Source organism: Streptomyces avicenniae (assembly GCF_000719135.1).
GTDB classification, from domain to species: Bacteria; Actinomycetota; Actinomycetes; order Streptomycetales; family Streptomycetaceae; genus Streptomyces; species Streptomyces avicenniae.
Map to the genome: position 1 here is coordinate 115,344 of NZ_JOEK01000004.1, position 115,343 is coordinate 230,686.

The 115,343-nt window shown below is 73.8% G+C and carries 96 protein-coding genes and 1 CRISPR repeat array (1 of these 97 only partly in view); of the genes, 59 read left to right on the forward strand and 37 right to left on the reverse strand.

Annotated features, from left to right (window positions below):
• Window positions 1-118: 118 nt before the first annotated feature.
• Window positions 119-271 (forward strand): hypothetical protein, encoded by a 153-nt coding sequence (locus IF27_RS09260; protein WP_190232879.1) that lies wholly within the window; start codon window positions 119-121, stop codon window positions 269-271.
• Window positions 272-402: 131 nt separating this feature from the next.
• On the opposite strand, the gene IF27_RS09265 is transcribed toward IF27_RS09260, so the two are convergent.
• Window positions 403-1,935 carry an MDR family MFS transporter gene (locus IF27_RS09265; protein ID WP_476713125.1) on the reverse strand — a complete coding sequence of 511 codons (1,533 nt, stop codon included), beginning with the start codon at window positions 1,933-1,935 and terminating at the stop codon, window positions 403-405.
• A 152-nt stretch (window positions 1,936-2,087) separates the two neighbouring features.
• Window positions 2,088-2,687 carry an acyl-CoA-like ligand-binding transcription factor gene (locus IF27_RS09270; protein ID WP_052848947.1) on the reverse strand — a complete coding sequence of 200 codons (600 nt, stop codon included), beginning with the start codon at window positions 2,685-2,687 and terminating at the stop codon, window positions 2,088-2,090.
• A 335-nt stretch (window positions 2,688-3,022) separates the two neighbouring features.
• On the opposite strand from IF27_RS09270, the gene IF27_RS09275 reads away from it, so the two are divergent.
• The 11 genes from IF27_RS09275 to IF27_RS09315 all read left to right on the forward strand — a co-directional run bounded on the left by IF27_RS09275 (window position 3,023) and on the right by IF27_RS09315 (window position 13,181).
• A complete protein-coding gene (locus IF27_RS09275; protein WP_052848948.1) occupies window positions 3,023-3,247 on the forward strand; it encodes a hypothetical protein in 225 nt (74 codons plus the stop codon).
• Window positions 3,244-3,402: a hypothetical protein gene (locus IF27_RS30930; protein WP_190232880.1), complete on the forward strand. Its 159-nt coding sequence runs from the start codon at window positions 3,244-3,246 to the stop codon at window positions 3,400-3,402. The genes IF27_RS09275 and IF27_RS30930 overlap by 4 nt, the downstream gene beginning before the upstream one ends.
• 9 nt (window positions 3,403-3,411) lie before the next feature.
• Entirely contained in the window at window positions 3,412-3,999 is a 588-nt protein-coding gene (locus IF27_RS09280; protein ID WP_190232881.1) for an SMI1/KNR4 family protein, read from the forward strand.
• A gap of 100 nt (window positions 4,000-4,099) precedes the next feature.
• Window positions 4,100-4,705, forward strand: a complete 606-nt coding sequence (locus tag IF27_RS30075; RefSeq protein ID WP_110945712.1) for an SMI1/KNR4 family protein — start codon at window positions 4,100-4,102, stop codon at window positions 4,703-4,705.
• A 24-nt stretch (window positions 4,706-4,729) separates the two neighbouring features.
• Window positions 4,730-5,374, forward strand: coding sequence for an SMI1/KNR4 family protein (locus tag IF27_RS30080; RefSeq protein WP_110945713.1), 645 nt, complete (start codon window positions 4,730-4,732; stop codon window positions 5,372-5,374).
• Between the two features lie 739 nt (window positions 5,375-6,113).
• Window positions 6,114-6,923: an SMI1/KNR4 family protein gene (locus tag IF27_RS30085; protein WP_190232882.1), complete on the forward strand. Its 810-nt coding sequence runs from the start codon at window positions 6,114-6,116 to the stop codon at window positions 6,921-6,923.
• A gap of 392 nt (window positions 6,924-7,315) precedes the next feature.
• A complete protein-coding gene (locus IF27_RS09295; RefSeq protein ID WP_052848952.1) occupies window positions 7,316-8,518 on the forward strand; it encodes a glycoside hydrolase family 64 protein in 1,203 nt (400 codons plus the stop codon).
• A 628-nt stretch (window positions 8,519-9,146) separates the two neighbouring features.
• Window positions 9,147-10,217, forward strand: coding sequence for an ABC transporter substrate-binding protein (locus IF27_RS09300; RefSeq protein WP_052848953.1), 1,071 nt, complete (start codon window positions 9,147-9,149; stop codon window positions 10,215-10,217).
• Entirely contained in the window at window positions 10,214-11,059 is an 846-nt protein-coding gene (locus tag IF27_RS09305) for an ABC transporter permease (protein ID WP_052848954.1), read from the forward strand. Before IF27_RS09300 ends, IF27_RS09305 begins: the two co-directional genes overlap by 4 nt.
• Entirely contained in the window at window positions 11,035-11,820 is a 786-nt protein-coding gene (locus IF27_RS09310; protein ID WP_052848955.1) for an ABC transporter ATP-binding protein, read from the forward strand. The genes IF27_RS09305 and IF27_RS09310 overlap by 25 nt, the downstream gene beginning before the upstream one ends.
• Entirely contained in the window at window positions 11,817-13,181 is a 1,365-nt protein-coding gene (locus IF27_RS09315) for an LLM class flavin-dependent oxidoreductase (RefSeq protein WP_052848956.1), read from the forward strand. The genes IF27_RS09310 and IF27_RS09315 overlap by 4 nt, the downstream gene beginning before the upstream one ends.
• A gap of 68 nt (window positions 13,182-13,249) precedes the next feature.
• On the opposite strand, the gene ssuE is transcribed toward IF27_RS09315, so the two are convergent.
• Both ssuE and IF27_RS09325 read right to left on the reverse strand, forming a co-directional pair.
• A complete protein-coding gene (gene ssuE / locus IF27_RS09320) occupies window positions 13,250-13,804 on the reverse strand; it encodes an NADPH-dependent FMN reductase (protein ID WP_052848957.1) in 555 nt (184 codons plus the stop codon).
• Window positions 13,805-13,984: 180 nt separating this feature from the next.
• The gene (locus IF27_RS09325) at window positions 13,985-15,214 is read right to left on the reverse strand and encodes an MFS transporter (protein ID WP_052848958.1); all 1,230 of its coding nucleotides are present in this window, start codon (window positions 15,212-15,214) and stop codon (window positions 13,985-13,987) included.
• Window positions 15,215-15,326: 112 nt separating this feature from the next.
• On the opposite strand from IF27_RS09325, the gene IF27_RS09330 reads away from it, so the two are divergent.
• The 3 genes from IF27_RS09330 to IF27_RS09340 all read left to right on the forward strand — a co-directional run bounded on the left by IF27_RS09330 (window position 15,327) and on the right by IF27_RS09340 (window position 18,147).
• Window positions 15,327-15,701, forward strand: coding sequence for a hypothetical protein (locus tag IF27_RS09330; RefSeq protein WP_052848959.1), 375 nt, complete (start codon window positions 15,327-15,329; stop codon window positions 15,699-15,701).
• A gap of 104 nt (window positions 15,702-15,805) precedes the next feature.
• Window positions 15,806-16,792, forward strand: coding sequence for a phosphotransferase family protein (locus tag IF27_RS09335; RefSeq protein ID WP_052848960.1), 987 nt, complete (start codon window positions 15,806-15,808; stop codon window positions 16,790-16,792).
• Window positions 16,789-18,147: an MATE family efflux transporter gene (locus IF27_RS09340; RefSeq protein ID WP_052848961.1), complete on the forward strand. Its 1,359-nt coding sequence runs from the start codon at window positions 16,789-16,791 to the stop codon at window positions 18,145-18,147. The genes IF27_RS09335 and IF27_RS09340 overlap by 4 nt, the downstream gene beginning before the upstream one ends.
• Window positions 18,148-18,203: 56 nt before the next feature.
• Here IF27_RS09340 and IF27_RS09345 read toward each other — a convergent pair whose 3' ends face one another.
• Window positions 18,204-19,994 carry a beta-xylosidase gene (locus tag IF27_RS09345; RefSeq protein WP_223290976.1) on the reverse strand — a complete coding sequence of 597 codons (1,791 nt, stop codon included), beginning with the start codon at window positions 19,992-19,994 and terminating at the stop codon, window positions 18,204-18,206.
• A gap of 359 nt (window positions 19,995-20,353) precedes the next feature.
• On the opposite strand from IF27_RS09345, the gene IF27_RS09350 reads away from it, so the two are divergent.
• From IF27_RS09350 to IF27_RS09390, 9 genes are all read left to right on the forward strand, one after another.
• Window positions 20,354-21,364, forward strand: a complete 1,011-nt coding sequence (locus IF27_RS09350) for a LacI family DNA-binding transcriptional regulator (RefSeq protein ID WP_052848962.1) — start codon at window positions 20,354-20,356, stop codon at window positions 21,362-21,364.
• Window positions 21,365-21,458: 94 nt separating this feature from the next.
• The gene (locus tag IF27_RS09355; protein WP_052848963.1) at window positions 21,459-22,715 is read left to right on the forward strand and encodes a sugar ABC transporter substrate-binding protein; all 1,257 of its coding nucleotides are present in this window, start codon (window positions 21,459-21,461) and stop codon (window positions 22,713-22,715) included.
• A 38-nt stretch (window positions 22,716-22,753) separates the two neighbouring features.
• The gene (locus IF27_RS09360; protein WP_052848964.1) at window positions 22,754-23,704 is read left to right on the forward strand and encodes a carbohydrate ABC transporter permease; all 951 of its coding nucleotides are present in this window, start codon (window positions 22,754-22,756) and stop codon (window positions 23,702-23,704) included.
• Window positions 23,698-24,534, forward strand: a complete 837-nt coding sequence (locus IF27_RS09365) for a carbohydrate ABC transporter permease (protein ID WP_052848965.1) — start codon at window positions 23,698-23,700, stop codon at window positions 24,532-24,534. The genes IF27_RS09360 and IF27_RS09365 overlap by 7 nt, the downstream gene beginning before the upstream one ends.
• 82 nt (window positions 24,535-24,616) lie before the next feature.
• Window positions 24,617-26,635 carry a glycoside hydrolase family 31 protein gene (locus IF27_RS09370; RefSeq protein WP_052848966.1) on the forward strand — a complete coding sequence of 673 codons (2,019 nt, stop codon included), beginning with the start codon at window positions 24,617-24,619 and terminating at the stop codon, window positions 26,633-26,635.
• Window positions 26,636-26,770: 135 nt separating this feature from the next.
• Window positions 26,771-27,226: a PPC domain-containing DNA-binding protein gene (locus IF27_RS09375; RefSeq protein ID WP_052848967.1), complete on the forward strand. Its 456-nt coding sequence runs from the start codon at window positions 26,771-26,773 to the stop codon at window positions 27,224-27,226.
• A gap of 446 nt (window positions 27,227-27,672) precedes the next feature.
• On the forward strand, window positions 27,673-28,161 hold the full coding sequence (locus IF27_RS09380; protein ID WP_052848968.1) for a MarR family winged helix-turn-helix transcriptional regulator: 489 nt from the start codon (window positions 27,673-27,675) through the stop codon (window positions 28,159-28,161).
• A 103-nt stretch (window positions 28,162-28,264) separates the two neighbouring features.
• On the forward strand, window positions 28,265-29,017 hold the full coding sequence (locus IF27_RS09385) for a class I SAM-dependent DNA methyltransferase (RefSeq protein ID WP_052848969.1): 753 nt from the start codon (window positions 28,265-28,267) through the stop codon (window positions 29,015-29,017).
• A gap of 118 nt (window positions 29,018-29,135) precedes the next feature.
• Window positions 29,136-30,317, forward strand: coding sequence for a PP2C family protein-serine/threonine phosphatase (locus IF27_RS09390; RefSeq protein WP_052848970.1), 1,182 nt, complete (start codon window positions 29,136-29,138; stop codon window positions 30,315-30,317).
• Between the two features lie 15 nt (window positions 30,318-30,332).
• Here IF27_RS09390 and IF27_RS09395 read toward each other — a convergent pair whose 3' ends face one another.
• Window positions 30,333-31,517 carry an MFS transporter gene (locus IF27_RS09395; protein WP_110945715.1) on the reverse strand — a complete coding sequence of 395 codons (1,185 nt, stop codon included), beginning with the start codon at window positions 31,515-31,517 and terminating at the stop codon, window positions 30,333-30,335.
• Between the two features lie 287 nt (window positions 31,518-31,804).
• Window positions 31,805-32,920 carry a ferric reductase-like transmembrane domain-containing protein gene (locus tag IF27_RS09400; protein WP_110945716.1) on the reverse strand — a complete coding sequence of 372 codons (1,116 nt, stop codon included), beginning with the start codon at window positions 32,918-32,920 and terminating at the stop codon, window positions 31,805-31,807.
• Between the two features lie 639 nt (window positions 32,921-33,559).
• Between IF27_RS09400 and IF27_RS31795 the strand changes: the two genes are divergently transcribed.
• Window positions 33,560-37,498 carry a fibronectin type III domain-containing protein gene (locus IF27_RS31795; protein ID WP_052848971.1) on the forward strand — a complete coding sequence of 1,313 codons (3,939 nt, stop codon included), beginning with the start codon at window positions 33,560-33,562 and terminating at the stop codon, window positions 37,496-37,498.
• 45 nt (window positions 37,499-37,543) lie between these two features.
• On the forward strand, window positions 37,544-38,647 hold the full coding sequence (locus IF27_RS09410; protein WP_052848972.1) for a prenyltransferase/squalene oxidase repeat-containing protein: 1,104 nt from the start codon (window positions 37,544-37,546) through the stop codon (window positions 38,645-38,647).
• Window positions 38,648-38,719: 72 nt separating this feature from the next.
• On the opposite strand, the gene IF27_RS09415 is transcribed toward IF27_RS09410, so the two are convergent.
• Window positions 38,720-40,813 (reverse strand): GMC oxidoreductase, encoded by a 2,094-nt coding sequence (locus IF27_RS09415; RefSeq protein WP_223290977.1) that lies wholly within the window; start codon window positions 40,811-40,813, stop codon window positions 38,720-38,722.
• A 136-nt stretch (window positions 40,814-40,949) separates the two neighbouring features.
• On the reverse strand, window positions 40,950-41,627 hold the full coding sequence (locus IF27_RS09420) for a winged helix-turn-helix domain-containing protein (RefSeq protein WP_052848974.1): 678 nt from the start codon (window positions 41,625-41,627) through the stop codon (window positions 40,950-40,952).
• Between the two features lie 65 nt (window positions 41,628-41,692).
• Here IF27_RS09420 and IF27_RS09425 point away from each other — a divergent pair, with 65 nt between their 5' ends.
• The 4 genes from IF27_RS09425 (at window position 41,693) to IF27_RS09440 (ending at window position 50,013) form a co-directional block, all read left to right on the forward strand.
• Window positions 41,693-43,258 (forward strand): isocitrate lyase/phosphoenolpyruvate mutase family protein, encoded by a 1,566-nt coding sequence (locus IF27_RS09425; RefSeq protein WP_052848975.1) that lies wholly within the window; start codon window positions 41,693-41,695, stop codon window positions 43,256-43,258.
• 81 nt (window positions 43,259-43,339) lie between these two features.
• Window positions 43,340-45,144: a CRISPR direct-repeat array (repeat unit 37 nt; unit sequence GTTGCGATCCTCGGTCGTCCCGGGGGACGACCGCCAC).
• 942 nt (window positions 45,145-46,086) lie between these two features.
• Entirely contained in the window at window positions 46,087-48,015 is a 1,929-nt protein-coding gene (locus IF27_RS09430; RefSeq protein WP_052848976.1) for a right-handed parallel beta-helix repeat-containing protein, read from the forward strand.
• Between the two features lie 324 nt (window positions 48,016-48,339).
• Window positions 48,340-48,855, forward strand: a complete 516-nt coding sequence (locus IF27_RS09435) for a flavin reductase family protein (protein WP_052848977.1) — start codon at window positions 48,340-48,342, stop codon at window positions 48,853-48,855.
• A 39-nt stretch (window positions 48,856-48,894) separates the two neighbouring features.
• Complete coding sequence (locus tag IF27_RS09440) at window positions 48,895-50,013, forward strand: FAD-dependent oxidoreductase (RefSeq protein ID WP_052848978.1); 1,119 nt, start codon at window positions 48,895-48,897, stop codon at window positions 50,011-50,013.
• A gap of 33 nt (window positions 50,014-50,046) precedes the next feature.
• On the opposite strand, the gene IF27_RS09445 is transcribed toward IF27_RS09440, so the two are convergent.
• The 3 genes from IF27_RS09445 to IF27_RS09455 are packed head-to-tail and all read right to left on the reverse strand — an operon-like array spanning window position 50,047 to window position 54,918.
• The gene (locus IF27_RS09445; RefSeq protein ID WP_052848979.1) at window positions 50,047-50,925 is read right to left on the reverse strand and encodes an alpha/beta fold hydrolase; all 879 of its coding nucleotides are present in this window, start codon (window positions 50,923-50,925) and stop codon (window positions 50,047-50,049) included.
• A 3-nt stretch (window positions 50,926-50,928) separates the two neighbouring features.
• Window positions 50,929-53,616, reverse strand: coding sequence for a helix-turn-helix transcriptional regulator (locus tag IF27_RS09450; RefSeq protein ID WP_052848980.1), 2,688 nt, complete (start codon window positions 53,614-53,616; stop codon window positions 50,929-50,931).
• Between the two features lie 51 nt (window positions 53,617-53,667).
• Window positions 53,668-54,918 (reverse strand): MFS transporter, encoded by a 1,251-nt coding sequence (locus IF27_RS09455; RefSeq protein ID WP_110945718.1) that lies wholly within the window; start codon window positions 54,916-54,918, stop codon window positions 53,668-53,670.
• Between the two features lie 153 nt (window positions 54,919-55,071).
• Between IF27_RS09455 and IF27_RS09460 the strand changes: the two genes are divergently transcribed.
• The gene (locus IF27_RS09460) at window positions 55,072-55,437 is read left to right on the forward strand and encodes an ArsR/SmtB family transcription factor (RefSeq protein ID WP_052848981.1); all 366 of its coding nucleotides are present in this window, start codon (window positions 55,072-55,074) and stop codon (window positions 55,435-55,437) included.
• A gap of 21 nt (window positions 55,438-55,458) precedes the next feature.
• Here IF27_RS09460 and IF27_RS09465 read toward each other — a convergent pair whose 3' ends face one another.
• From IF27_RS09465 to IF27_RS09470, 3 genes are all read right to left on the reverse strand, one after another.
• Window positions 55,459-55,866: a hypothetical protein gene (locus tag IF27_RS09465; RefSeq protein WP_052848982.1), complete on the reverse strand. Its 408-nt coding sequence runs from the start codon at window positions 55,864-55,866 to the stop codon at window positions 55,459-55,461.
• A gap of 132 nt (window positions 55,867-55,998) precedes the next feature.
• On the reverse strand, window positions 55,999-56,169 hold the full coding sequence (locus IF27_RS30935; RefSeq protein ID WP_190232883.1) for a hypothetical protein: 171 nt from the start codon (window positions 56,167-56,169) through the stop codon (window positions 55,999-56,001).
• A 67-nt stretch (window positions 56,170-56,236) separates the two neighbouring features.
• A complete protein-coding gene (locus IF27_RS09470; RefSeq protein ID WP_052848983.1) occupies window positions 56,237-58,573 on the reverse strand; it encodes a hypothetical protein in 2,337 nt (778 codons plus the stop codon).
• A gap of 358 nt (window positions 58,574-58,931) precedes the next feature.
• Between IF27_RS09470 and IF27_RS09475 the strand changes: the two genes are divergently transcribed.
• The gene (locus IF27_RS09475) at window positions 58,932-60,125 is read left to right on the forward strand and encodes a cytochrome P450 (RefSeq protein WP_052848984.1); all 1,194 of its coding nucleotides are present in this window, start codon (window positions 58,932-58,934) and stop codon (window positions 60,123-60,125) included.
• A 73-nt stretch (window positions 60,126-60,198) separates the two neighbouring features.
• On the opposite strand, the gene IF27_RS09480 is transcribed toward IF27_RS09475, so the two are convergent.
• From IF27_RS09480 to IF27_RS09505, 6 genes are all read right to left on the reverse strand, one after another.
• Window positions 60,199-61,257, reverse strand: a complete 1,059-nt coding sequence (locus tag IF27_RS09480) for an MDR family NADP-dependent oxidoreductase (RefSeq protein ID WP_052848985.1) — start codon at window positions 61,255-61,257, stop codon at window positions 60,199-60,201.
• Between the two features lies 1 nt (window position 61,258).
• The gene (locus IF27_RS09485; protein WP_052848986.1) at window positions 61,259-63,019 is read right to left on the reverse strand and encodes a phytoene desaturase family protein; all 1,761 of its coding nucleotides are present in this window, start codon (window positions 63,017-63,019) and stop codon (window positions 61,259-61,261) included.
• Window positions 63,009-72,284, reverse strand: a complete 9,276-nt coding sequence (locus tag IF27_RS09490) for a non-ribosomal peptide synthetase/type I polyketide synthase (RefSeq protein ID WP_052848987.1) — start codon at window positions 72,282-72,284, stop codon at window positions 63,009-63,011. The genes IF27_RS09485 and IF27_RS09490 overlap by 11 nt, the downstream gene beginning before the upstream one ends.
• Before the next feature lie 593 nt (window positions 72,285-72,877).
• On the reverse strand, window positions 72,878-73,300 hold the full coding sequence (locus tag IF27_RS09495) for an arsenate reductase ArsC (RefSeq protein ID WP_052848988.1): 423 nt from the start codon (window positions 73,298-73,300) through the stop codon (window positions 72,878-72,880).
• Window positions 73,297-74,052 carry an aquaporin gene (locus tag IF27_RS09500; protein WP_052848989.1) on the reverse strand — a complete coding sequence of 252 codons (756 nt, stop codon included), beginning with the start codon at window positions 74,050-74,052 and terminating at the stop codon, window positions 73,297-73,299. The genes IF27_RS09495 and IF27_RS09500 overlap by 4 nt, the downstream gene beginning before the upstream one ends.
• On the reverse strand, window positions 74,049-74,423 hold the full coding sequence (locus IF27_RS09505) for an ArsR/SmtB family transcription factor (RefSeq protein ID WP_052848990.1): 375 nt from the start codon (window positions 74,421-74,423) through the stop codon (window positions 74,049-74,051). Before IF27_RS09505 ends, IF27_RS09500 begins: the two co-directional genes overlap by 4 nt.
• A gap of 89 nt (window positions 74,424-74,512) precedes the next feature.
• Here IF27_RS09505 and IF27_RS09510 point away from each other — a divergent pair, with 89 nt between their 5' ends.
• A complete protein-coding gene (locus IF27_RS09510) occupies window positions 74,513-74,929 on the forward strand; it encodes an ArsI/CadI family heavy metal resistance metalloenzyme (protein WP_052848991.1) in 417 nt (138 codons plus the stop codon).
• Between the two features lie 57 nt (window positions 74,930-74,986).
• On the opposite strand, the gene IF27_RS09515 is transcribed toward IF27_RS09510, so the two are convergent.
• From IF27_RS09515 to IF27_RS09530, 4 genes are all read right to left on the reverse strand, one after another.
• Complete coding sequence (locus tag IF27_RS09515) at window positions 74,987-75,865, reverse strand: sirohydrochlorin chelatase (RefSeq protein WP_190232884.1); 879 nt, start codon at window positions 75,863-75,865, stop codon at window positions 74,987-74,989.
• Between the two features lie 124 nt (window positions 75,866-75,989).
• Complete coding sequence (locus tag IF27_RS09520; protein WP_052848992.1) at window positions 75,990-77,009, reverse strand: N-acetylglucosamine kinase; 1,020 nt, start codon at window positions 77,007-77,009, stop codon at window positions 75,990-75,992.
• Window positions 77,006-77,683 carry a uracil-DNA glycosylase gene (locus IF27_RS09525; protein ID WP_052848993.1) on the reverse strand — a complete coding sequence of 226 codons (678 nt, stop codon included), beginning with the start codon at window positions 77,681-77,683 and terminating at the stop codon, window positions 77,006-77,008. Before IF27_RS09525 ends, IF27_RS09520 begins: the two co-directional genes overlap by 4 nt.
• Window positions 77,684-77,745: 62 nt before the next feature.
• Window positions 77,746-78,828 (reverse strand): NADH:flavin oxidoreductase/NADH oxidase, encoded by a 1,083-nt coding sequence (locus IF27_RS09530; RefSeq protein WP_052848994.1) that lies wholly within the window; start codon window positions 78,826-78,828, stop codon window positions 77,746-77,748.
• Between the two features lie 102 nt (window positions 78,829-78,930).
• Between IF27_RS09530 and IF27_RS09535 the strand changes: the two genes are divergently transcribed.
• Entirely contained in the window at window positions 78,931-79,311 is a 381-nt protein-coding gene (locus tag IF27_RS09535) for an ArsR/SmtB family transcription factor (RefSeq protein WP_052848995.1), read from the forward strand.
• A gap of 29 nt (window positions 79,312-79,340) precedes the next feature.
• Here IF27_RS09535 and IF27_RS09540 read toward each other — a convergent pair whose 3' ends face one another.
• Entirely contained in the window at window positions 79,341-80,045 is a 705-nt protein-coding gene (locus IF27_RS09540; protein WP_223290978.1) for a DUF305 domain-containing protein, read from the reverse strand.
• 170 nt (window positions 80,046-80,215) lie between these two features.
• On the opposite strand from IF27_RS09540, the gene IF27_RS09545 reads away from it, so the two are divergent.
• Window positions 80,216-81,667, forward strand: coding sequence for an LVIVD repeat-containing protein (locus tag IF27_RS09545; RefSeq protein WP_052848996.1), 1,452 nt, complete (start codon window positions 80,216-80,218; stop codon window positions 81,665-81,667).
• On the opposite strand, the gene IF27_RS09550 is transcribed toward IF27_RS09545, so the two are convergent.
• The 4 genes from IF27_RS09550 to IF27_RS09565 form a co-directional block, all read right to left on the reverse strand.
• Window positions 81,658-82,308 (reverse strand): TetR/AcrR family transcriptional regulator, encoded by a 651-nt coding sequence (locus tag IF27_RS09550; RefSeq protein WP_052848997.1) that lies wholly within the window; start codon window positions 82,306-82,308, stop codon window positions 81,658-81,660. The two genes, IF27_RS09545 and IF27_RS09550, sit on opposite strands and share 10 nt — an antisense overlap.
• A 139-nt stretch (window positions 82,309-82,447) precedes the next feature.
• The gene (locus IF27_RS09555) at window positions 82,448-83,173 is read right to left on the reverse strand and encodes an HAD family hydrolase (protein ID WP_223290979.1); all 726 of its coding nucleotides are present in this window, start codon (window positions 83,171-83,173) and stop codon (window positions 82,448-82,450) included.
• A complete protein-coding gene (locus IF27_RS09560; protein WP_052848998.1) occupies window positions 83,166-84,107 on the reverse strand; it encodes a M56 family metallopeptidase in 942 nt (313 codons plus the stop codon). The genes IF27_RS09555 and IF27_RS09560 overlap by 8 nt, the downstream gene beginning before the upstream one ends.
• 49 nt (window positions 84,108-84,156) lie before the next feature.
• Window positions 84,157-84,726, reverse strand: coding sequence for a DUF5134 domain-containing protein (locus IF27_RS09565; RefSeq protein WP_052848999.1), 570 nt, complete (start codon window positions 84,724-84,726; stop codon window positions 84,157-84,159).
• Window positions 84,727-84,841: 115 nt separating this feature from the next.
• Here IF27_RS09565 and IF27_RS09570 point away from each other — a divergent pair, with 115 nt between their 5' ends.
• Entirely contained in the window at window positions 84,842-85,387 is a 546-nt protein-coding gene (locus tag IF27_RS09570) for a GNAT family N-acetyltransferase (protein ID WP_052849000.1), read from the forward strand.
• On the opposite strand, the gene IF27_RS09575 is transcribed toward IF27_RS09570, so the two are convergent.
• Window positions 85,371-86,054, reverse strand: coding sequence for a glycerophosphodiester phosphodiesterase (locus IF27_RS09575; protein WP_052849001.1), 684 nt, complete (start codon window positions 86,052-86,054; stop codon window positions 85,371-85,373). The two genes, IF27_RS09570 and IF27_RS09575, sit on opposite strands and share 17 nt — an antisense overlap.
• Before the next feature lie 100 nt (window positions 86,055-86,154).
• Between IF27_RS09575 and IF27_RS09580 the strand changes: the two genes are divergently transcribed.
• The 3 genes from IF27_RS09580 to IF27_RS09590 are packed head-to-tail and all read left to right on the forward strand — an operon-like array spanning window position 86,155 to window position 89,434.
• Window positions 86,155-87,552 (forward strand): DUF6421 family protein, encoded by a 1,398-nt coding sequence (locus IF27_RS09580; protein ID WP_052849002.1) that lies wholly within the window; start codon window positions 86,155-86,157, stop codon window positions 87,550-87,552.
• A gap of 50 nt (window positions 87,553-87,602) precedes the next feature.
• Window positions 87,603-88,376, forward strand: coding sequence for an SDR family NAD(P)-dependent oxidoreductase (locus tag IF27_RS09585; RefSeq protein ID WP_052849082.1), 774 nt, complete (start codon window positions 87,603-87,605; stop codon window positions 88,374-88,376).
• The gene (locus IF27_RS09590) at window positions 88,355-89,434 is read left to right on the forward strand and encodes a threonine aldolase family protein (protein WP_052849003.1); all 1,080 of its coding nucleotides are present in this window, start codon (window positions 88,355-88,357) and stop codon (window positions 89,432-89,434) included. Before IF27_RS09585 ends, IF27_RS09590 begins: the two co-directional genes overlap by 22 nt.
• A 16-nt stretch (window positions 89,435-89,450) precedes the next feature.
• On the opposite strand, the gene IF27_RS09595 is transcribed toward IF27_RS09590, so the two are convergent.
• Window positions 89,451-90,164: a lysophospholipid acyltransferase family protein gene (locus IF27_RS09595; RefSeq protein ID WP_052849004.1), complete on the reverse strand. Its 714-nt coding sequence runs from the start codon at window positions 90,162-90,164 to the stop codon at window positions 89,451-89,453.
• A 218-nt stretch (window positions 90,165-90,382) separates the two neighbouring features.
• On the opposite strand from IF27_RS09595, the gene IF27_RS09600 reads away from it, so the two are divergent.
• From IF27_RS09600 to IF27_RS30940, 8 genes are all read left to right on the forward strand, one after another.
• Entirely contained in the window at window positions 90,383-90,706 is a 324-nt protein-coding gene (locus IF27_RS09600) for a TlpA family protein disulfide reductase (protein ID WP_052849005.1), read from the forward strand.
• A gap of 174 nt (window positions 90,707-90,880) precedes the next feature.
• The gene (locus IF27_RS09605) at window positions 90,881-91,666 is read left to right on the forward strand and encodes an electron transfer flavoprotein subunit beta/FixA family protein (protein WP_052849006.1); all 786 of its coding nucleotides are present in this window, start codon (window positions 90,881-90,883) and stop codon (window positions 91,664-91,666) included.
• Between the two features lie 46 nt (window positions 91,667-91,712).
• Window positions 91,713-92,675, forward strand: coding sequence for an electron transfer flavoprotein subunit alpha/FixB family protein (locus IF27_RS09610; RefSeq protein WP_052849007.1), 963 nt, complete (start codon window positions 91,713-91,715; stop codon window positions 92,673-92,675).
• 70 nt (window positions 92,676-92,745) lie between these two features.
• A complete protein-coding gene (locus tag IF27_RS09615) occupies window positions 92,746-94,035 on the forward strand; it encodes a DUF6986 family protein (protein ID WP_052849008.1) in 1,290 nt (429 codons plus the stop codon).
• Between the two features lie 44 nt (window positions 94,036-94,079).
• Window positions 94,080-95,039 (forward strand): ROK family protein, encoded by a 960-nt coding sequence (locus tag IF27_RS09620; RefSeq protein WP_052849009.1) that lies wholly within the window; start codon window positions 94,080-94,082, stop codon window positions 95,037-95,039.
• Between the two features lie 27 nt (window positions 95,040-95,066).
• Window positions 95,067-96,089 carry an NUDIX hydrolase gene (locus IF27_RS09625; RefSeq protein WP_052849010.1) on the forward strand — a complete coding sequence of 341 codons (1,023 nt, stop codon included), beginning with the start codon at window positions 95,067-95,069 and terminating at the stop codon, window positions 96,087-96,089.
• A 94-nt stretch (window positions 96,090-96,183) separates the two neighbouring features.
• On the forward strand, window positions 96,184-96,855 hold the full coding sequence (locus tag IF27_RS09630) for a class F sortase (RefSeq protein ID WP_110945731.1): 672 nt from the start codon (window positions 96,184-96,186) through the stop codon (window positions 96,853-96,855).
• 113 nt (window positions 96,856-96,968) lie between these two features.
• The gene (locus tag IF27_RS30940) at window positions 96,969-97,559 is read left to right on the forward strand and encodes a hypothetical protein (RefSeq protein WP_052849011.1); all 591 of its coding nucleotides are present in this window, start codon (window positions 96,969-96,971) and stop codon (window positions 97,557-97,559) included.
• A gap of 18 nt (window positions 97,560-97,577) precedes the next feature.
• On the opposite strand, the gene IF27_RS09640 is transcribed toward IF27_RS30940, so the two are convergent.
• On the reverse strand, window positions 97,578-98,954 hold the full coding sequence (locus IF27_RS09640) for a dipeptidase (RefSeq protein WP_052849012.1): 1,377 nt from the start codon (window positions 98,952-98,954) through the stop codon (window positions 97,578-97,580).
• Between the two features lie 119 nt (window positions 98,955-99,073).
• Between IF27_RS09640 and IF27_RS09645 the strand changes: the two genes are divergently transcribed.
• The 3 genes from IF27_RS09645 (at window position 99,074) to IF27_RS09655 (ending at window position 102,427) form a co-directional block, all read left to right on the forward strand.
• Window positions 99,074-100,381: a geranylgeranyl reductase family protein gene (locus tag IF27_RS09645; RefSeq protein ID WP_052849013.1), complete on the forward strand. Its 1,308-nt coding sequence runs from the start codon at window positions 99,074-99,076 to the stop codon at window positions 100,379-100,381.
• A 133-nt stretch (window positions 100,382-100,514) separates the two neighbouring features.
• Window positions 100,515-101,762 (forward strand): sensor histidine kinase, encoded by a 1,248-nt coding sequence (locus IF27_RS09650; protein ID WP_052849014.1) that lies wholly within the window; start codon window positions 100,515-100,517, stop codon window positions 101,760-101,762.
• Window positions 101,759-102,427: a response regulator gene (locus IF27_RS09655; RefSeq protein ID WP_052849015.1), complete on the forward strand. Its 669-nt coding sequence runs from the start codon at window positions 101,759-101,761 to the stop codon at window positions 102,425-102,427. Before IF27_RS09650 ends, IF27_RS09655 begins: the two co-directional genes overlap by 4 nt.
• Window positions 102,428-102,627: 200 nt before the next feature.
• Here the strand turns inward: IF27_RS09655 and IF27_RS09660 are convergent, their stop codons facing one another.
• The gene (locus IF27_RS09660) at window positions 102,628-103,116 is read right to left on the reverse strand and encodes a GNAT family N-acetyltransferase (protein ID WP_052849016.1); all 489 of its coding nucleotides are present in this window, start codon (window positions 103,114-103,116) and stop codon (window positions 102,628-102,630) included.
• A gap of 138 nt (window positions 103,117-103,254) precedes the next feature.
• Window positions 103,255-104,523, reverse strand: coding sequence for an MFS transporter (locus IF27_RS09665; protein ID WP_110945719.1), 1,269 nt, complete (start codon window positions 104,521-104,523; stop codon window positions 103,255-103,257).
• 26 nt (window positions 104,524-104,549) lie between these two features.
• On the opposite strand from IF27_RS09665, the gene IF27_RS09670 reads away from it, so the two are divergent.
• Window positions 104,550-105,758: an ROK family protein gene (locus IF27_RS09670; protein WP_052849017.1), complete on the forward strand. Its 1,209-nt coding sequence runs from the start codon at window positions 104,550-104,552 to the stop codon at window positions 105,756-105,758.
• 21 nt (window positions 105,759-105,779) lie between these two features.
• Here the strand turns inward: IF27_RS09670 and IF27_RS09675 are convergent, their stop codons facing one another.
• Complete coding sequence (locus IF27_RS09675) at window positions 105,780-107,207, reverse strand: hypothetical protein (RefSeq protein ID WP_190232885.1); 1,428 nt, start codon at window positions 107,205-107,207, stop codon at window positions 105,780-105,782.
• A 2-nt stretch (window positions 107,208-107,209) separates the two neighbouring features.
• Complete coding sequence (locus IF27_RS09680) at window positions 107,210-107,404, reverse strand: hypothetical protein (RefSeq protein WP_052849019.1); 195 nt, start codon at window positions 107,402-107,404, stop codon at window positions 107,210-107,212.
• 225 nt (window positions 107,405-107,629) lie between these two features.
• Between IF27_RS09680 and IF27_RS09685 the strand changes: the two genes are divergently transcribed.
• The 8 genes from IF27_RS09685 to manD all read left to right on the forward strand — a co-directional run.
• Complete coding sequence (locus IF27_RS09685) at window positions 107,630-108,868, forward strand: Mur ligase family protein (protein ID WP_052849020.1); 1,239 nt, start codon at window positions 107,630-107,632, stop codon at window positions 108,866-108,868.
• Window positions 108,869-108,929: 61 nt separating this feature from the next.
• The gene (locus IF27_RS09690; RefSeq protein ID WP_052849021.1) at window positions 108,930-109,661 is read left to right on the forward strand and encodes a type 1 glutamine amidotransferase; all 732 of its coding nucleotides are present in this window, start codon (window positions 108,930-108,932) and stop codon (window positions 109,659-109,661) included.
• A gap of 213 nt (window positions 109,662-109,874) precedes the next feature.
• Window positions 109,875-110,801 (forward strand): cytochrome c oxidase assembly protein, encoded by a 927-nt coding sequence (locus tag IF27_RS09695; protein ID WP_052849022.1) that lies wholly within the window; start codon window positions 109,875-109,877, stop codon window positions 110,799-110,801.
• A 40-nt stretch (window positions 110,802-110,841) separates the two neighbouring features.
• Window positions 110,842-111,627, forward strand: a complete 786-nt coding sequence (locus tag IF27_RS09700; RefSeq protein WP_052849023.1) for a FadR/GntR family transcriptional regulator — start codon at window positions 110,842-110,844, stop codon at window positions 111,625-111,627.
• A gap of 147 nt (window positions 111,628-111,774) precedes the next feature.
• The gene (locus IF27_RS09705) at window positions 111,775-113,097 is read left to right on the forward strand and encodes an ABC transporter substrate-binding protein (protein WP_052849024.1); all 1,323 of its coding nucleotides are present in this window, start codon (window positions 111,775-111,777) and stop codon (window positions 113,095-113,097) included.
• A complete protein-coding gene (locus IF27_RS09710) occupies window positions 113,097-114,050 on the forward strand; it encodes a carbohydrate ABC transporter permease (RefSeq protein ID WP_052849025.1) in 954 nt (317 codons plus the stop codon). Before IF27_RS09705 ends, IF27_RS09710 begins: the two co-directional genes overlap by 1 nt.
• Window positions 114,047-114,928, forward strand: a complete 882-nt coding sequence (locus IF27_RS09715; RefSeq protein WP_052849026.1) for a carbohydrate ABC transporter permease — start codon at window positions 114,047-114,049, stop codon at window positions 114,926-114,928. The genes IF27_RS09710 and IF27_RS09715 overlap by 4 nt, the downstream gene beginning before the upstream one ends.
• A gap of 58 nt (window positions 114,929-114,986) precedes the next feature.
• A protein-coding gene (manD, locus tag IF27_RS09720) for a D-mannonate dehydratase ManD (RefSeq protein ID WP_052849027.1) crosses the window boundary here: on the forward strand, window positions 114,987-115,343 show its beginning. Its footprint extends 861 nt past the window's final position; only the first 357 of its 1,218 coding nucleotides appear in the window; it begins with the start codon at window positions 114,987-114,989; its stop codon lies off the right edge, out of view.

Below are 115,343 nucleotides of genomic sequence, written 5' to 3' on the forward strand. Positions count from 1 at the left end.
GAGGCCGACGTCGTGCGGGGGGAGTGGCCTGTGCCGATGAGCCCGGCAGATCCCGGTGGGATCCCGGAAGCGACGGCGCGAACCGGACGCTCCGGACCTGGTCACCACCACGGCGGCGATGACCGTCCAGCAGGTCAACGATGCTGTCCACCAAGACCTGACCGACCACGGCAACGCACCCCAGCAGCACCTGGTCGATGCCGGACACGTCAACGCCCGCAAGAACGTCGCCGCGATCAACCTCACCCGCCTCGACGTCTGGATCACCTGAACACACCCCGCCCCGCCAGAACCTGCCCCCTGGCAGCGCTTCGGCCCGCCGGGCAGAAGACCCGACGGGCCGAAGTGACCGACGGCCCGCCCCCGAGGGGAGCGGGCCGCCGTGCGCGTCCGGTGCCGCTGTCAGTGCGGCGCGCCGACCGGCGGCTTCGCCTCGTCCGCCAGCCGTTCGAGGCCGCTCTGCGTCTTCAGCGGCTTCTCCTTGATGAACAGGACCGCGACCAGCGCGAGGAACGCGACGGGCGCGCCGACCAGGAACGTCTCCGCCGTCGCCACGCCGTACGCGTGCTCGACGACCTGGCGCACGGCGTCGGGCAGCGTGCTCAGGTCGGGGATGGCGTGGCTCGACCCGCCGCCCTCGGCCGAGGTGCCGAGGCCCTTCTCCGTCTCGCTGGCCACCCGGTTGGCGAGCACGGCGCCCAGCGCGCTGGTGCCGATCGCGCCGCCCAGGCTGCGGAAGAAGGACACCACCGAGGTGGCGGCGCCGAGGTCGGCGGCGGCCACGTCGTTCTGCGCCGCGAGCACCAGGTTCTGCATCAGCATGCCGACGCCCGCGCCCATGATCGCCATGAAGACGGCCAGCTGCCAGAACGGCGTCTCGGAGCCGATCGTCGCCAGCAGCGCGAGGCCCACCGTCATCAGCACGCCGCCGAGGACCAGGTAGCGCTTCCACTGGCCGCGCGCGCTGATGATCTGGCCGACGACGGTCGAGGAGACCATCAGGCCCAGGATCATCGGCAGGCTCATCAGGCCCGCGACGGTCGGGCTGTTGCCCAGCGAGATCTGGAAGTACTGGGAGAGGAAGACGGTGCCGCCGAACATCGCGACGCCGACCAGGGCGCTGGCGACCACGCTGAGGGTCACCGTGCGGTTGCGGAAGAGCGAGAGCGGGATGACCGGCTCGTCCACCCGGGACTCGACCAGGACGGCGGCGGCCAGCAGGACCGCACCGGCCGAGACGAGCGCGGCGGTCTGCCACGAGCCCCAGTCGAACTGGTTGCCCGCGAAGGAGATCCACAGGAGCAGGGCGCTGACGCCCGCGACTATGAGGAGGGCGCCCGCGTAGTCCACCTTGACCTCGCGCCGCTGCACGGGGAGCTTCAGGGTGCGCTGGAGCAGGAAGATGGCCAGCAGGGCGAACGGCACGCCGATGAAGAAGCACCAGCGCCAGCCGAGCCACGAGGTGTCCACGAGCACGCCGCCGATCAGCGGCCCCGCCACCGTGCCGACGGCGAAGACGGCGCCGAAGATGCCGGAGTAGCGGCCCAGTTCGCGCGGCGGGATGATCGCGGCCATCACGACCTGCGCCAGCGCCGTCAGCCCGCCCGCGCCGATGCCCTGGAGGACGCGGCTGATGATGAGCACCGCGATGCCGTTGGAGAAGCCCGCGACGAGCGAGCCGACGACGAACATGGACAGCGACAGCTGGATGAGCAGCTTCTTGTCGTACAGGTCGGAGAGCTTGCCCCACAGGGGCACGGTGACGGTCATCGCCAGCAGCTCGGACGTCACCACCCAGGTGTAGGAGGAGGGCGAGCCGTTGAGGTCGGAGACGATGCGGGGGAGCGCGTTGGCGACCACGGTCGAGGCGAGGATGGCCACGAACATCCCGGCCATCAGCCCGGACATGGCCTCAAGCACCTGCCGGTGCGTCATCGTCGGAGCCGCCTGCTGGGCAGGTGGCGCGGTGGCGGTCATGGTGGATCCTCAGTTCTCGTGTGCGCGGTGTTTCTGGATTGCCGGGGAAAGGCGGAGAACCGCCGTGCGGGGCCGTGGAGTTCAGGCGGGCACGGGGCCGGGGGGCCGTCTCACCGGGACAGCCCGGTGGCGATGAGGTCGAACGCCTGGCGGAAGAGGTCCTGGAAGGACGCGGTACGGTCGGCGGCCCACGTCTCGACGGCGGCCCGGACCGCCGCGACGGCCACGTGCGTCACCAGGCGAGGGTAGAGCGCCGTGGGCGGGCAGCCCTCGCGGGCGGCCACCGTCTCGATGAGGACCTTCTCGTCGGCGCCGCGGGCGGCGAGGAAGCGGGGGAGGAGCGAGGGGTTGCGCTCCAGGACGGACACCTGGAGCTGCCAGCGGTCGTGGTCCTCCTCGATGTGCGCCAGCTGGCGCGCGATCGCCTCCCGCATCACCTCAAGGGTGCTGAGCCCGGCGGGCGCCTCGCGGACGGCCTTCAGCGTCCGCAGGTGGGTCTCCGGATCGGGCCGGATGAAGGCGTCCTCCAGCGTCGGGAAGTAGTTGAAGAACGTGCGGACCGAGACGCCCACCCGGGCCGTGACCGCCTCCACGGTGACCTGCTCCATGCCGTGGTCGGCGGCCATCCGCAGAGCGGCGTCGGCGAGGGCTTCGCGGGTGGCGAGCTTCTTGCGTTCGCGCAGTCCGAGGGGCGTCTGTCCAGGGCACATGGCGTTGGATGCTATGCAAGTTTGCCTGTGAGTGCAAAATAATTATGTGTGTACGCCAGGGGGCGCGGGTAGGGCTCTCCGGTTCACCTCCCCGCGCGCCGGGCGCCGCCGCTCCCGGAACGCCCTCACGGACATGTGCGCCGCCCGCCGGCCGGAGCGGCATCCCGGGGCGTCAGCCGTTATCGATCGATCGGTGACCATTCGCCATCGAATGCACATCACCGGTATCGCGAAGCGAACTCCAAGTGCCCGAAATGTGATCTTGTGGTGAACCCGTGACCACTTCGAGAATGTGCCGTCGCGTTCGCTTGAGATGTGGGGGAAACGTGTATCGCGTGCGGTCGTTGCTGCTGTCGGTGACCCTGTTGGTGGCGGGCATGACGGCCATGGAGCCCGTGGCGACCGCCGACGATGGGTCACCCGACGGGACGTCGGCGGGCGGACCGGCGCCTGATCAGGTGTGGGGAACCGCCGACGAGACCCCGGCCGACGCGGACCACGCCGTCGGCTACTCGCTCGACGGCGCGGCCCCCGACCGGGTGTGGTCGAGGGCCCGGTGATCACCTACCGGGACGTGAGCCCGGGCGCGGACATCCAACGCATCGGCGGCAACGACTCCGTCGAGGAGACGCTGGTGCTGTACTCCCCCGACGTGGCGACGCAGTGGCGGTTCCCGGTCCCCACGATATCTGTCAGATCAGCCGGTGATCGCTGACTAACTGAAGTGAACGAGGAAGAGCCCGATGTTGGACTGTTCGGAGGGTGGATAGTGCTTTACTCTCGGCTCCTTGGTGAGGGGAGGGTGGACGGTTCCTCGTCCGACGATATGTGGGCGCCCGTCGAGGAATGGGTGGGTGGACCGCTTCCCGAGGAGTACAAGACCTTGGTGGAGCGTTACGGGGACGGAGTGATCGCTGGGCATCTGTTCGTTCCGCACCCGGGTGGGTATCGAGGGCTGCTGCAATTCATGCAGGAAGAGCGGGAAGCTCTGTGGGAGTCCTATGAACCCGTGAAGCAGCAGCTTGATCCTCGTGTGGTGGAAGCCTGGGAAACGGTTGTTCCCTGGGCTTACCACGACTGGGACGGCGACACATGCTTTCTTCTCCCTCCGGCGTCGGGTGACATGACGGAGGTCTGGAACGTGGGCATCGACTTCCGGCAGTGTCCGGAGTTTGTGATCTTCGACGGCGGTGTCGGGGAGTTCTTGAGAGGAATGCTCGCGGCCGACGAGTATCCGCGGGGGTGGCCCAGGAATCGACGACCTGCGTGGATGCCTGTCGATGATCCTCGCCTCACGCGACCACCGGAATGACCCCGGCTCGGCTGGCGGGGTCGGGCGCGGCGGCGCGGAACAGTGAGGTGTGGGAGATGTTCCTTATGCGTCAGGCATTTGTGAGGAGTTGAGGAGTGCCATGGCGCTTGATCGACGCATACTTGAGATGATGCCACCTTCGCCCAATGCTGGAGAGTCGATCGACTGGAGTCAAATCGCCGGTTCTTGGGGTACTGAATTTCCTAATGATTACCGTGGCTTCGTCGATACTTACGGCCTCGGGACCATCGAGGAATTCCTCGTCGTGTTTGTTCCGGAGCCTGGAAGGCTCCCCGAGGGCTTCGACATGCGTTCGGAATCGAAAAACGTACGCCAGGTTTGGTCGGAAGACATCCGGCGGCGTGGTGCGGAAGGTGTGCAAGGAGATCATCTGATTGCATGGGGGGCGGATGCGGGAGCAGACATCCTTTGCTGGGACGCCTCGGTGCCGGATCCGAATACGTGGCCCGTGGTGGTTTTCCGCCGTCAAGGGATCCAGCATTGGCGGCGGTACGAGTGCGGGATGATTCAATTCTTGACCTCCACCTTCCTGGGGAGACTGGGCGAGAACCCGCTCAGTGGGACCCACCTATGGTGTAATTCGAACCCCAGATTCCTCCACCAGAGGGACGAAGAACTCTCCTTGGCGCGGGGGATTGATCCATGGACCGGAGAGCCGGACCCTTATGCGGGCATGTTTGGATGAGGGGGCACCGGCGAGAGGGTGGGCGTGAACTGCGGCCTGTCGATTGGAGTGCAGGTGATGGGCGATCGGCGGATTCGTGAGGTGCTGTCACCCTCGGAGAATGCGGGCGATGTGGTCGATTGGGCGGCTGCGGCCGACGCATGGGGGCATGGTTTCCCGGATGACTATCGGGAGTTCGTCCGCTGTTATGGCGAGGGCGATATCGAGCAATTCATGGCTGTTCTCGTTCCCGGTGTTCGTCTTCCTCTCGACGGCAATGGCATGTACGAGGAGTCGGCGAACGCTCGCCTGACTTGGGAGGAGGACGCCCAGCAAGATCCCTCGGCGCTTATTCGTGGTGTGGAAGGGGGGAATCTCGTCGCCTGGGGGGTCGATACCGGTGCCGATATCCTCTGTTGGGACACTTCGGCTGAGGATCCGAACGCCTGGCCCGTCGTGATTTACTGTCGCCAGAATTATCCGAGCTGGTCGCGTTTTGAGATGGGAATGACGCGATTCCTGCTGGCCATTTTTTCAGGTGAGCTTGAGGAGATGCCTCTCAGTGGTAGTGATCTATGGGAAATGCAGTCTCTTAGGTTTATGCACAAACGTGATATGAAGATCCTCCGCTCTCGTGGGATCAATCCATGGGCTGGCGGGTCGAATTCATCCTCCAGCACGTCTGGCTGATTCCCGTGCGGCCGTGGTCGATAGGATATCGCTTGACGTTGTCAAAAGGCTCCGCGATGTGATCGCTTTCGCGGCATGGTGAATTCTTCGTCACGCGAGATGTGTTGCAGATAATGGTGGTCCGGTCCTTGTTGGCTGTGCCTCTTCCCGCGATTCGGAGGGTAGGTAGTGCTTTATTCTCGGCTCCTCGGTGAGGGGAGGGTGGACGGTGCCTCGTCCGACGGTATGTGGGCGCCCGTCGAGGAATGGGTGGGTGGACCGCTTCCCGAGGAGTACAAGACCTTGGTGGAGCGTTACGGGGACGGAGTGATCTCGGGGCATCTGTTTGTTCCTCACCCGGGTGGGAACATGGGGTTGCTCCAGTTCATGCAGGAGGAGCGGGAAGGGTTGTGGGAGTCCTACGAGTCCTTGAAGTGGCGGCTTGATCCTCGTGTCCTGGAAGCCTGGGAAACGGTTGTTCCTTGGGCTTACCACGACTGGGACGGTGACACATGCTTTCTTCTCCCTCCGGTGTCCGGTGACCTGACGGAGGTCTGGAACGTGGGGATTGCTTTCCGGCAGTGTCCGCAGTTTGTGATCTTCGACGGTGGTGTCGGGGAGTTCTTGAGAGGTATGCTCGCGGCGGGCGAATACCCGCGGGGGTGGCCCAGCAATCGACGACCCTCGTGGATGCCTGTCGATGACCCTCGCCGTTCGCGACCGCCGGAATGACCCCTGGCGCGTCGAGCGAGGTAGATTCATGGTCGAGGTGCATGAGGATGGACGATCAGGTGACACGACAAAGGTGTCGGTTCCCGAAGCTCTTCACAGCGCGGCTCATGGGTGGATAAATATCGGACGTCGCGAAATGGATACTTCGGTGATTGATCAACGTATTGTTGATGTGATGCCGCCTTCCGGGCAGGCCGGGGATGTGGTTGATTGGGCGGTGATTGCGGCAGCATGGGGGCATGGATTCCCTGATGATTACCGTGAGTTCGTGCGCTGTTACGGTGAGGGGGCCGTTGAGGATTTTCTTGGTGTGCTCATCCCAGGAGCCGACCTCGTTCTTGACGGTGAGGGCATGTATCAAGAGTCCGAGAACGCTCGCCTGACCTGGCAGGAGGATGCCCGACCTCATCGTTCAGAGGTTATCGATGGTGTAGACGGAGAGAAGCTCGTCGCCTGGGGAGTTGACGCTGGGGCAGACATTCTCTGCTGGGACACTTCGAGCGGTGACCCGAATGCATGGCCGGTAGTGGTCTTTCGACGCCAAGGGTATCCGCACTGGCTTCGTTACGAGATGGGAATGGTCGCATTCTTGTTGAGCATGTTTTCCGGACGCCTAGAGGAGAATCCGCTGAGCGGTGATCACCTATGGAACAGGCGCTCCGTCAAGTTTCTTCATCGACTGGACGAGACGGCCCTGCATGCGCGGGGGGGGGCGATCCTTGGACAGGGGAGCCTAATCCCTATTTCGGCGTGTCATGGTGATGTGGCATGGTCATGTGAACAGGGGTGTGGAATGTGTAGCCGCGTCATGCGGCGGAGTGATTCTCGGCACTTCTGAAGTGATCGTCGATCGGAGAAGCCGCTGTTCTGGTAAGCGATCGTTTCGAAGGAGGGTGGTGCTGCGCCGGACTGAATCGAAGTGCTCTTCGAAGAGCGCGAGGGGGCGAAGGGGTATGGGGAAGGCGCTGATTCCTGGTGGCCGATGCCCCCGGTTGTGTTCCCCCACCTCCGCCGACCCGTGGACGGGTGGGCCGGACCTTTTCGCCGGGATCTGCCGCTGACGCTCGCCGGGGCGGGTGGTGCCGGGGTGGTGGGGATGTGAGGGCGGCGGGGACGGCGTGGGGAGGTCGGTGCCGGGCGGATTGACATGTACTGGCTGGCCGGAGAGGTTGAGAGCGCTCTCAGGCCCGTGCGCCGCTCCACGTGCCTGGCCGACGGGACCGGCTGTACATGAGGAGGACAACGGTGTTCCGCATACCGAAACGACTGGCCGCCCTGGCCGCGGCGCTCGCCGCCGCGACCGGGCTGACCGTCCTGGGGCCCGCGCCCGCCGCGCAGGCCGTACCCGACACCATCCCGCTCACCATCACGAACGACTCCGGGCGCAGTGAGCCCGTGTACATCTACAACCTCGGCACCCAGCTCAGCAGCGGCGTGCAGGGCTGGGCCGACGCGTCCGGGACGTTCCACGCCTGGCCGCCCGGCGGCAACCCGCCGATCCCCGCGCCCGACGCCTCGATCCCCGGCCCGGCGGCGGGGGAGACGCTGACGATCCAGCTGCCCAAGTTCTCCGGCCGCGTCTACTTCTCGGTCGGCCAGAAGCTGGAGTTCTTCCTGGCGGACGGCGGCCTCGTGCAGCCCGCCGTGCAGAACCCGGCCGACCCCAACAGCGACATCCTCTTCAACTGGTCCGAGTACACGCTGAACGACTCGGGCCTGTGGATCAACAGCACGCAGGTGGACATGTTCTCGTCCCCCTACTCCGTGGGCGTGCGAGGCGCCGACGGCGCGGTGCGGACGACGGGCACGCTCAAGCCCGGCGGCTACGGCGCGGTGTTCGACGGCCTGGAGGCGGCCGGCTGGGGCGGCCTGATCATCGACGGCCCGGACGGCACGCCGCTGCGCGCGCTCTCCCCCGGGCACGGCATCGGTGTCGGCGGCGTTCCCACCGACGCGCTGGACGACTACATCGACCGCGTGTGGGAGCACTACCGCTCCGCGACGCTGACGGTCACCCCGTTCTCGCACGATCCGGCCACGCAGTACTCCGGTCGCGTCACCGGCGACGTCATGAACTTCACCGACGGCTCGGGCGCCGTCGTCACCAGCTTCCAGAAGCCCGACTCCGACAGCGTCTTCGGCTGCCACAAGCTCCTCGACGCCCCCAACGACCTGGTGCGCGGCCCGATCTCCCGCACCCTGTGCGCGGGCTTCAACCGCACGACGCTGCTCACCAACCCCCAGCAGCCGGACGCCGACCCCGCGTCGTTCTACCAGGACGACGTCACCAACGAGTACGCCCGCCTCGTCCACGAGCAGATGGAGGACGGCAAGGCGTACGCGTTCGCCTTCGACGACGTCACCGCCCAGGAGTCGCTGGTGCACGACGGCAACCCCACCGAGGCGTTCATGACCTTCGACCCGTACAACTGAGCCGCCGTCCCCGCCTCCCCGCGCGGACGACGGCATCCCTCCCGCGGCCGACGGGCCCCCACCCCGTCGGCCGCGGGCCCACGAGCAGACACGCACCGTCCGATCGGCCGCACACCTCCCGTGTGCGGCCGATCGGTCGTTCCCCGGCGGGGCCCGCGGCCCCTGCGCGTACAGGCGTGAATTCGCCGCCATACGGCGCTTACCGCGGAATTAACGAGGCGTTCGCCAAAGGCGGCCGAACCGTTCCACCTGCGCACTGCGCGCCCCGCTGTTGACGTCATATGAAGGCGCGTTACGCGCAGACGTCCGCGTGGCGGTGAATACGTGAGACGGCCGTTGACCGTTCATCGGCGTGTTCGCTACGTTCTGCGCATGCGGGCCACGTCATCCCCTTTCCCACGCTCCACGGGCGTATCCGTGCCCGGCGTCCTCGCGCCCTGTCGCTGACCACGCCTTTCCACCGGAAAAACCGACGATCCCCGTCGTGGGGCGACGCGCCCGCATGCCCTTTTCCAGAACCACGTCGTCCCGGAATCACCCCTCCGCGCGACACCATGTCACCGATATCCCGGACACGCCGTCCGTTCTTCAGGACACCCGTTCTCGTCCCGACGTCCGAGGAATTCCCATGCCCAGGTACAGACGCCTTCTCGGCGCCGCCCTGATCCTTCCCCTTCTTCTCGCGGGCTGCGCGGAACAGGACAGCCCCACCGACGGAGCCGAACTCGCCAGCGCCGAGATCCCGCAGGAGGCCGACCCCGGCACCACGCTGACGATCGGCACCCCCGAGATCCAGGTCGCCCTCGAACTGTCCGGCCTGATCGACGAGATACCGTTCCGCGTCGAGTGGGCCAACCTCAGCGGCGGCCCCGAGTGCTCCGAGGCGTTCCGCGCCGACGCCCTCGACGTCTGCTCCGCCGCCGAGATCCCCTCCATCCACGCCCGCTGGACCGGCCTCGACACCCGGCTCGTCGCCTCGTACTTCCGCCAGGAGCCCACCGACCACCCCATCTACCGGCTCGGGGTCGCCCCGGGCGCCGGGGTCGAGACCCTGGACGACCTGCGCGGCAAGCGCATCGCGTTCAGCCCCGGGCAGGCCCAGGGCGCGCTGATCCTGCGCGTCCTCGACGCCGCCGGGCTCACCGCCGAGGACGTCGAACTGGTCGAACTGCCCAGCACCGGCGACGTCTACCCGACCGCCCTCGGCAGCGGCCAGGTGGACGTCGCCCCCATCGCCGGGGTCAACATCCGCCGCTACGTGGAGCAGTACGGCCCCGACGGCGGCGCCGTCATCGCCCACGGCCTGCGCGACGACCCCGGCCACCTGTGGGTGCCGGTCTCCACCGTCGCCGACCCCGAGAAGGCCGCCGCCGTACGGGAGTTCGTCCGCGTGTGGGCGCGGGCGCTCGTCTGGATCGACGAGCACCCCGAGGAATGGATCGCCGGGTACTACGTCGAGGACCAGGGCCTGACCGAGGAGGACGGCGCCTACCTGGTCGAGCTGGCCGGCCACCCCGACATCCCCGCCGACTGGTCCGAGGCCATCGAGCGGCAGCAGCAGACCATCGACCTGCTGGCCGCCGAGCTGGGCAACGAGCCCTTCGACGCCGCGACCCTCTTCGACCGCCGCTTCGAGGACGTGGCGGCGCAGGCCGCCGAGGACGCCAGGGCGCGGACGGCGGGCGGCGAGGCCCCGTGACCACCACCGAAGCCCCCCACACCCCCGCCCGCGCCGACGCCCCGGCACCGGCGCCCGTCCGCCGCGCCCGGCGCCTCGGCCCGGGACGCCCGATCCCCTTCGGCTGGGCCATCGGCCCCGCCCTCCTGCTCGCCGTCTGGTCGATCGGCTCCGCCACCGGCTGGATCGACCCGCGCAACCTGTCCGCGCCCTGGGACGTCGTGCGCACCGCGGGCGACCTCATCGCGGACGGACGGCTCCAGGAACACCTGTGGGCGTCCGCCAGGCGCGCACTCGCCGGACTCGCCCTCGGCGTCGCCGCCGGGCTCGTCCTCGCCGTCGTCTCGGGGCTGAGCCGCCTGGGCGAGGGCGTCATCGACGGCCCCGTGCAGATCAAGCGCTCCATCCCGTCCCTCGCGCTGATCCCGCTGCTCATCCTGTGGTTCGGCATCGGCGAGTCGATGAAGATCATCACGATCACGCTCGGCGTCCTCGTGCCCGTCTACCTCCACACCCACAACGGGCTGCGCGCGATCGACAGCCGCTACGTCGAGCTGGCCGAGACCGTGCGCCTGGGCCGCGCCGCGTTCCTGCGGCACGTCGTCCTGCCGGGCGCGCTGCCCGGCTTCCTGCTCGGCCTGCGCTTCGCCGTGACCGCCGCCTGGCTGTCGCTCGTGGTCGTGGAGCAGGTCAACGCGACCAGCGGCATCGGCTACATGATGGAACTGGCGCGCACCTACGGGCAGACGGACGTCATCGTCGTCGGCCTCGTCGTCTACGGGCTGCTCGGACTGCTGTCCGACGGCCTCGTCCGGCTCGTGCAGAGGAGGGCCCTCACATGGCGCCGCACCCTGGCGGACTGACCGGGACCCGCCGCGGGCCCGCCGTCCGCGCCGAAGGACTCGTACGGACGTACGCCGGGCGGCGCGTCCTCGACGGCCTCGATCTCACCCTGGCGCCCGGCGAGTTCGCCGCGCTCGTCGGCCGCAGCGGCTCCGGCAAGAGCACGCTGCTGCGCGCCCTCGCGGGCATCGACCACGGCATCCCCGCCTCCGGCGCGCTGTCCGCGCCGCACGACGTGTCGGTCGTCTTCCAGGACGCCCGCCTGCTGCCGTGGCGCCGCGTGCTCGACAACGTGGTCCTCGGCCTGACGGGGCCGGACGCGGCCGAGCGCGGCAGGACGGCGCTGGCCGAGGTCGGCCTCGGCGGACGCGAACGCGCCTGGCCCACCGAGCTGTCCGGCGGCGAGCAGCAGCGCGTCGCCCTCGCCCGCTCCCTCGTCCGCGACCCGGAACTGCTCCTCGCCGACGAGCCGTTCGGCGCGCTCGACGCGCTCACCCGCATCCGGATGCACGCCCTGCTGCGCCGCCTGTGGGACCGGCACCAGCCCGCCGTCCTCCTCGTCACGCACGACGTGGACGAGGCGATCGCGCTCGCCGACCGCGTGCTCGTCCTGGAGGAAGGACGCATCGCGGCCGACCTGCCCGTCACCCTCCCCACCCCGCGCACGCCCGGCGGCCACGCCTACGCCCAACTGCGCGCCAAGCTGCTCGCGTTGCTCGGCGTCACGGACGACCCCGCAGGCGCACCCGACGCCCCCGCCACCCCGGGAGACCCCACATGACCCCCGCCGCACGGCAGTTGCACCTGAACCTCTTCATCTACCCGGGCGGCCACCACGAGGCCGCCTGGCGCCACCCGGGCTCGGACCCCGCCCGCCTGCTCGACATCGGCTACTACCAGGACCTCGCCCGCCGCGCGGAGGCCGCGACGTTCGACGGGATCTTCCTCGCCGACGGCCCCTCGCTGCCCGACAACGTCCGCTACGCCAGCCGCTTCCGCCTCGAACCCTTCACCTGGCTCTCCGCGCTCGCCGCCGCCACCTCGCGCATCGGGCTCATCGCGACCGCCTCCACGACGTACCTGGAGCCGTACAACCTCGCCCGCCTCTTCGCGTCCCTCGACCACCTCAGCAAGGGCCGCGCGGGCTGGAACATCGTCACCACGGGCGCGCCCCAGGCCGCCGGGAACTTCGGCCTCGACGCGCACCCGGCCCACGCCGAACGGTACGAGCGTGCCCACGAGTTCCTCGACGTCGTGACGCGCCTGTGGGACAGCTGGGAGGACGAGGCGCTGGTCGCCGACCAGGCCTCAGGTGTCTTCGCCGACACCGACCGCATCCACACCATCGACCACGAAGGGCCCCACCTGCGCGTACGCGGCCCGCTCAACACGCCCCGCACGCCGCAGGGTCGGCCGGTGTACGTGCAGGCGGGCTCGTCGGAGGACGGACGGGCCTTCGCCGCCCGACACGCCGAGGCCGTCTTCACCGCCCACCAGACCCTCGCCTCCGCACAGGAGTTCCACGCCGACATCAAGCGCCGCGCCGCCGCGCTCGGCCGCGACCCGGACGGCGTGCTCGTCCTGCCGGGCATCAGCCCGTTCATCGGCTCGACGGAGGCCGAGGCGCGCGCCCTGCACGACGAGTTCAACGAGCTGACGCAGCCCGCGTACTCGCTCGACCTGCTGGAACGGCTCCTCGGCCTGCGGCTGACCGCCGACCGGCTGGACGAGCGGGTGCCGCGCGAGCTGATCGACACCGGAGGCGAGCGGGGCGTCGGCAGCCGCTTCCAGGTCGTCCTCGACATCATCGACCGCGAACAGCCCACCGTCCGGCAGCTGTTGCACCGGCTGGCCGGGGCGCGCGGCCACAAGGTCGTCACAGGGACGCCGGAGCGGATCGCCGACCACCTCCAGGAGTGGTTCGAGCAGGGAGCGGCCGACGGCTTCAACATCATGCCGCCCTGGCTGACCGGCGGGTTCGACGTGTTCGCCGACGAGGTGGTCCCGATCCTGCGCCGCCGCGGGCTGTTCCGCACCGAGTACACCGGCACGACGCTGCGCGAGCACTACGGACTGCCGCGCCCGCGCAGCTCGTTCGCCACCCCGCCCCCGCAGCACCCCGAGCCCGCCGCCGCGCGCTGACCGGTACCGCGCGCCGACCGCCGCCGCCCGCCACCCCCGTCAGCGGGGCGGCGGGCGGCGCCGTCCCGTCAGGCCGCGGCGGCGCGCTGGTAACCGGCGTGCAGCTGCGCCGAGAAGCCGTCCACGATCTCCTCAAGCGGCCCCGCCGTGGCCGCGTCCACCGTCACCGCGCCGTCCGCGCCGACCACGATGTCGCGGTCCAGCACGAACCAGCCCGGCGTGATGTGCGAGGCGCCCATGGACGACAGCACGGGCCGCAGCGCGTAGTCGATCGCCAGGACGTGCGCCGTCGTGCCGCCCGTCGCCAGCGGCAGCACCGTCTTGCCCGCGAACGCGTACTGCGGCAGCAGGTCGAGCAGCGACTTGAGCAGGCCCGAGTACGCGGCCTTGTAGACGGGCGTGCCGATCACCAGGCCGTCCACCCGCTCGATCAGCCGCGCGACCTCCAGGACCGCCGGATGCCGGACGTCCGCGCCCGTCAGGACCTCGGAGGGGAGGGAGCGCACGTCCAGCGGGATCACGTCGTGGCCCTGGAGCGTGAGCCGCGCGTCCAGGTGGCGCAGCAGGCGGGCCGTGCGGGAGGTGGGGGAGGGGCTGCCGGAGATGGACAGGACGACGGACATGCGTCACCTCGGTGTCTCGGTGGGCGGGTACGGGCCGTGTCCCGTCGCCGTGACGCGGACGGACGAACGGCCGGGAGCGGGCGGTCACGGGGACGTGCCGGGTGGCCTGGGGCCGCCGGTCACCCAGCCATGCTGGCAGCCGAACATTGACGGGACCCGTCCATCCGTGTCGGGCGTATGTCACCTGGGCGCGGCGGCTGCCTCCGGCACGTCCGCCGCCTTGGCCCTGCCCTCCAGCACCCCGGCCGCCAGAAGGATCACCAGACCGGCCAGCGGCACCGCCACCAGGCCCAGGCGGATCGACTCCGCGTCCGCGACCAGGCCGACCAGCGGCGGCGGCAGCAGGAAACCGATCCGCAGCAGGAACGCCGTCACCGTGATGCCCGCCCCCGGCCACAGGCCGGGCAGTTCGTCCGCCGCGTGGAACACCGCGGGGATCACCGTCGCGACGCCGAGGCCCACCAGCCCGAAGCCGACGACGGTGCCGGGCACCGAGGGCCACAGCAGCGCCGCGCCCATGCCCGCCGTGACCAGCGCCCCGCCGAGCCGCGCCGTCAGCCGGTCGCCGAGCCGCCGCACCACCCGGTCGCCCAGGAGGCGGCCGACCGTCTGCGCGCTCTGGAGCGAGACGAACGCGAGCCCGCCGACGAACGCGTTCGCCCCCAGCTCGTCCCGCAGGTACAGCGAGCCCCACGACGCGCTCGCGTCCTCGGCCGACGCGGCGGCGGCGCCGACCAGGCCGAGCAGCCCCAGGAAGCCGATCACCCGCAGCACGGGACGCGCGCCGCGCCCGGCACGTCCGGCCCCGCCGTCCCCGGCCGCCGTGCGCTCCGTGTCCTCGGCGCCCGGCAGCAGGAACGGCAGGGACACCACGGCGGCGGCGGCCGTCAGCGCGCCCGTCAGCGCGAGGTGCGCCGTGAGCGACAGGCCCGCCTGCGCCGCGCCCGCCCCGGCGAGGCCGCCCAGCACGGCTCCGATGCTCCACACGCCGTGGAACGAGTTGAGGATGGAACGGCCGTAGCGCCGCTGCACCCGCAGGCCGTGCGCGTTCATCGCGATGTCGGTGATCGCGTCCAGGCTCCCGGCGACGAACATGACGGCGCACAGCGCGCCGAAGCCGGGCACCACGCCGATCAGCACCACGTTGCCGCCCATCAACGCCAGCGTGACGACGGCGGGACGCGCCGAGCCGAAGCGCCGGATCAACGGGCTCGCCAGCAGGCCCACGAGCAGCGCGCCCAGCGGCATCGCGGCGATGGCCGTGCCCAGTTGGGCGTTGGACAGGTCGAGCCCGGCCTTGATCTCGGGGAAGCGGGGCACGACGTTCGCGAACACGAAGGCGTTGCCGAAGAAGAGGGCCGCCACCGCCACCCGTGCCCGCAGCGCCGTGTCGTCGGCCGTCGTCGCCATCCGCCTCTCCCGTCCCCGTCGTCCCGCCACGGTACGCGCAGCGGGCCTGGGGGCGGGAAGCTGTCCCCGTCCCGAGGGAGGACATCCTCTTCGCCGGAAGGAACCCGTATCGATGACGACCACCGTCTCCTTCGACACACCGGTGGCCGCCGAGGCGCTGCTGCGCGCGGCCGTCCTGTTCAAGTTCGACGGCGGCAGCGATGCAGAACCGTACGTGGGCAGCCCGCCGTACGCGCACGCCGTCCGGCGTCTGCTGGCTGCCGTGGCCGACGGGCACCGCGCGGCGGGCCGGGAGGGGACGGCGCGGCGCTGGCTCGACCTCTACCGGCTGGGCGGTCACGACGAACGGCTGCTGTTCGTGCGGGAGTTCGCGCGGCGTCACCCCGACTGGGACACGCTGGACGACGCGGCGCGGCGGGCCTGGGTCGAGACCGTCGCCGCCCCGTACACCGTCTCGGACGACGACCTGGCCCGTGTGAGCGCCTGACCGGCCGCGGTTCCGGAACCGGCGGGGTATGGCCGCGCCCGCCGACCGCCTGATAGATGTTCCGCGCGGACCCCCGAGCGGCCGAGGGAAGAGGGACCACAGGCGTGGAGAGCATCACGAAGAACCGGCAGACCCCGGACGTCCTGCGGGCGATGGTCGCGCGGGCGTACGGGCCCGGCCGCGTCCCGGAGGGCGAGGGCTGGGCCGAGGAGCTGGGGCACGGCTGGTTCAACGTCGCCTACCGCATCAGACTGCGGGACGGCGAGGAGGTCGTGCTGAAGATCGCCCCGCCGCCCGGCGTCGAGGTGATGACCTACGAGCGGGGCGCGATGCGCACGGAGCTGGCCACCATCGACCTGATACGCAAGCACACCTCGGTGCCCGTCCCCGCCGTGCATTTCGCCGACACGAGCCACGAACTGTGCGACGCCGACTACTTCTTCATGCCGTTCGTCCACGGCGACAACCTCGGGATCGTCGGCGGCGACCTGTCCGACGCCGCACGCGCCGCGTACATGGAGCAGCTCGGCGCGGCCAACCGCGAGCTGAACGGCATCAGGGGCGACGCGTTCGGCCCCCTGGCCGGTCCTGGCGACCCCAGCTGGCGGCGGGTGTTCACCGGCATGGTCGAGACGGTCCTGCGGGACGGCGAGCGGCGCGGCGTGGACCTCGGCCACGCCTACGACGAGGTGCGCGCCGTCCTCGCCGCGCACGCCGCGAGCCTCGACGAGGTGACCGAGCCGCGCCTCGTCGAATGGGACCTGTGGGACAGCAACGTCCTGATCCGCGACGGCCGGATCGCCTGCGTCATCGACCACGAACGCGCCTTCTGGGGCGACCCGTTGATCGAGGCGGGGTTCACCGCGACGCAGTCCGCCGCGTTCGGCGATTCCACCGCCTTCATGCGCGGCTACGGCCATGCCCCACTGACGGGCACGCAGACCGTACGCCGCCGCCTGTACTGCCTGCACCTCGTCCTGATCATGATCATCGAGACCGTCTACCGGGGCCACACGGACAGCGGCCAGTACGACTGGGCGCGCGAGCGGCTCACCGAGACCATGGGGCTGTTCGGCCGCGCCAGGCCATGAGGACGCGCACGGCCCCCGCCCCTGCCGACCCCGTCGCCCGCCTGGGCACCGCGCCGGTCGGGCCGCTGCTGTGGCGCACCTGCCTCCACACCACCGCCTCGGTCGGCATCTACGGCGTCTACGCCCTCACCAACGCCTGGTTCGTCGGGTACGCCGCCGGTGACACGGCCATGGCGGCCGTCAACCTGGTGACGCCCGTGCTGCTCCTGCTCGGCGCGGTGTCCACCACCGTCGGCGCCGGGGCGGCCTCCCTCATCTCCCGCGCCCTCGGCGCCGGGGACACCCGGGCCGCCGCCCGCGCGGCGGGCAACGCCTTCACCCTCTTCTGGGCCACGGCCGCCACCACGACCGTCCTCGGCCTGGCCTTCCTCGAACCCCTGCTGACGCTCCTGGGCGCCGAGGGCCCGCCGCGCGACGACGCCAGGGACTACGCGACCGTCCTGCTGTGCGGCGCGCTCGTCTCCACCGGCTTCTCCAGCCTCGTGCGCGCCGAGGGCCGCATCGGCTTCTCCACGCTCCTGTGGACCGTCGCGCTCGCCGTGCAGATCACCCTCGACCCGCTGCTGATCCTCGGCCTCGACATGGGCGTGCGGGGCGCCGCACTCGGCACGGTCGGCGGCCAGGCCGTCTCGACCGCCATGGGCCTGTGGTTCTTCTTCCTCCAGCGCCGCCGCCCCTACCGCGTCGCCCCCCGGGCGCTGCTCCCGCACGGCCCGACGCTCCGCGCCCTGCTGGCCGTCGGCCTCCCGTCCTTCCTGGCCGGTACGGGCGTCACGCTGCTCGCCGTCCTCGTCAACGTCACGCTGGCCGCGTCCGGAGCCGTGGCCGCCCTCGCCGCGTACGCCGTCTGCGCCCGCCTCCACACCTTCGCGCTGATGCCCCACACCGGCATCAGCCAGGGCATGCAGCCCCTCGTCGGCCACAACGCCGGGAGCGGGCTGGCCGAACGCGTCGAGCGCATCCGGCTGTTGGCCTTCCGCGGCTCGCTGCTCTACGGGCTGGTCACCGCGGCGGCCCTCGCGCTGCTCGCCGGTCCGCTCGCCGGGCTGTTCCTGGACGACCCCGCCACGGCCGCCGCCGCCCGGGACGCCCTGCGCATCACCGCGACCGGCCTGGCCGTCGCCGGGATCGCGCCGCTGACCGCCGCCTACTTCCAGGCGATCGGCCGCCCGAGGCCCGCGTACGTCCTGTCGATCGGCACGCTGCTCCTGCTGAAGGCGCCGCTCGTCGCCGCGCTCGGCACCACAGGCACCACCGGCGTGTGGATCGGCCTGGCCGCCGGGGAGATCACCTCGGCGGCCGTGGCCCTCCTCCTGCTGCGCCGGTACAACCTGTCACGCACCGGCGGGCGTTGACCGGTCCGCCCCCGCCCCCGCGGCTTCACGAGGGCGGGGGCGGGGGCGGGGAAGGCTCAGCGCGTCACGACGGCCCTGTCGAGCGCGATGTTCCCTCCGGAACTCGCCGGGTTGGTGCCCTGGGCCACCGTCACCACGGCCGTGTGCGGGCCCCTGGGCAGCACAGGGCTCGTCCAGACCGACGACGAAGCCTGCCGCGACGGCGCGTAGTTGTCGAGCAGCGTGGGCGTCGAACCGTCCACGCTGACGAGCATCCGCCCCTGGTCGCTGTCCCGCACCGCGTGCAGCGTCAGGCGCGTGCCGGTGAACCGCACGACCGCCGTCGAGCCCGGCGTGTAGCTCCAGTCGGCCGTGCCCTGGTACATGTCGCCGACCCCGTTGGTACGCCCCCAGCCGGGGCCGTACGAGAAGTCGGCCTCCCTGTCGGGAGCCGTGACCGACGCGTCGCCCGACACGGCGGGACCGGCCGGGGTCACCGTCACGAAGAAGGCGTCCTGCGCGGCCTGCCCTGCCAGCGAGACGTGCGCCGTGTCCGTCCCGGCGGGCAGCGTCTGCGTGGAGACGGTGACCGGCTGGCCGAGCGGCGACGCGTCGGGGATCCGCTGCACCGTCACCTGCACGCCGCCTGGCCCGGCGACACCGGCCGACGCGATCCCGTTGACGGTCAGGTCAACGGCCGGGGTGCCCCCCGACGAGTCGCCGACCAGCACACCGGCCCGGCCCCGCGCCCGGTCCACGGCCGCGACGGCGTCCGCCGCGCCCGAGGAGTCCACCCGGACGAGGTCGCCCGTCAGTTCTGCGTACGACCGGTACACCCACCACCGGCCGGTCGGCCGCAGCACGCCGTCGCCGCCGCGCACCAGCAGCCCGTCCAGCAGACCGGCCGCGCAGCACTCGTCCCAGATCGCGTGCGACGCCGAGTCGATCCCCGAGCGGGCGATCCGCGCGAGGTACCAGGCGGAGTACCCGGCGCGCTGCTCCGGCGCGTGGATGTACTCGTTCATCGTCAGCCCGACGCCCGTGATGCCGCGCTGGGCGAGCATCGACGCGGCGGTCTGCGTGTCGGCCACCGGGTCGTGGCTGAAGTGCCAGTTGAGGATGGTCGGCAGGGTCCCGGCCGCCTGGGTGTGGTCGAGGAACGGCGCGATGTTGTTCGGGCTGAAGTCCCACAGGGACGGGCCGACGATCTCCGCGTCCGGCACGACACGGCGCAACGTGCGCACCGCGCTGTCCCACATCCGGTAGTACTGCTCGGTGTTGAAGCCCGGAGGGAAGAACGCGCCCGCGGGCTCGTTCCAGATGTCGAAGCGCACGTCGAGGCCCGAGGCCGTCACGTCGCGCGCCACGCGCTCGACGAACGTCTCCCAGTTGGCGCAGTCGCCGTTGGTGCAGGGGTAGACGGTGTTCGGCGCCTGCGTGGTGTCCGCGCCCCACATGTCGCTGACGAGCAGGTCGTACGTGGCGTCGTACGGCGGAGTGCTGAGGCGGCGCGCCTGGTCGAGCGCCGACTCGATGCGCCGCTGGTAGCCGGCTCCCGCGGTGTAGCCGTCCCCGGCCCAGCCACCGCCGTCGAGACGGGCGCCGCCGCCCCGCGCCGAGCGCGGCGCCAGCGGGGCGAGCAGGCTGTCGTCAGGACCGCTGCCGTCCTCGGTCAGGCCGTAGAGGAAGCCGGAGCCCACGCCTTCCGCGGGCCCCTCGGAGTCGCCGAGATCGACGGTGATCGCCTGCGGCGCGGCGGCCTGCGCGGTGGTGGGGCCTGTCACGGCGACGGCCAGCGCGGTGGACAGCAGGGTGAGCAGAGTGGTGGTGACACGGAGTGATCGCTTTCTCGCTGATGGTCGCGGCAAGACGTCATCCCTTCCGGCGGCGCCCCGGCGAGGATGCGGGGGCGCACGAGTCGGGCCGCCATCGTGGGGCGGGGCCGCCGCGCGGTACGCGGCGGCGCGCCGTCCGTCCTGCCCGGCGGCTCTCGGGCAGGCGGTGTCGAACCGGTTCGCGAAGCGGTTCGATGTGAGAGTTAAGGGCCCGCCGGGAGGGCGGTCAAGAGGGATGACGGAACCGGTTCGACGGCCCGCGCGCCGCACCGCGACGGGCCCGGGGAAGTCCCCGGAAGAAGGGTTCCGCAGGGGTGTTGTGCATCCGGGGATGCGGTGCTAGGTTCCGTCGAACCGGTTCGACAGGCCGTTCGACGACGAGCGAGGGACAGATGGCGACCATCGGGGACGTGGCACGTGCGGCGGGTGTCTCCCGCAGCACCGTGTCCTACGCGCTCTCCGGCAAGCGCGCCATCTCGGACGAGACCCGCCGCCGCATCGAGCACGCCATCGCCGCCCTCGGCTTCACCCCCAACGCCGGGGCGCAGGCGCTCGCGACGTCGCGGACCAAGGTCATCGGCCTCATGCTGCACTTCCACGAGGACGAGTTCGCCCCCGCCGTGCTCCAGTACCTGCTGCCCATCTCGGACACGGCCCGCGACCTGGGCTACGACATCCTGATGGTCACGGACGAGGACGGGCCGCAGGCGCTCCGGCGCATCACCCAGACCGGCATGGTGGACGGCGTCGTCCTCCTGGACGTGACGCACGACGACCCCCGCCTCGAACCGCTGCGCGCCTCGGGCAAGCCGGGCGTGCTGGTCGGCCTGCCGAACGACCCCGCGGGCCTCGACGTGTTCGACCTCGACTTCGCCGCCGCCGCGCGCGTCCTCCTCGACCACCTGCACGGGCTCGGCCACCGCCGGATCATCCTGATCACCCCGGCGCAGGAGGTCTTCGAGCGGGGCGTCTCCTACAGCTGGCGCTTCCGCGACGCGGCCGTCGCCCACGCCGCGCGCCTCGGCGTCGAGGTCCACCCGCACTACGGCGAGAACGAGCAGCCCTCCAGCGGGCGCGCCCTGCGCGCCGTCCTGGACGCGCACCCCGACGCCACCGCGCTGATCGTCCACAACGACGGTTCCGCCGCGCCGCTGCCGATGACGCTGCACGGGCACGGCGTGCACGTGCCGGAGCGCCTGTCGGTCGTCAGCCTCTACTCGCAGGCGTTCGGCCGCGCGTTCTCCCTGCCGTACACGGCGGTGGACACCTCGCCCGCCGAGCTGGGCCGCCTGGCGATCCATCAGCTCATCACGCGCATCCAGGACGGTGAACGGGCGGGCCCCCACCGGGTCCACCTGGCCACCCCCCACCTCACCGACCGGGCGAGCACCGCCCGCGTCTGAAGCCCCACCGCACCGGAGGAGCCGCCGGCCCACCCCTGGCCGTCGAACCGGTTCGACACCACCCGCACCACGAACGTTCGGAGACAACGCAGTCATGAGACACCACACCCTCCGCTCCGCCGGAGCGACCGCCCTCGCCCTCGGCGTGCTCACGGGCGTCACCGCCTGCTCCGGGTCCGACTCCGACTCCGGGTCGGACTCCGACGCCTCGGGCGGCACCTTCACGTTCTGGGACCCCTACCCGCAGTGGGACGAGGACACCGCCTGGGGCCAGCAGGTCGAGCACTGCGCCGAGCAGACGGGCGTCCGCATCGACCGCACCGGCTACGACACCTCCGACCTCACCACCCAGGCGCTCCTCGCCGGGCAGCAGGGCAACTCGCCCGACATCATCGTGCTGGACAACCCGGTCGTCTCCACCCTCGCCGAGGCCGGTCTCCTCTCGACCACCGAGGACCTGGGCCTGGACACCTCGGGATTCGCCGAGAACCTGATGGCCGCGGGCGAGATCGACGGCGCGTCCTACGGCGTCCCGATCGGCGCCAACACCACGGCCCTGTACTACAACGCCACCGTCCTCGCCGACGCCGGTGTCGATCCCGCCTCGGTCACCGACTGGCAGTCCCTCACCGACGCGCTGGAGCAGGTCACCGCCGCCGGGCACAAGGGCATCACCTTCGCCGGCATCGGCACCGAGGAGGGCTCCTTCCAGTTCCTGCCGTGGCTGTGGGGCTCGGGCGCCGACCTGCACGACATCGCCTCGCCCGAGGCCGTCTCCGCGCTGGAGCTGTGGAAGGGCTGGCTGGACGACGGCTACGCGCCCAACTCCGTGATCAGCAACACCCAGGAGGTCAGCTGGCAGGAGTTCGCGACCGGCGACTACGCCTTCGCGCAGAACGGCACCTGGCAGCTCGCCGCGGCCGACGAGTCCGGCATCGACTACGGCGTCCTCACCATCCCGTCCGCCGCGGGCGGCCCCGCCCCCGCCGCGACCGGCGGCGAGTTCGTCACCGCGCCGGTGCAGACCGACACCGACCGGTACGAGACCACCACGCAGATCATCGACTGCCTGGTGAGCGCCGACAACCTGCTCGCCACCGACACGGCGCTGTCCTACGTCGCCCCGATCGAGGACCTGCGCGAGCAGCAGGTGCAGGACAACCCGGGCCTGGCCCCGTGGGTCGAGGCCGTCAGCGCCGCCCGTGGCCGCACCACCGACCTCGGCACGGACTACCCGGTGATCTCCGAGCAGCTGTGGAACGCCGTGCAGAACGCGCTCTCCGGCAGCCAGAGCCCGCAGGACGCGCTCGAAGCCGCCCAGCAGGCCGCGGAGTCGGGCCTCGGCAACTGACGGCGGGGCACGACGGCGCACGACAGCGAGGAAGACCGATGACAGCCGTACCGACCACCGGCGGGTGGCGCAACAGGCAGGGGGACGGGCCGCGGCGCCGCCGCACGCCCTCGGGGACGGGCGTGATCGCCTGGTGCTTCCTGGCACCCCTGGTGATCTACCTGGTGACGTTCTACGCGTACCCGCTCTACCGCAACATCGAGCTGAGCTTCAAGGACTACACCGTCGCGTCCTTCGTCCAGGGCAACGCCCCGTTCGTCGGCTGGGACAACTTCACCGAGGTGTTCGAAAGCCCGACGCTCGGCCCGGCGCTGCGGAACACGCTGGTCTTCACCCTGGCGTCACTGGTCTTCCAGTACGGCATCGGGCTGGCGCTCGCGGTGTTCTTCCAGAAGAACTTCCGCCTCGCGGGGACACTGCGGGCGCTCTTCCTCGTCCCCTGGCTGCTGCCGCTGATCGTGTCCGGGTCCGTGTGGTCCTGGATGATGAACAGCGAGTCGGGGGTGGTCAACGCCGCCCTGGAGGCGTTCGGGATCGGCCAGATCAACTGGCTGACGTCCCCCCACTGGTCGCTGGTCGCGGTGATCGTCGCGAACATCTGGATCGGCGTCCCGTTCAACCTGGTCCTCCTCTACAGCGGCCTCCAGAACATCCCGCCCGAGCTGTACGAGGCGGCGTCGCTCGACGGCGCGTCCACGTGGCAGCAGTTCCGGCGGATCACGTTCCCGCTGCTGCGCCCGGTCTCGGCGATCACCGTGCTCCTCGGACTCGTCTACACCCTCAAGGTGTTCGACATCATCTGGATCATGACGCGGGGCGGCCCCGGCACGTCGTCCACCACGCTGTCCACCTGGTCGTACGAGCTGGGATTCGGCTCCCTGCTCCCGCACTTCGGCCCCGGCGCCGCCGTGGGCAACCTGCTCATCGTCATCGCGCTCGTCTTCGGACTCATCTACATCCGCGTGCAGAAGCGCCAGGAGGAATGGTGACCACGCCGACCAAGAAGAAGCGTTCCTCCGGGTGGCGGACCCTGGTCGGCGTCGTGCTGACGGCGATCATGCTCTTCCCCGTCTACTGGATGGTCAACGTCTCGCTGACCAGGACGCAGGACATGCGCAAGGACCCGCCGAACTGGTTCCCCGTGGACCCCACGTTCGAGGGCTACACGGCGGTCTTCGACGACCAACTGCCGTACCTGCGCACCAGCCTGCTGATCGGCTTCGGCACCGTGGCGCTGACCCTGCTGATAGCGGCGCCCGCCGGATACGCGCTCGCCAAGCTGCGCCCGCGCGGCGGCGGCGCGCTGAGCTTCGTGCTGCTGATCGCCCAGATGATCCCGGGCATCATCATGGCGATGGGCTTCTACGGCATCTTCCTCAACCTGGGGATCCTGAACTCCTGGTGGGGCCTGATCGTCGCGGACTCGACGATCGCCGTGCCGTTCGGCGTGCTCATCTTCACGGCGTTCATGGCGGGCATCCCGCAGGAGCTGATCTCGGCGGCGAAGATCGACGGCGCGGGCCCCTGGCGGACCTTCCGCTCGGTGATCCTGCCGGTCAGCAGGAACGCGATGGTGACGGTGTCGCTGTTCGCCTTCCTGTGGGCCTGGTCCGACTTCATCTTCGCGAGCACCCTCGACGGCGGCGGCGACAGCCAGCCCATCACCCTGGGCATCTACCGCTACATCGGCAACAACAACCAGGAGTGGAACTCGATCATGGCCACGGCCGTGGTCGCCTCCGTCCCGGCCGCCGTGCTCCTGGTCGTCGCGCAGCGCTACGTCGCCGCGGGCGTCACCGCAGGGGCCGTCAAGAACTGACCACGGGTCACCCCTTCGCCTTCCAGAGGCGGCACGACGCCGTGCCGTCCGTTCCACCACGCACACGTTCGGAGAAAGTTCCGTGGTCACCTTCCGTACCACCGACGGCGTCCTAGAGGTCGCCCATCGGCACGAGGTCCTGCGCATCGCCGCCTGGGGGGCGGACAGCGTCCGGGTCAGGGCCGCGCAGTACCGGATACCGGCCGAGAGCAACGGCGCGCTGGACGACGCCCCGCCGCCCGGCGGCGCCCCCGTCGTCACCGCGGGCAAGGACCACGCCACGCTCGTCAACGGCGACCTGACCGTCACCGTCACGCACGACACGTCGGCCGCCTACCCCGAGCCGCTGCTCACCTTCAGCAGGACCTCCACCGGCGAGACGCTGCTCGCCGAGCGGCGCCAGCACTACTGGCTGCCGGGCGCCCGCTCCTACGAGGGCAACCGCTCCGGCGCGTACGCGCTCACCTCGCAGTTCGCGGCGTACGACGGCGAACGGCTCTACGGCCTCGGGCAGCGCACGCACGGCCGCCTCGACGTCAAGGGCCTCGGCCTCGACCTCGTGCAGCGCAACGCGGAGGTCAACATCCCGTTCGTGCTCTCCAGCCGGGGCTACGGCTTCCTGTGGAACGTGCCCGCCGTCGGGCGCGTGGAGTTCGGCGACGACGCGACCCGCTGGCACGCCGGGCAGGCCCGTGAGATCGACTACTGGGTCACCGCCGCCGCCACACCGCGCGGCATCCTCGGCCGCTACGCGGACGCCACCGGCCACAGCCCCGAACTCCCCGAGTGGGCCAGCGGGTTCTGGCAGTGCAAGCTGCGCTACCTCGACCAGGAGGAACTGCTCGGCGTCGCCCGCGAGCACAAGCGGCGCGGCCTGCCGATGTCGGTGATCGTCGCCGACTACTTCCACTGGCCCGCGATGGGCGACTACGCCTTCGACCCCGCCGAGTGGCCCGACCCGCGCGCGATGACGGACGAACTGGCCGCGCTGGGCATCAAGCTGATGGTGTCGATCTGGCCGACGGTCTCGCCGCTGTCCGCGCACTTCGCCGAGTACCGCGACCGCGGCCTGCTCACCGGCACCGACCAGGGCGTCGAGGTGCACCAGCTCATCCAGGACAAGGGCATGGCCACCCCCATGCCCGTCTCGTTCTACGACCCGACCAACCCGGAGACCCGCGCGTTCGTCTGGGACCTGGTGCGCCGCAACTACCTCGACCACGGCATCGACGTCTTCTGGCTCGACGCCTCGGAGCCCGAGCTGGCCCCCGCGCACCCGGGCAACCTGGCGTTCTACTCCGGCCCCGGCGCCGAGGTCGCCAACATCTACCCGCGCGACAACGCCCGCCTGTTCGCCGAGGGCATGGCCGCCGCCGGGCGCGAGCCGACCGTGCTGCTCAGCCGCTCGGCGTGGGCCGGTTCGCAGAAGTACGGCGCGGCCGTGTGGTCGGGCGACATCCCGGCGACCTGGGAGTCCCTGGCGGTCCAGGTACGGGCCGGGCTCGGCGTCGCCGTGTCGGGCATCCCGTGGTGGACCACCGACATCGGCGGCTTCCACGGCGGCGACTCCACCGACCCCGCCTACCAGGAACTGATGATCCGCTGGTTCCAGTACGGCGTGTTCTGCCCGCTGTTCCGCCTGCACGGCGACCGCGAGCCGCGCACGCCCACCGGCTTCACGCAGACCGGCGGGCCCAACGAGGTCTGGTCCTACGGGGAGCGCGCGTACGGGATCATCGCCGAGCAGCTGCGGCTGCGCGAGCGGCTGCGCCCGTACATCCAGGAGCAGATGCGGGTGGCCGCCGCGGACGGGGTGCCGCCGATGCGCCCGCTGTTCGTGGACTTCCCCGACGACCCGGCCGCCTGGGAGACCGAGGACCAGTTCATGTTCGGCCCCGACATCCTGGTCGCCCCCGTCACCGAGCCGGGCGCGACCTCGCGGACGGTGCGGCTGCCGCTGGGCCGTACCTGGACCGACGCGTGGACCGGCGAGGTCCACGCGGGCGGCACGACCCTGACCGTCGCCACGCCGATCGAGCGGATACCCGTCTTCACCACCGAGGGCGCGGGCCTCCCGCTGCTCCCGCCTGACGCGGACTGACGCCACCGGGCGGGGCGGGGCTGTCGCGCGGCCCCGCCCCGCCCCGCCCCGTCCGGCCGCGCCCGCCGTGCGCGGCGCCGGTGCCCGCCCTACGGTGGCGGGACGGACCGGTGGGTCCCGGAAGGCGAGGACCGGATGCGGACGAGGAAGCTCTACGAGGGCGGCGGACTGCGGACGTTCGTCCTCGTCCTGGACAAGGGGGACGAGGCGTTCGCGGAGATCTCCGCGTTCGCCCGCGCGGAGCGCGTGACCGGCGCGGGGCTCACGGCGGTCGGCGGCTGCCGCGAGGTGACGCTCGGCTACTTCGACCCGGAGATCACCGGCTACCGCAGCACGTCGTTCGCGGAACAGATGGAAGTGCTCTCGCTCGTCGGCGACATCGCCACGCAGGACGACGAACCGGCCCTGCACGCCCACCTGGTGCTCGGGCGCAAGGACTCCTCGGCGATCGGCGGCCACCTGGAGCGGGCCGTCGTGTTCCCGACGCTTGAGGTCGTCCTCACCGAGACGCCCGCCCACCTGCGCAAGCGCGTCGATCAGGGGACGGGTCTCGCGCTCATCGCCCCCGACGCGTCCTCGGGCCCCGCCTGACCCTGCTTCACGCGCCCGCCGAAGGGCCGTTGACGTTGCGCGACCGCACCCTTAGCATCGCCGATGGTCGATGATGCACATCGTAGAGGTCATCGATGATCGGCGGGGAGGGCCCATGCCGGGGAGGGCCTGAACCGGCGCACCGGCCTCGACCGCGCCACCGCTCCCTCCTCGCGCCGCTCGCAGACGGCCCCCGCGCCGTCGCCCTCGTGCCCTCCGCCCTCGGCACCGCCTCCCACCCGGGACCGGCAGGGGAAGCCCTCGCCGCCCCGGGCACGGACCCCCGTCCCGTACGCGACCGACCCTCGCGGGCACGTACGGGACGGGCCCCGGGGGGCTGCCGTCCGCCCAGGTCCGCGCGTTAAGCTCGACGCGGACCCCAGGCCCCCACCGCCCCCGGCGGGCGCGTGCGGACCGCAGCGCGAGCGAAGGAAGGACCCGTCACCGTGGTCTCCAACAGCCGTCCCGCCCCTCCCGCGACCGCGACAGGGCCCGGCTTCCCCCTCGCGGACCACACCGGCTACCTCCTCCACAAGGCGGGCGTCCTGCTGCTCCAGCACGCCGAACGCGCCATGGAACCGCTGGGCCTGCGCGCCCGCCCGTACTACGTGCTCGCCGCCCTCAAGGACAACAGCGCCCTGTCCCAGCAGGACCTCAGCCGCCTGCTCTCCCTCGACCCGACCACCATGGTCGCGGTCGTGGACGACCTGGAGCGCCGCGGCCTCGTCGAGCGCCGCCGCGACACCGCCGACCGCCGCCGCTACCGCGTCGGGCTGACCGGCGCGGGCCGCGACCTCCTCGCCCGCGCCGACCGCGCCGTCTCGACGGCCGAGGACGAGTTCTTCCAGGACCTCACCCCCGGGCAGCGCGGTGCCGTGCACGACGCGCTCGGCACCCTCCTCGTCCACCGGCGCCCCGACGAGGTCTGCGGCTGACCCGGCCGCCCCCGCGCGGGAACTCCCCGGCCGCCCCGGCCGACGTGTGGGGTGTGCCGGTGCCGCACCACGGCCACCGGACCGACCCCCGGGAGGAATCCGCGTGGAGAACCACGGCCCCGAGACCTACGGCGAGCTGAACGCCGACGTCTACGACGAGTGGCACCCGATCGACCCCACCGACGCCGTCCGGTTCCTCGCCGGGCTGATCGACGAGGGCCCGGCGGGCCCGGTCCTCGAACTGGCCGTCGGCACCGGCAGGGTGACGCTCCCGCTGGCCGCGCTCGGCGTCGATCTGCACGGCATCGACGCGTCCGAGGCGATGGTGGCGCGCATGCGCGCCAAGCCGGGCGGCGACCGCGTCCCGGTCACCATCGGCGACATGGCCGACGTCGCCCCCGACAGCGCCGACCGGTTCGCGCTGGTCTTCGTGGTCTTCTCCACCTTCTTCTTCCTGATGACGCAGGACGAACAGGTCCGCTGCTTCGAGAACGTCGCGGCGCGCCTGCTGCCCGGCGGCCGGTTCGTCCTGGAGTGCCCGATGCCCGACCTCGCGCGCTACCGCGACCAGCGGGTCGAGACGCACCAGGTGGGCCTGGAGCACGTACGGCTGACGGCCGTCAGGCACGACCCCGTGGAGCAGCGCTTGGAGGGCCAGCACGTGCTCATCACCGAGAAGGGCATCAGGCTGGCGCCCGCCTTCCTGCGCTACGCCTGGCCGAGCGAGCTGGACCTGATGGCCCGTCTGGCGGGCCTCACGCGCGTCGGCCGGTGGGGCGGCTGGCGGCAGGAGCCGTTCCGTGCGGAGGGCACCTACGTCACCGTCTACGAGAAGCCCGCCGCGCCCACCCCCTGAGCCGCCCCCGGGGAGGGGATTCGGGCGCGCGTCGGCGTAGCGACCGGCATCGGACGGCCCGCCCTGTGATGCTGTCGGTGTCACAGGGCGAGGAGCGTAGGGACCGGGAGAGGCCGCGATGGTGCACGAGCAGCTCGGAGCGGACGACGTCCTCGCGGCGGCGGAGGCCGCCGCACCTGCGGAGTCCGTCGATGTCGTGGCCCGGACCCTGCGGCACCGGCTCGGCGCGAGCGCCGTCTCCTTCCTCTTCGTGGACATTCTCGGCCGCCGCATGGTGCGCGTCACCGAGGGCGCCATGGCCAGGCGCGGCAGGAGCGCCCAGCAGATCCCCCTGGCGGGGAGCGACTACGAACAGGTCCTGCGCACCCAGCGGCTCACGCGCGCCACGGACGGAGAGGGACGTGAACGGGTGCTCGCCCCCGTCACCAACCGGGGGGACACCCTCGGCGTCCTGGAGCTGACCCTGCCGCACGCCGGGCCCGACGCGATGGAGCAGATCCGCCGCACGGCCCGCGCGCTGGCGTACGTCATCGTCACCAACCGCCGCTTCACCGACCTTTACCACTGGGGGCGGCGCACGACGCCCGTGACGCTCGCCGCCGAGATCCAGCACCAGCTGCTGCCCTCGCCCACCGGCTGCGACGCCCCGCAGTTCTCGCTGGCCGCCGCCCTCGTGCCCGCCGAGAGCGTCGGCGGCGACACGTACGACTACAGCCTCGACGAGGACACCCTGCACGTCTCCGTCACCGACGCCATGGGCCACGACATCAACGCCGCCCTGCTCGCCACCGTCGTGGTGAACGCCTCGCGCGGCGCCCGCCGCGACGGCTGCGACCTGGCGGAACAGGCCCTGCGCACCCACCGCGCCATGCTCGCCCACGGCCGGGGCGCCCTGACCACCGGCCAGCTGCTGCGCGTCGCCCTCGACGGCGGCGGCGCACTGCTCGTCAACGCGGGGCATCCCTGGCCGCTGCGGCTGCGCGCGGACGCCGTGGAGGAGATCGGCCTCGACGTCAACCTGCCCTTCGGCGTCCCCTCGCCCGTCCCGTACCGCGTCCAGGAGGTCGAGCTGCGCCCCGGCGACCGCCTCGTGTTCTACACCGACGGGATGCGCGAGCGGCGCGCCGGGCGGGTGGACCTGCCCGCCCTCGTCCGGGAGACGGCCGCCCTGCATCCGCGTGAGGCGGTGCAGGCCCTGACGACGGCGGTGGCCGACGCCAGCGGCGGCCGGTTGCAGGACGACGCCACCGTCCTGTGCCTGGACTGGCACGGCCCCGACGACGCCCACCCCTCGGGCTGAGGGCGGCCCGGCGGGTCACCGCCGCCGCGCGCCGCGCGCCACCAGCAGGGCGAGCGGTGGGAGGACGGCGCACTGCGCGGCGACGGCCAGCCAGAACCCCGGCAGCCACCCCGCCTGTTCGAACGCCCCGTACAGCGCGCCGCCGACCACGCCGCTCAGCAGCGCGCCCACGCCGACCGCAAGACGCTGCTGGCCGAAGGTCACCGTGACCGAGCGGCGCGAACGGGCCAGGGCCTCCAGGTCGTTCTTCAGGAACAGCACGGCCGTACCGGCGCTCATCGCCACCGCCCCGGCCGCCACCGCGACCGGCCGCCCGGCGGCGAACGCCGTCATCCCCACGGCCATGCAGGCGAAGCCGACCCCGATCGCGGCCGTGTACGTGACCTCGCCGATCCGGCGGGCCAGCAGCGGCTGGAGCAGGGCGAGGCCGAGCGAGTACCCCGTCATGACGAGGCCGAGGACGGCGGCGGGGAGCCGGTCCTCCGTGTACAGCGCGAGGTATTGGTAGAACTGCATGTACAGGTAGTGGGTGAGCACGGTCACCGCGAACGGCACGCGCGCCAGGCCGCGCAGCACCCGCCGGAACGGTTCGACGGCGGTCCCCTCGGCGGCCGTACGCTCCCGCCGCAGGAGGCGGTGACCGACCGTCAGCACTGCGTACAGGCCCGTGTTGAGGGCGAACAGCGGCCCCGGGTCGTCGCGGAACAGGGCGCCGACGACCGGGCCCACGGCGATGCCGAGGTTCCCGGCCGCGCTGCCCGCCGACACCAGGCGCGGGCGCTGCGCGGCCGTCGCCGACTGCACCAGGTAGCCACGGTAGGCGGGGGAGTAGAGCGCCCCCGCGCCGCAGCTGAGGAGCAGCGCCAGCACCGTCAGCGCGGGCGCGCCCGCCGCGACCAGGTACGTCAGCGCGCCGAGGCAGTACAGGCAGGTGGCGAGGACCAACGTCCGCCGCAGCCCTGCGCGTTCGGCGAACGCCGCCGTGAAAGGCGCGCTCGCGAACTGCGCCAGCGTCGCCACGCCGAGGACGACGCCGACCCCGGCCATCCCGACGCCGAGCCGGTCCCGCAGCAGCACGGCGAGGTAGGGGTAGACGGCGAAGGTGCCGATGTTGACGAGGAAGCCGCCGACGAGCAGGGCGACCTGGTCGGGGCCGAGGCGCGCGCGGACGCGGGCGGGGGGCGTCACCCGTGTGCGCATCGGCCCGATCTCCCGTCTCTCCCACGGTGCCCGCGGAGCTAAGCGGGCCCGGCACACCACTTGTCGTCCGCAGGGCTTTGAAAGTTCCCGCCCTTTTCCCCTTCGCCGCCGCGGGGAAAGCAGTGGGGAATCCGCGGGAACTTTTCCGTGCTCACGCGCGACGCAGAAAAGGCGAAGCGCCGCGCGAGGCGGCCAATTCGCGGCGGCGGCGGGGGAGATGGCCGCGGAATTGCCGCGTCACCGGGAACCAGGAGGCTCCCGGTGACGACGAGCGGGACGGCGGGGCGTCAGGATTTCTCCGACACCTCGGCCGGGCGTTCCTTCGCGGGGGCGGCGCGGCGCGGCCCGCCGGTGGGCCGGGGCCGCAGCCGCACGATGACGGCGACGACCGCCAGCGTGAACAGCAGCAGACCGCCCCACAGGACCCACTGGTCCGGCCACGGCGGCGCGGAGGCGCCGTCCCTGGGCCGTCCGCCGTCCACGCCGGTGACGATCACGACGACCAGCCCGACGAGCGTGGCCGCCACCACGAGCCTGCCGACCAGGCGGGCGGAGACCGGCACGGCGCGGTCGCGGCGGTCCTGACCGCGCAGCGTGAGCCGTTCGCCCGGCCGCGCCGGGGCCATCAGGCGGGCGAGGAGCAGGGCGGCGATCGGGATCTGCAACGCCCAGACGAGCGTGCGGAACGGGCCGTCGAACCATGCCTGGCTGCTGTACAGCAGCGTGTGCCAGGCGCTGAGGATGTAGACGACGATGACGAAGCGGTGCAGGGCCAGCCACATCCGCGCCCCGGTGCGGTGGCGCAGGTAGAAGGCGAGGCCGAGCGGTATCGCCAGGTAGAGGGCCAGCAGGCCCACGAGGATGGCGACGCGGCCGGTGCCGGTGGCGTAGCCGCCCGGCACGAAGACGTCCACGAACGCGGTCCACGTGCTGCGGGCGAACGACCAGCGCGTCTGGTTGTCCCTGACCTGGTCGGTGAAGAAGAACAGGGCGTGCATGAACATCAGCCCGATGGTCGTCAGGCTGGTGGTGCGGTGCAGCTTCTCCAGCCGGGAGGCGGGCAGCCAGTTCCAGCGGGGGCGTGGCCCCGACCGCATCAGGCCGAGGATCACGGTGCCGTACGCCCACAGCATCGCCGACCAGCCGAACGCCTGGCACATCCAGTACATCCAGAACGTGTCGGCGTCCGCCATCATCGGCATGATCTGGACGGTGGCCGACGAGCCGTTCTGCACGCGCTCGTAGAGCAGCCAGTAGATGAGGCCGGTGAGCACCAGGGCGAGGGAGGCGTCGGGGATCGCGCCGCGCAGATCGGCCCGGAAACCGGTCCAGTCGAAAAGGCGGTCCCGGCGTTCCCGACCCTGCCGTGGGGGAGGCACCGCCGTACCGGAGACCTTTGCCATCACGCAACTCCCATTTCCCTTAGGGCTGTCGGCGGGTCGCCGAGGGATACGGCCCGCGGCGACATCGTCGGTCACGCGCCCCGTGCCCTGGAGGGTAACGACGATTTACCCCCCGGGGAAGAGATTGTTTCCGTTCCGGATTCGGCTCGCCCCGGTACCGGGAAACTCCTATCCCGCGCGCGGGAAAAGGCGAAGAAATGCGCGGGCGCCGGGAACTCGGCGGGCCGTCCGCGCGACGCGCGCGCCCCGTGCCCGCGGGATGGCCGGGGGCCGGGGCCGGTTGTCCTGCGAATCGGAGTGTGCGACAGTGACAACCGTTCGATTCGACGGTCGGCTGACGGTCAGATCCTCACCGGAAACGGTCGGTTGACGGTCAGTATCGGGGAGTATCCGATCGTCGGAACGGGCATGTGGTGCCATGCCGTGGGGGAAGCCGGTCGAAATCCGGCACTGTCCCGCAACCGTGGGCATCCCGCCGTCCTGCGGCGGGGTGCGAGTCGGATCGCCCGCGGCCTGGTGACGCTTCGTCGGAACTCCGTCGTGGACTGCGGACAGCGAAGTCGCCCGGCCGCCCCGCGCGCGCCGGATGCCTTCACCCTCCCGGGACATGCGCGGCGCGCACTGGGGAGGGAACCCACCATGGACGGACCGGCCGCCCGAAGACACCGCCACACCCCCGCCTGGCGGACCGCCCTCCTCGGCGCCCTCCTCCTGCTCGGCTCCCTCCTCCAGGCCGTCCCCGCCACGGCCGACGCCGCCGACTGCGACCCGGCCGCACGCGCCGGGCTCGTCATCGACTTCGGCACGGCGGACGACCCCCGGGGCGGCGACCGGCCCGTCCCCGCCCTCACCTGGTCCTGCGTCAGCCCGCTGACCGGCGGCACAGGACGCGGACCGACCGGCGTCGAGATGCTCACCAGGAGCGGCCACACCCTGCGCCAGCACACCAACGGCCTGATCTGCGCCATCGACGGCTACCCCGCCACCGGGTGCGGCGAGAAGCAGCCCGACGGCGCCATCCGCTACTGGTCCTACTGGGCCCACGACGCCGCGCGCGGCCCCGGCTGGACCTACGCCGCCGCCGGTCCCGGCACCCGCCGCCTCGCCAACGGCTCGGTGGACGGCTGGCGTTACGTCGAGACGCGCAGCGCCGACGCGCCCGTGCCCCAGCCCCGGCAGGCGCCCGACTGGGACGTGCTGTGCTGCGAGGCGCCCCCGGCGAGCGTCCCGCAGGCGCCCACCGGCGTCCGCGCCACCGCAGGTATCGCCTCGGCCACCGTCACCTGGGAGCCGCCCGCCGGGCCCGCGCCCGTGACCACGTACACCGTCGAGGCGTCCCCGGGCGGCGCGCGCGTCGAGGTCCCGGGCGACACCACCACGGCCACCGTCCCCGGCCTGACGCCAGGCACCCCGCACACCTTCCGCGTCCGGGCCGTGAACGGCGCGGGCGAGTCCGCCCCGTCCGCCGCGAGCGCCCCCGTCGTCCCCGCCGAGCCCGGCACGACGGCCCCCGCCGCGCCCGACCAGGTGCGGGCACGCGGCGGCGTCCGGGAGGCCACCGTGACGTGGCGTCCGCCCGCCGACGACGGCGGCGCCGCCGTCACCTCGTACCTCGTCGCCGCCGAGCCCGGCGGCGCCACCGCCGAGAGCACCGGCACGAGCGCCACCGTCACTGGCCTCGACCCGGCCGACGCCTACACGTTCACCGTGCGCGCGGTCAACGCCGCCGGTCCCTCCGCCCCTTCGGCGCCCTCCGCGCCCGTCGCCGTCACGGCGGCCGACCCGCGCCTCGTCCCCGGCCGCATCACCACGCTGGCCGGGACCGGCGCGCTCGACTTCACCGGCGACGGAGGCCCGGCCGCCGACGCGGCGCTCGCCAACCCGTTCGGCGTCGCCACCGACGCGGCGGGCGACGTCTACATCGCCGACACGGGCAACCAGCGCATCCGCCGCGTGGACGCCGACACCGGCGTCGTCACCACCGTCGCGGGCAACGGCACGCGCGGCTACGGCGGCGACGAAGGCCCCGCCACCGACGCCGCCCTGCGCGACCCGAACGCCGTCGCCGTCGGCCCAGAAGGCGACCTGTGGATCGCCGACACCGGCAACCGCCGCGTCCGCCGCGTGGACGCCGACACCGGCGTCATCACCACCGCCCTCGGCACCGGCGCGCGCGGCGACACCGGCGACGGCGGCCCCGGCACCGAGGCGCGGATCGGCTCGCCCGGCGGCATCGCGGTCGCCCCCGACGGCACGGTCCACGTCAGCGACTCCAACGCCTCGCGCGTCCGCGCCCTCGACCCCGCCACGGGCCTCGTCCGCGCGTCCGCCGGGACCGGCAGCGCCGGGTTCACGGGCGACGGCGGCCCCGCCACCGACGCCCGGCTCTCGTTCTCGGCGGCAGCCGCCCTCGCCACCGACGCGGCGGGCGGCCTCTACGTCGCCGACACGGGCAACCAGCGCGTACGCCACGTGGACGCCGAGACCGGCACGATCACCACCGTCGCCGGTGACGGCACGGCAGGCGACGGCGGCGACGGTGGCCCCGCCACCGAGGCGCAGCTCGTCGCCCCGGGCGGCGTCGCCGTGGGCCCGGACGGCGCGCTGTACATCAGCCAGACCGGACGCGTCCGCCGCGTCGATCCCGCGACCGGCGTCATCACCACCTTCGCCGGTGACGGCACCCCGGGGTACGGCGGCGACGGGCTGCCCGCCCCAAGCGCCCGCATCCAGGGCGGATACGCCGTCGCCGCCGACGCCTCGGGACACCTCTACCTCGCCGAGGGCCAGCAGCAGCGCGTCCGCCGCGTCACCGGGCCGGACGACGAGGCGCCGACCGTACGCCTCACCGCCGTGCCCGCCCCGCGCGGCCACGAGCGCGACGCCACCGTCGAGTTCACCGTGGACGACCCGGCCGCCACCACCACCTGCGCCCTCGACACCGGCGCCCCCACCCCCTGCGCCTCACCCTGGCGCGGCGAGGACCTCGCCGACGGCACGCACACCCTCACCGTCACGGCCACCGACCCGGCGGGCAACCCCGGCACGGCCACGGCCACCTGGGACGTCGTCCCCGCCACCGGCACCGACCCCGACGCCGCCGACGCCCTCGCCTGGCTCACCCGCGAACTCCAGCGCGGCGACCACGCCCTCGACCGCGCGGGCACTCCCGACTGGGGCCTCACCACCGACGCGCTCCTTGCCCTCGCCGCCGCCGACCCGGCGGGCACCACTGCCGTACGCACCGCCGACAACCTCGCCGCCCACGCCGCCGACTACGTCACCCTCGCCCCGGAAGGCGCCCCCGACGCCGTCCTGTCCGGGCCGCTCGCCAAACTCACCCTCGCCCTCGCCGCCACCGGCCGCGACCTGCACGACGTGGACGGCCTCGACCTGGAGGCCGAGCTGCGCGCCCTGATGGCCACCACGGGGCCCGACGCCGGACGCTTCACCGACCACCACCCCGGCGGGCCCGACAACAGCAACACGTTCGGTCAGTCCCTCGCCGTCCTCGCCCTCGCCCGCACCGACGACGGCGTCCCGGCCGCCGCCGTCACCGACCTGACGGAACGCCAGTGCCCCTCCGGCGGCTTCCGCCTCACCCCCGGCACGGGCGCGCAGGGCGAGACCTGCACCGGCGACACCGACGCCACCGCCCTCGCCGTCCAAGCCCTCCTCACCGTGCCGCGCACCGACACCCTCGACCGCGTCCTCGGCCGCGCCGTCGGCTGGCTGCTCGCCCGCCAGGACACCGCCACCGGCGCCTTCGGCGGCACAGGCCCCACCCGCGACCCCAACGCCAACTCCACCGGCCTCATCGCCCAGACCCTCGCCGCCACCGGCCAGACCGACGCCGCCGCCCGCGCCGCCGACTGGCTGCGCACCCTCCAGCTCACCGAGGGCGACGACTCCGGCGCCCTCGCCTACAACCCCGAGGCGTACGAGGACGGACGCCGCCACGGCCTCGACACCGCCGTACGCGACGAGTGGCGCCGCTCCACCACCCAGGCGGTCCTCGGCCTCGGCCTCCCCGCGTTCGGCGCCATCGGCATCACCGACCCGCCCCCCGTCGATCCCGTCGATCCCCTCGAACCGGGCCCCGAGGACCCCGGCGGCCCCGACCCCGTCACCGAACCCGCCGTCACCGCCACGCCCGCCACCGTCAGGCCGGGCGAGACCGTCACCCTCGACGGCGTGGGCTTCACGCCGGGCCGCCAGGTCGCCGCGGGACTCAGCGGCGCCGCGACCGCCCAACTGCCCGACGGCACCGCCGACGACCGGGGCCGCGTCACGTTCACCTGGACCGTCCCGGTCGGCACCCCGCCCGGCACTGTCACCGCGGGCCTCGTGGACCTCGCCAACGGCGCGACGGCCTGGGCCGACCTCACCGTCGTCACCGACCAGGCCGGAGGCGGCGGGACGCCACCCGGCGGATCCCCCGGCGGCAGCCTCCCCTCCACCGGCGCCGACCCCGCGCTCGTCCTGCTCCTCGCCACCGCGCTCAGCGCCCTCGGGCTGCTCCTACGGCACCTGCGGAACCCACGGCGGCGAGCGGCACCCTCCGCACACACCCCCTGACACCCGGGCACACCGACCCCGGGACACCCCATCACAGGAGGACACGTGTCCATACGCGCAGCGATTCGCCCGCGTACATCCCGTTTCGCGGCACTCGCCACCGGTGTCGCACTCGCCCTGTCCGTCCCGGTCGGCGCCGCCCACGCCGACCCCCCGACCGACGACCCGCAGACCGCCGCCCAGTACGCGGCGGGCTGGCTCGCCGACCAGTTCGCCACGGACACGGACGGTGCCTACATCCCCGCCACCGGCGGCGGCGCCGACGCGTCGGGCACCCTCCAGTCCGCCCTCGCGCTCGCCGCCGCGGGAGCCGAGGAGGCCACCTTCGACGACGCCGTCGCCTGGCTCGCGGCGAACGCGTCCACACTCGTCACGGTCGGCGGCGCCGACGACCCCGGCCGCATCGGCTACCTGCTGCTCCTCGCCGACGCCGCGGGCGAGGACCCGACCGACTTCGGCGGCGTCGATCTCGTGGACCGCCTCGACGGCACGCTCACCACCGGCGGCCTGTACGGCACCGCCGACGCCACCTGGGACGGCGTCTTCCGCCAGTCGCTCGCCGTCCTCGGCCTGCGCGCGAACGGCGAGATCGTCCCCGCCGCCGCCCGCAACTGGCTCGCGGGCCAGCAGTGCGGCGCCACCTCGCCCGCCGGTGCCGCCGGAGGCTTCGCGCCCTACCGCGCGGACACCACCGTCGCCTGCACCGCGTCCGGCCCCGAGACCAACTCGACCGCCCTCGCCGTCCAGGCACTCGCCGCCACCGACGCGACCACCTACGCCGCCGCCATCGACGACGCGCTCGACTACCTGGCCGGTGCCCAGGAGGCCGACGCGGGCTTCCCGTTCGCCCCCGGCTTCGGCTCCGACCCCAACTCGACCGCCCTCGTCGTCCAGGCCATCGACGCGGCGGGTGAGGACCCGGCAGGGACCGCCTGGCAGGTCGGCGGCAGCACGCCCTACGACTCGCTGCTGAGCTGGCAGCTCGGCTGCGACGCCGACCCCGCCGACATCGGCGCGTTCGCCTCCCCGTGGAGCGGCGGCGCGCCCGACCAGCTCGCCACCCAGCAGGCCGTCTGGGGCGCGGCGGGCACGGCCTTCCCGCTCGACCCCGACTTCACCGCCCCGACCCCCGTGCCCTGCACCGCCTGACGGACCGCACGACACCCGCGCCCGCGCCGGGGCACCCCACCGGCGCGGGCGCCGGGCCGCCGCCCGCCGCCGTCAACCCGCCGCCATGTGCGACGCGATCCGCAGCGCGTTGGCGAAGATCGTGAGCACCGGGTTCACCCCGCCGTTGGTCACATGCGTCGAGCCGTCCACCACCCGCAGATTGCCGTGCCCCCACACCCGGCCGTACGGGTCCGTCACCGAACGCGCCGGGTCCGTGCCCATCCGGCAGGTGCCCGCCTGGTGCTGCCCGCCGCTCGGCCCGGCCGCACCGCCCGACAGCGCCGCAGGGACGGCCTGCCGCGCCCCCGCCGCGGCCAGCCACTCCACGCAGCGCTCCGCCAGGAACGCCTGCCCGCGCAGGTCCTCCGGGTGCGGGCGCCCGGCGAGCACGGCCACGGGAATCCCCAGCCGGTCACGCGTCCCCCGGTCCACACGCACCCGGGCGCCCGCCGTCGTCACCTCCTGTATCGGCGCCGCCAGACGCAGCATGCGCGGCGCCAGCTCCCGCATGCCGCGCTTGGACCCCACACCGTGCGCCGGTATCAGCCCCGCGTCCACCAGGTAGTGGTACGTCGCGGCCGGGGTCGGCACGAACTCCCGCGCCACGATGCCCCCGCCGACGATCCCCGGGTTGTCCTGCCGGAAGTCGGTCGTCGCGAGCGAAGGCCCAGGACCGACCAGGTCCTCGACCCGATCGCCGAACACCCCCACCGCCGACGCGTACAGGTGCCCCTGGAGATGACGCCCCACCTGGTCCGCGCCGTTCCCAACGCCCCGCGGCTCGCCGTCGTGCGCCGAGTTGAGCAGCAGCCGCGCCGACTCGACGGCCCCGCCCGCGAGGACGACCTCGCCCGCCCCGACCTCGGCGCGCCACACCGCCCCGTCCCGCAGCCCCGCCAGCGCGACGCCCTCGACCCGGCCGTCACGCCCCACGAGCAGCCGCTCCGCCGTCGCCTCCGGCAGCAGACGGCAGCGGCCGGTGGCGAACGCGCGCGCCAGCAGCGTGTTCAGGCTGCCGTTCTTCGCGTCCACGCCACAGGCGAACCCCACACACTGCGAGCACTGCGCACAGGCCGGACGGCCGCCGTACGGCACCGAGTTGACGAGCAGCGGCACCGTCACCGTCGTCAGGCCGAGCCGCGCCGCGCCCGCCCGCAGCACCTCGTGCGCCGGACCGGTCGGCAGCGGCGGCATCGGCAGCGGCCGGGCGCGCGGACCCCCGTACGGGCCCTGCGCCGTCCCGCCGCTCACCCCGATCTCCCACTCGGCCCGCTCGTAGAACGGCGCCAACTCCTCGTACCCGAACGGCCAGTCGGCCAGCGCGCTGCCCTCCGGCACGCCGTAGTGCGTCGCCATGCGGAAGTCCACCGGCCCGAAGCGCCACGCCTGCGCGCCGTACACCCGCGTGCCGCCGCCGACCGTCATGGCGTTGTTGCTCCAGCGCGGATCGGTGGGGGAGAGGGGCAGCAGCCGCGTCCCGTCGTCCAGCAGGCGGGGGTTGCCGTCCGGGTGCGGCCCGGCGAGGGACGGGAAGCCCCAGGACGCACGGGGGTTGCGCAGGTGGTCGTGGGACAGCTCGGCCGTGCCGGGCCAGGTACCCGCCTCCACGACCAGCACGCTGCGCCCCGACGCGGCGAGCACGTGGGCGGCGGCGCCACCGCCCGCGCCGGAACCCACCACCACGACGTCGTACCGTGCCGCCAGCGCGTCCGGCGTGAGTGCCGCCTCGCGTGGCTCGGGCGCCGGGGGCGCGGCGGGCGGGCCGGGGCGCCAGCCGGTCATGCGCCAGGAGGCGCCGCCCGCGTTGCCGCCGTTGCCCTCGTCCGCGTAGTAGCCGGTGGCGACGAGCCGGGTGAACCAGTCGTGGTCGGGATCCGACGCGAAACCGTCCAGGAGCGCGGCGCGCTCCTCGTCCGTCAGCGTGGCGAACTCCCGCCCGTGCCGCGCGCGGGCCCGGGCGGCGACCCGCTCCCGTACCCGCTCGGCGCGCTCCGCCAGGTCGGGGCGCCCGGCCAGGGCCCGGCCGAGGAACACGAGGCCCCCGGCGTCCACGGCGGACGGGTGCGCGTCGCGCGGCACGACGGCGTCCAGGAGGGCCGCGAACGCGGCGTGCGCCGGGGGCACGGGGGACTCGCTTGCTGACACGTGCGCTCCACGGGGCGGGGACGACGGCGGGCGGGCGCACCGAGGCGCAAGCGCTTGCCCCGGGGGACGATACGGCCGCCCCCACCGGCCGTCAATCACCGGTTGACGCGCCGGGACCGGCGCGCCGGTCCCGGGCTCAGACCGTCACCGCAAGCAGGTCGTGGAACGCGTCGCTGCCCCGCGGCGTCACCTTCACCGCGCGTCCCGAGCCGACCCGCCGTATCCACTGCCGCCGCAACGCGGTGGCGCACAGGGCCGCGCCCAGCGCACCGGCGAGGTGGGGGCGGCGCTCCGTCCGGTCCAGGCAGTCCCGCACCAAGGGGCGCCGGGACCCCGGGGGTTGCTCGTATCCCAGGGCGTCGGCCAGCCACGCACGGCCCGCCGGTGTGACGGCGAGCCCGGAGTCGGCGGCGACCAGCCCGCGGGCGATCATCGCGTCCGCCAGGACCACGCCCAACCGCCCCGCCAGGTGGTCGTAGCACGTGCGGGCGCGGGCCTCGGCGCCGAGCAGCGTCGCTGCGCCCAGACGCGGCGGCGCGGTGGTGTCGGGCGCGGCGTACGAGGCGAGGGCTTCGACGAGGGCCGCCGCCTCCGGGCCCGCCAGCCGCACGTAGCGGTGTCGGCCCTGGCGTTCCTCGGCCAGCACCCCGCCCGCGACGAGGCGGGAGAGGTGCTCGCTGGCGGTGGAGGGGCGCACGCCCGCGTACCTGGCCAGCTCGCCCGCCGTCCAGGCGCGCCCGTCGAGCAGCGCCTGGCAGAACGCCGCCCTGGTGCGGTCGGCGAACAGTCCTGCGGTCTCGGCGAGCGAAGGCATGCCGCCATGATGCCGCGGCGACGGTTCGGGCGGCGCCGAACCGTTCCGCGCCTAGCGTCGGGGCCATGACGCACACGACGCATGAGTTCGCCCACCCCACGGACGTGCGGACGGCGCTCGCCGACCCGGCGCTGGTCCCCGAGCGGCCGACGCCGGACGACGGTACCGCCGGGGCGGGTGTCGCGTGGCTGCGGGCCACCGTGGCCCGGTTCAGTTCCGGCGAGCCGCATCGGCGGCGCAGGGCCCTCGTGGAGGCCGAGCTCGCCCGGCTGGAGCCGACCGCGCTGCGGCGGGCGGCGGCGACCGGCGCGGACGGGGATGGTGACGGGGACGTGCGGATACGTGTGGTCCGTGCCCTCGCCGAGGCCCTGGGCATGCCGGAGCCGGGAGACGTCGCGCAGGCGGTGACCGTCGTGGCCGGGGCGTACTTCGGCGGTGCGGACCCGGACCCTGCCGCGGACGAGGCCGTGGCCCGGCTGGTGGCGCTGCTGGCGCCCGAGGACGAGGACCGGCCCGCCTCGGAAGCCGCTGCGAACCGCATCGGGCTGCTGGTGCAGGCGTGCGCGGCGACGGCGGCCCTGGTCGATGCCGCAGCCGCCGACGGTGACGCGCCGCTGGCCCGCGTGCTCCGGGAGACACCGCCGGTGCGGACGATGCGCCGCTTCGCCGCCCGGGACACGCGCGTCGCCGGACGGGACATCGCCGAGGGCGACGTGGTGCTCCTCGACGTGGCGTCCGCGCAGCGAGCGCACCCTGTACCGCTCACCTTCGGAGCCCCGCCCAGGCCCTGCCCCGGCAGGGCCCACGCCCTCGCCCTGGCCGAAGGGCTCCTGCGGCGACCCCTGACCCCCTTCGCCCAGCTCCACCACCTGGCTGTCCCGCTGCTGCTGCCGAACGCCTGGGACCACGCCTCCGCCGCGGCCCTGGCGGCGCAGGGCTTCGACGCGATCGGCACCACCAGCCTGGGCGTGGCCGCGGCCCTCGGCCTCCCGGACGGGACGGCCGCCACCGCGGCGGCGACCGTGGCGCTCGCACGCCGACTCGGCCGTGACGCCTTCCTGTTCACCGTCGATGCCGAGGGCGGCTTCTCCGACGACCCGCAGGAGGTCGCCGAGCTGGCCCGGGAGCTGCACGACGCCGGTGCCGCGGGGATCAACCTTGAGGACGGCCTCCCGGACGGCACCCTCGCCCCCGTCGAACTGCACGCCGCGAAGATCGCCGCGGTCAAGGCCCGCGCACCCGAGCTGTTCGTGAACGCCCGCACCGACACGCACTGGCTCGGACGCGAGGAGAAGCGGACCGCGGAGCGCCTCGCGGTGTACGAACAGGCGGGAGCCGACGGGGTGTTCGTGCCTGGCCTGTCAGACCTGGACGCGATCGGCGCCCTGCTGGGCACCCTCGTCGTGCCGCTCAACATCCTGTACGCGCCGACCGGCCCGAGCCTCACCGAGCTGGCCGCGCTCGGCGTGCGCAGGATCAGCCTCGGCTCGCTGCTCTACCGCAGGGCGCTGGCGGCGGCCGTGACCCTCGCGACCGACCTCCGCGCCGACCGGCCGACGGACCTCGACGCCCCTTCCTACGCGCAGGTACGGGCGGCCTCGTCACTCCACGCGTCCGACCCGGGAACCTGACCCCGAGCATCCCCTCGCCCGCCCTCGCCGGTCCGACCAGCCCCTGCACACACGCCACTTCGTCCTCAACACCACCAGCAGATTGCGCCCCTCGGCCGTCCCGTGGGACGACCGCCACATCCCGGCGGGACGCTTCGTCGCGTTCCGTCTGGGGTTGCGATCCTCGGTCGTCCCGGGGGACGACCGCCACCACATGCTGACGATCACGCCGCAACCGGGCTACCTCGTTGCGATCCTCGGTCGTCCCGGGGGACGACCGCCACCTGGCAAGCCTGCGCGTCTATGTCTCCGAATGGGAGTTGCGATCCTCGGCCGTCCCGAGGGACGACCGCCACCGCTCCTCCCCCTTGAGCCGTACGAGCCGACCTGGCGCGTTGCGATCCTCGGCCGTCCCGAGGGACGACCGCCACGACGTCGGCACTGCGCTCGTTCACCGGACGGGCCGAGTTGCGATCCTCGGTCGTCCCGGGGGACGACCGCCACGTGCCGCAGCAGCCAGCCCGGGACCGCGCTCACCAGGTTGCGATCCTCGGTCGTCCCGGGGGACGACCGCCACCGCTCCAGCCCGCACGCGAGGGTGGTGAGGACGACGTTGCGATCCTCGGTCGTCCCGGGGGACGACCGCCACTGCCTGGAAGCGGCGATGGCCGAAGAGCACCCCGAGTTGCGATCCTCGGTCGTCCCGGGGGACGACCGCCACCCGTCACCTGGCGGCACATCCTCGACGAGGAGGTGCGCGTTGCGATCCTCGGTCGTCCCGGGGGACGACCGCCACCCCCGCCCGCGCCCCCCGCCGACGAGGAGCCGGAGGAGTTGCGATCCTCGGTCGTCCCGGGGGACGACCGCCACTACGGCTCGAAGTACCCCGGCAGCGCCATGGAGACGTTGCGATCCTCGGTCGTCCCGGGGGACGACCGCCACCATGGTGCGGATCTCTCCTTGTTGCCCTTCGGCGGCGCGTTGCGATCCTCGGTCGTCCCGGGGGACGACCGCCACAGGCTGCGCGGCTGGTACGACCTCGCGCGCCAGGACGGCGTTGCGATCCTCGGTCGTCCCGGGGGACGACCGCCACGCGATCTCGATGCCGATGATGCGGAGCTTGACGGAGGGGTTGCGATCCTCGGTCGTCCCGGGGGACGACCGCCACAGGCCCGTCGCCTCGGCCTCGGCTGGGACGACCTGCCGTTGCGATCCTCGGTCGTCCCGGGGGACGACCGCCACCAGGCGAGGACGTCGGCGCGGCCGACGGTGCGGCGGTCGTTGCGATCCTCGGTCGTCCCGGGGGACGACCGCCACTCGGCATCCGACCCTCCGCCCTACCCTGTGTCCATGACGTTGCGATCCTCGGTCGTCCCGGGGGACGACCGCCACATCTCTCCGGTACGGGCGGCCGGGCCGTGGAGACGACGTTGCGATCCTCGGTCGTCCCGGGGGACGACCGCCACCGCCCGCTCAATGCTCCGGCTCCTCGTCGGCGCCGGAGTTGCGATCCTCGGTCGTCCCGGGGGACGACCGCCACCAGCAGCAGACCGCAACCGCCAACTGACCAGCGAGAGTTGCGATCCTCGGTCGTCCCGGGGGACGACCGCCACCGCTCCCGCGCAATGTAGACCCGCGTCGAGGCGGTGTTGCGATCCTCGGTCGTCCCGGGGGACGACCGCCACCACTACAGCAGCGCGCGGGCGGCGGCGCAGGTGTCGGAGTTGCGATCCTCGGTCGTCCCGGGGGACGACCGCCACGATCCGGTGAGCGCGACGTCGGCGGAAGAGGCCGCGTTGCGATCCTCGGTCGTCCCGGGGGACGACCGCCACGACGTGCCCGGCCGGGGACTGGGTGATGCACTGCTGCGGTTGCGATCCTCGGTCGTCCCGGGGGACGACCGCCACGGCCGTTCACCGGCCTGTTTCGCCCAGCGTAGTCGGTGTGGGGCGGCTCTCGGGGGGCGAAAGGTTCATCAATCGGGCATCTCCCTTCGGTGCGATCCGGGTTTTCTCGGCACACCGGAGGTTCCGAAGTCCTCAAGCAGGCAGGGGTATAGGGACACGTTACGGTCGGTGTCTCGGGAAGCGTAGCTGCCGACGGGGAGCCTTCGGCGCGTGAATCCGGCGAACTGCGGGCGCGGCAGCGGCCGTGGCGCTGGCTCGTCCGGTCGGTCGGGCATGCGTCCAGTGCTGGTCCACGACTCGGGGGAAGCGGCCCGCTCGGCAATCCAGCCTGGTTGACAGGGTGGAGAGGGCTCGGCGGCCGGAGCTTCCTCGCGGCCTGGTACGGAGGCGCGCGGTGTTCGCAGGTGCTCGGGACGCTCCCGCTCCCCCTCCCGACGACGGTCGCCGCGGGGATCAACTCCCCATCGGGGAGCGTGCGCGCGTGCCCGAGCGGCCCACCCCTCCTCGCCGCACGCCCGTCGCCACCGGAACGCCACATGTCCACCCCGATTGAGGGCACCCTGTTCGCCTTGTGCCGGGAAGGTCCGTACGAGTCCTGGGGATGTCGTGCGCGCGCTGTGCGAACCGTTGACAAGTGCGTGACATGCTTGAAATCTGGTCTCAACACGCAAGACAGCGACTGTTCAGCTCAAAATTTTACGTAAGTCGCTGCAATTTTTGGGCAGCGGTGCCACGGTACCGCTGGCCACCCCCACACCCACGGACGACGACCCCCACCGCACGGCAGATCCACACCCCCACACCGGCGTCCCCGCCCCCCGTCGTCCGGGCGGCCACGCCTCCCGGCCCCACCCGCCCGCGCGGTCCCCGCGCGCCGGGGCGGGCCGGTCCGATCGGAGCGAGGGCCCCACGCCCCGCCCCACGGAACGTAAGGACCCCCACATGACAAGACATCACCTCAGCCGCCGCCTGATGACCGGCGTGCCGCTGGCCGGACTGGTCGTGCTCGGCCTGGTGCCCGCCTCGGCCTCCGCGTCGGGCGACGCCGGGACCGCGCAGGCGCCCGCCCCTGCGGTGGAGGCCACCGGCGCGGCGCTGCCGTACACCGAGTACGAGGCGGAGGACGGCACGTACGAGGGCGAACTGCTCCAGAGCGACCCGGAGCGCACCTTCGGCCACACCAACTTCGCGACCGAGTCCTCGGGCCGCGAGTCGGTACGCCTCGACGCCACCGGCGAGTTCGTCGAGTTCAGCTCGACGGTCCCCACCAACTCGATCGTGGTGCGCAACTCCATACCCGACGCCCCGGGCGGCGGCGGCATCGACGCGACCATCAGCCTCTACGCGGACGGCGAGTTCGTGCAGAAGCTGGACCTGTCGTCCAAGCACAGCTGGCTGTACGGCAACACCGACGACCCCGAGGGCCTGACGAACAACCCCGGCGGCGACGCCAGGCGCCTGTTCGACGAGTCGCACGCCCTGCTGGCCGACACCTACCCGGCCGGCACCACCTTCCGTCTCCAGCGGGACGCCGACGACTCCGCCGCGTTCCACATCATCGACCTGATCGACCTCGAAGAGGTCGCGCCCCCGGCCCAGCAGCCCGCCGAGTGCACCTCGATCACCGAGTACGGCGCGGTCCCGGACGACGGGAACGACGACACCGAGGCCCTCCAGGCCGCGGTGACCGCCGACCAGAACGGCGAGATCGACTGCGTCTGGATCCCGGAAGGGCAGTGGCGCCAGGAGCAGAAGATCCTGACCGACGACCCGCTGGACCGGGGTCAGTACAACCAGGTCGGCATCAGTGACGTGACGATCCGCGGCGCCGGTATGTGGCACTCGCAGCTCTACACGCTCACCCCGCCCCACCAGGCCGGTGGCATCAACCACCCGCACGAGGGCAACTTCGGCTTCGACATCGACGACAACACGCAGATCTCCGACATCGCCATCTTCGGCTCGGGCACCATCCGTGGCGGCGACGGCAACCAGGAGGGCGGCGTCGGCCTCAACGGCCGCTTCGGCCAGAACACCGCGATCACCAACGTGTGGATCGAGCACGCCAACGTCGCCGTGTGGGCGGGGCGCGACTTCGACAACATCCCCGACCTGTGGGGCCCCGGTGACGGCGTCGAGTTCAGCGGGATGCGTATCCGCAACACCTACGCCGACGGCATCAACTTCACCAACGGCACGCGCAACTCGTCCGTCACGAACTCCTCGTTCCGCAACACGGGCGACGACTCCCTCGCCGTGTGGGCGAACCGCTACGTCCGTGACCCCTCCACCGACATCGGCCACGACAACACCTTCGCCGACAACACGATCCAGCTGCCCTGGCGCGCCAACGGCATCGCCGTCTACGGCGGTTACGGCAACACCATCGAGAACAACCTGATCTCCGACACCATGAACTACCCGGGGATCATGCTCGCCACCGACCACGACCCGCTGCCGTTCTCGGGCCAGACCCTGATCGCCGGGAACGAACTGCACCGCACCGGCGGCGCGTTCTGGGGCGAGGCGCAGGAGTTCGGCGCGATCACCCTGTTCGCCGCCGGGCAGGACATCCCGGGCGTCGTCATCCGTGACACCCAGATCCACGACTCGACGTACGACGGCATCCAGTTCAAGTCGGGCGGCGGCGCCGTGCCCGGCGTCGAGATCAGCAACGTCACCATCGACGGCTCCGTCAACGGCGCGGGCATCCTCGCCCACGGCGGCGCACGCGGCAGCGCGACGCTGACCGACGTCACCATCAGCAACACGGCCGACGGCGACGTGGTCGTGGAGCCGGGCTCCCAGTTCGTCATCACCGGCGGGCCCGCGAGCCCGGCGGACGGCGGACGGGCGCAGGAGGCCCGCTGACCGCGCGCCGCACCACCCCTGCCCCACCCCCGCACGATCCCGCACGAAACTGAACGACCCCGCACGACCCTGAGCGAGACGAGGGGGCCCGCCGCCCGGCGGGCCCCCTCCGCGTGCGCGGCCCGCCCCCGGCCGTCCGGCGCCGCGCGCATGCCCCGCCGTACCCGCTGGGCATCCTCCTTCCGTGCCCGTTCCCCGTCCGTGCCGCCCGGCGTCGCGCGGCACGCGGCGGAACCGCAGGAAGAAGGAGCAGCCCATGCCCACGCCCGCGCCCACCCCCAGACCCACGACGCCCGCCCCCCACCGCTCCGCCGGAGTCGCCAGGTGACCCGGGAGGCGGCGGCATGCCGGGCCGTCACCGCCGAGGAGTACAAGGCGGTGTTCCGCCGCCACCCGGCCGGGGTGGCGGTCGTCGCGTTCGCCCACGCGGGCGGCCTCACCGGCTTCACGGCCACCTCGGTGATATCCGTCTCCGCAGAACCGCCGCTCCTCGCGTTCTCCCTCGCCGCCTCGTCCTCCTCCTGGCCCGCGCTGGCCACCACGCCCACCGTCGCCGTCAGCTTCCTGGCCGACCAGCAGGACGACGTCTCCGCGCGCTTCGCCACCAGCGGCATCGACCGCTTCGCCGCGGGCGGCTGGACGCCGCTGCCGACCGGCGAGCCCGTCATCGACGGCGCCGTGTCCTGGCTGCGCGGCGCCGTAGAGGAGCGGACCCCGGTCGGCGGCAGCTACCTCGTCTCCCTCCGCGTCCTCGCGACCCGCACCCGCGCGGACGGCACGATGCCCCTCGTCTTCCACGACCGCACGTACCACCGCATCGGCACCCACTCGGCGATCTGAGCGCGGGCACGCACGACCGGGGCCGCGCGTTGGACCGGCATGACATCCCGTATCGCCGTGATCGGCGGCGGCCCCGCCGGTCTCACCTTCGCCCGCGTGCTGCACCGCCACGGTCACCCCGTCACCGTCCTCGAACGCGATCCCGCCCGCGACGCCCGCCCCGCGGGCGGCACGCTGGACCTGCACCAGGAGCTGGGCCAGCTCGCGCTGGAGAAGGCCGGGCTGCTGGCGGAGTTCCAGGCGCTGTCCCGCCCCGAGGGGCAGGCCATGCGCATCCTGGACACGGACGGGACCGTGCTGCGCGACTGGCGGCCCCGCCCGGGAGACCTGGCCAATCCCGAGATCGACCGCGGGCAGCTGCGCGACCTGCTCCTCGGGCCCCTGGACGTCCGGTGGGGGAGCGCCGTGACGGAGGTGGTGCCGCAGGGCCGGGACGGTGTGCTCGTCCGTCTCGCGGACGGGCGGGAGGAGACGTTCGACCTCGTCGTCGGCGCGGACGGCGCCTGGTCCCGGGTCCGCCGGGCGGTCTCGCCCGTGACGCCGCACTACACCGGCGTCACGCTGGTCGAGACCTCCCTGGACGCCATCGACGCCCGCCACCCCGACCTCGCCCGGCTGGTCGGCGACGGTTCCGTGGCCGTGTACGGCGTGGAGCGCGCGCTCGTCGCCCAGCGCAACAGCGGTGGCCACGTCAAGGTGTACGCCCAGTTCCGCGCGCCGCTCGACCCGGAGACGGACCCGGACCCGGCCGACGCCGAGGCCGTACGGTCGGCCCTGCTCGCCCGGTTCGACGGCTGGGCCGCACCCGTCCTCGACCTCCTGCGCCACGGCACCGCCTTCGTCCGCCGCCCCCTCCACGTCCTGCCCGTGTCCCACACCTGGGCCCACGTCCCCGGCGTGACGCTGCTGGGCGACGCCGCCCACCTGATGCCCCCGCTGGGCGCGGGCGCGAACCTGGCGATGCTCGAAGGCGCCGAGCTCGCCGAGTCCGTCGCCGCCGCCCCCCACGCACGGGACGAGGCCGTCCGCGCCTTCGAGGAGACGATGTGGGCGCGGGCCGGGCGGTGGGCGGAGATCACGACGGCCGGGCTGGAACGCCTCGTGAGCCGGGACCCCGCCCAGGCCCTCGCCCTCTTCGACGAGGTCCAGCCCTCCTGACCGCCCGCCAGGACGCGCCCAGGCCCCCGGCGCTCACCCGGCCGTGTGCGCGAGGACGGCGTCGGCCAGCTCCTCGTGCACCTCGGGCGGCAGCGTGTGCCCCATGCCCGCCACGATCATCAGCCGCGCCCCCGGGATCTGCTCGGCGATGAGCGCGCTGTGGCCCGCCTTGACCGGCTCGTGGCTGCCCTCGACGACCAGCGTGGGCGCCGTCACCCGGTGCAGCACGCCCACCGGCTCGAAGTCCGGCTCGGCCGCCCCCGCCAGCTGGTGGTTGACCACCGCCGCCAGGTCACGCGCCCGGTCGTGGATCCGCTCCTGGAGGCGCCGCGCGGCGTCCTCGTCGAACGGCAGCCCGGTGCCGTGCATCAGCCGCTGCTCGGCGATCATGGCGTCGATCGTGGCGCGCCGTCCCTCCGGCGGCGGGGCCGCCATCAGCGCCCGGTAGAAGGCCACGAACTCGGGCGAGGGCTCCGGCAGGCTCCCCTCCGGCTGCGGCTGCCCCAGCAGGGCCCGCATCAGCACCCGCCCCTCGCCGCCGCCCAGCGGCGAGGAGCCGATGACGGTCAGCGAACGCACCCGTTCCGGCCGCTCCACCGCGGCGAACTGGCCGAGCAGCCCGCCCGCCGAGTGGCAGACGAGGTGCGCGCTCGCCAGGCCGTGCGCGTCGAGCACGCGGTACAGGTCGTCCTTGATGTCGCGCCACGTGTACGGCCGCGCCGCGAAGTCCACGGTGCCCGACCTGCCGGTGTCCCGGTGGTCGTACCTGACCACCCGGCGGCCCCCGGCGACCAGACGGCCGACGAACTCGTCCGGCCACAGGACGCCCTGCGACATCGCTCCCATGACCAGCAGGATCGGCGTGTCCGTCGCGGCGCCGAACTCTTCACTCCAGATGTCCACTTCATGCATGTCTCAGAGCATGTCCTCTTCCCCCGCCGGTGCCTTCCGTAGAACTACCAGCCGCGCCAGTTCCGTACGGGAGCCGATGCCCAGCTTCGGATAGATCTTGTACAGGTGGTACTCGACCGTGCGCGGGCTCAGGAACAGCCGGGCGGCGATCTCCTTGCTCGACAGCCCGTCGGCGACCAGGCCTGCGATACGCAGCTCCTGCGGGGTCAGCGCGTCCAGCACCTGCGGGCGGGGGCCCTGCCCGCTCCCGCCCGCCGCCCGCAGCTCCTCCTGCGCGCGCCGCGCCCACGGCGCCGCGCCCGCCCGCTCGAACGTCTCCCACGCCGTCCGCAGATGCGCCCGCGCCTCGCCCGGCCGCTGCGTGCGGCGCAGGCGCTCGCCCAGCAGCAGGGCGGTCCTGGCCGCCTCGAACGGGTTGGTGTGCAGCCGCAGCGCCTCGCCGAGCGCGTCATCCGACGACTCGGCCAGGCCCCGGCAGCGGGCCAGCAGCGCGCGCGACTCGGGCGTCCTGGCGTGCGCCGCCCCCCGCTCGTACGCCGCCAGCACCGCCCGCGCGCCCGCCTCGTCGCCCGCGCCCACGGCGGCCTCCACACGGTCGGGCGCCGTCCGCCACGCCACCGTGGGATGCCCGACGCCGGGCCCCGCCGCCGCGAGCGCCGTGAAACGCTCGTGCGCCGCGACGTGCCGCCCCTGGCACAGGTCGAGCAGCGCCAGCGCGTACGTGGCGACCCCCGCCCGCAGCCCCACCCGGTGCGGCACGGCGATCGCCAGCGCCTCGCGGGCCTGCCGTACGCACGTCCCCTCGTCGCCGCGCAGCGCCGCCACCACCGCCAGATTGGCCAGATGCGCGGCCACCGTGTTCCCGTAACCGGCCTCGCGCGCCAGCTCCAGGCCCTCCTCCGAGACGGCCCGGCTGCTCGCCAACCGCCCCGCCATGCGCTCCGCCGTCGCCACGAACTCCAGCACCACGGGCAGCTGTCCCGTCATGCCCGACACCCTGGCCACCCGCCCGGCCCGGTCGATCATCTCGGTCGCGAGATCCGTCTCGCCCAGCTGACCGGCCGCCGCCGTCGCCCACAGGAAATCGGCCGCCTCCTCCAGCTCGCCGACCCGCCCCAGCGCCCGCCGCAGCAGGGAGGGACCTGCGGCGTCGCCGTCCAGCGTCAGACCGATCCCGGCCACCGTGTCCCGCAGGAATCCCTCCGGGTACGCCGCCGCGCGCCGCCCGAGCCGGACGACGGCCGCCGTGTCGCCGACGTACGAGGCGGCCTCCACGGCGTCGGCCAGCATGCCGAGACCGTCGCCCGCCGCCAGGATGCGCACGGCCTCGGCCGCGTCGCCCGAGGTCAGCTCGAACCTGCCGCGCAGCTGGGCGATCTCCAGGGCGAGCCCGGCGTCCGCGCCGGCCTGCCCGCGTGCCTCCGCCAACAGCGACTCGGCCTGCCCCGGGCGGCCACCGAGCCAGGCCGCGACGGCGGCGTCCTTCAGCCGGACGGCGCGGACGCGCGGCTCCGGGGTCAGCCCGGCGGCCCGCGCCAGCGCGCTGGCGGCGGCGGCGTACCCGCCGCGCCCACGCGCCCGCTCCGCGGCGGCGACCAGCTCGGCGGCGACGCGTTCGTCCTCGCCCACGGCGGCCCCCGCCAGGTGCCAGGCCCGGCTGTCGCCCTCCGTCTCCTCCGCCAGCACGGCGTGCGCCCGGCGGACGTCGGCGGGGGTGGCCGCCTCGTGCACCGCCGACCTGATCAGCGGATGCCGGAAGCGCACGCGCGTGCCCGACAGGTCGGCCAGCCCCGACTCCTCCAGCTCGGCCAGCGCGCCCCGCCCGGCGCCGTCCCCCGGCCACGCCGCACGCCCGGCGGACAGCCGCTCCGTGGCGCGCAGCACCGGGCCGACGTCGGCCTCCATGGCGGCGGCCAGGGCCAGCAGCCCGGCGGGCGCGGACAACGCGGCCACCCGGTCGCCGAACAGCCGGGCCCCGCCGGGCAACGGGTCGGGCAGCGGCTCACGTCCGGCGCGCTGCTCCGGCGTCAGGCGGGCGGCGATCTCGCCCAGGGCCAGCGGGTTCGCGCGCGTCAGCGTGACGAGTTCCCGCGCCACTCCGGGCCGCACCCCGTGACGGGCGCTCAGCATCTCGGCCGCCGCCGCCTCGGGCATGCCGCGCACGTCCACCGTCAGCGGCACGCCCTTCACGGGGGCGTCCCCGCGCACCGCGAACAGCATCGCGATCCGCTCGGTCCCCAGCCGCCTGGCGGCGAACAGCAGCGCGTCCGCCGAGGCGCGATCGACCCACTGGACGTCGTCCACCACGCAGATCAGCCCGTCGGGCACGGCGGCCTCGGCCAGCAGCGAGAGCACACCGGCGCCCAGCAGGTACTGGTCGCCGACCCCACCTGAGACCAGCCCCAGGGCCGCCGCCACCGCGTCGCGCTGCGGCGCGGGGAGCGCGTCGAGCGAGCCGGTCACCGGCCGCAGCACCTGGTGCAGCGCCGCGAACGCGAGGTCCGACTCGGGCTCGACGCCTGTGGTGCGGAGCACGCGCATCGCGCCGCCCCGCCCGGCCGCCGCGTCGAGCAGGGCGGTCTTGCCCGCGCCCGCCTCGCCCCGCAGCACCACCGCGCCGCCGCAGCCGTCGCGGGCGCGCCCGATCACCTCGTCGAGCGCGCTGATCTCAGCCGATCTGCCATAGAGCACGGACAGCCACTCTAGGAGACCTCCCGCACCGCGCCGGGCGCCGGGCGCCGGTCAGCCGTGCCGCGCGAGCTGCCGACGGGTGGCGGCGACGGTGACGCCCCCGGTCAGCGCCAGGCCCGTGAGGACCGCGGCGAAGACCGTCGTGCCCGTGGTCGGCCCGGCGGCGTCGCTCAGGTAACCCGCCGCGACGGGCAGCGTGCCCGCCAGGAGGTAACCGCCCGCGTTCAGCGCCGCGTTGGCCTCCGCGAGCCGTTCCGGCGGGACGGCGTGCCCCAGCAGCGACAGGCCGCCGAGCTGCCCCAGGCCCTGCCCGGCGCCCGCCAGGACCGCCGCGGCGTACAGCGCGGGCGCGGACGAGGCGTGGACGGCGACGGTCAGCGCCCCCATGCCCGCCACGGTCGCGACCGCCCCCGCCGCCAGCACCGTCGCCCGCCGCAGCCGGTGCACGGCGGCCTGCGCCCCCGTCGCCGCCAGGAACATCACGAACGCCGTCACCCCCGCGACCGTCCCGCTGCGCGTGCCCAGCACGTCGGCCAGCAGCGAGGGGCCGAGCGACAGGACGAACGAGGTCGCCGTGATGCCGGGGCCGAACACGGCGACGCCCGTCAGCAGCAGCGTCCTGGCCTCGCGCGGCACGCGCGGCAGCCGCGCCCAGGGGCCGCGGGCGCCCGTGACACGACGGGGCACCGGCAGGCGCAGGACGGTCACGACGGCCGACACCAGGATCACCGTCTCCACCGCGAAGACGGTCCGCGCCGGTGCGGGCGCCACGTCGGCCAGCACCCCGGCGAGCAGCGGCCCGAGGCCCGCGCCCAGGACCATGGCGCACGACGCGAGCAGGGCCGCGAGCCGCCGCCGGTCCGCGCCCGCGACGTCCGCCACCGCCGCCATCCCCGCGGAGACGGCCGCGCCCACCGCGATCCCGGTGAGCAGCCGGGCGACGATCAGCGCGGCCACCGAGTCCGCCGTCGCGAAGAGCGCGCAGGCCGCCAGCCCGAGCGCCAGCGCCGGGAGCAGCACCGGCTTGCGGCCGAGCCGGTCGGACAGGACGCCCGACACCAGCAGGGAGCCGAGGAGCCCGACGATGTAGAAGGCGAAGACGACGGTGAGGGTGCCCTTCGAGAAGCCGATGTCCCGCTGCCACAGGACGTACAGGGGCGTCGCCGCGTTGGACAGCGTGAAGACGGCCGCCACCGGCCAGGCCGCGGGCCACACCCGGCGCCGTGACGGCCCCGCGCCGCGCGCCGCGGTGCCCTGCCAGGTGGGTGGCCCTGTCCGGTCGGTGGGGTGTCCCGTCGGCATGGCGTCTCTCCTTCGTTCACGACCGGCCCAGCTCGGGGTCAGTACGAGGAAAGTCGAACTTAGCATGCGCTGTACGAGAAAAGTCGAACCATGGTCGCTGTACGATCGGACTCGTACGGCAGGAGCCGACCGAGGAGGATTCCCGTGCCACCCGTGACGACAGGGCGCGCCGACCGCGTGAGGGTGCTGCCCGAGCCGCCAGGCCTGCCCACCCCGCTCCCCGAACCCGCCGTGGACGCGCTGCGCCTCGAAGCCGTCATGGGCGCGCTGAGCGACCCGCTGCGCCTGCGGATCGTGCGGACGCTGCTGCTGGAGCGCGAGGAGTTCGACCACCCCTGCGGCTGGTTCGCCCTGGACCGCCCCAAGTCCTCGCTCACGCACCACTTCCGCGCCCTGCGCGACGCGGGCGTCCTGCGGCAGCGGCAGTACGGGCTCGAACGGCGCAGCGAGGTCAGGATCGCCGACCTGGAGGCACGCTTCCCCGGCCTGGTCGCCCTCGTCGCCGCCTGGACGCCCTGAAAGGGGCGCGGGCGTGCCGGGTCACCCGTCCGACGGGGCCCCGGCGGCGACGGCGGCGAGAGCGGCGTCGTAGCGCAGCGGCTCGCGGAGGTCCCCGCGGTACTCGGAGAACAGCGCGCGGCGTGCGCTCACCAGGCCGCCGGTCGCGACGACGTACCTGAGGTAGTCCTCCAGGCAGGTCACCCGCGAGTGGTCGCTCTCGACCCAGTGGTCGCCGAGGAGCATCATCCGCCAGTCCGCACGGTCCGGCTGGACGACGAACGACATCGCGTAGGAGAGGTCGATGGCGTCGAAGTGCCGCACCATGCGGCTGAATGCGTTGTCGCCGTAGACGGCTCCGGCGAATGCGACCTCCGGTTCCTCTCCTTCCCCCCAAGCGAGCGGGGCCAAGGTGAACTCCTCGTCGAACAGCACCGTCTCCAGCGGCATGATCCTGATCGCACCGTCGAAAAGGCCGGGGCCCGGGATCGTGCACGGGTCCCGTCCCGCGATGCGTCCACGTGTCTCCTCGTCGAGGCCCGACGTGTGAGATCAGTAGAGGCTGGCACTGCCGAGTGACCGCTAGAACCGGCGCAGTGACGGCGGCAACGGCGTTCCGAGCCGGATCTCCGCCGCCCTGACGGATTCCTCGGGAACGGGGTCACCGACCTCGAAGGCGAACAGTTCCCGCCCGAGATCCCGCCGGATCTCCTCGGCCAGCCCCACCAGTTCGGCACGGAAGTCGAACTCCATGACAGGCGATCCTCTCGTGGTGGACGGGGACCCGGGGTGTGGCCGTGAGCCCTCGGCGCCGGCCGTGTCAGGGGCGGAGGAGCAGGTCGATCCCGGTGCTGTCGAGCCACTCCCAGAACTGCCGGTGGTCGCCGATCTCGCGTTCCTTGTACGCCCAGTGCGCCACGGCCGGGTTGCCGCCGCCGTCGAGCACGTCCAGGTCGAGGAGATACATGTCGTAGTTGCTGGTGCCCACCGCGTGCACGAACCGGTCCGGCGCGAGGCCGTCGAGGCGTTCTGCCACCACGCTCCAGGGGTCGTCGCCGAAGAACTGGAGGGTGTTGCAGTCGAGGCCGCCGCCGACGCGCTCCCAGCCGTTGTCCAGGCCGTGATGCACCGCCCACAGGTCACGCACCGGCCGCGGGACCGGGCCCGCCAGCAGCGGCACGACGGCGGCCGGGTCGGCGGCGTGCGGGGCGGAACCGACCACGACCGACAGGCGGAGGTCACGCTCCGGGTCGGCGAAGCGGTCGAGGGAGTCCGGTGTGTCGGCGAGCGGCTCCGACCTGTCGCCGTCGCGTCTCCAGACGAGGTAGCCGAGGGCCGGGGCGCCCTGCTCGTCACGCAACAGGGCCAGGCCCAGGGTCCGTTCGTGGACGGCCGTGACGAACCCGGGGGCGAGCCCGGCGACCGGCGCCCACACCTGTGTCAGCGCCCGGGTCAGCCCGGCGCCTGACGGGATGCCCCACGGGTTGTCGGGGAACGGGACGTCCCCGGCGCCGCCACGCAGGAACAGCCCCTCCACGGTCGAACGCCTGCTGCCCCACCGGCCGACGACGAGTTCCTGGACCAGGTCGAGGCGACGGCCCGCCAGCATCGCCCGTTCCACCCGCGTCAGCCGCGCAGGGTCGTCGTCCGCCGCGCGGAACGCGGTGCGCAGGGCGGCGGCCACGGCGTCCGTGACCGGTGCCCCCGGTGCGTCCGCCACGGCGTCCTCCGTACCCGTGGCCTGCGCGGTGTCCTCGCCCACGCCCTCGAACGTGACCCCTGGCGCCCGCTCCGGCAGGTCGCCGAGGTCGGTGACCCGCGTCCCGCGCAGGTTGACGAAGCGCAGCGCGGGCAGCGTCGTGACGACCGAGAGGTCCAGGACCGGACAGCCCACCAGGCCGAGCACCCCGAGCGTCGGCATGCCCGCCAACGGCGACAGGTCGCCGACCCGCGTCCGGTGGACGAACAGACGGCCGAGACGCAGCCCGGCCAGCGGCGTGAGGTCGGACAGCGGCCCGTCGAGGACCGACAGGTCGGACAGCCGCGTCAGCCCGGCGAGCGGCGCGAGGTCGGTGACCCGGGTGTGGTCCAGCTCCAGGCTCCGCAGCTGCCCGAGCCGGGCGAGCGGCGCGAGGTCGCGGACCGGCGCCTCGATCGACAGTTCTTCGAGCCCCCGCGCCTGGCACAGGGCCGCGGCGAGCGCCACCAGGTCGATCTGGACGCGTGAACGCACCGACAGCCGGCGCAGGTTCGGCAGCCGCCCCAGCGGCGTCAGGTCGGAGGGCCGGTGCAGGGTCAGGTCCAGCCCGTCCACCGCGTCGAGCGCGTCCTGCGGGACCGGGCCGTGGCCGACGCCCGTCGCCGAGCGGACGGCCCACTCGACGCTGCGCTCCGGCGGCAGGCTGACCTCCTGGCGCGGCGCCCGCGCGTAGGCGTACCTGGCGGGGTTGCCCTTCGTGGGGTGGGCGTCCCGCTCCTCGGGGGACAGGGCGGCACGCCACCGCTCGTGGTCGCGCTCCTCGGCCGCCAGCCGCGCCCGTTCGAGCCGCAGGCGTGCGCGCTCATGGGGCGTGACGGTCGGCTCGTCGCGCTGCTCGCCGAAGATCGCGGCGAGCAGGCGTTCCTCCGGGTTCGGCTCGTGGAGCCCGGGGAACCGTTCCTGCTGCTCCCGGCCCGCGGCGCTGCCCGGGTGCCAGAAGGCGGCCTCGGCGTCGATCGCCCGCTGTGCCTCGGTGACGGGCAGCGGGGCGAGCTCCCGGTCGAACCGGTCGAGGGCGGCCCGCCCGCGTGCCCGTGCCCCGGCCTGCGCCGCGTCCCGGTGGGCCACGTAGGCGTCCCAGTCGGCGGCCGGGTCGGTCTCCGGCGTGTCGAGGCGATCCAACACGAACGTGAACGCCTCGATCCCCGCGAGCCGTTCGTGTTCCGTGGTGATCCGGTCGCGCAGCGCCGCGTGCGTGCGGGTGGCGGGATCCGCGGTGAGTCCCGTCTCCGGCAGCGGGGCCCCGGCGACGCGCACCTGATCGGCGCGTACCTCCGCCGAGGTCCGTCTGCCGAAGACCGTGACCTCGACCTGGACGCGGTCGCCCACGTGCGAGCGGAGCACCGCGGGCAGACCCGCGAACGGGCCCCCGGTCAGTTCGACTTGGATCTCGTCCATATGATCGAACGTTAGCTGAAGCGATCATCACCCGGCGGACCGGCCCTCCCGGGCGCACACCCCCCCGTCCGGCGCCCGCGCCGCGTCAAGGAGCGGTGCGCCCACGCGGGCGCGCGCCACGGCGGCGGCCCGGGACCCCTGGGGCCCCGCCCCACCCGTGGGGCACATGCGCCGGGCGGCACACGGCCCCCGCGCCCGGACGGCCATCCCTTCCCCGCCCCGCGCCGGTTACGGGCGCCGAGCGGCCTTTTCGCTCCATCGGGTGATGTTCGCGGCCGGGCGCCATGGGGTTTCCCGGCCGGGACCACCCTGAAGGAAGAGGCACCCAGGCGCTCCGAACGGAAGGGCACCCCCCGCCATGTCCGAGCAGCACGAGCCCCTTTCCTTCCCCTTTCCCGAGACCGGCGGCATCGCCGTCCACCCCCGCTACGCCGCGCTGTACGACCAGCCCCTGGTCCGCGTCCGCATGCCCTACGGCGACGACGCCTGGCTGGCGACCCGGCATGCCGACGTCCGGCAGGTCCTCGCCGACCCGCGCTTCGGCATCGTCGCCTCCCGTGGCCAGGACCAGCCCAGGGCCAGGCCGGGCGCGCGCGTCGGCGACGGCCTCTTCTCCATGGACCCGCCCGACCACACCCGCGTCCGCTCCGCCGCCGCACGGCACTTCACCGCCCGCCGCATCGCCCAACTCAGGGACCGCGTCGCGGAGATGGCCGGGGGCCTCGTCGATGCCATGGCCGCCTCCGGCGCCCCCGCCGACTTCATGGCGGCCTACACCATTCCGCTGCCCACCATGGTCATCTGCGACCTGCTCGGCATGCCGCCCGAGGACCACGAACGGGTCTGGGCCTGGGGCAACAGCATCATGTCCAACACCGCGACGGCCGAGCAGGTCGCCGCCGACTTCGGCGCGTTCATGGCGTACATGCGCGACGGCGTCGAGCAGCGCCGCCGCGCGCCGGGCGACGACCTGCTCACCACCCTCGTCCAGGCGTGCGACGAGGAGGAGCGCATCACCGAACGGGAGATGCTCGGCCTCACCGCCGACCTGCTCGGCGCCGGGTTCATCACCACCACCAGCGAGCTGACCAACTTCCTGTACGCGCTCCTCACCCACCCCGACCAGCTCGCCCTCCTGCGGGAGCGGCCGGGGCTCGTGCCCGGCGCCGTCGAGGAGCTGATGCGGTACGTGCCCGCGCTGAGCGCCACGTCGCTGCCCCGCTACGCGAACGAGGACGTCGAGGTCGGCGGCGTCACCGTCGCCGCCGGTGACCCGGTGCTCGTCGCCATCTCGGCCGCCAACCACGACCCGTACGCGTACGAGGACCCCTCGCGGCTCGACATCCGCCGCGAGGGCGCCCCGCACCTCACCTTCGGCCACGGCCCCCACTACTGCATGGGCTCCCACCTGGCCCGGCTGGAGATGCAGGTGACGCTCGAACTGCTCGTCCCGCGCTTCCCCGGCCTGCGCCTCGCCGTGCCGGACGAGGAGCTGCGCTGGCAGCGCGGACGGCTCATCACCTGCCCCGAGGAACTGCCGATCGCCTGGTGACGCGCGGACGCCCCCGGACTCCCGCCGCCGAGGCGGGAGTCCGGGGGCGCGGGTCAGGGCCGCCCGGCCGCGGCTACAGCCTCACCAGCACCTTCCCCCGGTGCGCCGCCGGATTGGTCCAGACGTTCTGGTAGGCCACCGGAAGGTTGTCGAACCCCTCGTAGACCGTCTCCTCGAAGGCGATCTCCCCGGCACGCACCAGGCCGCCCACCTCCTCGTGGAGCGCCGCCAGGTTCTCGTCCGTGTACCACTCCTCGGCGAACACGCCCCGGATCGTGGTGCGCGGGAACATGACGTACGGCAGCAGCCGCGGCCCGGTCAGGTCACCGCCCACCGTCGTCGCCCACTGCCAGCACACCGCCACCTTGCTGTGCACCCGCAGCATCCGGAACACCGCGTCCGTCACGGCGCCGCCCAGGTTGTCCAGGTAACGGTCCACGCCGTCGGGGGCGGCGCCCGCCAGCGCGCGGGCCACGTCGTCCACGCCGTCGCCGTGCCGGTAGACCACGACCTCGTCGAAGCCGAAGCGCTTCAGGTAGGCCGCCTTGTCCTGCGAGCTGGTCGTGCCGATCAGCCGGGCCGCCCCGGCGCGCTTCGCGAGCTGCCCCGCCAGGGTGCCCACGATGCCGGTGGCGCCGCTGATGACGACGGTGTCGCCCGGCCGCACGTCCAGGAAGTGCTTCATCGTGCCCCAGGCGGTGATCCCCGGGCTGCCCATGATGCCCAGCGCCGTGGACAGCGGCAGCCGGTCGTCGTAGCGCGCCGGGTCGAGCCTGCGCAGCGGGGGCAGCCGCAGCGGGAACTCGCCGCCGTCCCACACCCACGACTTCCCGTCGCTCACCAGGTGCGTGCGCCAGCCGCCGAAGCCGCGCACCAGGTCGCCCTCCCGGAAGACCGCGTCGGGCCCGGCGGACACCACCTCCATGATCGAGTCGCCCACGGCGTGGCTGCCGATCGGCAACTCGTGTGACAGGCCCACGAGATACGGGTCGATGGACACGTACCGCGTCGCGAGCAGCATCTCGTCCGCGGCGAGGGACGTGTCCAGCTCCTCGGTGACCTTCGCGTACAGCCGCTCCACGTCGGGGACGCCCGCGACCCGCTCCCGGATCGCCCACTTCTGGATCTTCAACTCAACGGCTCCTCGACGTCGTTCCGGCAGAAGTCAGGTCGCCGCCCGGCACCCGGGTGGCGTCCTCGGCGGGCGCCTTGGGGCCGACCGCGATGATGCGCTGGGTGGGCGGCGGCAGGCTCTCGTCGATCTCGGCCCTGAACTCCCGCCCGTCGTCACGGCAGATGAACTGCACGACCTGCCGTCCGGCGGCGGCGGCCCGGATCAGGCCGCCCACCGTGACCCACACGCCCGACATGTAGAAGTCGGAAAGGCCGGGCAGCACCGGCCCGTTCTTCTTGATCTCCACCTCCAGGGTCTCGCCGCCCTCCATGAACGGCTGCCACCCGGGGAACGCGCCGTTGTACACGCCCGTGTAGCGCACCTGCGTGAGCGGCGTGGACACGTCCCGCACGGCGATCGCGTCCCGCATCCCCGGGTAGCGCTCGTCGAGGAACTTCTCGACGGTCATGCGCACCTGGCGCTTGGCCTGCGTGTAGCTCTTGCCGTGCCGCACGGGCAGCGTGTGCAGCGTGCCGCCGCGGCGCTGCCTGCTGACGCGCTCGGGCCCGTCCCGCAGCTCACGCCACGGCGCCGCCTCCGAGAAGTACGTCGCGTAGATGACCGTCGTCTCCTCCGGCGACAGCTCCGGGTAGTGGATGCTGCGGAACTGCACGTTCATGCTCGGATGCCGCATCCCGACCATCTTCGCGGCCGTCTCCTCGTCCAGGAGATGCGTGGTGCACGGGTCGCTGTCGGGGAACGCGCGCCGCAGCCCCAGGAAGACGCTCACGTAGCCGGGGGACAGCATGCCCGGCTCGTCGATCGTCTCCGTGTACAGCCGCCGGTACGTGTCGTTGAGGTACCGGCCCTCCAGCAGCTCCAGCACGGTGGCGCGCCCGTCGGCCGCCGATACGACGATGTCGGCCCGCAACTCCCGCCCGTCGCTGAGCCGTACGCCCACGGCGCGGTCGTCCTCGACGAGGATCCGCTCGACCAACGCGTTGTACGTGATCTCCCCGCCGAGCCCCAGGTAGCGCCGCTCGATCGACCGCGCGAGGCCCAGCGAGCCGCCCTCGGGCACGCCCGCCGAGCCGCACGCGTGCGACGCCAGCTGGAAGTAGAACGGCAGGACGGGGAAGTCCGCGTGCCGCTCGTACAGCATGTAGTTGAACGCCTCGCGCAGCAGCGGGTGCTGGAACTTCGCCGAGTAGTCCGTCATCAGCTCGGTGAGGGACTTGCGGATGGTGTTGAAGTAGGGCGTGAACGACGCCATCATCCGCCACCGCTCCCGGCGCCCCATCAGCCCCACGGGCTTCAGGAACGGGTAGACGGCCAGCGCCCGCTTGAAGGTCCGCAGACCGTCGCAGAACTGCTTGATCCGCCGCCCGTCCTCCGGCGAGATCTCCCGCAGGTGGGCCTCCAGCCGGTCCGGGTCGGAGTAGAAGTACACCGTCCGCCCGCCGTGGCTGCGCACGACGTTGAACACGTCGAACTGCCGCATCTCCTTGCCCTGGAGGGCGCCCAGCTCCAGCCAGATCTGGTACATCTCGTTGCCGGGGCCGCTGCCGAGCAGCCAGCTCACGCACCAGTCGAACGTGAAGTCGCCCCGGTCCCAGGACGTGCAGGACCCGCCGGGGATCTCGTGCATCTCCAGCACGTGGGTGCGGTAGCCGTTCATCCTGGCGTAGCAGCCGGTGGAGAGTCCGCCGAGTCCGCCGCCGATGATGAGCATCGTCTCGCGGGGGCGCCGCGCGGCGCCGTTCGTGCTGTCAGTCGTCATGCGCACCGTCCGTCAGGATGTCCAGGGTCAGTCGGGCGTTGGCCGCGGCGTGGTCGGCGTCGAGCAGCTCGGCGTGCGTGCCCGAGCCGCGCAGCACGGTCGTGCCGCCCGCGGCGCTGCCGTGCCAGCCGCGTTCGAGGCCGTCCGCGTACAGGTCGGTCTTCTCCTCGTCGGCGATCACCGTCAAGGCCGCCGCGACGGTGCCGGTGTTGGGCGTCGCGGCCGAGAACTCCAGGTAGTCACGGGCCTGTTCCATCGTCTCGGCGGCCAGCTCGTCGGTGCCGGTGTGCCGCCGCAGATGGTCCCGCAGCTCCTCCTCGAACGCCGCCACGTGCTCCGGCCCGAGGTCGTACGGTTCCGGCGTGCGGAACGAGTCGAGGATCACCAGGTGCCGCACGGCGCGGCCACGCCGCTCCAGCTCCCCGGCCACCTCGAACGCCAGGTTGCCGCCGAGCGAGTAGCCGAGCAGGTCGCACGGCCCGTCGGGCTGCAACTCCCCGACGAGGTCCGCGTACGCCGCGACCTTCCCCTCGCCCGCGATGTAGTTGAACGCGACGACCTGACGGCCCACCAGCCCCTGCGCGAACCGCCGGTACACCAGCCCGTGCCCACCGGCAGGGGGGAAGGTGAACAGCAGCCGCGCGCGGTCGGGATGGAAGCGCAGGAACGGCTCCGCGCCGTCCAGACGGCCGGTGATGACGTGTTCGAGGGTGCGCGCCATGCCGTGCAGCGTGGTCACCTTGAACAGCTCGCTCACCGGCACCGACACGTTGAACTCCGTCCGCAGCCGGTGGATCAGCTCGATCAGCCGGATCGAACTGCCGCCCTCCGTGAAGAAGTCGTGCCGCAGCCCCACGCGTTCCAGCCCGAGCATCGCGCACCAGTGCGCCGCCATCCGCTCCTCGTACAGCGTCACCGGCTCCTCGAACTCGATGCCGCCACCGTCCGCCGCCGGTTCGGGCAGCGCCGCGACGTCCACCTTGCCGCTCGGCGAGAGCGGCAGCCGGGGCAGCGCGACGAAGTGCGCCGGGATCATGAACGTCGGCAGCTCCTCCTCCAGGTGGTGCCGCAGCGCGCGGGCGTCCAGCTCGGTCCCGGCGGCCGGGACGCAGTAGGCGCACAGGGCACGTTCGCCGCCCGCGTCCTCGCGCACCGCCACCACGGCCTGGTCGAGCCCCGGCCAGGCGGCGAGCCTGGCCTCGATCTCGCCGATCTCGATCCGGTGGCCGCGCACCTTGACCTGGCTGTCGGCGCGGCCGATGAGATGGACGCAGCCCGCGTCGTCCCAGTGCGCCAGGTCGCCGGTCCTGTACAGCCGCGCGGGCCCCGCGTCGGGGCCGTGCCCGACGACCCGGGTGACGAACCGCTCGTCCGTCAGCGTCGGATCGGCCGCGTACCCGAGGGCCACGCCCGCGCCGCCGATCCACAGCTCGCCGGTGACACCCGGCGGGACCGGCGCGCCGTGCGCGTCCAGGATGTACAGCTCACTGCCGGGGAACGGCCGCCCGATCGGCACCATGCGGCTCGGCTCCAGATGGTCGGCCGGGCCCTCGAACCAGGCGCTGTCCACGGTCGCCTCGGTCAGCCCGTAGCTGTTCACCACGCGCGTGTCGGGGCCGGCCAGGCGGCGCAGCCGCTCGTACTCGGCGACCTTCCACGCGTCGGAGCCGACGACCAGCAGCCGCATGAACCCGAGGCCCACGCCGTCCTGTTCGCAGTGCGTCATCAGCGCGCGCGCCACGGCGGGCACGAACTCGCCGCAGTCCACCCGCTCGTCGCGCAGCGTCGCGTACAACCGGGCCGTGTCGAACAGCAGATCGCGCCCGATCAGCACCAGACGCCCGCCCGAGCACAGCGCGCGCACCAGGTCACCGGTGAACACGTCGAACGGGAACGCCGCCAGCTGCGCGTGGCACCGCACCTCCGTGTCGAGCCGGTACTCCCTGCGCCACCCCTCGTACACCGAGGCCAGGTTGCGGTGCGCGACGCGTACCGCCTTCGGCCTGCCCGTGGACCCCGACGTGTAGATGACGTACGCGGGGGAGTCCATGCCGGGGAACCCGCCGGGCTCGCCCGGGTCGGCGGTGAGCGGCGTGTCCAGCCGCGCGGGCGGGATCGCCGGGCCCGACAGCCAGGCCGGGTACGGGCCGTCCACGACGGTCAGCACCGCGCCCGCCGTCTCCACCATGTACGCCAGCCGGTCCGCCGGATGGCCCGGGTCGAGCGGCAGGTAGGCGCCGCCCGCCTTGAGGACCGCGAGCAGCGTCACGATCAGCTCGGGCGACTTCTCCAGGGCCAGCGCGACGACCGCGCCGCCGCCGATCCCGTGCTCCCGCAGCCGGTGCGCCATCACGTTGGCCCGCGCGTCCAGCTCGCCGTACGTGAGCTGCCGCGCCACGCCGCGCCCGCCGGGGGAGGGCACCGTGACGGCCACGGCGTCCGGCCGTTCTGCGGCGGCGCGCGCGATCAGCCGGTGCACCGGCTCGTCGGCCGACACCGGCCGCCCGGCGCCGCTGAACTCCGTGAGCAGCCGCCCGTTCTCCTCCGCGCCCAGCATCGTGAGCCCGGCCACCGCGTGGTCGCCGTCCGCACGCGTCAGCGCGTCGAGCAGCCGCCGGTAGTGCTCCGCCATCCGCCGCATCGTCGGCGCGACGAACAGGTCGGTGTTGTACTTGAACACGCAGTGGAACCGGCCGTCGGCCGCCTCCTCGTACGCCGACAGCGTCAGGTCGAACTGACCTTCCTCCTCGGGCAGTTCGATGTACTCCAGCCGGTAGCCGTACTTCTCCGTGGCGACCTTGTGGTGCAGCAGGATGAACATCGCCTGGAACACGGCCGACCGGCTCGGGTCGTGCTGGAGCCCCAGCTTCTCCACCAGCAGCGTGAACGGGTACTCCTGGTTGTCGAGACCGCCCAGCACCACGGTGCGCACCTGCTCCAGCAGGTCGGCCACCGTCGGGTTCCCCGACAGGTCGGCGCGCAGCGGCAGCGGGTTGACGAAGTAGCCGTAGACGGAGGCGAACTCCTCCTGCGTGCGGCCCGTCACCGGGCTGCCCACGACGATGTCGTCCTGCCCCGAGTACCGGTGCAGCAGCAGGTAGTAGGCCGACAACAGGACCATGAACACGGTCGTGTTGTGCTCACGCGCCAGCGCGTGCACCCGCCCGCTCAGCTCGCCGTCGAGCGTGAAGAACTCCGAGGCGCCGTTGTGCGTCTGCACCGCGGGCCGCGGCTTGTCGGTCGGCAGCGTCAGCACCGGCACCTCGTCGGGCAGCCGCCCGCGCCAGTACTCCAGCATGCCCTGCGCCTCGGGACCGGCCAGGAACCGGTTCTGCCAGTTGAGGAAGTCGAGGTACCTGGCCGTGACGGGCGGCAGCTCGGGCGCCTCACCGGCCCGCAACCCCTCGTACAGCGCGAGGAGTTCCTCGATGAACGTGAACGTCGAGATCGCGTCGGAGACGATGTGGTGCACCGCCTTGGTGATCACCCACCGGTCGGGCCCGCGCCGCAGCAGCCGGAACCTGACCAGCGGGTCACGCTCCAGGTCGTACGGCTTGCGGTACTCCCGGATGATCAGGGCGTGGATCTCCTCCCACTCCCGGCCCTCGACGTCCAGGACCGCGAAGTCGGCGTCCACCTCGGCGGAGATGCGCTGCACCGCCTGCCCGTCCTCCAGCACGAAGTTCGCCCGCAGCACCGGGTGGCGCGCCAGCAGCCGCCGGAACGCCTCGGCCATCAGGTCGGGCTCCAGCTCCGTGCGCACCTCGACGGCGCCGCCGATGTTGTACGCGTACCCGTCCGGGTGCAGATGCCGCAGGAACCACAGGGCCTTCTGGTTCTGCGTCAGCGGGAAGCGGCTCTCGTCCGTGTGGACCTCGACGGCCGCGGCGCCCTCCCCGTCCGCACCGGCCGCCACCAGCGCCGTCAGCCCCTCGCCGAGCCGGTCGATCAGCTCGTCGGCGGGCGCGCCGCTCAGCAGCGTCACCACCGGCAGGGACACCCCGAGGTCGGTGTGCACCCGCGCCCGCAGCTCCATCGCGAGCAGCGAGTCCAGGCCCAGCCGGCTGAGGCTGACCGCCGGGTCGAACCGCTCGGCGTCCACCCGCAGCACCGCCGCGACCAGCGACGTGAACCGCTCGGTCAGCAGCGCCCGGCGCGTGCCCTCCGTCGCGGCCCGGTAGGTGTCGAGGAAGCTGTCCGCCGCCCCGGCCCCCGGCGCCTCCGCCACCACGGCCAGCTCCGCCGTCAGCGGCGGCGCCTCCGGGTACCAGGCGAGGAACGTCGGCCAGTCCACGATGGACGCCACCAGCAGCTGCGCCCTGTCCTGCCCGATGACGCGTTCCAGCACCGCCATGCCCGCCTCGGGCGACAGCGATCCCATCCCGCGCTGGAGCCGGTAGTGGTCGATCAGGCCCAGCTCCTCGATCATGCCGGTCGCCCACGGGCCCCAGTCGAGGCTGAGCGCGGGCAGGCCCCGGGCGCGGCGGTGATGGGCGAGCGCGTCGAGGAACGCGTTGCCCGCCGCGTAGTTGGTCTGCCCCGCCGTCGTCAGCACCGCCGCGACGGACGCGAACAGCACGAAGTGCTCCAGCGGCTCGTCCCGCAGCTCCCGGTGCAGCAGCCAGGCGCCGACCGTCTTCGGGTCGTGCACCGCGCCGAACGTCGCGCGGTCCATCTGCGGCACCACCGTGTCCCGCACCTGCCCGGCGAGGTGGAACACCCCGCGGATCGGCGGGCCCGCCTCGGCCCGGTGCGCCGCGACCCACGCCCGCAACGCCGCCTCGTCGGTGACGTCCACGGCCGCCAGGACCGGCTGCGCGCCCAGCTCCTCAAGCTCCCGCACGAAACGGACGCGCGCGTCGTCCGCGTGCGCGCCCCACGTGGCCCGGTCGGGCAGCGCCGTGCGGCCCATGAGCACCAGCCGCCGCGCGCCGCGCCGCACGAGGGTGCGGCACAGCAGGCGGCCCAGCGCCCCGAAGGCGCCGGTGACGAGGTAGCTGCCGTCGGCCCGCAGGCGCAGCGGCAGAGGTCTCGTCATGCCCTCGGCCGCCACCAGTCTGCTGGTCAGACGCCGCCCCCCGCGCAGCGCGATCTCGTGCTCCTCCTCCGCCAGGGGCGCGGAGATCTCCCGCAGCAGCGCCTCGGCCTCGGCGCGCGGATCGTCGGCGGCGGCCGGGTCGAGGTCGATCAGCTTGCCGCGCTGCGCGGTCAGTTCCTGCTGCCACAGCACGCGCCCGATGCCCCAGGCGCGGGCGCCGAGCGGCGCCACGTCGTCCCCGGGCGAGACGGGCTGCGTGCCGCGCGTGACCAGGTGCAGCCGCTCCCGCCCGCCGCGCGCCAGCAGCGCCTGCGCCAGGGCGACGACGGACCAGGCGCCCGTGTCGGTGTGGAACTCCGTGCCGTCAGGCGCGGCCTCCGGCCGGTCGAGCCCCAGGTTCCACAGGTGCACCACCGCGTCGAACCCGCCGGGCTCCGCGGCGAGTTCGGCGCCCAGGTCCAGGTCAGCCGCCGCGCCGGGGCGCACCAGGCGGCAGCGCCCGCCGCCCGCGCCGATCAGCGCCGCCAGCGCGTCACCCACGCCGCCGGGCGCGTCCGCCAGCACCAGCACGGAACCCGGCGCGTCCTGCGTCTCCGCGCCCGATTCCCCGATCTCGCGCCACACGGGCTCGGTCAGCCAGCTGTCGATCGTCGCCAGGCCGACGGCCGTGGACGCCTGCGCGACGTCCCCCGCCCTGAAGCCCTCGACGCGCCCGAGCGGCGCGCCGTCGGCGTCGTGCAGGCCGATGTCGCCGACCAGCGTGTCACCGGTCTCCCGGGTCACCACGGCGTGCGCCCAGATCTCGCGGTCGCCGACCGGCCCGAGCCGCACCTCGGCCAGGGAGAGCGGCAGCCGGATCGACTCCTCGCCCCCGCCCCCGTCCTTCAGCAGCGCCGGGGTCAGCAGCGCCTGGAAGCACGAGTCGAGCAGGACGGGATGCACGTGGTGGCCCGCCGCGTCCCCGGCCAGGGACTCCGGCGGACGGATGCGCGCCAGCGCCTCGCCGGGGCCGATCCACACCTCCTCGATGCCCTGGAACGCGGGCCCGTAGTGGTAGCCGAGCCCGGCGAGCGCCGCGTAGCACTCGGGCCCGGACAGCCGCCGCGTGGAGCGCGCCCTGACGGCCGCGGCGTCCAGCGGCGCGCCGCCGCCCCGCCCCTGGCCCGCGCGCACCACACCCGTCGCGTGCACCGCGGGCTCGGGCAGCGCCGCCCCCGCCTCCCGCACGGTCGCGACGCGGAACGCCGCCGATCCCGAGGAGAACGTCAGCTGCACGGTCTTCGGCGCGTCCTCCGGCAGGAACAGGCCCTTGCGCAGCTCGACGTCGGCCAGTGCGGCGGAGCCCGCGTCACCGGTCAGCGCGCGGACGGCCTGCGCCGCCATCTCCAGGTAACCGGCCGCGGGGAACAGCACGTTGCCCTGCATCCGGTGGTCCGTGAGGTACGGCAGCCGCTCCGGGTCGAGCGACACCTCCCACGCGGGCTCCGCGCCGTCGAGGCGCCTGCCCAGCAGCGGATGGTCCAGCCGCCCCAGCCGGACGCGCTCGACAGACGGCGGCTCCGTCCAGTACCGGTCGCGCCGCCACGGGTAGCGCGGCAGCGTCACCGGACGGCCCTGCGGCTGGAGCACGCCCCAGTCCGGCGTGACCCCCAGGGAGTTGAGCGCGGCCAGCGACAGCGCGAACCGCTCGGCCTCGTCCTCCTTGCGCCGCAGCGACGGCAGCACGACGCCCTCGGCCTCCCGCTGCCCCAGGCACTCGCGCACGGAGTGGCCGAGCACCGGGTGCGGCCCGATCTCCAGGAACAGCTCGAACCCGTCGTCGGCCAGCCGGTCAACGGCCGCCCTGAACCAGACGGTCTCCCGGACGTTCTCCCACCAGTAGTCGGCGTCCAGCTCGGGACCCTGCGCGATCCCGCCCCGGCGCGCCGTCAGGTACAGCGGCACGGCGGGCTCCTGCGGCTTGAGCCCCTTCAGCGAGGTCAGCAGCTCCTCACGGATCGGGTCCATCGCCGCGCTGTGGTAGGGCACCTCGACGGTCAGGACCCGCGCGAACAGGCCCTCGGCCTCCAACTCGGCCGCCAACGCGGTCAGGTCCTCCGCCTCGCCCGCCAGGGTCAGCGACCGCGGCCCGTTCACCGCCGCGAGCGACACCCGTCCCCCGAAGGGACGGATACGCTGCGCCGCCTCGGCCTCGCTCAGATCGACGGCGAGCATCGTGCCCGTGCCCGCCAGGCGGTGCTGGAGGCGGCTGCGGTGGACGACGATCCGCACCGCGTCCTCGAACGTGTAGACACCCGCCTCGTAGAACGCCGCGACCTCGCCGGTGCTGTGCCCGGTGATCGCGTCGGGGACGATCCCCCGGCTGCGCCACAGGGCCGCCAGCCCGAGCTGGAGCGCGAAGTTCGCGGGCTGGGCGAGCCACGTCTCCGACATCCGCGAGACGGACTCGTCCGCCGACAGCTCCTCGACGAGGGACCACCCGGTCAGCGCGGAGATCTCCCGGTCGCACCGGTCGATCACCTCGCGGTAGACGGGCTCGCGCGCGTACAGCTCCCGGCCCATGCCGGACCACTGGGGGCCCATGCCGGTGAAGACCCACACCAGCCGCTTCCGCAGCCCCTCGCGCCGCGTGCCCGCCAGGACGCGCGGGTGCTCGGCGCCGCGCTCGGCGGCGGCCAGGGCCTCGTCCAGCGACTCACGGTCCGTGTAGACGACCGACAGGCGGGACTCCAGGTGCTGGCGGCGGTGCGCCAGCGTGTGGCCGAGGTCGGCCAGGGAGACGTCGGGCAGCTCGCGGCGCACCCCGGCGGCCACCTCGGGCAGCGCCTCGGGCGCGCGGGCCGTCAGCGGCAGTACGGACCACGCGGGGCGGTCGGGCGCCTCGTCCCGCCCCTCGGGCCGCGCGGGCGGCTCCTCCAGCAGGACGTGCGCGTTGGTGCCGCCGAAACCGAAGGAGTTGACGCCCGCGCGGGCCGGTCCCTCGTGCGCGGGCCACGGCGTCACCTCGCGCGGGACGGTGTAGCCCAGCTCGGCCGCGTCCAGCTCCGGGTTCAGCGTCTCCAGGTTGATGTGCGGCGGGACGACGCCGTGCCGCAGGCTGAGCGTGGTCTTGATCAGACCGGCGATCCCGGCCGCCGACTCGGTGTGCCCGATGTTCGACTTCACCGAGCCGACGAGCGGCGTGCTGCCTGGCTCGCGGCCGATCGCCAGGGCGCGCCCGAGCGCGCGTGCCTCGATGGGGTCGCCGACCGGCGTCGAGGTGCTGTGCGCCTCGACGTACTGGAGCGCGCCGGGCGTGATGCCCGCCTCCGCGCAGACCCGTTCGATCAGCCGGACCTGCGCGTCGGCGCTCGGCACGGTGATGCCGCCGGTGCGGCCGTCCTGGTTGACGCCGCTGCCGATGACGACCGCGTGGATCGGGTCGCCGTCGCGCAGCGCGTCCTCCAGGCGCTTGAGCGCGATCATGCCGACGCCCTCGGCGCGCACGTAGCCGTTCGCCGAGGCGTCCAGCGGACGGGAGCGGCCCTCGGGGGAGAGGAAGCCGCCCTTGGTCTCGGCGATCGTGTACTGCGGCGTCATGTGCAGCAGCGTGCCGCCCGCGAGGGCCACGTCCGTCTCGCCGTCGCGCAGGCTGCGGCAGGCGAGGTGGACGGCGACGAGGGAGGAGCTGCACGCGGTGTCGAGGGACACGCTGGGGCCGCGGAAGTCGAAGCAGTACGAGATGCGGTTCGACACCATCGTCATCATGGTGCCGGTCGCCGTGTGCGAGGCGAGCGTCTCGAAGCTGAGGTCGGAGAACTGGAGGATCTTCCAGTCCAGCGTGAACGCGCCGACGAAGACGCCGACCTCGGTCCCGGCGAGGTCGCCGGGCCGCTGGCCGCCGTCCTCCAGGGCCTCCCAGGCGACTTCGAGCAGCTTGCGCTGCTGCGGGTCCATGTGGGCGGCCTCGCGGGGGCTGATGCCGAAGAACGCGGGGTCGAACTCGTCGAACCCGTCGATGTAGCCGCCGCGCCCGCCGACCAGCCGGCCCGGTTTCGCCTTGTCGCGGCTGCCGAGCGTGGAGACGTCGTAGCGGTCGGGGGGTGTCGGGGTCAGGCAGTCCCTGCCCTCGACGAGATTGCGCCAGAAGGAACGGTGGTCGTTGGCGCCGCCGGGGAAACGGCAGCCGATACCGACGATCGCGAACTTGCCAGGTATGGGCCGGGGGACACGTGAACGGTCCGTCATCGATTACCTCGCGTGAAGGCGATGGGAAAAGCCGGGGAGAGCGGCCCCGTTCTCCGGCGCCGGGCGGTCGGGCCTGGGGTGACGGGTACCGGAGCGGGGTCAACAGGGAATTCCGATTGCCTCGACATAGGAAAGGTTTTCGGCCGCGCTGATCCGCCGCTCGAAAGCGGTGAAGGGGGGTGTCAGGCGGAGTCAACCAATCATATGTTTGACCGAATCGTCATTGATCGGTCGTTGGGATTGTGTACTCCCCCAGCGCTTTCCATGCGCACTGGGAATGACTTTGCCCGCTAATTGACTCATGCGAGGGGCGCACGAGGGCCGCTTCATCTCACTGTCACTCGATTGGGTGATGGATCAGATAGCCGTTCGATTATTTGCTTGTGGCGCGCGGGAAGAAGCGCGCGCCCGGGGGAGGCGCCGGGCACGGTCGCCGCCACAGGGGGACTGGAAACGGCGGAAGCGCCGGGAGGGCGGGACGGCCGGTGGACGCGCGTCACGTCCCGGCCCTGCGTCCGGCCGCCGACACCGTTGCTCCGGTGAGGACTTGAGCCCTGTGGAGGCCCTGATCCGCGTGCCCAGGACGGGTGCGCTCAGCGGGCGGGCCCGACGCCCAGTTCGGCGAGCAGCCCGCGCACGCGCCGCTCGATCTCGTCCCGGATCGGGCGCACGGCCTCGACGCCCCGCCCCGCCGGGTCGTCCAACGCCCAGTCCACGTACCGCTTGCCGGGGAAGACGGGGCAGGTGTCGCCGCAGCCCATCGTCACCACGACGTCCGAGGTCCTGACGGCCTCCGTGGTCAGCACCTTCGGCGTCTCGGCCGCGAGGTCGATGCCCACCTCGCGCATGGCCTCCACGACGGCCGGGTTGACGGAGTCGGCGGGCGCGGAACCGGCGGAACGCACCCGTACCCCGTCTCCGGCCAGGGCGGTCAGGAAAGCGGCGGCCATCTGGGAGCGCCCGGCGTTGTGGACGCAGACGAACAGCACGGCGGGGGGAGTGGCGGGCTTGTTCATGCGGACAGGGCGCCTTCCTCGGCGGGACGGTTGGATACGGGCGGCAGTTCCGCGCCGCCGTACCGCGGGGCTTGGCGGCCGAAGCAGACGGCGGCCAGGGCCGCGCCGAGCGCCGCACCGGCCAACTGGGCTGCCACGAACGGCGGCACGGACGCCAGGGCGATGCCGGTGGGCGTGCCGGTGAACGCGCGGCCGAGTGTGACGGCGGGGTTGGCGAAGCCGGTGGACGAGGTGAACCAGTACGCCGCCCCGATGTAGGACGCGATCGCCGCCGGGGCGTACCGCGCCCGGCCGGTGCGGGCGAGACCGAGGACGAGCAGGACGAGTCCCGCCGTGGCCACCGTCTCGCCGAGCAGGAGGTGCGCGGCGGACCTGTCCTGGCCCGAGAGGCGCGCCAGGGGTTCGCCGAACATCGCGAGGGCGAGCACGGTGCCGCCGACGGCCCCGGCCAGCTGCGCGGGCACGTACGCCGCGACGTCGCGCCCGGTGGGCCCCTGCCCGTCCCGGCGACCCGTCCGCCAGAGCGTCAGCGTCACGACGGGGTTGAGGTGCGCCCCCGACACCGGGCCGAGCAGCGCCACCAGGACGCCGAGGCCGAGCGCCGTCGCCAGGGACCCGGCCAGCAACTGCACACCGGCGTCCCGCGTCAGCCCGGCGGCCTGGATGCCCGAGCCGACCACGACCGCGACCAGTGCCCCCGTGCCGACCGCCTCGCACGCGGCCCGCCGCGCGCGCCCGGCCGCCGCCGTCACGCCGGGTCCTCGCCCCGGCCGCTCGGCGTGCGCAGCAGGGTGGACAGCTGTGCCAGCGCCGAGGGGACGACCCGGTAGTAGACCCAGGTGCCGCGCCGCTCCGAGCCGACCAGACCGGCCTCCCGCAGGACCTTCAGGTGGTGCGAGATCGTCGGCTGCGAGACGTCGAACGGCCCGGTCAGGTCGCAGACGCACGCCTCGCCGCCGTCGTACGAGGCGATCAGCGACAGCAGCCGCAGCCGGACGGGGTCGGCGAGGGCCTTGAACATCCGCGCCAGCTCCGCCGCCGCGTCCTCGCCGAGTGCCTGACGGACCATCGGCGTGCAGCAGGCGGTGTCCTGGCCGAGCACCGGGAGGCTCTGATTCGACATGCCTCTATATTGACAGCCGTCTCTTCAGGGGGCAAGGTCGGCTGTATCGACAGACGTCGATACAAGACCCGTCCGAAGAGGAGACCGTCATGTCCAGAATCCAGCTCGCCCTGCGCGTCGCCGATCTCGAAGGCTCGATCGCCTTCTACTCCCGGCTGTTCGGCACCCCGCCCGCCAAGCGCCGTGCGGGCTACGCCAACTTCGCCGTCGCCGAGCCGCCGCTCAAGCTCGTCCTGATCGAGGGGGAGGAGGGGCAGGGGACCGGCCTCGACCACCTCGGTGTCGAGGTCGCCTCCACCGGCGAGGTCGCCGCCGCCACCGCGCGGCTGCGCGACGCCGGGCTGGCCACCGCCGAGGAGAACGCCGTCTCCTGCTGCTACGCGCTCCAGGACAAGGTGTGGGTGACGGGGCCCGGCGGCGAGCCGTGGGAGGTCTACACCGTCACGGGCGACGCCGACACCCTCGCGAAGGACGGGGCCGCCGCGCCGTCCGCGTGCTGCGGCTGACCCGCCGGGGCGGCCCGTCCGGAGCGCGGCCGGTGGGCCGCGCCCGGGGGCGCCCGATCAGCGCGTCGAGGCGCTCTGCGGCGTGAGTCCGGCCTCGGCCATGTACGTGGACAGCACCAGCTTGCCGATCGCCGGGTAGGCGCCGAGCGGCTGCGCCGTGGCGCAGCCCGCCTCGGCGGCGGCGGCCTCCAGCAGCCCTTCGGGGATCTCGGGGCCGATCAGGCAGGGGGCGAGGGCCAGTTGCTGCGCGCCCGCCTCGGTGAGCCCCCGCGCGGTCCGCGCGACGGCGCCCTCCTGGTCCAGCGCGGCGGCCAGCACGGGCACCGCGAGCCGCGCGGACAGCAGCATCCCGGTGATCCCGGCCGCCTGCACGGCCTCGTCACCGCCCGCCGTCGCCAGCACGATGCCGTCCGCCGCCGTGGCGACGGTGAACAGCCGCGCCCGGTCGGCCCGCGCGAGCCCCGCCTCCGACAGCCGTACGTGCACCGCCTCCGCCAGCAGCGGATGCGGCCCCAGGACGTCGGTCAGCACCGCTCCCGAGCCGCTGCCGAGCACCTCCTGCCGCAGGATGCGCAGCTGTGCGCCGTCGGGCCCCGCGAGCAGCGGCACGACGATCGCGGACGACCGCTCCTCGGCGGACTCGCCGCGCTCGGCCGCCACCCGGGACAGCACGTCGGCCAGGGCGGGGAACTCCTCGTCCTTGCCCTCGGCGAAGCCGAGCCTGGCGTCGAGGCCGGGCAGTTCTGACCGCGCGATGCTCAACACCTCGTCGGCGAGCGACCGCGCGTGCGGCGTCGGCCCGCCGGGCACGGCGAGCACCAGCGCGGGCGCGTCCTCGGGCGCCGACACGGGCTCCGGTCGGCGGTGGCGTCCTGACTGACGTGGACGCGGCATGCGTACGGGAAGGCCGTGGGACGGCACTGAGGGGGAGCTCATGTCGCCGCATGTTAATGCCTTGATGTGCTTGGCAGTTCTTCCGGGGTGACGCGCGGGAATTCTGTCCGAGTTTGTCCCGCGCGTCGGTGTGGGTGGACGGGCGGCGCGTTTACGCGGCCCCAGGTCACGGCGTCGCGCGGGTCACCCGTAGCAGTGCCGGGTCCTCCGGCAGCAGGAGCCGTCCGGCGGCGAGCCGGGCCGCGATCAGCAGCGCCCCGGCAAGCGGTTGCCCGGCCGCCTCGCGCACGCGCGTACGGGGCAGGCGCCGCGTCAGTTCCTCGCGCAGCGGCCCCGACAGCGGCGCGCCGAGACCGGTCAGGCCGCCCGTGAGCGCCACTTCGCCGCCCTCGTCCGGCGGGCAGACGGCCGCGGCCGTGTCGGCGATCTCCTGCGCGGCGGCCCGCAGGATGCCGCGCGCCACCGGATCGGGCTCCGGCGCCGCGGCGCAGCGCGCCACCTCGGGCGCGAAGGACGCGAGGACGGCGGGCCGGTCGCTCCGCGGGTACAGGCGCCCCGGCAGTCCGGCCGCCGGGCCGAACAGCGCCTCGGCCCGCGCCAGCAGCGCCGCCGAGCCGCCGCTGCGGCCGTCGTGCGCCCGCAGCGCCGCCTCGAGACCCGCCCGCCCGATCCAGGCGCCGCCGCCGCAGTCGCCGAGCAGGTGGCCCCAGCCGTCCGCGCGCCGCCAGGCCGTCAGATCGGTGCCGAGCGCGATCAGCCCGGTGCCCGCCGCCACGACGGCGCCCGGACGTTCGCCGAGCGCCCCCGCGTAGCCCGTGACGGCGTCGGCGGCCAACGCGACCGTGCCCGCGCCCGCCTCGGCGCGCAGCGCTCCCGGCAGCCGCTCGCGCAACTGACCGCCGAGCGTCGCCATCCCGGCGGCCCCCATGCAGACGGCGGCCACCGGCGGCCTGCCGCCGGGCGCCGCGCCGTCCAGGAGGGCGCGCAGCGCCGGGAGCAGCAACTCCAGGAGATGCGCGGCGTCGATACCGCCCTCGCCGGTAGGCACCGGCGGCATGGTCAGCGGCTCACCGGCGGGCTCGGGCCCGCCGTCGGCGCCGATGCGCGCCAGGGCCACCCGCAGCCCCGAGCCTCCCGAGTCCACCCCCGCGACCCACGCCCGCGCGCCGGGGCGGACGCGGCTCACGGCAGCTTCCAGTCCACGGCCGCCGCGCCCTGCTCCTCCAGCAGCGTGTTGGCCCGGCTGAAGGGGCGTGAGCCGAAGAAGCCGCGGTCGGCCGACATCGGGGAGGGGTGCGCGGATTCCACGCTCGGTACGGAGCCCAGCATGGGTCGGAGGTTACGTGCGTCGCGGCCCCAGAGGATCGCCACCAGCGGCTTGCCACGCGCGGCGAGCGCCCGGATGGCCTGTTCCGTGACCTCCTCCCAGCCCTTGCCGCGATGCGCGCCCGGCCGCCTCGGGGCGGTGGTGAGGGCGCGGTTCAGCAGGAGGACGCCCTGCTGCGTCCAGGGCGTGAGGTCGCCCGTGGAGGGGCGGGGCAGGGCGAGGTCGGTGTGCAGTTCGCGGAAGATGTTCTCCAGGGAGCCGGGCAGCGGGCGCGTCTCGGGTGCCACGGAGAAGCTGAGCCCCACCGCGTGCCCTGGCGTCGGGTACGGGTCCTGACCGACGATCAGGACCCTTACCTCGTCGAAGGGTTGCTGGAAGGCGCGCAGGACGTTCGCCCCGGCGGGCAGGTACGTCCGCCCGGCCGCGATCTCCGCGCGCAGGAAGTCCCCCATGGCGGCGATGCGGTCGGCCACCGGGGTCAGAGCCGTGGCCCAGCCAGGCTCAAGGATCTCGTTCAAAGGTCGTGCAGCCACGGTCGGTCACCCTACTGGCGCAGCGCACGTCCCGTCCTCCCGGCACCTGCCCCGACGCCCCGTCAGGCCGCCCTGCGGTACTGGACGGGCAGCACGTCCGCCGACGCGCCAAGCTCCCTGGCCGCGCGCAGCGGCCAGTACGGGTCGCGCAGCAGCTGGCGTCCGAGCAGCACGGCGTCGGCCTCCCCCGCGGCCAGGATCTTCTCGGCCTGGCCCGGCTCGGTGATGAGCCCCACGGCGGCGACGGGCATGTCGGTCTCCGCCTTCACGCGCGCGGCGAACGGCACCTGGTAGCCGGGCGTGGACGGGATGCTGACGCCCGCCACGTTGCCGCCGGTGGAGACGTCGAGCAGGTCCACGCCGTGCGCGAGCAGGTCGGCCGCGAAGCGGACCGTGTCGTCCGGCGTCCAGCCGCCCTCGTCCAGCCAGTCGGTGGCCGAGATGCGGAAGAACAGCGGCAGGTCGTCGGGCCACACCGCCCGGACGGCGTCCACCACTTCGAGGGGGAAGCGCGTACGGCCCGCGTGGTCGCCGCCGTAGGCGTCGGTGCGGCGGTTGCTGACGGGGGAGAGGAACTGCGACAGCAGGTAGCCGTGCGCGCCGTGCAGCTCGGCGACCCGGAAGCCCGCGTCCAGCGCGCGGCGCGCGGCGTCGGCGAACTGCTCGGTGATCCGCGTCATCTGCGCCGTGGACAGCTCCTCGGGCACCGGGTGGCCCTCGGCGAACGGAAGCGGGCTCGCCGAGACGACCGGCCAGCCGCCCGCGTCCGCGCCGAGCGGCCCGCCGCCGTGCCACGGCCGGTCGTTCGACGCCTTCCGCCCGGCGTGGGCCAGCTGGATCCCGGGGACGGCGCCGTGCTCCGCCACCGACCGCGCGACGCGGCGCAGCGCCTCGGCCTGCCGCGCGTTCCACAGCCCCAGGTCGTACGGGCTGATCCGGCCCTCGGGGGCGACGGCGGTCGCCTCCAGCAGCACGAGGCCGGTGCCGCCGACCGCGCGCGAGGTGTAGTGGGTGTGGTGCCAGTCGGTCGCCGCGCCCGTGTCGGGGCCGGTGGGGGCCGCCGAGTACTGGCACATCGGGGCCATCCAGGCGCGGTTCGGGATGTGCAGCGACCGCAGGGGGAGCGGCTCGAAGAGCGTGCTCATGAAGGGTTCCTTCCGGTGACGGCCCCGCCCGGCCGACGGACTTCGTACGACAAGCATCGTACTATCCACGTCGCGCGACCGGCGGCTCGTACACTTGGCCCCATGACGCCCCCCACCGGCGCCGGTCCCGCGACCGGGCGGGATCTCGCCCACCCGGTCGGCGACGCCATCCGGCTCGACCAGGTCCTGCACGCGCTCGCCGACCCGGTGCGGCTGGCCATCGTCGCCGAGCTGGCGGCCGGACCTGGCGAGCCGCTGCCGTGCTCGGCGCTGCCCGTGCCCGTCGCCAAGTCCACGGCGACGCACCACTTCCGGGTGCTGCGGGAGAGCGGCGTGCTGCGCCAGTTCTACCGGGGCACCGCGAAGATGAACGAGCTGCGCGCCGCGGAGCTGGCGTCGCTCTTCCCCGGCCTGCTCGACGCCGTCGTCGGCGGCGCGGCCCTGGAGCGGGGACGGGACCGGGAGCGCGCGGCCACTGTCTGACCGCCCGCCCCCGCGCCCCTGCTCCTTTCTCAGCCGAGGCCGCGCATCCGGTCGATCTCCACCGACTGGTCGGCCATCATGTCGGTCGCCAACTGGGCGACGTCCCCGGCGTTCCCCGACGTCAGCAGCTCGGTCGCCATCGTGACCGCCCCCTCGTGGTGGGCGATCATCAGGTCGAGGAAGAGCGCGTCGAACTCCGCGCCGCGCGCCGCCGCCAGCGCGGCCAGCTCCTCCTCACTCGCCATGCCCGGCATGTCCCCGTGCCCCTCGGCGCCGTGGCCGCCGTGCCCGTCGTCCCCGCCGCTCCCGTCGTCGGCCCCCGTCCCGGCGTTCCGCGTGACCCAGGCGTCCATGACGTCGATCTCCGGCCCCTGCGCCGCCGCGACGCGGGCGGCGATCCGCCGCACTGCCTCGTCCTGCGCGTGCTCGGCCGCCAGCGCCGTCATGTCCAGCGCCTGCTGGTGGTGGACGGGCATCATGCGCATGAACGTGAAGTCCGCCGCGTTCGGCTCGGTGCCCTCGGCGGCCTGCTCCTGCGCCTCCTCCGGCGTGAGCGTCCGCGCGGGCTCACCCGGCCCTTCCGGGGCGATGACCTCCTGGGAGACGTCGCCGCCCGAGGCGCCGCCCGAGCCGTCCCCGTCCTCCGACGACCCTCCGGAACAGGCGGCGGTCAGCGCGAGGGCCAGCGCGGCGACGGTGAGAGCGGTGGTCCTGGCGATGCTGCGTGGCCTCAACGGTCCTCCTGTGAACGGTGTGTTGCCGGTCGCGGCAACTCTTTTGATATGTACATGGGATGGGCAGGTACGGGAGGATCTTTTTCTTTCCAGATCTGATCCGATCAATTCCGCCCGGCCACCGGGCGGGATGACAGGGAGGACGTGTGACCACGTTGCGCAGGGGCTCCATGCCCCGCCGACGACTCGGCGTGACAGCGGCCCTGGCCGGCCTGCTCGCCGCGCTCTGCCTCGCCGGCCCGGCGTCCGCCGTGCCGGGCCCGAGGGACTCCTCCGAGGGGACCGAGCAACTCGCCCGTACGGAAGGGGAACGGACCGAGGCCGCCATCGAGAGCGGCGAGATACCCGGCGTCGGGGAGATCGCCCACAGCGACAACATCACCCCGCTCGCCAACATCCCCCGCAGCGCCGCCCTGACGGGCACCAACTCCGACATCGCCTTCCAGGACCACTACGCCTTCGCGGGCAACTACGACGGCTTCGTCGTCTACGACATCCGCCGTCCCTCGTCGCCGCGGATCGTCAGCCAGGTCCTGTGCCCGGGCTCCCAGAACGACATCTCCGTCTCCGGCGACCTGCTCTTCCTGTCGGTGGACTCCTCGCGCAGCGACGACTCGTGCTCCAGCACGACGCTCCCGGCGTCCGACCCGGCCGCCTGGGAGGGCATCCGCGTCTTCGACATCAGCGACAAGCGCAACCCCGAGTACGTCGCCTCCGTCGAGACCGCGTGCGGCTCGCACACCCACACCGTCGTCCCCGAGCGCCGCGACGTGTGGGTCTACGTCTCGTCGTACTCGCCCAGCGCGGCGTTCCCCGACTGCCAGCCGCCGCACGACGGCATCTCCGTCGTCCGCGTCCCGCGCAGCCACCCCGAGCGCGCGGCGCTGACCAGCTTCGAGGTCGTCTTCCCCGACGGCGGCTTCCCCGGTGACAGCAACAGCTCCGCCACCTCGGGCTGCCACGACATCACCGCCTTCCCGGCCCTCGACCTCGCCGCCGGTGCCTGCATGGGCGACGGCGTCCTGTTCGACATCTCACGGCCCGACAGGCCCGAGGTCATCGACCAGGTGCAGGACGCCGAGCACTTCGCCTTCTGGCACTCGGCCACCTTCAGCCAGGACGGGCGCAAGGTCGTCTTCACCGACGAACTCGGCGGCGGCGGCGGGGCGATGTGCAACGAGGCCACCGGCGACGAGTTCGGCGCCGACGGCATCTACCACATCACCGGCCGCGGCGACCACCGGAAGCTGGAGTTCCAGAGCTACTTCAAGATCCCGCGCCACCAGGCCGACACCGAGAACTGCGTCGCCCACAACGGCTCGCTGATCCCGGTCAAGGGCCGCGACATCATGGTCCAGGCGTGGTACCAGGGCGGCGTCTCCGTCTGGGACTTCACCAACTCCCGGCGCCCCGTGGAGATCGGCTTCTTCGAGCGCGGCCCGATCACCGAGGACGTCCTGTCCTTCGGCGGCTCGTGGTCCGCGTACTACTACAACGGCCACATCTACTCGAACGACCAGGCGGGCCTCGACGTCCTGCGCATCGACGACCGGCGCACCGACCCGGCCGAGCGCGTACGGCTCGACGAGCTGAACGTGCAGTCCCAGCCCCGCTACCGCTGAGGCAGCACGAACGGTTCCTGGGCCCCGCCGGACGGTTCACCCTCCGGCGGGGCCCCCATCTCCCACTCCAGCCCGTACCGCGTGAACAGCTCGGCCCGCAGCCGGGCCAGCGGCATCGGCGCCCCCGGCAGCAGCTGCGCCACCACCGCGCCCATCAACAGCGCGCGCAGCAGCCGGTAGTCGGTCTCCGGGTCGGGCGCCCCGTAGCGCTCCACCGTGTCGCGCAGCAGGAACGCGAGCCGCTGCTGCTCCACGCACTGGATGAAGCCCGTCTGCTGCAACAGCCCCGCCATGTGCGCGCGCATCAGCACGGGGCGGCTCTGCGCCAGCCCCAGGACGGCGTCGATGGCGCGCGCCAGCAGCTCGCGCCCCGCGTCGGCGCCCGACGGTTCCGGCGCGCGCCGGAGCGCGTCCTCCAGCGTCAGATGCATGAGCCGGTGCACGGCCGACTGCAACAGCTGGTGTTTTCCCGAGAAGTAGTACGCGATGAGCCCGCGGGCCGAACCGGCGCGTTCGGCGATGTCTCCCAAGGTCGTGGCCTCGTAACCCCGCTCGGACACCAGGTCAACCGTCGCCCCCAGCAGCCGCTCGCGTGAGCGCCGACGCATCTCTTCATTGACCGATGCGCGTCGAGGCGACATGCTGGACTCCCGTTGACTGGCTCACAGTCAATATACTCAGCGGGCAACCGGGCCTCCGCGTGACCAGCGGGGTGTACCGGTGTGCGGTATCGGGCGGCGCGGGGGACCGCCCGATACCGCCGTCTTCGTCACACCCCCCTCACCTGCCGCCGCCCCGGGTGCCGCGCACCAGCGACAGCACCGGCCGCAGCCCGTCGGGCCGCCGCTCCACCGGCAGATGCTCCACCAGCCGCACGGCACACCCCAGCGCCTCCGCCCCGCCGTCCGCGCGCCGGTCGTCCCCCACCATCAGCGTCCGCCCGGGCGCCACGCCCAGCGCGGCGCAGGCGAGGGCGAAGATGCGCGGCGCTGGCTTCTGCACGCCGTGCTCGAACGACAGCACGTAGGCGTCCACGAGCGTGTCCAGCCCGTGGGCCCTGAACACCGGCCGCAGGTCCCAGCCGATGTTGCTCACCACCGCGACCGGTACGCCACGCTCCCGCAGGGCCCGCAGCACGTCCGCCGCGTCCGCGTACGGCCGCCACGCCTCCGGCTCCATGTGCCGGTCGTACAGCGCGTCGTACAGCTCGGGCACCGGGAGCGGCACGCGCCGGGCCAGCGCCGTGTATGTCGCGCGATGACGGTCCGCGTCACGGTCGCGCTCCGCCCACAGCTCCGCCAGGGCGGGCGGCAGCGCGCCCGGCGCCTGCCCGCCGGGCAGCGCGCCCGCCTCCTCCAGGGCCCCGGCCAGCCGCTCCGCCTCCGCGCCCGGCAGCGTGACGCCCACGCGGCCGAGCGCCGCGCCGAGCCACGAGACGGCGGGCTCGACGCGCATCAGCGTGCCGGAGAAGTCGAAGAGGACGGCCTCCGCCGCCGCGTCAGGCACCCAGCGCCCGCAGTCCCGGGGCGAAGGCCACCAGCAGCGGCACGAACGGCAGCAGCGTCGCCGCCGCCGTCAGCCGCGCCCTGCGCGCCGTCGTCAGCCGCCCGGCGGGGCTCAGCAGCCGGTGCACCCGCTGCGGCACGTGCGCGTGGTGCGACGTCAGGGCGAAGACGCCCCTGTCCTCGTTCAGTTCGACGAGTGCCAGCGCCGTCGTCAGCCTCCCGAAGCGGCGTGACGCCACGTCGTCCGCGGCCAGCTCGACCAGCCGGTGCACCTGCTGCTCGAACGCGGCGAAGACCGGCACCCGGCGAAAACCGTTCGCCAGCGCCCCGGCGCAGTTGAGGAGCCAGTGGTGCCGGGCGCGCACGTGGCCCTGCTCGTGGGCCAGGACGGCGTCGAGCTGCCGCCCCTTCAGCCGCCGCAGCGCCCCCGAGGTGATCACGAGGCGCAGCGGCGTGCCGGGCAGCAGCCAGGCGCCCGGCCGGTCGTCCTCCAGCACGACGAGGCGGTCGCCCGGCTCCGTCTCCTCGCCGGGCAGCCGGGGGGAGCGGGCCAGCAGGTCGGCGCGCGCCTTGCGGCGGCGCAGGCGGGCGTGCCGGATCTCACGGGTCAGCATGACGGCCGTCCAGGCGCCCCCGGCGGCCAGCACGACGGCGGTGACGGCCGCCCACCAGCTGTCGTCGGAGTGCAGCGCGTACGCGTCGATGACGCCCGCGGGGGCCGGTGCGAAGACCTGCCCGCGTACCGCGTGCCAGGCCGCCGCGCCGGAAAGGATCATCGCGAGCACGCAGCACATCAGCACGGCGGCCACGACGCACTGCCACACCCACAGTGCGAGCACCGGCTCCCGGTCGGGCCAGGACCAGCGGGCCAGGAGGCGCGGCGCCGTCGCCGCCGTGAGCCCGCCGAGCAGCAACAGCGCGATGGCGATCACCATGCCGTCAGCCTAGAGCCAGCGGGGGGCGGGCGGGAAGCCGGAGCCGTCCTCACAGCGAGAGCAGCATCACGGCCATCCCGGCGGCCAGGGCCAGTCGGCAGGCGGCCGTCACCTCGGGCGCGGCGACCGCGCCCCGTGCGCCGCTCCCGACGCGCACCGCGCCCGCCCCCGCGTCCGTGCCTGCCGCGCCGGGGAGCAGCAGCGGCCCGCAGCGCAGCGCGTACAGAACGAAGTACGCCAGCAGCCCGCCCGTCAGCACGGGAGTACCGGCGGGCCCGTGCGCCCCACCGTGCCCGCCGCCTGACGCCATGGCCACCGCCATGTACACCATGGCCAGGCCCTCGACCACGTGGTGCGTCCGGTGCGGGACGCCCGACGCGAGCAGCAGCCCGGACCACAGCGCCACCGCCCCGGAGACGGCCCCCAGCGCGAGCGCCACAGCGGCGGTGGCGGGCAGCGCGGGCAGCGCCATGACCCCCATCAGAAGCCCCATCGCCGCCTCAGCGCCCGCAGCCTGCCGTACCGCGCCCACCGCGCCGCGCATACGCAGCAGGCAGTACGCGCCCGTCCCCCCGCACAGCGCCACCAGCAGCCAGCCGACCAGCACCGGCCCGTGCATCGCCCACCTCCCGCGCCGCCGCGCCCCGCCCAGGCCCGGTACCTGCCCGGTACGGGGCGGCGGCCGGTGGAGCGCAAGGGGGCGCGGTGGTGCACGGCGACTACCATCCGGGGGTATGACGACGCGCCCGCTGACGTTCCGCGATGCCACCGAGTCCGACATACCCGCCGTGGTGGAACTGGTCGAGTCCGCCTACCGTGGCGAGGCCAGCCGGGCCGGGTGGACCACCGAGGCGGACATCCTCGACGGGCAGCGCACCGACCCCGAAGGCGTCCGCGACGTCCTGCGCGCCGACGGCAGCCGCCTGCTGACCGTCGAGGACGGCGACGGGCTCGCGGCCTGCTGCCACATCGCGCGCCGCGACGAGGGCGGCACGGTCGCCGCCTACTTCGGCATGTTCGCCGTCCGGCCGGGGCTCCAGGGCGCGGGGATCGGCAGGAGCGTCCTGGCCGAGGCCGAGCGCCGCGCCGCCGCCGAGTGGGGCGCCGCGCGCATGGAGATGACGGTGATCACCGTCCGGGACGACCTCATCGCCTGGTACGAGCGCCGCGGCTACGCCCGCACCGGCCGCACCAGCCCCTTCCCGTACGGCGACGAGCGCTTCGGCGTGCCGCTGCGCGCCGACCTGGAGTTCGAGGTGCTGGTCAAGCCGCTCGGCTGACCGCCCGCACGACGCCCGGCGTGTCCGTCACCACGCCGTCCAGCCCCAGGTCCCGCACGCGCGCCAGGTCGTCCGCCGTGTTGACCGTCCAGGCGATCACGCGCAGCCCCGCGCCGTGCGCGCGGGAGACCACGTCCGCGTCGAGCCTCGCCAGCTCGCAGGAGATCATCCCGGCGCCCAGCGCCACCGCCCGCTCGGGCGCGGTGTCCGTGGACCTGCCCGTCACCAGCGCGAGCGGCATGTCGGGCAGCAGCCCGCGCACCTCGCGCAGCGCCGCGTCGTGGAACGAGATGACGGTGACCCGGCCGCCCAGCCCCAGCCGCTCGATCTCGCCCACCAGCGCACGGGCCGCCGCCCGGTCCTTGATCTCCGCCTGGAGCGGCGCCCCCACCGCCTCCGCCGCCTCGGCGAACAGCGGCACGCGCTCGCCGAGGCCCGCGTCGAGCGCGCGCAGCTCGGCGAGCGTGAGGTCGCCGATGCGCCCCGAGCCGTCCGTCGTGCGGTCCACGGTCGCGTCGTGCATCACCACCAGCGCGCCGTCCTTGCTCAGGTGCACGTCCAGCTCGACCGCGCCGACGCCCGCCGCCTCCGCCCGCCGGAAGGAGCGCAGGGTGTTCTCCGGCTCGACGGCCATCAGTCCCCGGTGTCCGACGCTCAGCAGCGGCATGCGGTCAGCGTAGACCGGCGCCCGGCGGCACCGGTTGAACAGGGAATCTTCTCCGGATACCGTGAGGTGATACGGGAAAATCTTCTGTGGAGGGTGGGTCATGACGGAAACTTTCGCGTCCAGCGCCGTGCGGGACGGCGGTGCGGCGGCCGACGACGTGGTGGCGCACCCCGCCTGGACCACGCTGAAGCAGGCCGTCGAGGCGATCCGTCCCGCCCAGTCCGCGGACGGCTCCATCGACTTCTCCGCCGACGGCGCCCCCACCCGCGCCGCGACACGGGACCTGATCGACCGCGTCGTCCACGCCGTCGGCGCGCTGTCGCCGCTGCTCCCGCACGACGCGGACTACCACCGCGCCCTCGCCGCCGACCTGCGCCGCTGGGCCGACGACGGCTTCGGCGTCCCCGACTTCCTCGACTCGCTGCTCGCCTTCCGGCCCGCCGCCCACCGCGCCGACGGCCGCCGCCACCTCGTCGTCTTCCCCATGTACACGCAGAACGGCAACCCGGACCGCAACCTGGAGGCCGTCGTCCTGCGCGTCGTCTGGCCCGACTGGCTCGCCGACCTGGAGCGCACCCGCTACGACAACCCGATGTTCCTCGGCATCACCTTCGAGGACTTCACCGCCGGGTACGACACCGACTCGGCCGTCCTGTTCCCCGAGACCATCGCCGTGCGCGAGGCGCCGGAGCGGTTCACCTGGGGCGGCATCTTCTGCGACCGCGAGGCCGCCCGCTTCCGCCGCGTCGCCGGGGCCGCCCGCGACGTCACCGGCCTGCGGCTGCCCGAGGACGCCGAGGGCCTGCTCACCGACCAGCGGCGCGCCCAGGAGACGTTCGTCCTGTGGGACATGATCCACGACCGCACCCACAGCCACGGCGACCTGCCGTTCGACCCGTTCATGATCAAACAGCGCCAGCCGTTCTGGATGTACGGCCTGGAGGAGCTGCGCTGCGACCTCACCGCCTTCCACGAGGCGGGACTCCTGGCCGCCGAGGGCCGCCCGCAGGGCCGCGACGTCCAGTACGCCGTCCTCCTCGACCGGATCTTCCGCTTCCCGGTCACCGGCGCGCGCGTGCGCAACTACGACGGGCTCGGCGGCCAGCTCCTGTTCGCCTACCTCCACCGGCACGACGCCCTGCGCTGGACGGACAACCGCCTGCGCATCGACTGGGACCGCGCCCGCGAGGTCACGGCGCGGCTGCGCGAGGAGATCGAGACGCTCTACCGCCTCGGCATCGACCGGCCCAAGCTCGTCCACTGGTTCAAGGCCTACGAGCTGGTCTCCACCTACCTCGCGCCGCATCCCGGCTCCGCCTGGGCCAAGGGCTCCGACGCCCTCGACCTCACGCTGCCGCCCCGCAAACTCGTGGACGCCGTGCTGCCCGACGAGTTCCCGCTGAGCCTGTTCTACGAGGCCCTCGCCAAGAAGCTGCGCGGCGTCGTCGCGTCCACGCGCGGCATCACGGCCGGGACGCCCGAGGCGCAGGCCGCGTGAACGACGCCGCCGGGCACGGCATCATGGACCCCGACGGAGAGGCGGCGATCATGGACGCGACGCAGGACGGCACCCGTACGGCAGGCACGCTCCGCGGCGCCGTCGTCGCCGTGGCGGGCGCGGGCGGCCCGGCGGGACAGGCCGCCCTGCGCGCCCTGGCGGCGGCCGGGGCGACCGTCGCGGGCGCCGACGCGGACGCCGTACGGCTCGCCGAGGCCGTGGCCGCCGCACGCGAGGCCCGGCCGGGCGCCACCGTCACCGGCGCCACCGTGGACCTCCTCGACCCCGACGCCACCCGCGACTGGGCCGCGCGCACCGAGCGCGAGCACGGACGCGTGGACGGCCTCGTCCACCTCGTCGGCGGCTGGCGCGGCTCCCGGACGTTCGCGGCGACCGACCTCGCGGACTGGGACCTCCTGCACGGCCTGCTCATCCGCACCGTCCAACACACCTCGCTCGCCTTCGAGGCCCCCCTCGCCCGCAGCGGCGACGGCCGCTTCGTCCTCGTCAGCGCCGCCGGGGCCTCCCGCCCCACCGCCGGGAACGCCGCCTACGCCGCCGCCAAGGCCGCGGCCGAGGCGTGGACCCTCGCCCTCGCCGACAGCTTCCGCAAGGCGGCCCCGCCCGACGGCCCGCCCCCGGCCGCCGCGACCGTCCTCGTCGTCAAGGCCCTGCTGACCGACGCCCAGCGCGCCGAGCACCCCGAGCGCGCGTTCCCCGGCCACACCCATGTAAGCGACCTCGCCGACGCCATCGCCGCGCAGTGGTCGCAGCCCACCGCAGACGTGAACGGAACCCGCCAGTGGCTCACCCCCCGACCGTGACGACCGACGCCCGCCGCCACCACGATCCGCAGCGGCGCGGCTTCGCCAGCGACAACTACGCGGGCGTCCACCCCGAGATCCTCGAAGCCCTCGCCCTCGCCAACGGCGGCCACCAGCCCGCGTACGGCGCCGACGACTACACCGCGCACCTCCAGGACGTCTTCCGGGCCCACTTCGGCCCCCGGGCCGAGACGTACCCGGTGTTCAACGGGACGGGCGCCAACGTCGTCGCGCTCCAGGCGGTCACCGACCGCTGGGGCGCCGTCATCACGCCCGCGAGCGCCCACGTCAACACCGACGAGTGCGGCGCGCCGGAACGCGTCGGCGGCCTCAAGCTCCTCACCGTGCCCGCCCCTGACGGCAAGCTGACCCCCGAACTCGTCGCCCGCGAGGCGTGGGGCTTCGCCGACGAGCACCGCGCCATGCCGCAGGCCGTCTCCCTCACCCAGTCCACCGAACTGGGCACCCGCTACACCCCCGAGGAGATCCGCGCCGTCAGCGACGCCGCGCACGAGCACGGCCTCGCCGTCCACATGGACGGCGCCCGCCTCGCCAACGCCGCCGCGTCCCTCGGTGTCCCGCTCGCCGCCCTCACCACCGACGCGGGCGTGGACGTCCTCTCCTTCGGCGGCACCAAGAACGGCCTCCTGTTCGGCGAGGCCGTCGTCGTCCTCACCCCGGGCGCCGTGCGCGGCATGGCGCACCTGCGCAAGCTGTCGATGCAGCTCGCCTCCAAGATGCGCTTCGTCTCGGTGCAGTTCGAGGCGCTGCTCGCCGGTGACCTGTGGCTGCGCTCCGCCCGCGCGGCCAACGCCATGGCCGCCCGGCTCGCCGCGGGCGCCCGCGCCGTGGACGGGGTGGAGGTCCTCCGCCCCGTCGAGGCCAACGCCGTCTTCGCCAGGCTGCCCCACGACGCCGCGGAACGCCTCATGAAGCGCCACCGCTTCTACTTCTGGGACGAGCCCGCGGGCCACGTCCGCTGGGTCTGCTCCTTCGACACGACGGAGCAGGACGTGGACGGGTTCCTCGACGCGCTCCGCGAGGAGATGGCCCGCTGAGGCCGCCCGCGCGCCGTCAGCCGACCGCGGCCGGCGGCGGCGCGCTGCCGCCCAGGTGCGCCGGGAGCCACCAGGTGTCCTCCGGGCCCCGCGGCTCCGCCGGATACGCGCGCTGCGCCCCGTCGAGCAGCTCCTCCATACGCTCCCGCAGCCGCCGGGTGATCCGCATCGCGTACTCCTCGCGGCTCGCCTCGATCGGCTCCCCGACGCGGATCGTCACCGGGAAGTGGTGGCGGCCGAAGTCCCGCTTCCTGCCCTTGGTCCACAGCCGCTGCGTGCCCCACAGGGCCATCGGCAGCAGCGGCACACCGGCCTCCTGCGCCATGCGCGCGGCGCCCGACTTGAACTTCTGGAGCGTGAACGAGGGGGAGATCGTCGCCTCGGGGAAGACGCCCACGATCTCGCCCTTCTTCAGCGCGCCCACCGCCAGGTTGAAGGCGCCCTCGCCCTGCGCCCGGTCCACGGGTATGTGCTTCATGCCGCGCATCAGCGGGCCCGACACCTTGTGCCGGAAGACCGACTCCTTCGCCATGAAACGCACCAGCCGCTTCGCCGGACGCGCGGCGAAACCGGCGAACACGAAGTCGAGATAGCCGATGTGGTTGCTCACCAGCACGGCGCCGCCCCGGCGCGGCACATGGTCGCTGCCGTCCACGTCGAGACGCAGGTCCAGCGCCTTGAACATGGTCCGCGCGACGGCGACGACCGGCGGGTATACGAACTCTGCCATGCGGGGAGTGCCCTTCTTCCATGCGGGGGACCTACGCAACCGTAACTTGCGGCGTCGCTGGATCGTGCCCGAAAGGCGGCCGGATCACCACCCCTCGCGCCGATACCCGCCGATACCGCCCCGACACCGGGAATGAACGCACCGTGAGCCCGCTTGACGAGGGGACGGCCCCGGCGCGCGGGGCGGCGCCACGGCGCGGCGGAGGAGAGGACGACCCCATGGACGGACGGCGGCTCACGGCGGCGGACCTCGACGTGGCGGCGCTCGGCCGCCGCGCCACGCTGGTCCAGTTCTCCTCGGCCTTCTGCCGCCCCTGCCACGCCACCCGCCGGGTGCTGGCGGAGGTGGCCGCCATGGTCGAGGGCGTCGCCCACGCGGAGATCGACGCCGAGTCGCGCCTCGACCTCGTCCGCGACCTCGGCGTGACCGCGACCCCCACCGTCCTCGTCCTCGACGCGGCGGGACGCATCGTCCGGCACGCCACGGGGCAGCCGCGCAGGGCGGACGTGATCGCCGCGCTCGGGGCGGCGGTCACCGGCTGACACGGCCGGGTCCGACCGGTGCGCGGAGAGCCACGTCACAGTGCGGCATGCTTGCGCGCGGGGGATACCCTTGGATGTACTGGCGAGTAACAAGCTGGGCCGATCGTCGTGGCGCCCCGGGCGCGGACGGGGTGGAAGGGCCGGCTGTGCGGATCGACTGCAGGAGGAACCGGCGTGAGTCTGAGGATCGTTGTCTGTGTGAAGTACGTGCCCGACGCCACCGGTGACCGGTCCTTCGCCGAGGACCTGACCACCGACCGCGACGCCGTGGACGGGCTGCTGTCCGAGCTCGACGAGTACGCCGTCGAGCAGGCCCTCCAGATCGCCGAGGCCACGGAGGGCGCCGAGGTCACCGTCCTCACCGCGGGCCCCGAGGACGCCGCCGACGCGCTGCGCAAGGCCCTGTCCATGGGCGCCGACAAGGCCGTCCACGTCGAGGACGACGACCTGCACGGCACCGACGTGCTCGGCACCTCGCTCGTCCTCGCCAAGGCCGTCGAGCACATCGGCTACGACCTGGTGGTCTGCGGCATGGCCTCGACGGACGGCGGCATGGGCGTCCTGCCCGCCCTGCTCGCCGAACGCCTCCGGGTCCCGCAGGTCACGCTGCTGTCCGAGGTCTCCGTCGCCGACGGCAAGGTCACCGGCCGCCGCGACGGCGACGCCGCCACCGAACGCCTCCAGGCGTCGCTGCCCGCCGTCGTCTCGGTCACCGACCAGTCGGGGGAGGCCCGTTACCCCTCCTTCAAGGGGATCATGGCGGCCAAGAAGAAGCCGGTCGAGAACCTCGACCTGGAGGACCTGGACATCGAGGCGGAGCAGGTCGGCCTCGCGGGCGCCGCGACCGCCGTGCTGTCGGCCACCGAGCGCCCGGCACGCACGGCGGGCGAGATCGTCCACGACGAGGGCGAGGGCGGCAAGCTGCTGGCCGCGTTCCTCGCCGGGCGCAAGTTCGTCTGACGCGCCGCAGCCCGCCCGCACGTTCCCACGGAGGAGACCGCACGCCATGACCGAAGTCCTCGTCCTCGTCGATCACGAGAACGGCACCGTCCGCAAGCCCACGCTCGAACTCCTCACCCTCGCCCGCCGCCTGGGCGACCCGGTCGCCGTCCACCTCGGCCCCGGCGCCGACATTGCCGCGCCGGTCCTCGCCGAGCACGGCGCCACCCGCGTCCTCGCCGCCGACGCCCCCGAGTTCGCCGACTACCACCTCGTGCCGAAGGTGGACGCGCTCCAGGCCGCGTTCGACGCGGTCGGCCCGGCCGCCGTCCTGGTGCCCTCCTCGGGCGAGGGCAAGGAGATCGCCGCCCGGCTCGCCCTGCGCACCGGCTCAGGGCTCGTCACCGACGCCGTGGACATCGCCCCGGGCGACGACGGCCCGGTCACCACGCAGTCGGCGTTCGCCGCCGCCTACTCCACCACCTCACGCGTGACCAGGGGCGTCCCCGTCGTCACGGTGAAGCCCAACTCGGCGACGCCAGAGGCCGCCCCCGCCGCTGGCACCGTCGAGGAACTGGCCGTCACGTTCGGCCCGCTCGCCACCGGCACCGCCGTCGTCTCCCGCGCCCCGCGCGAGTCCACCGGCCGCCCCGAACTGGCCGAGGCGGCCATCGTCGTCTCCGGCGGGCGCGGCGTGGGCAGCGCGGAGAGCTTCTCCGTCATCGAGGACCTCGCCGACGCGCTCGGCGCCGCCGTCGGCGCCTCCCGCGCCGCCGTGGACGCGGGCTGGTACCCGCACGCGCACCAGGTCGGCCAGACCGGCAAGACCGTCTCCCCGCAGCTGTACCTCGCCGCCGGGATCTCCGGCGCGATCCAGCACCGCGCCGGGATGCAGACGTCGAAGACGATCGTCGCCGTCAACAAGGACGCCGAGGCCCCGATCTTCGAGCTGGTGGACTACGGCGTCGTCGGCGACCTCTTCGCGGTCGTCCCCGCCTTGACCGAGGAGATCAAGGCCCGCAAGGGCTGACCTCCCCGTCGGCCCGCCCGCCCCGGGCGGGCCGACGCGCCAGGACCGCGTACGAACGGGAGCCCGCCGCATGCCGCAGCCCGAACGGATCGCCACCACCCTGCCCCCGTCCGCGTCCGCAGCCGTCGGCGCGGAACTCGCCGCCGTGGACGCCGACCTGGCCCGCCGCTACCCCGGCGACCCCGGCACCCGCCAGCCCGTCCACACCGTCTACGTCCCGGCCGACCGCCTCACCGACGGCACCCCGCGCGCCTGGGGCGACGCCGCCCTCGCCCTCCTCGACCGGCACGCCCCGGGACCCGACGCGCTCGCCGCCGTCCTCGGCCTCCCCGCCGACCTCGCCGCGCCCGTCCACGACCGCGTCCGCGCCAAGCTCGTCCGCGAGCCCGTCGAGGACCTGCGCATCGACTTCGAGGACGGCTACGGCAACCGGCCCGACGCCGAGGAGGACGCCGACGCCGCCCGCGCCGCCCGCCTGCTGGCCCGCGCCGTCGCCGACGGCAGCGCCCCGCCGTACGCCGGGATCCGCCTCAAGAGCCTCGAAGCCCCCGTCCGCGACCGCGGCATCCGCACCCTCGACATCTTCCTCACCACGCTCCTGGACGCGGGCCCGCTCCCGGCCGGGCTCCACCTCACGCTCCCGAAGACCGGCTACGCCGAGCAGGTCGCCGCCATGGCCGGGCTCTGCGCCCGCTTCGAGGAGGCCACCGGCCTGCCCCCCGGCCGCCTGCGCTTCGAGATCCAGATCGAGACGACCCAGGCCGTGCTCGGCGCCGACGGCCGCGCCACCGTCGCCCGCATGATCGACGCCGCCGGTGGCCGCGTCACCGGCCTGCACTACGGCACGTTCGACTACAGCGCCGCCTGCCAGGTCAGCGCCGCCCACCAGTCCGCCGACCACCCCGCCGCCGACCACGCCAAGGCCGTCATGCAGGCCGCGGCTGCGGGCACCGGCGTGCGGCTCAGCGACGGCTCCACCAACGTCCTGCCCGTCGGCCCCACCGACCGCGTCCACCACGCCTGGCGCCTGCACCACGCCCTCGTACGCCGCGCCCTCGCCCGCGCCTTCTACCAGGGCTGGGACATGCACCCGGGACACCTCCCCACCCGCTACGCCGCCGTCTACGCCTTCTACCGCGAAGGGCTGCCCGCCGCCGCGTCACGCCTCGCCGCCTGGACCGGCGGCGACGGCACCGGCGGCGTCCTGGACGAACCCGCCACCGCCCGCGCGCTCAGCGGCTTCCTCCTGCGCGGCCTCGACTGCGGCGCCCTGGACACCGCCGAGGTCACCGCGGCCTGCGGCCTCGACCGCTCCCACCTGCACACCCTCGCGGGACGCACGTCGCGCACCTCACCCTGACCGGACTGGACAATCCGGGGACGGACGGATCAGGCTTCGTCCTCATGACCACTGATCTTGTCGCCGCCGTGGACATCGGCGGTACGAAAATCGCCGGTGCGCTCGTGGACGGCACCGGCGAACTGCTCCACCGCGTCCAGCGCCCGACCCGCGCCGCGGAGTCGGCCGCGAACGTGCTGGGCGCCCTCACCGAGGTGGTCACCGCCCTGACCGCGCACGCGCTGTGGCCGCGCGTCGCCGCCGTGGGCGTCGGCAGCGCCGGGCCCGTGAACGCCCGCACCGGCACCGTCAGCCCGGTCAACATCGCCGCCTGGCGCGACTTCCCCCTCGTCGCGCGCATCACCGACACCGCCGGCCCGCTGCCCGTCACCCTGGTCGGCGACGGCGCCGCCATCGCCGCGGGCGAGCACTGGCGCGGCGCCGCGCGCGGCCGGACGAACGCGCTGTGCATGGTCGTCTCCACCGGCGTCGGCGGCGGCCTCATCCTCGACGGGAAGCTGCGCCCAGGACCGACCGGCAACGCCGGGCACATCGGCCACATCAGCGTGGACTTCGACGGCGAGCTGTGCCCCTGCGGCGGCCGTGGCTGCGTCGAACGCATCGCCAGCGGCACCAACATCGCCCGCTACGCCCTCGCCTCCGGCTGGCGTCCCGGCGGGGACGGCGACACCACGGCCGCCGGTGTCGCGGTCGCCGCCGCCGCGGGCGACCCGGTCGCGCGCGAGGCGTACGAACGCGCCGCCCGCGCGCTGGCGGCGGGCATCGCCGCGACCGCCACCCTGGTCGAGATCGAGACCGTCGTGGTGGGCGGCGGCGTCGGCCAGGCGGGCGACGTCCTGTTCGCCCCGCTGCGCCGGGCCCTGACCGGTTACGCCACCCTGCCGTTCGTCCGCGGCCTTGAGGTCGTCCCCGCCGAACTGGGCACCGACGCGGGCCTCGTGGGCGCCGCCGCGGCCAGCTGGCAGTCGGACACGTTTTCGGGACGGGCACAAGTGGGCAACTGATTCACGGCGGATGAAGGAGGGGGCCACGTGATCATCTGGCTGAACGGTGCGTCCGGTGCGGGCAAGGGCGCGGTGGCCGCGGAACTCGTCGGGCTGCTGCCCGGCAGCGCCCTCTTCGACCCCGGGGTGGTCGGCGACGGCCTGCGCGCCCTGCTCCCCGAGCGGCGGCTCGCCGAGGTGGGCGACGTGCAGGACCTCCCGGCGTGGCGCCGCCTCGTCGTGGACACGGCGACCGCCCTCCTCGCCGAGCTGCCGGGGCCGCTCGTCGCGCCCATGACGCTGCTGCGCCAGGAGTACCGCGACGAGATCTTCGGCGGGCTCGCCACCCGCAGGATCGCCGTGCAGCACTTCCTGCTCGACGGGGAGGAAACGTTCCGGCACGCCCGGATCGACGAATGCGCCGCCGTGGACGGCGAGGCGGCCCGCGGGCGTGGGCCCGGCCTGCTGCCCGGCGCCACGACGGCGTTGTCCTGGCTCGCCGCGGACACCCACCGGCTCGACACCTCGGGGCTCACCCCGCGCGAGGCGGCCGTCCTGCTCGCCGAGGCGGTCGGCCGGGGCGACGGCCTGTGTCCCATCGTGCAGACGCCGCCGCCCCGCGCGGAGACCCTCGCCGCCGGGGTGCTGTTCTTCGACGACCAGGACCGCGTGCTCCTCGTCGATCCGACCTACAAGCCAGGCTGGGAGTTCCCCGGCGGCGTCGTGGAGCCGGGGGAGCCGCCCGCCCGCGCGGCCGTCCGTGAGGTCGCCGAGGAACTGGGCCTGCACCTCGCCCAGGAGCCGCCGCTGCTCGTCGTGGACTGGGAGCCGCCCCGCCCGCCCCGCTACGGCGGCCTGCGGCTGCTGTTCGACGGCGGCAGGCTGGACGCGGACCGGGTGGGCGGCCTGCTGCTGCCGGGCGAGGAACTGCGCGGCTGGCGGTTCGCCGCCGAGGACGAGGCGGAACAGATGCTGTCGCCCGGACGGTTCGCCAGGCTGCGCTGGGCGCTGCGGGCGCGGGCCGAGGGGCGCGCGCTCAACCTCCAGGCGGGCGTGCCGGTCGGCGTCTGACGCGCCGCCGGATCGCGGAGCGCACCCGGGCGATCTAGCGTTACCGGTGATGGCCCCGGACCGGGGAAGGCCCCCTCCGTGAGCGGTGACCGCGATGCGCATACCGGAGTACGTACCGGACCCCGCCGACGAACGGCGCGGCTGGACCGTCCATGCCGTGCTCGGCACGGCGGGCGCCGCGCTCGTCCTCGGCGTCTCGCTCGTCCTCGCCCCCGACGGCGGCCCCACCGCCGACGCGGGGCCCCCGCCGCAGCCCTCCGGCGCGGCGAGCCCCGGCGCGGCCGGGACCTCGGGCGACGTCCTGGAGCCGCTGCCGCCCGCCGTGCCGACGTGGGTCTCCGTGCCCGCCATCGGCGTGGACGCGCCGCTCACCCCCGTCGGGCTCGACCCCGAGGGGTGGATCGAGTCGCCGCCCGAGGACGTCCCGGGCCTCGCCGGGTGGTACCGGGACGGCACGTCGCCCGGCGCGGACGGCACGGCCGTCGTCGTCGGCCACGTGGACAACGCCGCGGGCCCCGCCGTCTTCTACGGCCTCGGCGCGCTCGCGCCGGGCGACCGCATCGAGGTCGTCCGCGAGGACGGCCGCGCGGCGGGCTTCACGGTCTACGACATCGCCGTCTACGACAAGGCCGACCTTCCCGCGCACGTCTACCGGGCCACGGGCCAGGCGGAGCTGCGCCTCATCACCTGCGGCGGGAGCTTCGACGCGGACCAGGGGTACGAGGGGAACGTCGTGGTCTTCGCGCGCATGTCGGACGCCGGGTGACCCCGATGGCCTCGCGGAATAACCCGTTTGTCCCGCTTCGGAGGGTGTGGGTGGTTCTGTCGGCCTAGGGTCGCGGTGCGGGGCGACGCACTTCGACAGAGGGAGCCATTCCGATGAGCACACTGCGTACCGCGCTGGCCGGCGCCGGGCTGGGAGCGATCCTGCTGGGCGCGGCGGCACCCACCGCGTCGGCGCTGATACCCGCGCAGTCCACGGCGTTCGGCTTCAGCGTCTCCCCGACCAGCGTCCAGCCCGGCGGCACGGTCACCCTGACCGTCACCGGCTGCACCGACTCCGACGCCTTCGCCGAGTCCGCCGTCTTCGACCGCGTCAGCCTCGGCTCCGCGGGCCAGACCCAGACGGCCAGGACCGCCGTGGACTCCGACGCCCGTGTCGGAGCCCAGTACGACGTCGTGTTCACCTGCGGCTCTGAGATCGGCACCGCGACGCTGACCATCGCCGCGTCGCCGTCGCCGACCCCCACAGCGACGGCGACGGCGACCGCCACGGCCACCGCGACCGCCACAGCGACGGCGAGCGCCACGACGCTGCCCTCGCGCGGCGCGCAGGCCGGTGTCGGCGGCACGCAGGAGGACGGCGGCGGGAACGGCAGCGTGATCCTGCTGGCCGGTGCCGGGATCACCGCACTCGCGGCGGCGGGCGCCGCGTTCGCCTTCAGAGGACGCACCGGCCGGGGCCACTGAGCCCGCGGCGACAGGCCGTCAGGCCGGGGCGTTCACCGCGTAGCGCTGGAGGAACAGCGCCTCGGCCACCGCCATACGCTCCAACTCCTCGGGGGACACGCTCTCGTCCACCGCGTGGATCTGCGCGGACGGCTCGCTCAGCCCGATCAGCAGGATCTCGGCATCCGGGTACAGGCCGTGCAGCGTGCTGGTCAGCGGGATCGAACCCCCCTGGCCCACCACCGCCATCTCCGCCCCGTCGTAGGCGTCCCGCATCGCGGTGGCCATCGAGGCGTAGGCGGGGCTGGTGGTGTCGGCGCTGAACGCCTCGCCCTCACCGGTCGGCCGCACCTCCACCCGCGCGCCCCACGGCGCGCGGGCCGTGAGGTGCGCGGCCAGCAGGTCGCTCGCGGCGCCCGCCGCCGTCCCCGGCGGCACCCGCAGGCTCACCAGCGCCTCCGCGCGGGCCTGCACCGAGGGCGTGGCGCCGACGACCGGCGGGCAGTCGATGCCGAGCACCGTCACGGCGGGCCGGGCCCACACCCGGTCGGCCACGGTCCCCGAGCCGATCAGCTCGACCCCGTCGAGCACCTTCGCGTCCGCGCGGAACGTCTCCTCCGGGTACTGCGTCCCCTGCCACACGCCGTCGGCCGCCAGGCCGTCCACGGTCGTCGAACCGTCCTCGGCGCGCAGCGAGTCCAGCATCCTGATCAGCGCCGCCAGGGCGTCGGGCGCGGCGCCGCCGAAGGCGCCCGAGTGCAGGTTCCCCGCCAGCGTGTCCACCCGGACGCGCACCATGGCCATCCCGCGCAGCATCGCCGTCACCGTGGGCACGCCGACGCGGAAGTTGCCCGTGTCGCCGACGACGATCGCGTCGGCGGCCAGCAGCTCCGGGTGCGCCTCCGCGTACTGCTCCAGACCGCTGGTGCCCTGCTCCTCCGAGCCCTCCACGATCACCTTCACGCCCACCGGGACGCCGCCCGACGCACGCAGCGCGCGCAGGGCCAGCAGGTGCATCAGCACGCCGCCCTTGCAGTCCGCCGCCCCCCGTCCGTACCAGCGCCCGTCGCGCTCGGTGAGGCTGAACGGGGGAGTGGTCCAGGCGGCCTCGTCCAGCGGCGGCTGCACGTCGTAGTGCGCGTACAGCAGCACGGTCGGCGCACCCGTGGGGCCGGGCAGGTGACCGTAGACGGAGGAGGTGCCGTCCGGCGTCTCCAGCAGGGCGACGTCCGCGAAGCCCTCGGCCCGCAGCGCGGCGGCGATCCACTCCGCCGCGCCGAGGCACTCGCTCGCCGGGTACTGCGCGGGGTCGGCGACGGACCGGTAGGCCACCAGCTCCGTCAACTCCTCCTTGGCCTGCGGCATCAGCGCGGCGACGGCGGCAGAGATCGCGGCATGCTGGGCACTGTGCTCCATGGGACGCTCCTTGTGCGGGCACGCGGGCGGCCATGAGGACCGGAACGACGAGGCGTGCCGTCGAACGGGAATGCGTCCGATGATCCCACAGCCGTCGTCCGCGCCCGGGGCTGCGTAGGATGCCCAGCGGTGACCGACGGACGGAACACAGCGGGGAGCTACAGCACATCGTGACCAGTGAAGACGGAGCCGGGACCAGTGAGGTGTGGGACGTCGTCGTCGTGGGCGCCGGTCCCGCCGGAGCCTCCGCCGCACGTGCCGCCGCCGAGGCGGGACGCCGGGTCCTGCTGCTGGAGAAGGCGGAGCTGCCGCGCTACAAGACCTGCGGCGGCGGCATCATCGGCCCCTCGCGGGACGCGCTGCCCCCCGGCTTCGAACTCCCGCTGCGCGACCGGGTGCACGCGGTCACGTTCTCGCTGAACGGCAGGCTGACCCGCACCCGCCGCTCCAAGCGGATGCTCTTCGGCCTCGTGAACCGCCCGGAGTTCGACCAGCGCCTCGTCGAGGCCGCCGTCAAGGCGGGCGCCGAACTGCGCACCGGCGCCGCCGTGTCACGCGTCGAGCAGCACGGTCCCGCCGTGCCCGACCGCCGTACGGTCGCGGTCGTCCTGGCGGGTGGCGGGACACTGCTCGCCCGCGCCGTCGTCGGTGCGGACGGGAGCGCCAGCCGCATAGGAGCGCACGTCGGGGTGCGCGTCGGGCAGGTCGATCTGGGGCTTGAGGCCGAGATCCCCGTGCCGCCCGAGGTGGCGGAGGACTGGCGGGGCCGCGCGCTGATCGACTGGGGCCCGCTGCCCGGCTCCTACGGCTGGGTCTTCCCGAAGGGGGACACGCTGACCGTCGGCGTCATCTCCGCGCGGGGCGAGGGCGCCGCGACCAAGCGCTACCTGGAGGACCTGACGGCGCGCGTCGGCCTCTCGGGCTTCGAGCCGTCCATCTCCTCGGGGCACCTCACCCGCTGCCGCACCGACGACTCGCCGCTGTCGCGCGGCCGGGTCCTGGTCTGCGGCGACGCGGCGGGGCTGCTGGAGCCGTGGACGCGCGAGGGCATCTCGTTCGCGCTGCGCTCGGGGCGGCTCGCCGGGCAGTGGGCGGTCCGGATCGCGGAGGCGGGCGACGCCGTGGACGCCCGGCGGCAGGCGCTCAACTACACGTTCGCCATCAAGAGCGGCCTCGGCGTGGAGATGGGGGTCGGGCGGCGGCTGCTGACGATCTTCTCGCAGCGGCCCAGGCTGCTGCACACCACGCTCATCGGCTTCCGCCCGGCGTGGACCGCGTTCGCGCAGATCACGCGGGGCTCCACGACGCTGGCGGGGATCGTGCGCTCGCATCCGGTGGCCCGCCGGGCGCTCGCCGCGCTGGACAAGGCACCGGCGGAGACGCCAGGGCCCGAAGGCGACGCGGCGGCGGAGCCGGGACGCGCCTGACGGCGAGCGGGTCCGGTCACGCCAGGTCCGGTCCGGTCCGACGAAGGTCGCCGTCTCCTACTACGGCGGGAGTAGAAGAGGTGCCGCCGCCGGGCTGACGACCCGCCGCGCACGGCGCACTACCGTGGCTGACATGCGTGTACGACCCCCGCCCGAGCCGCCCGGCCTCCGCCGGACCTGGCTGCTGCCCGTCCTCGTCCTGCTGGTCCAGCAGGCCGGGTCACGGTTCGCGGACGCACATCAGACGGGCCAGACGGCGCTCGACCCGACCGGCCACCTCCTGCTCGCCCTCGGCCCACTGCTCCTGGCGGCCCGCTACCGGCGCCCCGGCGCGGTCGCCGTCGGCACGGCGCTCGTCACCGCCGTCTACCTCGCCGCGGGATACCCGCTCGGCCCGGTGTTCCTGAGCGTGGTCGCCGCCTCGTTCCACGCCGTCGTCGCCGGTCGCCGGTACGCCGCCTGGTCCGCGATGGGCGCGCTGTGGATCGCACGCCTGGTCATGGGCCACTGGCTCCACCCCTGGCTGCCCGCCCCGGCCGACGCGTCCGCCGACTGGGGCTCGGACGCCGCCACCGCCGCCTGGACCGTCGCCGTCCTCTCGGTCGCCGAGCTGGTCAGGCTCCGCCGTGAACGGCACGCCGCCGAACGCGCCGAGCGGCAGGCCCGTGAGCGCCGCCGCGCCGACGAGGAGCGGCTGCGCGTCGCCCGCGAACTCCACGACGTCCTCGCCCACAGCATCGCCGTGATCAACGTCCAGGCCGCCGTCGGCCTCGCCCTCCTGGACAGCGACCCCGCCCAGGCCCGCACCGCCCTCCTCGCCATCAGGAGCGCGGGCAAGGACGCCCTCGGGGAGGTGCGGCAGGTGCTCGACACCCTTCGCGCCCCGGGCGCGGCCCCCAGGGCGCCCACCCCGGGGCTCGCCGACCTGCCGGAGCTGGCCGCGCAGGCCGCGGCGGCGGGCCTGCGGGTCCACCTGGAGGCGGACGACGTCCCAGGGCTCCCCCCGGCCGCCGGGCTCACGGTCTTCCGCGTCACCCAGGAGGCGCTGACCAACATCGTCCGCCACTCCGGCGCCCGCACCGCCCGCGTGCGGCTGCGCCGCGTGCCCGGCGCGCTCGACCTGCGGATCGAGGACGCGGGCCCCGCCACCGGCGGCCACGACGCGGGCAGCGGCAACGGCCTGACGGGCATGCGGGAACGGGCCGCGGCCTGCGGCGGCACCCTCACGGCGGGACCGGTGCCCGGCGGCGGCTTCCGGGTGGAGGTCCGCCTGCCGCTCGCCCCGCCCGCCGAACGCCCGCCAGGACCCGCGCCCGACCCGGCCCATGCCGAGCCCGCCGAGCCGGCCGTGTCCGCCGCCCGTCCAGGGAGACCCGAGTGATCCGCGTCCTGCTGGCCGACGACCAGGTCCTCGTCCGGGCGGGGTTCCGCGCGCTGCTCGACGCCCAGCCGGGCATCGAGGTGACCGCCGAGGCGGCGGACGGCGCCGAGGCCCTGCGCCTCGTCCGCGCGCAGCGCCCCGACCTCGTCCTGATGGACATCAGGATGCCCGTGCTCGACGGCCTCGCCGCCACGCGCGCCGTCACCGCCGACCCGGAGCTGGCGGCCGTGCGCGTCGTCATGCTCACGACGTTCGAACTGGACGAGTACGTCTTCGAGGCCCTGCGCTCCGGCGCCTCCGGGTTCCTCGTGAAGGACACCGAGCCCGACGAACTGCTGCGTGCCGTCCGGGCCGTCGTCGCGGGCGACGCCCTGCTGTCGCCCGGTGTCACCCGCAGGCTGATCGCCGAGTTCGCCGCGCGCTCCCGCCCCCCGGCGTCCGCGACGGCCGCTCTCGCCCGCCTCACCGGGCGGGAGCGGGAGGTGACGACCCTCGTCGGCATGGGGCTGTCCAACGAGGAGATCGCCCGCAGGCTCGTCGTCTCCCCGCTGACCGCGAAGACGCACGTCAGCCGCGCCATGATCAAGCTCGGCGCCCGCGACCGCGCCCAACTCGTCGTGCTGGCCTACGAGTCCGGGCTCGTCAGGCCCGGCTGGCTCGGCTGAGAGGGGGTGTGGGGAACTCCGGTCCGAGATCCGGCCCGGTCGGATGGGCGTGGTGCGAGGTCGGGAGGGGCGGGCCGGCGGCATTGCCGGGAGTGTGGTCATCCGCCACCGACTGGACGCGGAAGACGACGGCGACTGCTCGGAACAGGCCGACCGGATGGCCTGCACGGCGCGGCGCCCGATCCGCGGAAGAGCCTCCGCTAACGAAGTTCCTTGCGCAGCAGGGTGCACATGGTCTCGTGACGCCGCACCGAGCCGTCGGCGTCCAGCACGTCCCACGCCTCGGGCCGACGATCGAAGGCAAGGTAGCCCAGCCGCTCGTACAGCGCCCGGGCCCGCACGTTGTCCTCTTCCACGCCCAGCTCCGCACGACGCAGGCCGCGGTCCTTGATCCGCTGCTCGGCCACGCCGATGAGCAGCGTGCCGATCCCGCAGGACTGCAAGGCGGGATGAACAGCCAATTGCCAGAGCGTCCCGGCGCCCTCCGCGGTCCGGTAGTCGATGCCGCCCACCGCCACCGGCATGTCCGTCGGCGGGCATACCGCGAGGTAGTCCACCTCACCCAGCCTGGCACGCTCCACCTGCTTCGCGACATCGGCCAGATGCGGCTCGGACCCCGCCCAGCCGCACGACTCCAGGTCCGTGGGCCTCAGATCGCGTACGGACAGCTTCAGCACGACGTCGATCACCCTTACCCCCTCCAGCGGACCAAGCCTCCTGCCGAGCCGGAAACAGGCCCGCAGCAGCGGTCACCCTACCGAGCCCTCGGGCTCGACGGCCCTGAGTTCTCGAACGCCTGCCGGGGGAGGGGGAGGCCCCGCGGCCGGTCAGCCGACCGGCCGCACCGCGTCCCGCGTCAGGTGGGCGATGACCGCCGACACCCCGGCCAGCGCCGCGACCGTGGTGAGCGCGGCGGGCATCGAGGACCAGTCGGCCAGGAAGCCGATGGCGACCGGCCCGAGCAGCATCCCGCCGTATCCCAGCGTCGAGGCGGCGGCGACCCCGCGCGGCCCCGCCACCGCCCCGGCCTGCCCCAGCGCTATCGGGAAGATGTTGGCCAGCCCCAGGCCGGTGAGCACGAACCCGGCCAGCGCCAGCCACACCGTGGGCGCCAGCGCGCCCAGCAGCATCCCGGCCGCCGCCGTCGTGCCCCCGAGGACGAGACTGGTGCTCTGCCCGAGACGCCGCAGCATCGCAGAACCGGTCAACCTGCCCACGGTCATGGCCCCGGCGAACACCGAGTAGGCGGCGGCGGCCACGCCCGCGCTCGCGTCCAGCGACTCCTTCAGGTGCAGCGCGCTCCAGTCGGCGAGCGCGCCCTCCCCGTAGGCCGAGCAGAGCGCGATGAAGCCGAGGACGATCACCAGGCGCCGCACCGGCGTCCCCGCCGCCATGGTTGCCACCGCACGCCCTGACCCCTCCGCCGCACCGGCGGTCCCGCCCGCGCCACCGCCGACGACGGGCAGCGTGCCCGCGATCAGCGCGCGACCCATCACCAGCGCGACCACCACCCCGACCGCCGCAAGCAGCCCCAGATGCCTGGCGGCCGTCAACTGCCCCGCGACCAGCCCGCCAAGACCCGCGCCGATCATGCCGCCCAGCGAGTACGCCGCGTGGAAGCCCGGCATGATCGGCTGCCGCGTCGCCGTCACCAGATCGACCGCCACGCTGTTCGCCGCGACGTTCACCGCCCCGAACGCCGCGCCGAACACCAGCAGCACGGCACCGAGCACCACCGCGGAATGCGTGTGCGGGGGCAGCGCGACCGTCAGCGCCAGCAGCACGAGCCCCACGACCGTCACCACCCGGCTGCCGAACCGCTGGCACAACCGCCCGGTGAGCGTCATCGTCACCACGGCGCCCGCCGACGTCCCGAGCAGCGCGAGCCCCAGCGCGCTGGCCGACGCCCCCGTCTGCTCCTTCACGTCGGGGATGCGGACGACCCACCCGGCGAAGAGGAAGCCGTCGAGGGCGAAGAAGCCCGTGAGGGCGATCCGCAGGCGGCGCAGCACGTCCTCCGCCGCCGCGGACGGCGCCCCGGGCGGAGCGGCGGCGCGCGGGGCACGCCGGGTCGGCGCCGACCGGCGTTTGTTCATGGGAGACACAAAGCCACAATAGGCACGTGACCTCCCCTCGCACCAGGCTGGACAGAGGCCGGAACGCCCTTGGCCCGGCACTCGAACTCGTCCACACCGGCCGGGCCCCCACCCGCGCCGTCCTCACCACGGAACTGGGCGTCACGCGCGCCACCGCCGGTGCCGTCGCCGCCGAGCTCCAGACCCTGGGCCTCATCACCGTGGACGCAGGACCCGGCGCCTCCACCGGCGGACAGGGCCGCCCCTCCCATCGCCTCGCCATCGCCGACGACGGCCCGGTCGCCCTCGCCACCCAGGTGCACGCCGACGGCTACCGCGCCGCCCTCGTCGGCCTCGGCGGCCGTCTCGTCGCGACCGCGCCCCCGGGCCCGGCCGTGGACGCCGATCCCGCCGAGGTGCTGCGCGCCGTCGTCGCCACCGGCGCCGCGCTCCTGCGCGACAGCGGACGCCGGTGCGTCGGCGCCGGGCTCGCCGTGCCCTCCGCCGTCGCCGAGCCCGACGGCACGGCCCTCAACCCGCTCCACCTGCCGTGGCCGGTGGGCGCCCCGGTCCGGCGGATCTTCACCGACTGCCTCGCCGAGGCCGGAATCCGGGCACCCGGCTACTGCGGCAACGACATGAACCTCACCGCACTCGCCGAGCACCGGCACGGCGCGGGCCAGGGCGCGCGGCACCTCCTGTGCGTCGCCACCGGCCACCACGGCGTCGGCGGCGCCCTCGTCGTGGACGGCCGACTGCACAGCGGCAGCGCCGGGCTCGCCCTGGAGGTCGGCCACCTGACGGTCGATCCCGACGGCAAGCCCTGCCACTGCGGCAGTCGCGGCTGCCTCGACATCGAGACCGACCCCCGCGCCCTGCTCGCCGCCGCGGGCCGCGAGCCAGGACCCGAGGGCATCCTCCTCGACCAGGCGGGCGCCCTCGTCCGCTCCGGCTACCCGGCCGACCCGACCGTCCGCGACGCGACGCGGACCGTCATCGACCGCCTCGGCCTCGGCCTCGCCGGGCTGGTCAACATCCTGAACCCCGACCGCATCCTCCTCGGCGGCCTCCACCGCACCCTGCTGGAGGCCGACCCGGGGCGGCTGCGCGCCGTCGTCGAGGAACGCAGCCTGTGGGGCCGCAGCGGCAGCGTCCCGATCCTCCCCACGAGCCTCCACCACGGCGGCCTCGTCGGCGCGGGCGAACTCGCCTGGCAGCCCGTCCTCGACGACCCGCTGGCCGCCCTCAGCGGCTGAGACGGCACGCCCGCCCGGCGGTCACAGCCCCTCGACCGCCGGGGGCGGCCCGTACGGCACGGCCCGCCGCTCCGGCAGCAGCGCCAGCACCGCCCGGCGCGCCGACTCGTCCGCCGCCTCGTCGTACGGGTCGGGCGTCGCCGGGACCTGGAGGCGGTACACCGGCCCGCCCCCCAGCCGCGCGAGCCCCCTGCCCGGCCCCAGCGGCGGCGCCGCCCGCCCCGGCGCCGCCACGCCCAGCACGGCCCCCGCCTGCGCCCCGCTCACCGCCCCGAGCACGACCCTGGCCCGCGCGCACCCGGGCACGAGCTGCCCCAGCCGCTCCAGCGCCTCCGCCTGCTCGCCCACGACGACCGTCACCCGCCCCGCGCGCCCGTAGCGCAGCGGCACCTCCAGGAGGGCCAGCGGATCGCCCGCACCCCGCACCCGCGCCAGGTGCCCGATCAGCGCGGGCCGGTCCACGACCAGCCACAGCGAACGCTCCGTCCGCCCCGCCGCGAGCAGCCTGCGTTCCGTCTCCCGCATCGCCCACTCCAGCGCGGCGACCGCGCCCGCCGCCGTGGACTCCACGCCCACGACGCCCGACCGCCCCGCGAAGCACGCGAACTCCCCGCCACCGCCGCCGTCCACGAGCAGCACCTCGTCGCCCTGCTCCAGCGCCTGGAGCGCCACCGACCGCAGCAGCGATGTCGCCCCCGCCCCCGGCGCCGAGACGACCAGCAGGTGCGGCTCCGCCGCGCGCGGCCCCGTCCGCCACACGACCGGCGCCGCGTCCAGCCGCTCGCCGTAGTCCACCCCGCCGTGCACCGGGACCGTACGGTCCACGGCCCACTCGTCCGTGAAGCCGAGCACGATCTCCCCCGGGCCCGTCACGAACCGCTGCGCCCCGATGCCGGACGGCAGCGGCTGGAGCACCACGGTCTCCAGCTCGTTGCGCTCCTCCGACCAGCGGAACCTGACCTCACGGTCCCGGCCCGCCTTGCCCGCCAGCACCCGTTCCACCCGCGCGCGGCTGTCCGGGTCGCCGTCGGGGAAGAACGCGGGGTAGACCAGCCGCAGCCGGGCGAGCCGCCCGTCGCCGCCGAACTCGTAGGCGGGGAAGCACCGTTCCCAGCCGCCGCCCGGCACGTAGAGGGGCTCGGGCGACGGGTCGGCAGGTGCCGCGAAGTACGGCACCAGCGCCTCGTACAGGAGCGTCAGCCGCGCGTCGGCCGCCGCGGCCGACGCCTTGTCCGCCGAGTCCGCCCGGCGCCCGGCCACCAGCGCCGACGCGAGCAGCAGCCCGCCCGCGAGCCACCCCCCGTACGGCACCACCGCCACACCTGCCACCAGCACGGTCGCGCCCAGCGCCAGCGGCACGCGCCGCTCCCTGGGCGTGCGGGCCCACCGCGCGCGGGCCACCAGCACGAGCCGCATGAGGCCACGCCCCACGACTTCCCATCCGTACACGATTAGAAGGAGATCCCGCCCAGGAGTTCGGCCAGGCTCTGCCCGCCGGCCGCGATGCTCGGCGCGACCGCGGTGCTCGACAGGTAGAAGCCGAACAGCCCGCAGACCACCGCGTGCGAGACCTTGAGCCCGTCCTTGCGGAAGAGGAGCACGACGACGACGCCCAGCAGGACGACCCCCGAGACGGACAGAATCATGTGCACTCCCGATGTACCGGCGGCGACGGCCTTCACTGTGAGCACTGTAAAGCTCACCATGGGTGACGGACGGTCCGCCGGTGCGAAAGGGTGAAAGTGTCGGGACGGCCCTCGTCGTGGCCAACAGGCGCCGCACGAGAGGCGATGCGGTGCGGCGTCGGCCCCGGACATCGATAGGGTGGCCACGGTCGAGGGCAAGGTCGAGGGCAAGGAGGAGCGAGGACGATGGCAGAAAGCACGCAGCCGTTGTCGGCGCGGGCCAAGCTGGCGGTCACGGCGGGCCGGGCGGCGGCGGCCGTGTCCCGTGCGGCCGGGCGCGGCAGCGGATCGGTGATCGGCGGCAAGGTCGCGCTGCGGCTCGACCCCGAGTTGCTGTCCCGGCTCGCCGGGCACCTCGACGTGGTCCTCGTCTCGGCGACCAACGGCAAGACGACGACGACGCGGCTCATCGCGGAGGCGCTGCGGGCGGGCGGCGAGGTCGTCTCCAACGCGCTCGGCGCGAACATGCCCGCGGGCATCACGTCGGCCCTCTCCGGCGGCTCGACCGCCCGCTACGGGGTCATCGAGGTGGACGAGAAGTACCTCGCCGGGGTCGCGCGGGACGTGACGCCGAAGGTCATCGCGCTGCTCAACCTCTCCCGCGACCAGCTCGACCGCGCCGCCGAGACCCGGATGCTCGCCGAGCACTGGCGGGAGGGCCTCCAGGGCGTGAAGGCCACCGTCGTCGCCAACGCCGACGACCCCCTCGTCGTGTGGGCGGCGTCCTCGTCGGGCGACGTCGTCTGGGTCGCCGCCGGGCAGGAATGGAAGGACGACGCCTGGTCCTGCCCGTCCTGCGGCGGTGTCCTGCACCGCAACGGCGAGGACTGGCGCTGCGGCGCCTGCGGCTTCGGCCGCCCCACGCCGACCTGGGTCCTGTCGGGCGACCACGTCCTCGACCCGCACGGTTCCGCCTGGCCGATCCAGCTCCAGCTGCCGGGCCGCGCGAACAAGGCGAACGCCGCGTCCTCCGCCGCCGTCGCCGCCGTCTTCGGCATCCCGCCGCACGTCTCCCTGGAGCGGATGCAGGCCGTGACCGCCGTCGCGGGGCGCTACGACGTCGTGTCCTACCTGGGCCGTGACATCCGGCTCCTGCTGGCGAAGAACCCGGCGGGCTGGCTGGAGACGTTCTCGCTCATCGACCCGCCGCCCACGCCGGTCATCCTGTCCGTCAACGCCCGTGGCGCGGACGGCACCGACACCTCGTGGCTGTGGGACGTGGACTACACCCGTCTCTTGGGCCACCCCGTCGCCGTCATCGGCGACCGGCGGCTCGACCTCGCGGTGCGTCTCGAAGTGGCCGGGGTGGACTTCCGGGTCTGCGCGGACGCCGCCGAGGCGGTGCGGACGCTCCCGCCCGGCCGTATCGAGGCCATCGCGAACTACACGGCCTTCCAGGACCTGCGCCGCGTCGTCGGCAACTGACCCGGGCCCGGCCGCCCGGCCGCCCGACCCCGATCAGCCCCGAGAAGAAAGCGACCGCCACATGACCGCCTCGGCCCTCCGGCTGGTGTGGGTCTACCCCGACCTGCTCAGCACCTACGGCGACCAGGGGAACGTCCTGGTCATGGAACGGCGCGCGCGCCAGCGCGGGCTGCACGTCGAGCGGGTGGACGTCCGCTCCGACCAGCCGATCCCCACGTCGGGCGACATCTACCTGATCGGCGGCGGCGAGGACCGCCCGCAGCGGCTGGCCGCCGAGCGGCTGCGGCGTGACGGGGGCCTCCAGCGGGCCGCCGACAACGGCGCCATCATCTTCTCCGTCTGCGCCGGCTACCAGATCCTCGGCCACGAGTTCATCAACGACCTCGGCCAGCGCGAGCCCGGCCTCGGCCTGCTGGACGTCATCAGCACGCGCGGCGAGGGCGCCCGCTGCGTCGGCGACGTCCTCGCGGACATGGACCCCGGCATGGGCCTGCCGCAGCTGACCGGCTTCGAGAACCACCAGGGCATCACCCACCTCGGCCCCGGCGTGCGGCCCTTCGCCCGCGTCACCGTCGGCCGGGGCAACGGCACCGGCGACGGCACCGAGGGCGCCTGGCGCGACACCGTCTTCGGCACCTACATGCACGGGCCGGTCCTCGCCCGCAACCCGCGCATCGCCGACCACATGCTGAAGCTCACGCTCGACGTCGGCGCCCTGCCCCCGGTGGACGAGCGTTGGTTCGAGGCGCTGCGCAGCGAACGCATCTCCGCCGCGCTGAACACCGCCGCCTGATCCCTCCCCCCCCCGGCGCAGCCGGGCCGCGACCCGACGCGGGAAAGGGCCCCTGGCCGCACCGGCGCCAGGGGCCTTCCCTAAAGTGGGTCCCGGGAATTCTCTCCCGACGCGCCGGAAAAGCGCGGGGAGAAACGGGCGCGGCGAAAAGGGCCTGCCCCGCGGGAAATATCCACGCGGGACGGCGCACGCCGCGAGAACAGCGAGGACGACATGGAACACGACGGTCACGGCGCGGACCTGCCGCCCCTCACGGTGGCGCGTGCCCTCGCCCCCGGCGGCGACACCGTCTTCCTGGTCGGCTGCGTCGTCGTCCTGGCCCTGTACGCCTGGGCCGTCGTCCGCCTGCACCGGCGCGGCGACCGCTGGGGCGTCGGCCGCACCGTCTCGTTCACCCTCGGCGTCCTCAGCATCGCCGCCGTCACCTGCACCGGGCTCAACGACTACGGCATGGTGCTGTTCAGCGCCCACATGCTCCAGCACATGGTCATCAGCATGGTGTCGCCGATCCTGCTCCTCCTCGGCGCCCCCGTGACGCTGCTGCTGCGCGCCCTGCCCGCCGGAGGCACCAGCCGCCGCGCCGTGGTGCGGCTGCTCCACAGCCGCTGGATGCGCGTCGTCACGAGCCCGCTGTTCACGATCACGCTGTTCGTCGCCAGCCTCTACGCGCTGTATTTCACGCCGACGTTCGATTTCCTGATGGAATCCCGCATCGGCCATCTCGGGATGATGCTGCATTTCCTCGCCGTGGGCCTGATCTTCTTCTGGCCCATCATGGGCGTGGACCCCGGGCCCCACCGCCCCGGGCACCTGATGCGGATGCTGGAACTGTTCGCCACCATGCCGTTCCACGCCTTCTTCGGCATCGCCCTCATGATGGGGTCCACCCCCATGGTGGAGACCTTCGCCGACCCGCCCGCCTCCCTCGGCACGGACGCGCTCGCCGACCAGTCGGCCGCCGGGGGCATGGCCTGGGCGTTCAGCGAGATCCCCACCGTGATCGTGCTGATCGCGCTCGTCATCCAGTGGTACGTCTCCGAGCAGCGCACCGCGCGGCGCCTCGACCGCACGGCGGACCGTGACGGCGACCGTGACCTGGAGGCGTACAACGCCTACCTCGCGTCGCTACGCACCCGCTGACCCGGGCCCCCCGTCCGGCCGCTCCTGTATTCTCCTGACCATGCCCACCGCAGCCCCGTCCTCGTCACCGGGCCGCGCCGCACCCCAGCAGCGGGGGCTCCTCACCGAGCGCATCGCGCGCCAGCTGGAGCACGACATCAGGTCGGGCGAGATCGCCGTCGGCACGAAACTGCCCTCGGAACGGGAGCTGGCCACGCAGTTCGGCGCCAGCCGCAACGTCGTCCGCGAGGTCCTGCGGCGGCTGGAGGCCCAGCACCTGATCGAGGTGGCGCCCGGCCGCGGCTCGTTCGTCAGCGAGCAGTCCTCCGGACAGGCCCGCAGCTACGACGCCCTCTACCGGGCCGGGCGGCCCACCGTGCGGCAGCTGATCGAGGCCCGCATCCCGCTGGAGGTCGAGATCGTCGCCCTCGCCACCGAGCGGGCCACCGACGCGCACCTCGCCGCCATGCGCCGGGCGAACGACGGGCTGCTGCACGCGACCGACGTCGTCACCAAGGCCAACGCCGACCTCGCCTTCCACGACGCCGTCGCCGAGGCGAGCGGCAACCCGGTGCTGCGCATCATGCTCGCGTCGATCAGCGGCATGATGTTCGAGATGATGCTGCGGTCCAACTCGGACCCCTCCATCGGCGAGCCGGGCGTCCCGCACCACCCCGAGATCCTGGAGGCGATCCTCGCCCGGGACGTGGCGCTGGCCAGGGAACGGATGCGGGAGCACCTGATGCTCGGGCTGCGGACGTACGGGCCCGACCTCGACGTCAGCGTGGACCTCATGGCCAGGCAGCACATCGACGCCCTGCTGCGCCAGGCGCACCAGCGCGGCTGACGGGGCCGGGGGAGCGGCCCCGAGCCGACTGCCCGTCAGGCGCTGAGGGTGGTCATGTCACGGGTGGCGCTGTTATGGTCCAACTGGTCCTACCAGTTGGACCAGCAGGAAACGGGACATAATGCACCAAGAAAGTCGAGGACGCGGATGTCCACGAGCAGCCAGTCCTTCAGCCGCCGCTCCTTCGGCAGGCTGGCAGCCGCCACGGCGTTGGCCGCCGGGGGCGCCGCCGCGCTCGGCGCGTGCGGGACGGGGGGCGGCAAGCCGTCCGCGAACACCCCGCTGCGCATCATGGCGATCAACCACGTCTGGTCACAGGCGATCGCCGACCGGATCGAGGAGTTCGAGGACCGCATCGGGCGCCGGGTCAGCATGACGATGCTCACCGCCGACCAGCTCTCCAACAGCTACAACGTCAAGCTGAACGCCTCGGGGACCGACGTGGACGTCATGATGGTCCGCGCCCTCCAGGAACAGCTGCTGTTCTCCCACAACGGCTGGCTCGCCGACCTCACCGGCTATGTCGAGGGCGACGCCGGCTTCCGGTGGGACGACTTCCAGGAGGCGCCGCGCGGCCGGTCGGTCACCGGCGGGAAGGTCCTCAGCGTCCCGGTGGTCACCGAGCGCCCCGCGCTCTACTACCGCCGCGACATCGTCGAACCGCTCGGCGGCCCGCCCACCACGCTCGACGCGATGATGGACATGGCGCTCGACCTGTCCGACCGGGGCGACGGATTCTTCGGCTACGTCGGCCGCGGCCAGCGCAACGGCGCGGTCAGCACCTGGTCCAGCTTCCTGTTCTCCTTCGGCGGCGCCTTCACGCGGGACGGCCGGTCCACCATCGCCGACCGCGACGCCATCGCCGCCTACGAGTACTACGGCAAGCTGCTCCACGACGCGGGACCGCCCGGCGCCACCAACATGAGCCTGGAACAGGCCATGCCGATCTTCGCCCAGGGCAAGGCCGCCTTCTACATCGACGCGGACGCCATCTACACGAGCTTCCTCGACCCGGCGGTGTCCACCGTCCAGGAGACCGTCGGCTTCGCGCCCTTCCCGGCGGGACCCGCCGGTTCCAAGCCGAGCAACGTCCCGTCCTGGAGCCTCGGCATCAGCGAGTTCTCCCGGCTGCGCGACGACGCGTGGGAGTTCATCCGCTGGGCCGCCGGGCCCGAGATGTCCGCCGAGATCCAGGGCCTCGGCATCCCAGGGGCCCGTGAGTCCGCCTGGTCGGACCCCGCGACCCTGGCCACCTTCCCCACCGACCTGGCCGACGCCATGCGGCAGGGCACGCTGAACGGCGTCGGCGCCGACCGGCCCGACGTGCTCCAGGTCGGCCGCGCCCGCGACATCGTCGGCCGCCCCCTGGTGGCGGGCATCCTCGGCCAGTCCGTGCCCGGTGTGGCGCGGGACGCCGACGCCGAGTTCGCCGACTTCCTCGTCCGTGACAACCGCCACCGGGAGAGCTGATGTCCACCACCGAGGTTTCCCGGCCCGCGCCGTCAGGACCGGCCGCGCCGCGCCGCCCCGAGCGGCGGCAGCGCACCTTCGAGCAGTCCAACCGCCGCCTGAAGTGGGCGATGCTGGCGCCCGCGCTGCTCTTCGTCGGCGCCATGATCGTCTTCCCGCTGCTGTTCACGCTGAACCTCAGCCTCACCGACGCCTTCGGCGCCGTGAACGCGAAGAAGGGCTACGTCGGGTTCCAGAACTTCCTCGACGCCCTGGAGGACTCGCGCCGCTTCTGGCCCGCCGTCCGGCGCACCGTCGTCTTCACCATCGGCGCGGTCCTGATCGAGACCGTCCTCGGACTCGGGCTCGCCATGCTGATGCGCAAGGCGTTCCGCGGCATCCGCTGGGTGCGCACCGTCCTGATCATCCCGCTGCTCACCACCCCGGTCGCCATCGGCATCCTGTGGCTGCTGATCCTCGACCCCACCAACGGCATAGCCAACCACCTGCTGGAGACGGTCGGCCTGCCCCGGCAGGAGTTCCTGGGCTCGGTCAGCCAGTCGCTGCCCACCCTGATGCTCATCGACGTCTGGCAGTGGACCCCGATGATGACGCTGCTGCTGCTCGCGGGCCTCTCGACCCTGCCGGACGAGCCGGAGGAGGCCGCCCTCGTGGACGGCGCCAACGCCTGGCAGCGCTTCCGCTGGGTCATCCTGCCGATGCTCACCACCACCCTCGTCACCGCGCTGGTGCTGCGCTCCGTGGACGCGCTGAAGACCTTCGACATCCTCTACGCGACCAAGGGCCCGGGCGGTGGCTCCAACTTCGAGGTCGAGACGCTGAACGTCTACTCCTACGGCCTCACCTTCGACTACCAGGAGTACGGGCTGGCCTCCGCCGTCCTCGTCCTGTTCACGCTCTTCATCATCGGTGTCGTGGTCCTCCTCCGGCGCCGCGGAAGGAAGTCCGCATGAGTGCCGCAGCCCCCGTCACGCCTTCCACGGCCGCCCCCGTCAGCCGCACCCCGTCGCCCCGGGCACGCCGCCGCCGGAACTGGGCCTGGGTGCGCGTCGTCGCGGTCGTCGCCGTCTCGCTGATCTTCGCGCTGCCGCTCATCTGGATGTTCGCCGCCGCGTTCAAGACCAACGTGCAGGTCACGAACCCGGACGTCGGCCTCATCTTCCGGCCGACGCTCGACAACTTCCGCGCGATCATCGACGACGGCGCCGTCTTCACGTCGATGAAGAACTCCCTGATCGTCGGCGTGATCTCCACCGTCCTGTCCGCGGTCATCGCCGTCCCGGCGGCCTGGGCCGTGGGCCGCTTCCGGATGCACCGCACGGGCTCGCTGATCCTCGTCGCCCGCATCATCCCGGCCATCTCGCTGCTCGTGCCCTGGTACTACCTGTTCGCGCAGGCCGGGCTGGTCGGCAGCTACACCGTCCTCGTGCTCAGCCACATGTTCGTCTCGGTGCCGCTCATCCTGTGGATCATGATCGGCTTCTTCGAGGGCCTGCCGGTCGAGCTGGAGGAGGCCGCGCGCACCGACGGCCTGTCGGCGTTCGGCGCCTTCTGGCGCATCTCCCTGCCGCTGGCCGCGCCGGGGACCGCGACGGCGGCGCTGCTCGCCTTCGTCTTCAGCTGGAACAACTTCATGTTCGCGCTGATCTTCGCCGACGAGGACACCCAGACCGTGCCGGTGACGCTGTTCAACTTCATCTCCTACGCCAGCACCGACTGGGGCGGCCTCATGGCGGCGGCCACCCTCATCACGGTCCCGGTCGTCGCCGTCGCGGTCCTCGGGCAGAAATACCTCGTCGCGGGGCTCACCGCGGGCGCCACCAAGGGCTGAACCCCCGCCGCCCGCGACCCGCTTCACCCGAACCCTCACCCAAGAGAAGATCCCTTCCATGAAGATCACCGACGCGAAGGTCGTCGTCACCTCACCGGGACGCAACTTCGTCACCCTCAAGATCACCACGGACGAGGGCGTCACCGGCCTCGGCGACGCGACGCTCAACGGCCGCGAACTGGCCGTCGTCAGCTACCTCACCGAGCACGTGGCGCCGCTGCTCGTCGGCGCCGACCCGCACCGCATCGAGGACACCTGGCAGCTCCTGTACCGGGGCGCCTACTGGCGGCGCGGCCCCGTGACGATGGCCGCCATCGCCGCCGTGGACGTCGCGCTGTGGGACATCAAGGCGAAGGTCGCCGGGCTGCCCCTCTACCAACTGCTCGGCGGCGCGAGCCGGGAGCGCGTACGCACC

What these genes read in the sequence shown, in the direction of transcription:
- IF27_RS31795 (WP_052848971.1), top strand. Translation starts at nt 33,560, where the DNA reads ATGGACGGACCGGCCGCCCGAAGACACCGCCACACCCCCGCCTGGCGG.
- IF27_RS09595 (WP_052849004.1), bottom strand. Translation starts at nt 90,164, where the DNA reads ATGGCAGAGTTCGTATACCCGCCGGTCGTCGCCGTCGCGCGGACCATG.
- IF27_RS30940 (WP_052849011.1), top strand. Translation starts at nt 96,969, where the DNA reads ATGAGCACACTGCGTACCGCGCTGGCCGGCGCCGGGCTGGGAGCGATC.
- IF27_RS09490 (WP_052848987.1), bottom strand. Translation starts at nt 72,284, where the DNA reads ATGACGGACCGTTCACGTGTCCCCCGGCCCATACCTGGCAAGTTCGCG.
- IF27_RS09425 (WP_052848975.1), top strand. Translation starts at nt 41,693, where the DNA reads ATGACGCACACGACGCATGAGTTCGCCCACCCCACGGACGTGCGGACG.
- IF27_RS09585 (WP_052849082.1), top strand. Translation starts at nt 87,603, where the DNA reads ATGGACGCGACGCAGGACGGCACCCGTACGGCAGGCACGCTCCGCGGC.
- IF27_RS09665 (WP_110945719.1), bottom strand. Translation starts at nt 104,523, where the DNA reads ATGAACAAACGCCGGTCGGCGCCGACCCGGCGTGCCCCGCGCGCCGCC.
- IF27_RS09695 (WP_052849022.1), top strand. Translation starts at nt 109,875, where the DNA reads ATGGAACACGACGGTCACGGCGCGGACCTGCCGCCCCTCACGGTGGCG.
- IF27_RS09580 (WP_052849002.1), top strand. Translation starts at nt 86,155, where the DNA reads ATGACGGAAACTTTCGCGTCCAGCGCCGTGCGGGACGGCGGTGCGGCG.
- IF27_RS09470 (WP_052848983.1), bottom strand. Translation starts at nt 58,573, where the DNA reads ATGGACGAGATCCAAGTCGAACTGACCGGGGGCCCGTTCGCGGGTCTG.
- IF27_RS09430 (WP_052848976.1), top strand. Translation starts at nt 46,087, where the DNA reads ATGACAAGACATCACCTCAGCCGCCGCCTGATGACCGGCGTGCCGCTG.
- IF27_RS09475 (WP_052848984.1), top strand. Translation starts at nt 58,932, where the DNA reads ATGTCCGAGCAGCACGAGCCCCTTTCCTTCCCCTTTCCCGAGACCGGC.
- IF27_RS09355 (WP_052848963.1), top strand. Translation starts at nt 21,459, where the DNA reads ATGAGACACCACACCCTCCGCTCCGCCGGAGCGACCGCCCTCGCCCTC.
- IF27_RS09640 (WP_052849012.1), bottom strand. Translation starts at nt 98,954, where the DNA reads ATGGAGCACAGTGCCCAGCATGCCGCGATCTCTGCCGCCGTCGCCGCG.
- IF27_RS09390 (WP_052848970.1), top strand. Translation starts at nt 29,136, where the DNA reads ATGGTGCACGAGCAGCTCGGAGCGGACGACGTCCTCGCGGCGGCGGAG.
- IF27_RS09645 (WP_052849013.1), top strand. Translation starts at nt 99,074, where the DNA reads ATGCCCAGCGGTGACCGACGGACGGAACACAGCGGGGAGCTACAGCAC.
- IF27_RS09445 (WP_052848979.1), bottom strand. Translation starts at nt 50,925, where the DNA reads ATGCATGAAGTGGACATCTGGAGTGAAGAGTTCGGCGCCGCGACGGAC.
- IF27_RS09510 (WP_052848991.1), top strand. Translation starts at nt 74,513, where the DNA reads ATGTCCAGAATCCAGCTCGCCCTGCGCGTCGCCGATCTCGAAGGCTCG.
- IF27_RS09295 (WP_052848952.1), top strand. Translation starts at nt 7,316, where the DNA reads ATGAGGAGGACAACGGTGTTCCGCATACCGAAACGACTGGCCGCCCTG.
- IF27_RS09700 (WP_052849023.1), top strand. Translation starts at nt 110,842, where the DNA reads ATGCCCACCGCAGCCCCGTCCTCGTCACCGGGCCGCGCCGCACCCCAG.
- IF27_RS09325 (WP_052848958.1), bottom strand. Translation starts at nt 15,214, where the DNA reads ATGGCGACGACGGCCGACGACACGGCGCTGCGGGCACGGGTGGCGGTG.
- IF27_RS09630 (WP_110945731.1), top strand. Translation starts at nt 96,184, where the DNA reads ATGCGCATACCGGAGTACGTACCGGACCCCGCCGACGAACGGCGCGGC.
- IF27_RS30935 (WP_190232883.1), bottom strand. Translation starts at nt 56,169, where the DNA reads ATGGAGTTCGACTTCCGTGCCGAACTGGTGGGGCTGGCCGAGGAGATC.
- IF27_RS09340 (WP_052848961.1), top strand. Translation starts at nt 16,789, where the DNA reads ATGAGGACGCGCACGGCCCCCGCCCCTGCCGACCCCGTCGCCCGCCTG.
- IF27_RS09485 (WP_052848986.1), bottom strand. Translation starts at nt 63,019, where the DNA reads ATGACGACTGACAGCACGAACGGCGCCGCGCGGCGCCCCCGCGAGACG.
- IF27_RS30085 (WP_190232882.1), top strand. Translation starts at nt 6,114, where the DNA reads ATGGTCGAGGTGCATGAGGATGGACGATCAGGTGACACGACAAAGGTG.
- IF27_RS09535 (WP_052848995.1), top strand. Translation starts at nt 78,931, where the DNA reads ATGACGCCCCCCACCGGCGCCGGTCCCGCGACCGGGCGGGATCTCGCC.
- IF27_RS09570 (WP_052849000.1), top strand. Translation starts at nt 84,842, where the DNA reads ATGACGACGCGCCCGCTGACGTTCCGCGATGCCACCGAGTCCGACATA.
- IF27_RS09690 (WP_052849021.1), top strand. Translation starts at nt 108,930, where the DNA reads ATGACCGCCTCGGCCCTCCGGCTGGTGTGGGTCTACCCCGACCTGCTC.
- IF27_RS09530 (WP_052848994.1), bottom strand. Translation starts at nt 78,828, where the DNA reads ATGAGCACGCTCTTCGAGCCGCTCCCCCTGCGGTCGCTGCACATCCCG.
- IF27_RS09465 (WP_052848982.1), bottom strand. Translation starts at nt 55,866, where the DNA reads ATGCCGCTGGAGACGGTGCTGTTCGACGAGGAGTTCACCTTGGCCCCG.
- IF27_RS09710 (WP_052849025.1), top strand. Translation starts at nt 113,097, where the DNA reads ATGTCCACCACCGAGGTTTCCCGGCCCGCGCCGTCAGGACCGGCCGCG.
- ssuE (WP_052848957.1), bottom strand. Translation starts at nt 13,804, where the DNA reads ATGTCCGTCGTCCTGTCCATCTCCGGCAGCCCCTCCCCCACCTCCCGC.
- IF27_RS09300 (WP_052848953.1), top strand. Translation starts at nt 9,147, where the DNA reads ATGCCCAGGTACAGACGCCTTCTCGGCGCCGCCCTGATCCTTCCCCTT.
- IF27_RS30075 (WP_110945712.1), top strand. Translation starts at nt 4,100, where the DNA reads ATGGCGCTTGATCGACGCATACTTGAGATGATGCCACCTTCGCCCAAT.
- IF27_RS09365 (WP_052848965.1), top strand. Translation starts at nt 23,698, where the DNA reads ATGGTGACCACGCCGACCAAGAAGAAGCGTTCCTCCGGGTGGCGGACC.
- IF27_RS09375 (WP_052848967.1), top strand. Translation starts at nt 26,771, where the DNA reads ATGCGGACGAGGAAGCTCTACGAGGGCGGCGGACTGCGGACGTTCGTC.
- IF27_RS09400 (WP_110945716.1), bottom strand. Translation starts at nt 32,920, where the DNA reads ATGGCAAAGGTCTCCGGTACGGCGGTGCCTCCCCCACGGCAGGGTCGG.
- IF27_RS09265 (WP_476713125.1), bottom strand. Translation starts at nt 1,935, where the DNA reads ATGACGCACCGGCAGGTGCTTGAGGCCATGTCCGGGCTGATGGCCGGG.
- IF27_RS09615 (WP_052849008.1), top strand. Translation starts at nt 92,746, where the DNA reads ATGCCGCAGCCCGAACGGATCGCCACCACCCTGCCCCCGTCCGCGTCC.
- IF27_RS09395 (WP_110945715.1), bottom strand. Translation starts at nt 31,517, where the DNA reads ATGCGCACACGGGTGACGCCCCCCGCCCGCGTCCGCGCGCGCCTCGGC.
- IF27_RS09360 (WP_052848964.1), top strand. Translation starts at nt 22,754, where the DNA reads ATGACAGCCGTACCGACCACCGGCGGGTGGCGCAACAGGCAGGGGGAC.
- IF27_RS09715 (WP_052849026.1), top strand. Translation starts at nt 114,047, where the DNA reads ATGAGTGCCGCAGCCCCCGTCACGCCTTCCACGGCCGCCCCCGTCAGC.
- IF27_RS09560 (WP_052848998.1), bottom strand. Translation starts at nt 84,107, where the DNA reads ATGGTGATCGCCATCGCGCTGTTGCTGCTCGGCGGGCTCACGGCGGCG.
- IF27_RS09495 (WP_052848988.1), bottom strand. Translation starts at nt 73,300, where the DNA reads ATGAACAAGCCCGCCACTCCCCCCGCCGTGCTGTTCGTCTGCGTCCAC.
- IF27_RS09650 (WP_052849014.1), top strand. Translation starts at nt 100,515, where the DNA reads ATGCGTGTACGACCCCCGCCCGAGCCGCCCGGCCTCCGCCGGACCTGG.
- IF27_RS09505 (WP_052848990.1), bottom strand. Translation starts at nt 74,423, where the DNA reads ATGTCGAATCAGAGCCTCCCGGTGCTCGGCCAGGACACCGCCTGCTGC.
- IF27_RS09620 (WP_052849009.1), top strand. Translation starts at nt 94,080, where the DNA reads ATGACCACTGATCTTGTCGCCGCCGTGGACATCGGCGGTACGAAAATC.
- IF27_RS09260 (WP_190232879.1), top strand. Translation starts at nt 119, where the DNA reads ATGACCGTCCAGCAGGTCAACGATGCTGTCCACCAAGACCTGACCGAC.
- IF27_RS09545 (WP_052848996.1), top strand. Translation starts at nt 80,216, where the DNA reads ATGCCCCGCCGACGACTCGGCGTGACAGCGGCCCTGGCCGGCCTGCTC.
- IF27_RS09350 (WP_052848962.1), top strand. Translation starts at nt 20,354, where the DNA reads ATGGCGACCATCGGGGACGTGGCACGTGCGGCGGGTGTCTCCCGCAGC.
- IF27_RS09550 (WP_052848997.1), bottom strand. Translation starts at nt 82,308, where the DNA reads ATGTCGCCTCGACGCGCATCGGTCAATGAAGAGATGCGTCGGCGCTCA.
- IF27_RS09600 (WP_052849005.1), top strand. Translation starts at nt 90,383, where the DNA reads ATGGACGGACGGCGGCTCACGGCGGCGGACCTCGACGTGGCGGCGCTC.
- IF27_RS09315 (WP_052848956.1), top strand. Translation starts at nt 11,817, where the DNA reads ATGACCCCCGCCGCACGGCAGTTGCACCTGAACCTCTTCATCTACCCG.
- IF27_RS09270 (WP_052848947.1), bottom strand. Translation starts at nt 2,687, where the DNA reads ATGTGCCCTGGACAGACGCCCCTCGGACTGCGCGAACGCAAGAAGCTC.
- IF27_RS09575 (WP_052849001.1), bottom strand. Translation starts at nt 86,054, where the DNA reads ATGCCGCTGCTGAGCGTCGGACACCGGGGACTGATGGCCGTCGAGCCG.
- IF27_RS09310 (WP_052848955.1), top strand. Translation starts at nt 11,035, where the DNA reads ATGGCGCCGCACCCTGGCGGACTGACCGGGACCCGCCGCGGGCCCGCC.
- IF27_RS09515 (WP_190232884.1), bottom strand. Translation starts at nt 75,865, where the DNA reads ATGAGCTCCCCCTCAGTGCCGTCCCACGGCCTTCCCGTACGCATGCCG.
- IF27_RS09565 (WP_052848999.1), bottom strand. Translation starts at nt 84,726, where the DNA reads ATGCACGGGCCGGTGCTGGTCGGCTGGCTGCTGGTGGCGCTGTGCGGG.
- IF27_RS09680 (WP_052849019.1), bottom strand. Translation starts at nt 107,404, where the DNA reads ATGATTCTGTCCGTCTCGGGGGTCGTCCTGCTGGGCGTCGTCGTCGTG.
- IF27_RS09455 (WP_110945718.1), bottom strand. Translation starts at nt 54,918, where the DNA reads ATGCCGACGGGACACCCCACCGACCGGACAGGGCCACCCACCTGGCAG.
- IF27_RS09420 (WP_052848974.1), bottom strand. Translation starts at nt 41,627, where the DNA reads ATGCCTTCGCTCGCCGAGACCGCAGGACTGTTCGCCGACCGCACCAGG.
- IF27_RS09330 (WP_052848959.1), top strand. Translation starts at nt 15,327, where the DNA reads ATGACGACCACCGTCTCCTTCGACACACCGGTGGCCGCCGAGGCGCTG.
- IF27_RS09705 (WP_052849024.1), top strand. Translation starts at nt 111,775, where the DNA reads ATGTCCACGAGCAGCCAGTCCTTCAGCCGCCGCTCCTTCGGCAGGCTG.
- IF27_RS09685 (WP_052849020.1), top strand. Translation starts at nt 107,630, where the DNA reads ATGGCAGAAAGCACGCAGCCGTTGTCGGCGCGGGCCAAGCTGGCGGTC.
- IF27_RS09440 (WP_052848978.1), top strand. Translation starts at nt 48,895, where the DNA reads ATGACATCCCGTATCGCCGTGATCGGCGGCGGCCCCGCCGGTCTCACC.
- IF27_RS09610 (WP_052849007.1), top strand. Translation starts at nt 91,713, where the DNA reads ATGACCGAAGTCCTCGTCCTCGTCGATCACGAGAACGGCACCGTCCGC.